106 protein-coding genes and 1 pseudogene (1 of these 107 cut by a window edge) are annotated in these 115,343 nt (G+C 61.6%); 74 read left to right on the top strand and 33 right to left on the bottom strand.

The window, feature by feature from the left end:
• From pdxT to LDN90_RS13875, 9 genes are all read left to right on the top strand, one after another.
• On the top strand, window positions 1-324 hold the final stretch of the coding sequence (gene pdxT, locus LDN90_RS13915; protein ID WP_216925537.1) for a pyridoxal 5'-phosphate synthase glutaminase subunit PdxT. It extends 378 nt beyond the left edge of the window; the window shows 324 of its 702 coding nt (coding positions 379-702); the start codon falls outside the window, past its left edge; its stop codon occupies window positions 322-324.
• 4 nt (window positions 325-328) lie between these two features.
• Window positions 329-1,084, top strand: coding sequence for a YebC/PmpR family DNA-binding transcriptional regulator (locus LDN90_RS13910; protein WP_216925538.1), 756 nt, complete (start codon window positions 329-331; stop codon window positions 1,082-1,084).
• 44 nt (window positions 1,085-1,128) lie between these two features.
• A complete protein-coding gene (gene ruvC, locus LDN90_RS13905; protein WP_216925539.1) occupies window positions 1,129-1,707 on the top strand; it encodes a crossover junction endodeoxyribonuclease RuvC in 579 nt (192 codons plus the stop codon).
• A gap of 79 nt (window positions 1,708-1,786) precedes the next feature.
• A complete protein-coding gene (ruvA, locus tag LDN90_RS13900) occupies window positions 1,787-2,431 on the top strand; it encodes a Holliday junction branch migration protein RuvA (RefSeq protein WP_223946211.1) in 645 nt (214 codons plus the stop codon).
• Window positions 2,424-3,500, top strand: coding sequence for a Holliday junction branch migration DNA helicase RuvB (gene ruvB / locus LDN90_RS13895; protein WP_223946210.1), 1,077 nt, complete (start codon window positions 2,424-2,426; stop codon window positions 3,498-3,500). Before ruvA ends, ruvB begins: the two co-directional genes overlap by 8 nt.
• Window positions 3,501-3,687: 187 nt before the next feature.
• A complete protein-coding gene (gene yajC / locus LDN90_RS13890; RefSeq protein ID WP_216925542.1) occupies window positions 3,688-4,068 on the top strand; it encodes a preprotein translocase subunit YajC in 381 nt (126 codons plus the stop codon).
• A 114-nt stretch (window positions 4,069-4,182) separates the two neighbouring features.
• Window positions 4,183-5,934 (top strand): protein translocase subunit SecD, encoded by a 1,752-nt coding sequence (gene secD / locus LDN90_RS13885; protein WP_223946209.1) that lies wholly within the window; start codon window positions 4,183-4,185, stop codon window positions 5,932-5,934.
• Window positions 5,934-6,923, top strand: a complete 990-nt coding sequence (secF, locus tag LDN90_RS13880; protein ID WP_223946207.1) for a protein translocase subunit SecF — start codon at window positions 5,934-5,936, stop codon at window positions 6,921-6,923. Before secD ends, secF begins: the two co-directional genes overlap by 1 nt.
• A gap of 163 nt (window positions 6,924-7,086) precedes the next feature.
• Window positions 7,087-9,480 (top strand): bifunctional (p)ppGpp synthetase/guanosine-3',5'-bis(diphosphate) 3'-pyrophosphohydrolase, encoded by a 2,394-nt coding sequence (locus LDN90_RS13875; RefSeq protein ID WP_216925652.1) that lies wholly within the window; start codon window positions 7,087-7,089, stop codon window positions 9,478-9,480.
• Here the strand turns inward: LDN90_RS13875 and LDN90_RS13870 are convergent.
• From LDN90_RS13870 to LDN90_RS13860, 3 genes are all read right to left on the bottom strand, one after another.
• The gene (locus tag LDN90_RS13870) at window positions 9,477-10,079 is read right to left on the bottom strand and encodes a hypothetical protein (protein ID WP_216925545.1); all 603 of its coding nucleotides are present in this window, start codon (window positions 10,077-10,079) and stop codon (window positions 9,477-9,479) included. The genes LDN90_RS13875 and LDN90_RS13870 overlap by 4 nt on opposite strands.
• Before the next feature lie 113 nt (window positions 10,080-10,192).
• The gene (locus LDN90_RS13865; RefSeq protein WP_223946206.1) at window positions 10,193-11,884 is read right to left on the bottom strand and encodes a DUF349 domain-containing protein; all 1,692 of its coding nucleotides are present in this window, start codon (window positions 11,882-11,884) and stop codon (window positions 10,193-10,195) included.
• A gap of 66 nt (window positions 11,885-11,950) precedes the next feature.
• Window positions 11,951-12,745, bottom strand: a complete 795-nt coding sequence (locus LDN90_RS13860; RefSeq protein ID WP_216925547.1) for a peptidylprolyl isomerase — start codon at window positions 12,743-12,745, stop codon at window positions 11,951-11,953.
• Window positions 12,746-12,952: 207 nt separating this feature from the next.
• On the opposite strand from LDN90_RS13860, the gene hisS reads away from it, so the two are divergent.
• The 3 genes from hisS to LDN90_RS13845 all read left to right on the top strand — a co-directional run bounded on the left by hisS (window position 12,953) and on the right by LDN90_RS13845 (window position 17,100).
• Complete coding sequence (hisS, locus tag LDN90_RS13855; RefSeq protein ID WP_223946205.1) at window positions 12,953-14,317, top strand: histidine--tRNA ligase; 1,365 nt, start codon at window positions 12,953-12,955, stop codon at window positions 14,315-14,317.
• A 96-nt stretch (window positions 14,318-14,413) separates the two neighbouring features.
• On the top strand, window positions 14,414-16,207 hold the full coding sequence (aspS, locus tag LDN90_RS13850; protein ID WP_223946204.1) for an aspartate--tRNA ligase: 1,794 nt from the start codon (window positions 14,414-14,416) through the stop codon (window positions 16,205-16,207).
• A gap of 89 nt (window positions 16,208-16,296) precedes the next feature.
• Complete coding sequence (locus tag LDN90_RS13845) at window positions 16,297-17,100, top strand: GNAT family N-acetyltransferase (RefSeq protein WP_223946203.1); 804 nt, start codon at window positions 16,297-16,299, stop codon at window positions 17,098-17,100.
• A gap of 41 nt (window positions 17,101-17,141) precedes the next feature.
• Here LDN90_RS13845 and LDN90_RS13840 read toward each other — a convergent pair whose 3' ends face one another.
• Window positions 17,142-17,819 carry an acVLRF1 family peptidyl-tRNA hydrolase gene (locus LDN90_RS13840; RefSeq protein WP_223946202.1) on the bottom strand — a complete coding sequence of 226 codons (678 nt, stop codon included), beginning with the start codon at window positions 17,817-17,819 and terminating at the stop codon, window positions 17,142-17,144.
• 41 nt (window positions 17,820-17,860) lie between these two features.
• Here LDN90_RS13840 and LDN90_RS13835 point away from each other — a divergent pair, with 41 nt between their 5' ends.
• The 14 genes from LDN90_RS13835 to nusB all read left to right on the top strand — a co-directional run bounded on the left by LDN90_RS13835 (window position 17,861) and on the right by nusB (window position 31,438).
• Complete coding sequence (locus LDN90_RS13835; protein ID WP_223946201.1) at window positions 17,861-19,357, top strand: replication-associated recombination protein A; 1,497 nt, start codon at window positions 17,861-17,863, stop codon at window positions 19,355-19,357.
• Between the two features lie 167 nt (window positions 19,358-19,524).
• Window positions 19,525-20,145: a 30S ribosomal protein S4 gene (gene rpsD, locus LDN90_RS13830; protein WP_216925553.1), complete on the top strand. Its 621-nt coding sequence runs from the start codon at window positions 19,525-19,527 to the stop codon at window positions 20,143-20,145.
• Window positions 20,146-20,301: 156 nt separating this feature from the next.
• Window positions 20,302-20,676, top strand: a complete 375-nt coding sequence (locus LDN90_RS13825; RefSeq protein WP_216925653.1) for a DUF948 domain-containing protein — start codon at window positions 20,302-20,304, stop codon at window positions 20,674-20,676.
• Window positions 20,677-20,697: 21 nt separating this feature from the next.
• Entirely contained in the window at window positions 20,698-20,940 is a 243-nt protein-coding gene (locus LDN90_RS13820) for a DUF6167 family protein (protein ID WP_223946200.1), read from the top strand.
• A 115-nt stretch (window positions 20,941-21,055) separates the two neighbouring features.
• A complete protein-coding gene (gene alaS, locus LDN90_RS13815; protein WP_223946199.1) occupies window positions 21,056-23,734 on the top strand; it encodes an alanine--tRNA ligase in 2,679 nt (892 codons plus the stop codon).
• A 2-nt stretch (window positions 23,735-23,736) separates the two neighbouring features.
• Window positions 23,737-24,327, top strand: coding sequence for a Holliday junction resolvase RuvX (gene ruvX, locus LDN90_RS13810; protein ID WP_223946198.1), 591 nt, complete (start codon window positions 23,737-23,739; stop codon window positions 24,325-24,327).
• Window positions 24,324-26,048, top strand: a complete 1,725-nt coding sequence (gene mltG, locus LDN90_RS13805) for an endolytic transglycosylase MltG (protein ID WP_223946196.1) — start codon at window positions 24,324-24,326, stop codon at window positions 26,046-26,048. The genes ruvX and mltG overlap by 4 nt, the downstream gene beginning before the upstream one ends.
• Window positions 26,045-26,899: a shikimate dehydrogenase gene (locus LDN90_RS13800; RefSeq protein ID WP_223946195.1), complete on the top strand. Its 855-nt coding sequence runs from the start codon at window positions 26,045-26,047 to the stop codon at window positions 26,897-26,899. Before mltG ends, LDN90_RS13800 begins: the two co-directional genes overlap by 4 nt.
• 26 nt (window positions 26,900-26,925) lie before the next feature.
• The gene (gene aroC / locus LDN90_RS13795; RefSeq protein ID WP_216925558.1) at window positions 26,926-28,125 is read left to right on the top strand and encodes a chorismate synthase; all 1,200 of its coding nucleotides are present in this window, start codon (window positions 26,926-26,928) and stop codon (window positions 28,123-28,125) included.
• 56 nt (window positions 28,126-28,181) lie between these two features.
• Window positions 28,182-28,691 (top strand): shikimate kinase, encoded by a 510-nt coding sequence (locus tag LDN90_RS13790; RefSeq protein WP_254186495.1) that lies wholly within the window; start codon window positions 28,182-28,184, stop codon window positions 28,689-28,691.
• A complete protein-coding gene (gene aroB, locus LDN90_RS13785) occupies window positions 28,688-29,779 on the top strand; it encodes a 3-dehydroquinate synthase (protein WP_223946194.1) in 1,092 nt (363 codons plus the stop codon). The genes LDN90_RS13790 and aroB overlap by 4 nt, the downstream gene beginning before the upstream one ends.
• The gene (locus LDN90_RS13780; protein WP_223946193.1) at window positions 29,776-30,297 is read left to right on the top strand and encodes a tetratricopeptide repeat protein; all 522 of its coding nucleotides are present in this window, start codon (window positions 29,776-29,778) and stop codon (window positions 30,295-30,297) included. The genes aroB and LDN90_RS13780 overlap by 4 nt, the downstream gene beginning before the upstream one ends.
• A gap of 167 nt (window positions 30,298-30,464) precedes the next feature.
• A complete protein-coding gene (gene efp / locus LDN90_RS13775) occupies window positions 30,465-31,028 on the top strand; it encodes an elongation factor P (RefSeq protein ID WP_011774957.1) in 564 nt (187 codons plus the stop codon).
• A complete protein-coding gene (gene nusB / locus LDN90_RS13770; RefSeq protein ID WP_216925562.1) occupies window positions 31,028-31,438 on the top strand; it encodes a transcription antitermination factor NusB in 411 nt (136 codons plus the stop codon). The genes efp and nusB overlap by 1 nt, the downstream gene beginning before the upstream one ends.
• Window positions 31,439-31,547: 109 nt before the next feature.
• Here nusB and LDN90_RS13765 read toward each other — a convergent pair whose 3' ends face one another.
• Window positions 31,548-32,801, bottom strand: coding sequence for a PrsW family intramembrane metalloprotease (locus LDN90_RS13765; RefSeq protein ID WP_223946192.1), 1,254 nt, complete (start codon window positions 32,799-32,801; stop codon window positions 31,548-31,550).
• Window positions 32,802-32,977: 176 nt separating this feature from the next.
• On the opposite strand from LDN90_RS13765, the gene pyrR reads away from it, so the two are divergent.
• The 13 genes from pyrR to LDN90_RS13700 all read left to right on the top strand — a co-directional run bounded on the left by pyrR (window position 32,978) and on the right by LDN90_RS13700 (window position 48,080).
• Window positions 32,978-33,562, top strand: coding sequence for a bifunctional pyr operon transcriptional regulator/uracil phosphoribosyltransferase PyrR (gene pyrR, locus LDN90_RS13760; protein WP_216925564.1), 585 nt, complete (start codon window positions 32,978-32,980; stop codon window positions 33,560-33,562).
• Complete coding sequence (locus LDN90_RS13755) at window positions 33,559-34,587, top strand: aspartate carbamoyltransferase catalytic subunit (protein ID WP_223946190.1); 1,029 nt, start codon at window positions 33,559-33,561, stop codon at window positions 34,585-34,587. The genes pyrR and LDN90_RS13755 overlap by 4 nt, the downstream gene beginning before the upstream one ends.
• Window positions 34,587-35,942, top strand: a complete 1,356-nt coding sequence (locus LDN90_RS13750) for a dihydroorotase (protein ID WP_216925566.1) — start codon at window positions 34,587-34,589, stop codon at window positions 35,940-35,942. The genes LDN90_RS13755 and LDN90_RS13750 overlap by 1 nt, the downstream gene beginning before the upstream one ends.
• Window positions 35,942-36,463 carry a hypothetical protein gene (locus LDN90_RS13745; RefSeq protein ID WP_216925567.1) on the top strand — a complete coding sequence of 174 codons (522 nt, stop codon included), beginning with the start codon at window positions 35,942-35,944 and terminating at the stop codon, window positions 36,461-36,463. Before LDN90_RS13750 ends, LDN90_RS13745 begins: the two co-directional genes overlap by 1 nt.
• Entirely contained in the window at window positions 36,444-37,694 is a 1,251-nt protein-coding gene (gene carA, locus LDN90_RS13740) for a glutamine-hydrolyzing carbamoyl-phosphate synthase small subunit (protein WP_223946189.1), read from the top strand. The genes LDN90_RS13745 and carA overlap by 20 nt, the downstream gene beginning before the upstream one ends.
• Window positions 37,694-41,002 carry a carbamoyl-phosphate synthase large subunit gene (gene carB / locus LDN90_RS13735; protein ID WP_223946188.1) on the top strand — a complete coding sequence of 1,103 codons (3,309 nt, stop codon included), beginning with the start codon at window positions 37,694-37,696 and terminating at the stop codon, window positions 41,000-41,002. The genes carA and carB overlap by 1 nt, the downstream gene beginning before the upstream one ends.
• Window positions 40,995-41,879 carry an orotidine-5'-phosphate decarboxylase gene (gene pyrF, locus LDN90_RS13730; protein ID WP_216925570.1) on the top strand — a complete coding sequence of 295 codons (885 nt, stop codon included), beginning with the start codon at window positions 40,995-40,997 and terminating at the stop codon, window positions 41,877-41,879. Before carB ends, pyrF begins: the two co-directional genes overlap by 8 nt.
• A 99-nt stretch (window positions 41,880-41,978) precedes the next feature.
• A complete protein-coding gene (mihF, locus tag LDN90_RS13725) occupies window positions 41,979-42,305 on the top strand; it encodes an integration host factor, actinobacterial type (protein ID WP_216925571.1) in 327 nt (108 codons plus the stop codon).
• 21 nt (window positions 42,306-42,326) lie between these two features.
• Window positions 42,327-42,899, top strand: a complete 573-nt coding sequence (gene gmk, locus LDN90_RS13720) for a guanylate kinase (RefSeq protein ID WP_223946185.1) — start codon at window positions 42,327-42,329, stop codon at window positions 42,897-42,899.
• Window positions 42,900-42,938: 39 nt separating this feature from the next.
• A complete protein-coding gene (gene rpoZ / locus LDN90_RS13715; RefSeq protein WP_017197559.1) occupies window positions 42,939-43,199 on the top strand; it encodes a DNA-directed RNA polymerase subunit omega in 261 nt (86 codons plus the stop codon).
• A 27-nt stretch (window positions 43,200-43,226) separates the two neighbouring features.
• Window positions 43,227-44,486 (top strand): bifunctional phosphopantothenoylcysteine decarboxylase/phosphopantothenate--cysteine ligase CoaBC, encoded by a 1,260-nt coding sequence (gene coaBC, locus LDN90_RS13710; protein WP_223946183.1) that lies wholly within the window; start codon window positions 43,227-43,229, stop codon window positions 44,484-44,486.
• Between the two features lie 88 nt (window positions 44,487-44,574).
• The gene (gene metK, locus LDN90_RS13705) at window positions 44,575-45,804 is read left to right on the top strand and encodes a methionine adenosyltransferase (RefSeq protein WP_223946182.1); all 1,230 of its coding nucleotides are present in this window, start codon (window positions 44,575-44,577) and stop codon (window positions 45,802-45,804) included.
• Between the two features lie 176 nt (window positions 45,805-45,980).
• Window positions 45,981-48,080, top strand: coding sequence for a primosomal protein N' (locus LDN90_RS13700; RefSeq protein ID WP_223946181.1), 2,100 nt, complete (start codon window positions 45,981-45,983; stop codon window positions 48,078-48,080).
• Between the two features lie 27 nt (window positions 48,081-48,107).
• Here LDN90_RS13700 and LDN90_RS13695 read toward each other — a convergent pair whose 3' ends face one another.
• Genes LDN90_RS13695 through LDN90_RS13680 form a run of 4 tightly spaced genes read right to left on the bottom strand, consistent with a single transcriptional unit; the run spans window position 48,108 to window position 52,014 of the window.
• Window positions 48,108-49,184, bottom strand: a complete 1,077-nt coding sequence (locus LDN90_RS13695; RefSeq protein ID WP_223946180.1) for a glycosyltransferase family 1 protein — start codon at window positions 49,182-49,184, stop codon at window positions 48,108-48,110.
• Entirely contained in the window at window positions 49,181-50,125 is a 945-nt protein-coding gene (locus tag LDN90_RS13690; RefSeq protein WP_223946178.1) for an alpha/beta hydrolase, read from the bottom strand. Before LDN90_RS13690 ends, LDN90_RS13695 begins: the two co-directional genes overlap by 4 nt.
• A gap of 10 nt (window positions 50,126-50,135) precedes the next feature.
• Window positions 50,136-51,017: an aldo/keto reductase gene (locus LDN90_RS13685; RefSeq protein WP_223946177.1), complete on the bottom strand. Its 882-nt coding sequence runs from the start codon at window positions 51,015-51,017 to the stop codon at window positions 50,136-50,138.
• Between the two features lie 34 nt (window positions 51,018-51,051).
• On the bottom strand, window positions 51,052-52,014 hold the full coding sequence (locus LDN90_RS13680; protein WP_223946176.1) for a sugar-binding domain-containing protein: 963 nt from the start codon (window positions 52,012-52,014) through the stop codon (window positions 51,052-51,054).
• Between the two features lie 121 nt (window positions 52,015-52,135).
• Here LDN90_RS13680 and LDN90_RS13675 point away from each other — a divergent pair, with 121 nt between their 5' ends.
• From LDN90_RS13675 to LDN90_RS13645, 7 genes are all read left to right on the top strand, one after another.
• Entirely contained in the window at window positions 52,136-53,920 is a 1,785-nt protein-coding gene (locus tag LDN90_RS13675) for a glycerol-3-phosphate dehydrogenase/oxidase (RefSeq protein WP_223946174.1), read from the top strand.
• A gap of 169 nt (window positions 53,921-54,089) precedes the next feature.
• Window positions 54,090-54,842, top strand: a complete 753-nt coding sequence (locus LDN90_RS13670; protein ID WP_216925581.1) for an MIP/aquaporin family protein — start codon at window positions 54,090-54,092, stop codon at window positions 54,840-54,842.
• Window positions 54,843-54,918: 76 nt separating this feature from the next.
• Entirely contained in the window at window positions 54,919-56,433 is a 1,515-nt protein-coding gene (gene glpK, locus LDN90_RS13665) for a glycerol kinase GlpK (RefSeq protein WP_223946173.1), read from the top strand.
• A 301-nt stretch (window positions 56,434-56,734) separates the two neighbouring features.
• Complete coding sequence (gene leuS / locus LDN90_RS13660) at window positions 56,735-59,263, top strand: leucine--tRNA ligase (RefSeq protein WP_223946172.1); 2,529 nt, start codon at window positions 56,735-56,737, stop codon at window positions 59,261-59,263.
• Between the two features lie 67 nt (window positions 59,264-59,330).
• Window positions 59,331-60,311, top strand: a complete 981-nt coding sequence (locus tag LDN90_RS13655; RefSeq protein WP_216925584.1) for a DegV family protein — start codon at window positions 59,331-59,333, stop codon at window positions 60,309-60,311.
• A gap of 62 nt (window positions 60,312-60,373) precedes the next feature.
• Window positions 60,374-61,237: a helix-hairpin-helix domain-containing protein gene (locus LDN90_RS13650; protein ID WP_223946169.1), complete on the top strand. Its 864-nt coding sequence runs from the start codon at window positions 60,374-60,376 to the stop codon at window positions 61,235-61,237.
• Window positions 61,230-62,819, top strand: coding sequence for a ComEC/Rec2 family competence protein (locus tag LDN90_RS13645; RefSeq protein ID WP_223946167.1), 1,590 nt, complete (start codon window positions 61,230-61,232; stop codon window positions 62,817-62,819). Before LDN90_RS13650 ends, LDN90_RS13645 begins: the two co-directional genes overlap by 8 nt.
• Before the next feature lie 45 nt (window positions 62,820-62,864).
• On the opposite strand, the gene LDN90_RS13640 is transcribed toward LDN90_RS13645, so the two are convergent.
• Complete coding sequence (locus LDN90_RS13640) at window positions 62,865-63,584, bottom strand: hypothetical protein (RefSeq protein WP_223946166.1); 720 nt, start codon at window positions 63,582-63,584, stop codon at window positions 62,865-62,867.
• Window positions 63,585-63,799: 215 nt separating this feature from the next.
• On the opposite strand from LDN90_RS13640, the gene holA reads away from it, so the two are divergent.
• Window positions 63,800-64,816 carry a DNA polymerase III subunit delta gene (gene holA / locus LDN90_RS13635; RefSeq protein ID WP_223946165.1) on the top strand — a complete coding sequence of 339 codons (1,017 nt, stop codon included), beginning with the start codon at window positions 63,800-63,802 and terminating at the stop codon, window positions 64,814-64,816.
• A 93-nt stretch (window positions 64,817-64,909) separates the two neighbouring features.
• On the opposite strand, the gene rpsT is transcribed toward holA, so the two are convergent.
• Complete coding sequence (gene rpsT, locus LDN90_RS13630) at window positions 64,910-65,170, bottom strand: 30S ribosomal protein S20 (protein WP_216925588.1); 261 nt, start codon at window positions 65,168-65,170, stop codon at window positions 64,910-64,912.
• 168 nt (window positions 65,171-65,338) lie between these two features.
• Window positions 65,339-65,884 (bottom strand): type II toxin-antitoxin system PemK/MazF family toxin, encoded by a 546-nt coding sequence (locus tag LDN90_RS13625; protein ID WP_223946163.1) that lies wholly within the window; start codon window positions 65,882-65,884, stop codon window positions 65,339-65,341.
• Between the two features lie 202 nt (window positions 65,885-66,086).
• Here LDN90_RS13625 and lepA point away from each other — a divergent pair, with 202 nt between their 5' ends.
• Together lepA and hemW are read left to right on the top strand one after the other, a co-directional pair.
• On the top strand, window positions 66,087-67,940 hold the full coding sequence (gene lepA / locus LDN90_RS13620) for a translation elongation factor 4 (protein ID WP_216925590.1): 1,854 nt from the start codon (window positions 66,087-66,089) through the stop codon (window positions 67,938-67,940).
• Window positions 67,941-69,170 carry a radical SAM family heme chaperone HemW gene (hemW, locus tag LDN90_RS13615; RefSeq protein ID WP_223946162.1) on the top strand — a complete coding sequence of 410 codons (1,230 nt, stop codon included), beginning with the start codon at window positions 67,941-67,943 and terminating at the stop codon, window positions 69,168-69,170. It begins immediately after the preceding gene.
• 30 nt (window positions 69,171-69,200) lie between these two features.
• Here the strand turns inward: hemW and LDN90_RS13610 are convergent, their stop codons facing one another.
• Together LDN90_RS13610 and LDN90_RS13605 are read right to left on the bottom strand one after the other, a co-directional pair.
• On the bottom strand, window positions 69,201-69,614 hold the full coding sequence (locus LDN90_RS13610; protein ID WP_159699313.1) for a DUF4870 domain-containing protein: 414 nt from the start codon (window positions 69,612-69,614) through the stop codon (window positions 69,201-69,203).
• Window positions 69,615-69,748: 134 nt separating this feature from the next.
• Entirely contained in the window at window positions 69,749-70,600 is an 852-nt protein-coding gene (locus LDN90_RS13605; RefSeq protein ID WP_223946161.1) for a DUF3097 domain-containing protein, read from the bottom strand.
• A 162-nt stretch (window positions 70,601-70,762) separates the two neighbouring features.
• Here LDN90_RS13605 and hrcA point away from each other — a divergent pair, with 162 nt between their 5' ends.
• The 3 genes from hrcA to LDN90_RS13590 are packed head-to-tail and all read left to right on the top strand — an operon-like array spanning window position 70,763 to window position 73,724.
• Entirely contained in the window at window positions 70,763-71,770 is a 1,008-nt protein-coding gene (gene hrcA / locus LDN90_RS13600; RefSeq protein WP_223946159.1) for a heat-inducible transcriptional repressor HrcA, read from the top strand.
• Between the two features lie 50 nt (window positions 71,771-71,820).
• Window positions 71,821-72,948, top strand: coding sequence for a molecular chaperone DnaJ (dnaJ, locus tag LDN90_RS13595; RefSeq protein WP_216925593.1), 1,128 nt, complete (start codon window positions 71,821-71,823; stop codon window positions 72,946-72,948).
• A gap of 2 nt (window positions 72,949-72,950) precedes the next feature.
• Window positions 72,951-73,724 carry a 16S rRNA (uracil(1498)-N(3))-methyltransferase gene (locus LDN90_RS13590; RefSeq protein ID WP_223946158.1) on the top strand — a complete coding sequence of 258 codons (774 nt, stop codon included), beginning with the start codon at window positions 72,951-72,953 and terminating at the stop codon, window positions 73,722-73,724.
• Window positions 73,725-73,768: 44 nt separating this feature from the next.
• Here the strand turns inward: LDN90_RS13590 and LDN90_RS13585 are convergent, their stop codons facing one another.
• Window positions 73,769-74,641: a GerMN domain-containing protein gene (locus tag LDN90_RS13585; protein WP_216925657.1), complete on the bottom strand. Its 873-nt coding sequence runs from the start codon at window positions 74,639-74,641 to the stop codon at window positions 73,769-73,771.
• Window positions 74,642-75,060: 419 nt separating this feature from the next.
• On the opposite strand from LDN90_RS13585, the gene LDN90_RS13580 reads away from it, so the two are divergent.
• The 5 genes from LDN90_RS13580 to LDN90_RS13560 all read left to right on the top strand — a co-directional run bounded on the left by LDN90_RS13580 (window position 75,061) and on the right by LDN90_RS13560 (window position 80,566).
• On the top strand, window positions 75,061-76,146 hold the full coding sequence (locus LDN90_RS13580) for a PhoH family protein (RefSeq protein WP_223946156.1): 1,086 nt from the start codon (window positions 75,061-75,063) through the stop codon (window positions 76,144-76,146).
• Window positions 76,143-76,616, top strand: a complete 474-nt coding sequence (ybeY, locus tag LDN90_RS13575) for an rRNA maturation RNase YbeY (RefSeq protein ID WP_216925596.1) — start codon at window positions 76,143-76,145, stop codon at window positions 76,614-76,616. The genes LDN90_RS13580 and ybeY overlap by 4 nt, the downstream gene beginning before the upstream one ends.
• The gene (locus LDN90_RS13570) at window positions 76,613-77,944 is read left to right on the top strand and encodes a hemolysin family protein (RefSeq protein WP_216925597.1); all 1,332 of its coding nucleotides are present in this window, start codon (window positions 76,613-76,615) and stop codon (window positions 77,942-77,944) included. The genes ybeY and LDN90_RS13570 overlap by 4 nt, the downstream gene beginning before the upstream one ends.
• Entirely contained in the window at window positions 77,928-78,890 is a 963-nt protein-coding gene (gene era / locus LDN90_RS13565; protein WP_216925598.1) for a GTPase Era, read from the top strand. The genes LDN90_RS13570 and era overlap by 17 nt, the downstream gene beginning before the upstream one ends.
• Before the next feature lie 104 nt (window positions 78,891-78,994).
• The gene (locus LDN90_RS13560) at window positions 78,995-80,566 is read left to right on the top strand and encodes an LCP family protein (protein ID WP_223946155.1); all 1,572 of its coding nucleotides are present in this window, start codon (window positions 78,995-78,997) and stop codon (window positions 80,564-80,566) included.
• A 142-nt stretch (window positions 80,567-80,708) separates the two neighbouring features.
• Here the strand turns inward: LDN90_RS13560 and LDN90_RS13555 are convergent, their stop codons facing one another.
• Window positions 80,709-82,661: a M13-type metalloendopeptidase gene (locus tag LDN90_RS13555; protein ID WP_223946154.1), complete on the bottom strand. Its 1,953-nt coding sequence runs from the start codon at window positions 82,659-82,661 to the stop codon at window positions 80,709-80,711.
• Window positions 82,662-82,912: 251 nt separating this feature from the next.
• On the opposite strand from LDN90_RS13555, the gene leuA reads away from it, so the two are divergent.
• The 3 genes from leuA (at window position 82,913) to LDN90_RS13540 (ending at window position 86,320) form a co-directional block, all read left to right on the top strand.
• Complete coding sequence (leuA, locus tag LDN90_RS13550) at window positions 82,913-84,652, top strand: 2-isopropylmalate synthase (protein ID WP_216925601.1); 1,740 nt, start codon at window positions 82,913-82,915, stop codon at window positions 84,650-84,652.
• An 85-nt stretch (window positions 84,653-84,737) separates the two neighbouring features.
• Window positions 84,738-85,493 carry a DNA repair protein RecO gene (gene recO, locus LDN90_RS13545; RefSeq protein WP_223946153.1) on the top strand — a complete coding sequence of 252 codons (756 nt, stop codon included), beginning with the start codon at window positions 84,738-84,740 and terminating at the stop codon, window positions 85,491-85,493.
• 2 nt (window positions 85,494-85,495) lie between these two features.
• The gene (locus tag LDN90_RS13540) at window positions 85,496-86,320 is read left to right on the top strand and encodes an isoprenyl transferase (RefSeq protein WP_223946152.1); all 825 of its coding nucleotides are present in this window, start codon (window positions 85,496-85,498) and stop codon (window positions 86,318-86,320) included.
• Window positions 86,321-86,335: 15 nt separating this feature from the next.
• On the opposite strand, the gene LDN90_RS13535 is transcribed toward LDN90_RS13540, so the two are convergent.
• From LDN90_RS13535 to LDN90_RS13525, 3 genes are read right to left on the bottom strand one after another with little or no spacing between them, the layout of a single operon-like run.
• Window positions 86,336-87,409, bottom strand: a complete 1,074-nt coding sequence (locus LDN90_RS13535) for an alpha/beta hydrolase (RefSeq protein WP_216925604.1) — start codon at window positions 87,407-87,409, stop codon at window positions 86,336-86,338.
• Complete coding sequence (locus LDN90_RS13530) at window positions 87,406-88,413, bottom strand: alpha/beta hydrolase (RefSeq protein WP_223946150.1); 1,008 nt, start codon at window positions 88,411-88,413, stop codon at window positions 87,406-87,408. The genes LDN90_RS13535 and LDN90_RS13530 overlap by 4 nt, the downstream gene beginning before the upstream one ends.
• A gap of 9 nt (window positions 88,414-88,422) precedes the next feature.
• Window positions 88,423-90,102, bottom strand: coding sequence for an FAD-binding dehydrogenase (locus LDN90_RS13525; RefSeq protein WP_223946149.1), 1,680 nt, complete (start codon window positions 90,100-90,102; stop codon window positions 88,423-88,425).
• Between the two features lie 68 nt (window positions 90,103-90,170).
• On the opposite strand from LDN90_RS13525, the gene LDN90_RS13520 reads away from it, so the two are divergent.
• A complete protein-coding gene (locus LDN90_RS13520; RefSeq protein ID WP_223946147.1) occupies window positions 90,171-91,253 on the top strand; it encodes a quinone-dependent dihydroorotate dehydrogenase in 1,083 nt (360 codons plus the stop codon).
• A gap of 106 nt (window positions 91,254-91,359) precedes the next feature.
• Here the strand turns inward: LDN90_RS13520 and LDN90_RS13515 are convergent, their stop codons facing one another.
• Window positions 91,360-91,953, bottom strand: a complete 594-nt coding sequence (locus LDN90_RS13515) for a DUF3043 domain-containing protein (RefSeq protein ID WP_223949295.1) — start codon at window positions 91,951-91,953, stop codon at window positions 91,360-91,362.
• Window positions 91,954-92,071: 118 nt separating this feature from the next.
• On the opposite strand from LDN90_RS13515, the gene LDN90_RS13510 reads away from it, so the two are divergent.
• The 5 genes from LDN90_RS13510 (at window position 92,072) to LDN90_RS13490 (ending at window position 97,318) form a co-directional block, all read left to right on the top strand.
• Window positions 92,072-93,544, top strand: coding sequence for a dipeptidase (locus tag LDN90_RS13510; protein WP_216925608.1), 1,473 nt, complete (start codon window positions 92,072-92,074; stop codon window positions 93,542-93,544).
• A 199-nt stretch (window positions 93,545-93,743) separates the two neighbouring features.
• A complete protein-coding gene (locus LDN90_RS13505) occupies window positions 93,744-94,133 on the top strand; it encodes an iron-sulfur cluster assembly accessory protein (RefSeq protein WP_223946146.1) in 390 nt (129 codons plus the stop codon).
• A 182-nt stretch (window positions 94,134-94,315) separates the two neighbouring features.
• Entirely contained in the window at window positions 94,316-95,188 is an 873-nt protein-coding gene (coxB, locus tag LDN90_RS13500; protein ID WP_216925610.1) for a cytochrome c oxidase subunit II, read from the top strand.
• Between the two features lie 10 nt (window positions 95,189-95,198).
• On the top strand, window positions 95,199-96,920 hold the full coding sequence (gene ctaD / locus LDN90_RS13495) for a cytochrome c oxidase subunit I (protein WP_216925611.1): 1,722 nt from the start codon (window positions 95,199-95,201) through the stop codon (window positions 96,918-96,920).
• A complete protein-coding gene (locus LDN90_RS13490) occupies window positions 96,917-97,318 on the top strand; it encodes a cytochrome c oxidase subunit 4 (RefSeq protein WP_216925612.1) in 402 nt (133 codons plus the stop codon). Before ctaD ends, LDN90_RS13490 begins: the two co-directional genes overlap by 4 nt.
• Before the next feature lie 120 nt (window positions 97,319-97,438).
• On the opposite strand, the gene LDN90_RS13485 is transcribed toward LDN90_RS13490, so the two are convergent.
• A complete protein-coding gene (locus LDN90_RS13485) occupies window positions 97,439-97,732 on the bottom strand; it encodes an HPr family phosphocarrier protein (RefSeq protein ID WP_216925613.1) in 294 nt (97 codons plus the stop codon).
• A gap of 164 nt (window positions 97,733-97,896) precedes the next feature.
• Here LDN90_RS13485 and LDN90_RS13480 point away from each other — a divergent pair, with 164 nt between their 5' ends.
• A complete protein-coding gene (locus LDN90_RS13480; protein WP_223946145.1) occupies window positions 97,897-98,685 on the top strand; it encodes a GntR family transcriptional regulator in 789 nt (262 codons plus the stop codon).
• Between the two features lie 99 nt (window positions 98,686-98,784).
• On the opposite strand, the gene LDN90_RS13475 is transcribed toward LDN90_RS13480, so the two are convergent.
• The 4 genes from LDN90_RS13475 to LDN90_RS13460 all read right to left on the bottom strand — a co-directional run bounded on the left by LDN90_RS13475 (window position 98,785) and on the right by LDN90_RS13460 (window position 103,156).
• The gene (locus LDN90_RS13475; RefSeq protein ID WP_223946144.1) at window positions 98,785-100,458 is read right to left on the bottom strand and encodes a cytochrome bc complex cytochrome b subunit; all 1,674 of its coding nucleotides are present in this window, start codon (window positions 100,456-100,458) and stop codon (window positions 98,785-98,787) included.
• Entirely contained in the window at window positions 100,436-101,506 is a 1,071-nt protein-coding gene (locus LDN90_RS13470; RefSeq protein ID WP_216925616.1) for a Rieske 2Fe-2S domain-containing protein, read from the bottom strand. Before LDN90_RS13470 ends, LDN90_RS13475 begins: the two co-directional genes overlap by 23 nt.
• A 99-nt stretch (window positions 101,507-101,605) precedes the next feature.
• Window positions 101,606-102,394 carry a c-type cytochrome gene (locus tag LDN90_RS13465; RefSeq protein WP_216925617.1) on the bottom strand — a complete coding sequence of 263 codons (789 nt, stop codon included), beginning with the start codon at window positions 102,392-102,394 and terminating at the stop codon, window positions 101,606-101,608.
• Between the two features lie 87 nt (window positions 102,395-102,481).
• The gene (locus LDN90_RS13460) at window positions 102,482-103,156 is read right to left on the bottom strand and encodes a heme-copper oxidase subunit III (protein WP_216925618.1); all 675 of its coding nucleotides are present in this window, start codon (window positions 103,154-103,156) and stop codon (window positions 102,482-102,484) included.
• Between the two features lie 112 nt (window positions 103,157-103,268).
• On the opposite strand from LDN90_RS13460, the gene trpD reads away from it, so the two are divergent.
• Complete coding sequence (gene trpD / locus LDN90_RS13455; protein WP_223946142.1) at window positions 103,269-104,336, top strand: anthranilate phosphoribosyltransferase; 1,068 nt, start codon at window positions 103,269-103,271, stop codon at window positions 104,334-104,336.
• 64 nt (window positions 104,337-104,400) lie between these two features.
• On the opposite strand, the gene LDN90_RS13450 is transcribed toward trpD, so the two are convergent.
• The gene (locus LDN90_RS13450) at window positions 104,401-104,679 is read right to left on the bottom strand and encodes an Lrp/AsnC ligand binding domain-containing protein (RefSeq protein WP_216925620.1); all 279 of its coding nucleotides are present in this window, start codon (window positions 104,677-104,679) and stop codon (window positions 104,401-104,403) included.
• Between the two features lie 63 nt (window positions 104,680-104,742).
• The gene (locus LDN90_RS13445) at window positions 104,743-105,132 is read right to left on the bottom strand and encodes a DUF3054 domain-containing protein (RefSeq protein WP_223946141.1); all 390 of its coding nucleotides are present in this window, start codon (window positions 105,130-105,132) and stop codon (window positions 104,743-104,745) included.
• 148 nt (window positions 105,133-105,280) lie between these two features.
• Between LDN90_RS13445 and LDN90_RS13440 the strand changes: the two genes are divergently transcribed.
• Entirely contained in the window at window positions 105,281-105,658 is a 378-nt protein-coding gene (locus LDN90_RS13440) for a VOC family protein (RefSeq protein ID WP_216925659.1), read from the top strand.
• A 50-nt stretch (window positions 105,659-105,708) separates the two neighbouring features.
• Here LDN90_RS13440 and ligD read toward each other — a convergent pair whose 3' ends face one another.
• The gene (gene ligD / locus LDN90_RS13435) at window positions 105,709-106,947 is read right to left on the bottom strand and encodes a non-homologous end-joining DNA ligase (protein WP_223946140.1); all 1,239 of its coding nucleotides are present in this window, start codon (window positions 106,945-106,947) and stop codon (window positions 105,709-105,711) included.
• 102 nt (window positions 106,948-107,049) lie between these two features.
• On the opposite strand from ligD, the gene LDN90_RS13430 reads away from it, so the two are divergent.
• From LDN90_RS13430 to LDN90_RS13415, 4 genes are all read left to right on the top strand, one after another.
• On the top strand, window positions 107,050-108,798 hold the full coding sequence (locus LDN90_RS13430; RefSeq protein WP_223946137.1) for a pyruvate dehydrogenase: 1,749 nt from the start codon (window positions 107,050-107,052) through the stop codon (window positions 108,796-108,798).
• A 171-nt stretch (window positions 108,799-108,969) separates the two neighbouring features.
• Window positions 108,970-109,821 (top strand): dihydrodipicolinate synthase family protein, encoded by an 852-nt coding sequence (locus LDN90_RS13425; RefSeq protein WP_254186502.1) that lies wholly within the window; start codon window positions 108,970-108,972, stop codon window positions 109,819-109,821.
• A gap of 39 nt (window positions 109,822-109,860) precedes the next feature.
• Complete coding sequence (locus LDN90_RS13420) at window positions 109,861-110,118, top strand: hypothetical protein (RefSeq protein ID WP_216925625.1); 258 nt, start codon at window positions 109,861-109,863, stop codon at window positions 110,116-110,118.
• A gap of 341 nt (window positions 110,119-110,459) precedes the next feature.
• Window positions 110,460-110,915, top strand: a complete 456-nt coding sequence (locus tag LDN90_RS13415) for an Lrp/AsnC family transcriptional regulator (protein WP_216925626.1) — start codon at window positions 110,460-110,462, stop codon at window positions 110,913-110,915.
• A 111-nt stretch (window positions 110,916-111,026) separates the two neighbouring features.
• Here the strand turns inward: LDN90_RS13415 and LDN90_RS13410 are convergent, their stop codons facing one another.
• From LDN90_RS13410 to LDN90_RS13400, 3 genes and pseudogenes are all read right to left on the bottom strand, one after another.
• Window positions 111,027-112,442 carry an aldehyde dehydrogenase family protein gene (locus LDN90_RS13410; protein ID WP_223946136.1) on the bottom strand — a complete coding sequence of 472 codons (1,416 nt, stop codon included), beginning with the start codon at window positions 112,440-112,442 and terminating at the stop codon, window positions 111,027-111,029.
• The gene (locus tag LDN90_RS13405) at window positions 112,435-113,481 is read right to left on the bottom strand and encodes a homoserine dehydrogenase (RefSeq protein WP_216925627.1); all 1,047 of its coding nucleotides are present in this window, start codon (window positions 113,479-113,481) and stop codon (window positions 112,435-112,437) included. The genes LDN90_RS13410 and LDN90_RS13405 overlap by 8 nt, the downstream gene beginning before the upstream one ends.
• Before the next feature lie 153 nt (window positions 113,482-113,634).
• Window positions 113,635-113,945, bottom strand: a pseudogene (locus LDN90_RS13400) (RidA family protein).
• Between LDN90_RS13400 and LDN90_RS13395 the strand changes: the two are divergent.
• Complete coding sequence (locus LDN90_RS13395) at window positions 113,874-114,032, top strand: hypothetical protein (protein ID WP_223949379.1); 159 nt, start codon at window positions 113,874-113,876, stop codon at window positions 114,030-114,032. The pseudogene LDN90_RS13400 and the gene LDN90_RS13395 overlap by 72 nt on opposite strands.
• A 134-nt stretch (window positions 114,033-114,166) precedes the next feature.
• On the opposite strand, the gene arfB is transcribed toward LDN90_RS13395, so the two are convergent.
• Together arfB and LDN90_RS13385 are read right to left on the bottom strand one after the other, a co-directional pair.
• On the bottom strand, window positions 114,167-114,586 hold the full coding sequence (arfB, locus tag LDN90_RS13390) for an alternative ribosome rescue aminoacyl-tRNA hydrolase ArfB (RefSeq protein ID WP_223946135.1): 420 nt from the start codon (window positions 114,584-114,586) through the stop codon (window positions 114,167-114,169).
• Between the two features lie 78 nt (window positions 114,587-114,664).
• Complete coding sequence (locus tag LDN90_RS13385; protein WP_223946134.1) at window positions 114,665-115,324, bottom strand: TetR/AcrR family transcriptional regulator; 660 nt, start codon at window positions 115,322-115,324, stop codon at window positions 114,665-114,667.
• Between the last annotated feature and the right edge of the window lie 19 nt (window positions 115,325-115,343).

Genomic DNA, 115,343 nt, shown 5'->3' with positions numbered 1-115,343 from the left:
CGCAATGCCTTCGGGCGGCAGCGCGAGTCCTTTGAAACCGACCTCGATTTCAAAGGACTCGAGTTCAGCGCAGGGGAGTCCGGCGTGGATCCGGTGCACGCGGTCTTCATCCGTGGACCTTGGGTGGAACGGGTTGGCCCGGGAGTCGAAGTCCTGGCACAGGTTGACCCGGAGCACGCCAGCCACACCGCCACTTTGCACGGATTGGCTAGAATTGTTGCAGTGCGCTCCGGCCAGCTGTTGGCCACCTCTTTCCACCCGGAAGTCACAGGTGAGAAGCGCGTGCATGAACTCTTTATTCGAATGATCAGAGGAGAAGCGTAAAAGCATGTCAGGCCACTCCAAATGGGCGACTACCAAGCACAAGAAAGCCATCATTGATAGCAGGCGTGCAAAGTCGTTCGCAAAGCTGATCAAGAACATCGAAGTTGCTGCGCGCATGGGCGGCCCGGACCTCGCCGGCAACCCGGGCCTGGAACTCGCGGTTACCAAGGCGAAGAAGACCTCGGTTCCCAACGACAACATTGACCGCGCCATCAAGCGCGGTGCCGGCCTCACGGGCGAAGTGGTCGATTACACGGAAATCATGTACGAAGCCCGTGGCCCCCAGGGCTCGGCGTTGTTGATCGAGTGTCTTACGGACAACAAGAACCGTGCGGCTTCCGAGGTTCGACTCGCGATTTCCCGCAACGGTGGCACCATTGCAGATCCCGGCTCGGTCAGCTACTTGTTCACCCGCAAGGGCGTCGTCGTGCTGCCAAAGAATGGGCTGAGCGAGGACGACATCCTGATGGCCGTCCTGGACGCCGGCGCAGAGGAAGTCAAGGACAGCGGCGAGAACTGGGAAGTGCATTCCGAGCCCTCTGACCTGCAGGCCATCCGTGACGCATTGAAGGATGCCGGCATCGAGTACGAATCCGATGAAGCTGAATTCGTGCCCTCCATGCAGGTGGACCTCGATATTGATGGCGCCCGGAAATTCATGAAACTCGTGGATGCCCTCGAAGACCTGGATGACGTCCAGAACGTCTACAGCAACGCAGACTTCAGCGAGGAAGTGCAGGCTGCCCTCGACGCCGACTAGGCGGGCAGCCCTTCTATTTTGACAACAAACAGGAAGGCCCGGACTTGACTCTTCGCGTATTGGGAGTCGATCCGGGCCTTACCCGTTGCGGCATCGGTGTAGTGGATATCGAGCGGAACCGCCGGGCCACCATGGTGGCTGTTGGTGTGGTCGGGACTTCGGCTGAGTTGACACTGGACAAGAGGCTTTTGGTCATCGCCACGGCCATCGACGAGTGGCTGGACCTGCACGAGCCGGACGTCGTCGCCGTCGAGCGCGTTTTTTCGCAGATGAACGTCAGCACGGTGATGGGCGTGGCCCAAGCCTCGGGCGTTGTCATCGCGGCTGCCGCGCGTCGCGGCATTCCCGTAGCTTTACACACGCCCTCCGAAGTCAAAGCGGCCGTGACCGGAAGTGGCACTGCGAACAAGGACGCGGTCACTAAATTGGTCACCAAAATCCTCCGGCTCGACGCCCCGCCCAAACCCGCCGACGCCGCGGACGCACTTGCCCTGGCGCTGACGCACGCTTGGCGGGCAGGCAGCGGCATGGGTGGAATCGGTGGGAACACCGGCACGGACTCCCTCACCCCGGCCCAGCGGGCCTGGGCGGAAGCGGAAGCGAAAGCGCGCCGCGCACGGTGATTCGGAGAACCCCTTGCTAGGGTATTCGTAGATATGTTCGGATAGTCTGCTTTGCAGGCCGTACCTCAGGAGCAGGGTCTTGATCAGTTTTCTCCGTGGAACAGTTGCCCACGTTGGCTTGTCGACCGCCGTGATCGACCTCAACGGCGCGGGAATGAGCGTTTTCGCTACGCCCCAGACCTTGAGCCACCTAAAAGTAGGCGCCGAAGCGAAGCTCTTCACCTCCATGATCGTCCGTGAGGATTCCCTCACGTTGTTCGGCTTCGCCGATGATGATGAACGCGAGGTTTTCGATGTCCTGCTGAGCGTGAGCGGCGTCGGGCCACGGCTGGCTCTGGCCGTACTTGCGGTGCACGAGCCCGAAGCGATCCGTGTAGCTGCGCACACCGGCGATGGCAAGGCGTTCACTAAAGTGCCAGGCATCGGACCGAAGGTCGCGGGCCGGATTGTCCTTGAACTGGCCGGAAAGCTGGTCCCGCACGGCACTGGCACAGGAACAGCAGCTCCAGTGATCACTACCGTGGAATGGAAGCCCCAGGTAGTGGCTGCCATGACCAGTCTGGGATGGTCTGAGAAGGACGCCGCGGGCAGCATCGACAAAGCAATGGCCGATTCCCCCGAGCTTGTTGATGACGGTAACGTGGCGCAAATCCTCCGTGCCACTTTGCGCTGGTTGGGGCAGGACGGCGCGCGCGCTGGAAACCGCGTAGGCACCCGTGGCTGAGCAATCGCTCGTTGCCGGGGGAGAGGAGCCGGAGGAGCGCGTTATCGAAGCCGCGCTCCGGCCCAAAAACCTGCATGATTTTGTTGGCCAGCACCGTGTTCGGAAGCAGCTTTCGCTGGTGCTTGAAGCTTCGCGTATGCGCGGCCGGAGCGCTGACCACGTACTGCTTTCCGGTCCCCCAGGCCTGGGCAAGACCACTCTGGCCATGATCATCGCCGCCGAGATGAACGCCCCACTGCGTATCAGCAGCGGACCAGCCATCCAGCATGCCGGAGATCTTGCAGCAATTCTTTCCTCGCTGTCCGAGGGGGAGGTGTTGTTCCTCGACGAGATCCACCGCATGTCCCGCCCGGCTGAAGAGATGCTCTACATGGCCATGGAAGACTTCCGTGTGGACATCGTGGTCGGCAAGGGCGCTGGCGCAACCGCCATTCCCCTTGAACTTCCACCCTTCACGCTCGTTGGTGCAACCACCCGCGCAGGGCTTCTGCCGGGCCCCTTGCGGGACCGCTTCGGATTTACGGGCCACCTCGAGTTCTACTCTGTAGCAGAACTCGAACTCGTACTGCGCCGCTCAGCCGGATTGCTTGACCTGAAGGTCAACTCCGCCGGATTCACAGAGATTGCCGGACGATCCCGCGGCACGCCACGAATTGCAAACCGCTTGCTTCGCCGTGTTCGCGACTGGGCACTTGTCCACGGAATCGAACAGATCGACGCGCGATCGGCGTCGGCGGCCCTGGACATGTACGAGGTAGATGAACGGGGATTGGACCGCCTTGACCGCGCCGTCCTTGAAGCGTTGATTACCAAATTCAACGGTGGACCGGTGGGTCTTTCAACGCTGGCGATCGCCGTTGGCGAGGAGCCGGAGACTGTCGAAACTGTTGCCGAGCCATACTTGGTGCGCGAAGGGCTGCTCGGGCGGACACCTCGTGGCCGCATCGCCATGGCATCAGCGTGGACACACCTCGGTTATGCCGTACCGGCGGGCGTATTCGGCCAGGAGACCCTTGCGTTGTTTGACGAGGATGAAAACCACGCCGAAAGCGTAGATACCATCGGTTAACACGCTGTATTCAGCTTTTCCCACTAGACTGGTATGACGCTCGGCACGTTCGAGTCCTTGATCCATGCGCCCGCTTCGCGGTGAAGCGCGTTGCTGTGCGGGATTTACTCCCGTGTCCGCAGGATCTGCCGGGGACGTTGCCGTGAACCAAAACGTAAGTAAAGAACGGAACTTCCCTGTGGATCCAATGACCATATTGCTGTTCGTCATGCTTGGACTCTTTGTCTTCATGATGTTCCGCCGCAACAAGAAGACCCAGCAGCAGCAGGCTGCGATGCAGTCCAAGTTCGCTCCGGGCGTCGATGTCATGACCAGCTTCGGTCTCTTCGGACGCATCGTGTCCATCGACGAAGCTGAGAACAAGGTTGTTATCGAGCTGTCTCCCGGAAACGAAGCTACGGTTCACCGCCAGGCCGTCACCAAGGTGATCGAAAAGGCTGAAGAGGAAGCCCCCGTTGTTCCGGACGACGCTTCGTCGCTCACCGTTGCCGATGAGACCCCGGCTGCGACTGAGACGCCGGACGAAACCATCGCGCGCCTCAACAAAGAGGACAAGAAGGACAACTAGCACCGTCAGTCGCGGCAACACCGCGCAAGGACACTTCTACGGCAGCGGAAAGCCGCCGGCAGACGCTTACCAGCGTCCGCCGGCGGCTGTCCGGCGATAAAAGGAAGATCGATAATGGCACGGACCGGCCCCAAAAACTCAGCCCGCAGGGTGCTGACTTGGCTTGGAGCAATATTCGTTGTACTCACCGCTGTCCTGGGTGGCGGAGTCATTTCCGGCCATGCAAGCTGGGCTCCCAAACTTGCCTTGGACCTTGAGGGCGGCACCCAGATGATCCTGGCACCGCGGGTAGAGGGTTCCAGCGACATCACTGAGGAACAACTTAATCAGGCAGTAGCGATCATCCGGCAGCGTGTGGACGGCTCCGGCGTTGCCGAAGCTGAGATCAGCACCCAGTCGGGGCGGAACGTGGTGGTAAGCCTCCCGGGAACTCCGTCCAAGGAAACCCGTGATCTTATCCAGGCGTCGGCGGACATGAACTTCCGCCCGGTGATCGCTGCGGCGGATCCTGCGGCCATCCCTGTCGAATCGCGTACGCCGGATGACAAGCTGCCCAAGCCCACCGCGGAGCCCACCAACGCGAGCGACACCAACTGGGTGACTCCCGAGATCTACAAGGAATTCGAGGCGCTTGACTGCGTCAACCCTTCCACCGAGAAGCGGGAACGTTCTGATCCGGCGAAGCCGCTTGTGACCTGTGAACCGGCAACGGACAAGACTCCCGCCATCAAGTACATCCTTGGTCCGGTCGAGGTCAAAGGCCAGGACATCAGCTCCTCCTCCTTCTCGCAGGTACAAGGCGCACAGGGATCGGTGACGAACTCCTGGGGTGTGAACATTACGTTCAACGCCGAGGCAACTGCCAAGTTCAAGGAAGTTACGGAGCGGCTGAACCAGTTCTACACCGCGTCCCTTGCCCAGGGCGGCAACGACCCCAAGGCACAATTCGCCATTGTCCTGGATGACAAGGTCATCTCAGCACCGAGGTCCCTTGCTGTCATTACTGACGGAAAACCGCAGATCACGGGTAACTTCACCCAGGCCTCTGCAAAGGCGCTATCCGACCAACTCCGCTACGGCGCTTTGCCGATCTCCTTCGAGATCCAGTCCCAGGAACAGATCTCTGCCACGCTCGGTGGCGATCAGCTCCGGCTCGGCCTGCTCGCTGGCCTCATCGGCCTGCTGCTGGTGGTTGTATACTCGCTGTTCCAGTACCGGGCCCTTGGCTTTGTCACCATTGCTTCCCTGGTTGTCGCCGGTGGCTTGACCTACCTCGCCATCGCCATTCTGGGCTGGACTGAAAACTACCGCCTCTCCCTCGCGGGTGTTGCTGGCCTGATCGTGGCCATCGGACAGACGGCCGACTCGTTCATTGTGTACTTCGAACGTATCCGCGATGAACTTCGTGAAGGCCGCGGGCTGGTGTCCGCCGTCGAGAATGGTTGGAAGCGCGCCAAGCGCACAGTGCTGGCTTCCAAGGCAGTGAACTTGCTGGCTGCGTTGGTCCTCTATTTCGTGGCCGTAGGCAATGTCCGTGGCTTCGCGTTCACCCTTGGCCTCACGGCTGTCGCCGACCTCATCGTGGTGTTTATGTTCACGCATCCGATGCTGCAGGTCCTTGCCCGCACAAAGTTCTTTGGCGAAGGCCACAGGTTCTCCGGCCTGTCACCTGACCGCCTGGGGGCTGTCCCGCTGTACCGGGGAGCCGGACGTCTCCGCACACCTGCTGAGAAACCTGCCGTTGTCCGTGCACGCAATACAGGTGCCGCGGCTGAAGCAGAACGCCGCATGACCATCGCCGAACGGCGCCTCGCCGAGAAGGGCCAATTGACCGGGCCTGCCAACGGCACCAAGGAGGAGAAGTAATGACCACAAGCTTCGCAACCTTCGGCAACGAGCTTTACACGGGCAAGCGCTCCTACAACTTTGTTGATTCCAAGAAAATCTGGTTCATCATTGCTGCGGTGGCTGTGGCCCTCTCCATCCTGATCCCGGTTTTGAAGGGCGGCTTCAACCTCGGCATCGAGTTCCGCGGCGGCTCGGAGTTCACGGTTTCCAACGTGAAGACCACCGATGCCGGCCTGGGCGAAAAGGCTGTCCATGACGTCGTATCCGGTGCCATTCCCCGTGTTGCGAATGTGGCAGGCAACACCATGCGGATTCAGACGGACCAGCTGACCGATGACGAGACCAACCGCATCAAAGAAGGCCTGACCACCGCTTACGGTGTGACGGACAACGAGGTGACATCAAACTTTGTTGGCCCCACGTGGGGCCAGGATGTCACCCGCCAGGCGCTCATTGGGCTGGTGGTGTTCGTCGGCCTCGCTGCCGTCCTCATGGCTCTGTATTTCCGGACCTGGAAGATGTCACTCTCCGCCTTGGTGGGCATGCTCGTCACCATGTTCACCACAGCGGGCGTCTACGCCCTGAGTGATTTCGAGGTGACGCCGTCGGCCATCATCGGATTCCTGACTGTCCTGAGCTATTCCCTGTATGACACCGTGGTGGTCTTCGACAAGATCCGCGAGAACACAGCGGGCATTTCCACCTCCACGCGCCGGACCTTCGGTGAAGAGGTCAACCTTGCGGTCAACCAAACCCTGGTCCGCTCCATCAACACCATGATGGTGGCCGTCCTTCCGGTTGCAGCGATCCTCTTCATCGGGGCAGGACTGTTGGGCGCAGGAACGCTGCGGGACCTTTCCCTGGCGCTTTTCGTCGGGATCCTCATCGGTACGGCAGCGACCATCTTCATTGCGGCACCGCTCTACGCCTGGCTGCGCCAGGGCGAACCGGACCTCGTGAAGCAGGCCGGGAAAGTGGCCCACCGCCGGGCCGAGGCCACTGTTTAGGTTATTTCCACTAGGCATTACGTCCTGGAGGAGGACCCCGCTTTTACAGCGGGGTCCTTTCTCTTTGACTTGCCGCGGCGTGCGTCATGTGCTGTCCGGTTGCGGAAGCATTCGCCTGCGGGAATAGACTGGAAGAATTAAATAGGTCGTGAGGGGTACTTCTGTGGAAGAACGTGCGACGTCGGCACCACCGACGGGCGGGGAGGACAGTCACCACGGTGTGACGGTTCCGGCAACAAGCGTGGCTGGACGGACTGCTGGTACGGTTCCAGTCGATACTCCCGGCGTGCGTCCAACCTTTCCGGGGCGGCGGGAGCGCACGCGTTCCAGGCTTGCGCGATTGACCGGTCGGGGGATGGCGCCGTACTCGCCGATTCTGGAACCGCTCCTGCGAACTGTGCGGGCCAACAACCCCAAAGAAGACTTCGACCTCATTCAGCGCGCATTCGCGGTAGCAGAGCGCAGCCACCAAGGGCAGAAGCGCAAGAGTGGTGATCCGTACATCACCCACCCGGTGGCGGTAGCCACCATCCTTGCTGAGCTTGGGATGACAGGAACCACCCTCGCCGCCGCCTTGCTCCACGACACTGTGGAGGACACCCCCTACACACTGAATGACCTCACCCGCGACTTCGGCCCGGAAGTTGCCATGCTTGTGGACGGGGTCACCAAGCTCGACAAGGTCAGCTTCGGTGAAGCAGCGCAGTCGGAGACGGTCCGCAAGATGGTCGTGGCTATGGCCAAGGACATCCGGGTCCTGATGATCAAACTTGCTGATCGGCTCCACAACGCCCGTACATGGCGGTTCGTTTCGGCGGAATCGTCGTCCCGTAAAGCCCGCGAAACGTTGGAGATCTTCGCTCCCCTTGCACACCGCCTGGGTATGAACACCATTAAGTGGGAGTTGGAGGATCTGTCCTTCGCAGCGCTCTACCCCAAGGTGTACGAGGAAATCGTCCGCATGGTGGGGGACCGTACCCCTGAACGCGAGAAGAGCCTCAGTGTCATCCGCAACCAGATTGCCGATGATCTCCGCACGGCCCGGATCAAGGCCACCATTACCGGCCGGCCCAAGCACTACTACTCGATCTACCAGAAGATGATCGTCCGCGATAAGGACTTTGACGACATCAACGACCTCATGGGCGTTCGCGTCCTGGTTGACTCGGTGCGGGATTGTTACGCAGCACTTGGTACCCTGCACTCGCGATGGAACCCTCTCCCAGGTCGGTTCAAGGACTACATCGCCATGCCGAAGTTCAACATGTACCAGTCCCTTCACACCACGGTAATCGGCCCGGGCGGAAAGCCCGTGGAAATCCAGATCCGCACGCATGAGATGCACCGCCGGGCTGAGTATGGCGTCGCAGCCCACTGGAAGTACAAGGACCAACCCAACCGTACTGCGGTGGGCCCTGGCAGCCCACGCGACGGCGATATGGGCTGGCTGCGGTCCTTGGTGGACTGGCAGCAGGAAACATCGGACCCGGGCGAATTTCTTGATTCGCTGAGGTACGAGATCAACGCACGGGAAGTCTTCGTCTTCACGCCCAAGGGCGAAGTCATGGCCTTGCCTGCTGGATCGACTCCGGTGGACTTCGCCTACGCGGTTCACACGGAAGTGGGGCACCGGACCATCGGAGCCCGCGTTAACGGCAAGCTTGTGCCGCTCAACAGCGAACTGAACCATGGCGACTGGGTGGAGATCTTCACCTCAAAGGCGGAGGGCGCGGGTCCAAGCCAGGACTGGCAGCACTTCGTCAAGTCGGCAAGGGCCCGGAACAAGATCCGCCAGTGGTTCACCAAGGAACGCCGTGAAGAAGCGATCGACCGCGGCAAGGACATGCTGACGCGGGCAATGCGAAAGCAGAACCTCCCACTGCAGCGACTCATGACGCATGATGCGCTGTCTGCCGTCGCCGAGGACTTCCACTACGTTGACATCTCTGGTCTGTACGCAGGAGTAGGTGACGGCCATACTTCTGCCCAGTCTGTGATGGAGAAGCTCGTAGAGCATCTGGGTGGACACGAGACCCCGGATGAGGACCTTGACGAGGTCAGCATCCCTACGCAGGTTGCCAAGTCCAAGTTTTCCGATTCCGGTGTCATCGTTCGTGGCGTGGGAGACGTGTGGGTCAAACTTGCCCGGTGCTGTACCCCTGTGCCCCCTGACCCCATCCTTGGATTTGTCACCCGCGGTTCTGGGGTGTCGGTCCATAGGACTGATTGCACCAACGTCTCCGGGTTGCGCGACCAGCCGGACAGGATCGTCGAGGTCGAGTGGGCACCAACGCAGTCCAGTGTCTTCCTGGTGGAGATTCAGGTGGAAGCCTTGGATAGGAAGTCACTCTTGTCCGATGTCACCCGTGTCCTGTCGGAAAACCACGTCAACATCCTGGCGGCTTCGGTGCACACCTCAAGCGACAGGGTGGCGATCTCTAAATTTGCCTTCGAAATGGGTGACCCAAAGTATTTGCACCATGTTCTCAGCGCGGTGCGGCGTATTGACGGAGTCTTCGACGTATACCGCACCACGGGTAATAGGCGCAGGAGCTAGCTCGGGGGCACGAGCCGTGCGAGCGTAGCGAGCGCACGCTTCTTGTGGGGAACCCGCGGCGCTGCCTCCACGGCAAGGGTGAGCAAACGGAGCCTGATGCCGAGCTCCGGGTGGTCCAGGAGCCGCCGCAACGCTGGCAGGGCTTGATCTGACTCAACGTGCAGCGCAATGTCCGCTGCTGTTCTCAAGGGACTGCTGACCAGCATGCCACCAAGGCTCAGAACGTCCAGTTGGCCAAGCCGGACCTCATGGAGGTTGCACCCCCGGGCACTGCGCACGCTGGAGATACGATGCTTGGCATCCACCAGGAGTGACAACCGCTCCGGAGGGCTCGCGCATCCGTAGATCCAGGCCGCGGTGAGCCTGCCCGCGACCACCTTGGTCCGCATCCGGTCCGGGACAGTCAGGGCAGCTGCACGGGCGCGGAGGCGGGGCGTGACTGCAATCCCGGGCGAGGCATAGCTCTTTCCGTACAAGGGAAGCAGGATGCCATCCAGGGCCATACCCTGCAATTCAGGCCACGTGAAGATCCGGCTGGGTGCGTAGAGTTCGGGAAGGACGGGTTCCTGCAGTTGCGGGGCTGTGACGGGTGGGACCATTCATTGATCATTCCGTGTCCTGGCCGCAACAGTACAGGCCCTGTACCGGGCATGTGGATAACCGGTACAGGGCCTGCAGACAATCATGGGCTCAACATGAACCCAGAGCTGGGTCAGGCGAGGTCGCTCGCTGACCGCTGGATCTGGTCCAGCCACGCCTGGCGTGCCTCAAGAGCTTCACGCGCGGCCTTAATGCGGCGCTGGTCTCCGGCTTTTTCAGCTTTCTCCAGATCCTCCTTGAGCCCGGCAATTGCTGACTCAAGCTGCGACAAAGCGCTGTTGGTGCGGGCCTTGGTCTCCGGATTGCTCCGGCGCCACTTCTCCTCCTCAGCCTCGCGGACTGCGTCCTCCACCTTGCGAAGACCGGCCTCGATCCGGCCCATGTCCGCCCTGGGGACCTTGCCTGCATCTTCCCAGCGGTCACGAATGGACTGAAGGGCCTTCTTCGCTGCGTTGAGATCGTTGATCGGCAGCAACGCCTGGGCCTCAGCTACCAGCTGCTCCTTCACTGCAAGGTTGGCCGTGTACTCCTGGTCGATCTGGTCGTTTGCAGCCTGCCGGTTGCTGAAGAACACATCCTGCGCGGCGCGGAAACGTCCCCAGAGTGCGTCGTCATCCTTGCGGCTGGCGCGTGGGGTGGCCTTCCACTGATCCATGAGCCTGCGGTACTCCCCGGCGGCGTAACCCCAGTCAGTGGAAGAGGAAAGCGCCTCAGCCTCTGCGATCAATGCTTCCTTGGCCACCTTGGCCGCGGAATTGTTGCTGTCCAGCTGCGAGAAGTAAGCACGGCGGTGGCGGTCGAACACTGTGCGTGCCGAACGGAAGCGCTTCCACAGTGCGTCCTCATTGCTCCTGCCAAGACGGACCCCGCTCTTCTGCGCGGCCTTCCACGTCTCAAAGAGTTCGTTCATTCGCGCGCTGGAAGTCTTCCATTGGATCTGGGCAGGATCCTGGCCCGCGATGGCCTCTGCCTCTGCCACAATGGCTTCACGCGCGGCAAGCTCGTTGGCGCGGACCGCCTCATGGGCTGCTTTCTCGGACTTTTCCAGCTCGGCGATCTGTTCGGACAGCGTGTCCAGGCGTGCTTCGGCCGAACGGATATCTCCCACCATGTTGCGCTCTGCGAGCTGCTCGCGAAGGTGGGTTACCGTTTTCTGCATGTCCGTTGCCGGAGCCTTGGATTCCACGCGGTGTTCCAGCAGGACTATCTGGGCAATGACGTCGTCGAACTTCCGGGCGAAGTAGCCCAGGGCTTCGTCAGGGCTAACACCCGGGTACTGCCCAACCGCAATCTCCTCGCCATCCAAAGTGAGGAATACGTGGCCGTCGCCTTCGGCGCGCCCCCACTTGGCTGCCTCTGCAAGCGAGGCCGCAGATACCGCCGGGGCAGCCGGAACGACGGCGGCAGGCGCCTTGGGGCGGGCCGCGAAGGCAGCAGGGGAAGGAGTAGGACGCGAATCGGCAGGCTTGGTTTCCTCTGCCGCGGGTGCCACCTCAGCTTCTGGTGCTTCCTCCTCTGCGGGTGCCACCTCAGCTTCTGGTGCTTCCTCCTCTGCGGGTGCCACCTCAGCCGCTTCTGCAGACGTTTCTTCTGTCGCAGGCGTTTCTACAGCGGCTGGGGCTTCTTCAGCGGCTGGTGCCTCTTCAGCAGCAGGGGCATTGGTTGCTGCCGGCGTTTCGTCGGCCGCAACTGCGGGAGTTTGTTCAGCCACGGCTTCTGCCTCAGTGCCGTTCGGGCTGGTTGCCTCGACTGCGTCTTGGTTGGCCACTACTGCTGTTTCGTCGGATTTCTGACTGTCTGTCACCGCTAAAAGTCTTTCGCTTGGAGGGACTGCTAAGGTACTGCACCCCGGACCGGGGCCAAAGGCTGGTTACTTCAGAGAAAACGAGTCTATCGTGACAGGTGCCACAGGGGCGCCGTCGGTCGCGTTTTCGCCCGGTTTCAGGCCGGCCGCAGCGATTTTCGTGACCACGTCCAAACCGCTGGTGACTTTGCCGACCACCGTGTAACCACCGGCCGTGTCCGCAGGAATTGTTGTGTCCTTATACACAATGAAGAACTGATGACCGTTGCCATAGGCGTTGTTTCCCGAGCGGGCAATGGCGATTGTTCCAGCCGGGTATGTGTTGTCCGTTGGTGTGTTCTCCAGGGGACCCCAACGGTAGTTGGGATCGTCCGCGCCGTCTTCGGACTTGGCACCGCATTGCAGAAGGCCGAACGTTTCGGAGGTTGTCAGGCGGTGGCACAGGGCTCCGTTGTAGTAGCCGGCATCGGTGAGGGACTTGATGACGGCCGCCGCCTGGGGCGCAGCCGTTCCGTTCAGTTCCACTCCCACAACGCCGCTGTTCAGGGCTAGCTCGCCGGTGAAGGTTTTACCGGCTGCGGTGTCCGGGCTGGGTATGTCTGCGCTGTTGGAGGCCGAAGGAGAGGCGGACGGGGAGCTCAGTCCGGCCTCTGCGGCGGCGAACTCTGCCTCTGTGGGGTTGGAACTGAAAACTGTCAGTTGCAGCACCACTGCGAGGATCACAGCGGCAGCGCCCGCGCCGATGGCAACAGTGTTGTCGCGTTTGCGCCGCTTGCCCTGTTCTTGCCGCAGGGCACGCTTGGCTTCCATCTGCCGGATGCGGCGTCTCGCTTCGCGGTCATCCCGCGACCTTGTTGCCAAGAGTCCTCCTGATTGTGTCCACGTTCGCTGGCCGCCTGCAGGGACCGGGCATGCTGCATTAGATGTGCACGCGCGGAAAGCATAAACTGGCTGCCGCACATAGTTTATGCATGACCGGCTTGACGCCCGCCCCATAATCGCCGAAAAGGCCTTTAAAGCTGCGGTGGTCATTCCTGAGTCAGCTTTCTTCGAGGAGATTTATCCACCATGGCACGTACCGCCTCCCTGTCCGGATTCCCCGAGTGGCTTCCCCAGGAGCGGTTGGTGGAGCTCCATGTGTTGGACACGCTCCGGAAGACGTTCGAACTGCACGGTTTCTCCTCGATTGAAACGCGTGCTGTTGAAACCGTCGGCCAGTTGCTGCGTAAGGGCGAGATCGACAAAGAGGTCTATGGCCTGAGCCGCCTGCAGGACGACGAAGGCGAAGCTTCCAGGTCAACCACCACGGACAAGGCAGACAAAGCTGATCCGAATGCGCTTGCCCTGCACTTCGACCTCACTGTTCCCTTCGCCCGTTACGTCGTGGAGAACGCGGGTTACCTCGCCTTTCCCTTCCGCCGCTACCAGATCCAGAAGGTCTGGCGTGGCGAACGTCCGCAGGAAGGCCGTGCGCGCGAGTTCACCCAGGCAGATATAGATGTAGTGGGCGATGGCGAGTTGCCGTTCCGCTACGACGTCGAAATCGCGCTGGTCATCGCCGAGGCACTGAGCGCCCTCCCGATTCCGGACTTCCGCCTCCGGATCAACAACCGCAAGCTGGCTGAGGGCTTCTACCGCGGTATTGGCCTGACTGATACCGCCGGAGTCCTGCGGAGCATCGACAAACTGGAAAAGATTGGCGAAGGCAAAGTGGCTGAGCTGCTCAAGAGCGAGCTTGGCGCCTCGGATGAGCAGGCGGCATTGGCGCTCAAGCTTGCCACCATCCGCACCGAGGACACCTCGTTCGTGGATCAGGTACGTGCCCTTGGGGTGACTCATGACCTTCTCGAGGAAGGATTGAGCGAGCTCCAGCAGGTCATTGAGGCGGCGGTCCAGCGCGCACCCGGCAAGGTGGTTGCCGACCTCAGCATCGCCCGGGGACTGGACTACTACACGGGGACCGTCGTCGAAACCGTCCTGGTAGGCCATGAACAACTGGGTTCGATTTGCTCGGGCGGCCGGTACGATGCCCTGGCCAGCAAAGGAAACCGGAAGTTTCCCGGCGTCGGCTTGTCCATCGGCGTCACCCGCTTGGTCTCACGCATCCTGAGCCAGGAGCTTGCCACTGCTACACGGGCAGTGCCGACCGCCGTCCTGGTCGCTTTGAACAACGACGACAGTTGGTCCGCGGCGCAGGACGTCGCGGCACAGCTTCGTGGCCGCGGTATTGCTACTGAAGTTGCTGCGAAGGCTGAAAAATTCGGCAAGCAGATCAAGTTCGCTGATCGTCGGGGAATTCCGTTTGTTTGGTTCACTGACGATGACGGCAAGCACCAGGTCAAGGACATCAGGTCCGGCGCGCAGGTGGATGCGGACCCGGCCAGTTGGTCGCCGTCGGAGGAAGATCTGCACGTCCGGGTCATCACTGCCTGATCCGGGCCAGGTGATTCAGCCGCGGCCGAGGCGGGTAAACTCGGACGGGATCGTCTTTGCAATGATCCCTTGAAAATTCATGCTGAAAGGAATGCTGTGCTGCGCACACATGACCTCGGATCACTTCGCTCCGAGCACATTGGACAAACCGTTACCCTGGCCGGCTGGGTGGGCCGCCGCCGTGATCACGGTGGCGTTGCATTCGTTGACCTTCGTGATGCTTCCGGTGTCGCCCAGGTAGTTGTCCGTGAAGAAGAGGTCTTCCACGGCCTGCGGAACGAATACGTCCTGCAGGTGACGGGTACCGTCAACAAGCGTCCTGAAGGCAATGAAAACCCTGCGCTTGCTACAGGCGAGATCGAGGTCATGGCGGACAAGGTCATCATCCTGAACACCTCGGACCCCCTGCCGTTCCAAATCGACGAGCACGTCGAAGTCGGCGAAGAAGCGCGCCTTAAGCACCGCTACCTTGACCTTCGCCGCCCTGGCCCGGCACGCAACCTCCGCCTCCGCTCAGAGGCAAACCGCATTGCCCGCGAGTTGCTGCACCAGCGCGGCTACGTCGAGATTGAGACGCCCACGTTGACGCGTTCGACGCCGGAAGGCGCCCGCGACTTCGTCGTCCCCGCCCGGCTTGCCCCCGGTTCCTGGTACGCGCTGCCGCAGTCGCCGCAGCTTTTCAAGCAGCTGCTCCAAGTTGGCGGTTTCGAAAAGTACTACCAGATTGCCCGCTGTTACCGTGACGAAGACTTCCGCGCGGACCGCCAGCCCGAATTCACCCAGTTGGACATCGAGGCCAGCTTCGTTGACCAGGACGATGTCATCGAGCTCGGTGAAGCAATTGTGAAGGCCCTGTGGCAACTGATCGACGTCGAGGTCCCCACCCCAATCCGACGCATGACGTACCTGGACGCCATGGCAAAGTACGGTTCCGACAAGCCGGACCTGCGCTTCGGCCTGGAGCTGACCGAGCTGACTGAGTTCTTCAAGGACACCAACTTCGGCGTCTTCAAGGCACCTTACGTTGGCGCCGTCGTCATGCCGGGGGGCGCCTCGCAGGCGCGCCGTGCCCTGGATGCCTGGCAGGAATGGGCCAAGCAGCGTGGCGCAAAGGGACTGGCCTACGTTCTTTACAAGGAAGACGGCGAACTCGCCGGCCCCGTAGCCAAGAACCTCACCGACGAAGAGCGGGCCGGCCTGGCCGACGCCGTTGGCGCCAAGCCGGGTGACTGCATTTTCTTCGCCGCCGGCGAGAAGTCCGCATCGCGGGCCCTCCTTGGGGCTGCACGTGTTGAAATTGGCCACCGGACTGGTCTGATCGATCCCAAAGACTGGGCCTTCGTATGGATCGTGGACGCACCGATGTTCGAGCCCGCTGCCGCAGCAGTTGCCTCCGGTGACGTTGCCGTGGGTGCCGGCCAGTGGACAGCCGTGCACCATGCCTTCACCTCTCCCAAGCCGGAGTTCCTTGACACCTTTGACAAGGATCCTGAGTCGGCCCTGTCCTACGCCTACGACATCGTGTGCAACGGCAACGAAATCGGTGGCGGCTCCATCCGTATCCATGAGCGCGAAGTTCAGGAACGCGTCTTCCAGCTCATGGGCCTGGATAAGGAGGACGCCGAGACCAAGTTCGGCTTCCTGTTGGAGGGCTTCAAGTATGGCGCGCCGCCGCACGGCGGCATCGCGCTTGGTTGGGACCGCGTCGTGGCTTTGCTCGCTGGTGTCGAGTCCATCCGCGACGTCATTGCCTTCCCGAAGACCGGCAACGGCTTCGACCCGCTGACCGCCGCTCCTGCTCCCATTACTGCACAGCAGCGAAAGGAAGCCGGCGTCGACTTCAAACCGGAAACCAAGCCTGCGGCCAAGCCGGAGACCAAGTCCGAATAAGACGGTAGCCAAGGGCTCCCCACTGATGTGGGGGGCCCTTGGTGTTCCTGCAGATGACCCTTGTGTTCCTCCAGAAGAAAGGTGCCGCGATGTTGGAACAAGCATTCCTGGAAACCCTCATGGACAAGGCGTGGCCGGCAGTGGAGTGCAAAGACACGGGGGAGTGGGTGCTCCGCGCGTCCGCTGGGGTCACGCAGAGGGCGAACTCCGTGTGGCCGAGGAACCTGCCCGGGATGCTGGCCGAGACGCCGGACAAGGCAAGCAGTCCGGACATTGAACGGTTAGTCAGTTCAGCGTCAGCCTGGTACAGGCAGCGGCGTCTCCCGCTCATCTTCCAGATATTCGATGACTCCCGTAGCGCAGGCCTTAACGCCGTCCTGGACGGGCAACGCTTCACCAGGCAGTCCGAGACCTTGATTATGGTCCGGGGAACGGACGCCTTGGAAACCTTGGGTGCCGGGCCGAAGAGCGTAGAACTCTCGGACGCGCCCACCGATGAATGGCTTCGCTTGTGGTGGTCCGTGGACGGGCGCGGTGGCGAGCCGGAATTGGAGGTTGCCCGCACCATTCTTACCGGATGCAAGTCTGTGTACGCGCTGGTGAGGGACGACGACGGCGTACCGGCCGCCGTCGGACGCCTCGCCCTGGTGGACGGCTGGGGAGGCCTCTACAGTATGGCGACCTCTGCCGGGCATCGCAGGCGCGGATACGGCACGATGGTGCTGGCAGCGCTACTGAATCAGGGAGCGGCCCGCAACCTCCAGGGTTTTTGGCTGTTGGTCACTGCATCCAACCACGGTGCCCAGGCGTTGTATTCGCGGGCCGGGTTCGTGGAACAAGGGAGTTATCTGTACCGGCAGGCTCCTTTGAGGCGGGCGCCTGGAGGTTGCTGAACGGCAGTTGCTGTGTCGACACAATGAGACTGGTGGATCACTTACGCTGGATCAGTCACCAGGATCCGGATGGAACAAGCGTCCGAAGCAGCTTTTGCAAGCACAGCAGTTTTGGGTTCCTGGACGTCCAGGAAGGGCAGTTGGCTTCGGCTGGCCACAGCACGCATGGAGGGTTGAGCCAGGACCAGGTCCACCAAGGCTCTATCCCCGCCGGGAACAATGTACTCAACCCGGTGGCTGGCAAAAATACGCGCGGCGTGTTCCGCTGCGGAGTCCACCAAGGCGTCGGCCTGGTTGGAGCGGCGCCGGGCATACCGTTGTTGGGATTGGCCACCTGCAGCCGTTCTGGACTGAACGTAGCGGTTGCCGCTTTTGGATTCCAGGACCTTGCTGCCGCTCGCCACAGCCACGGCGAAACCGCCGCGGCGCACCAGCAGGATACCGAGGCCACGTTCCTGGCCTGCAAGAGCGGCAAGCCGTTCGATGTCAGTGGCGCCCCGGCCTGGACGTCCATCGACCGGCCAGGGTGCCTTGAGGAGGGCAGAAGCCCCGTCAGCGGCACGGAGGAGGATTCCGCCGCCGTCAGGCTCTTCCGTGAGTGGGCCATGGCTCTTGGCAAAGCGACCCACCCAACCGGACAGCCGTGATGCGGGGACAAGGGCCGTGCGGCTGGAGGCCCTTGACTGCCGTTGTTGCGGGGCGGATGCGCGGCGGTCCACGTCGATGTCTCCTTTGTTGGAACTATGAGTAGCCTATCCATGTGGAAGATCTCTTTGGTGCCGGTGCAAACAACGACGACGAGTCGGAGGATCTGCCTGCCGCAGGGGGAACCTCCGACGCCGGGTGGATGGCGTCCCAACGGAGCCCGCTCGCAGTTCGGATGCGCCCCCGGACCTTGGATGACGTGGTGGGTCAACAGCATTTGTTGGGACACGGCTCCCCGCTTCGCCAGCTCGCCGCGGGCGCAGAAGCTGCGGGCCCGGCAGGCCCCAGTTCGGTCATACTCTGGGGGCCTCCGGGAACCGGGAAAACCACGTTGGCACATGTCATCGCCCGCGGGCCGGGGCGGAAGTTCGTGGAATTGTCTGCCATTACTGCTGGTGTGAAGGACGTTCGCCGGGTGATGGATGAGGCGTTGACCGCCCGGGACCTGTACAAGAAGACCACCGTCCTGTTCCTCGATGAAATCCACCGTTTCAACAAGGCCCAGCAGGACGCACTGTTGCCTGGCGTTGAAAACCGCTGGGTGGTCCTGGTGGCGGCCACCACCGAGAACCCGTCGTTCTCCGTGGTGTCACCGCTGCTGTCCCGCTCGCTTCTTTTGACGCTGAAGCCACTGACGGATGACGACATTGCAGGGCTGTTACAGCGGGCCGTTGCCGACGCCCGTGGCCTTGCCGGGCGCGTGGAACTCAGTCCTGAAGCTTTGGATCATTTGGTGCGGCTCTCCGGCGGTGACGCCAGAAGGGCACTGACAGCCTTGGAAGCTGCGGCCGGCGTCGCGTTCGGAGACAGCAATGCTGTCTCAGCCGTCGTCGAAGGGGAAGGCGAAACCGACGATACCAACGTCACGGACGACGGCGAACCGGGGCTTGCCGGCGACGGCGCCCCCGACGCTCCTGTGCTGGTGGAACTCAGGCACACCGAGCGTGCCCTGGACGCCGCTGCTGTTCGTTATGACCGGGCCGGCGACCAGCACTACGACGTCGCCAGTGCGTTCATCAAGTCCATCAGGGGCTCGGACGTTGATGCCTCCCTTCACTATCTGGCGCGGATGCTGGAAGCGGGGGAGGACCCGAGGTTCGTGGCACGGCGCATCGTCATCTCCGCCGCGGAAGACATCGGCATGGCCGATCCCACTGCTTTGCAGACGGCCGTAGCTGCGGCGCAGGCCGTTCAGTTGATCGGTATGCCGGAAGGCCGGATCGTCCTGGCCGAAGCTGTTGTCCACCTTGCCACCGCCCCCAAGTCGAATGCGGCGTACATGGGCCTGAACAAGGCGGTTGCCGACGTCCGTGCCGGTTTCGGCGGCGGCATCCCCATGCATCTGCGCGACGCGCACTATCCGGGCGCCAAACAATTGGGACATGGCAAGAGCTACAAGTACGCCCATGATGAACCGCATGGGGTGGCAACCCAGCAGTACCCGCCGGATGACCTCGTGGGAAAGGACTACTACGAGCCAACCAACAACGGCGCCGAACGCGATATAGCCGCCAGGCTGGAACGGCTCCGCAAGATCATCCGGGGACAGTAGCGTGGTAGGATAGTTCCTTGTCTGGCATGACCCGACGCACAATCCCTTTGAAGATTCCTTCAATGGAGCTGTGCCGCGGGCCAGTAGCAAAAGGCAGCGGTTGGCCGATGCTCTCCCTGATGGAGGCCAGTAACACTGACACACCGCAGTAATTTGGAAGGACACAAGTGGCTAACAACACTCGTGCTCGCCGTACCGCACGCCTTTCGCGTGCACTCGGCATTGCTCTGACCCCCAAGGCCGCCAAGTACATGGAGCGCCGCCCGTACGGCCCCGGTGAGCACGGCCGTGCCCGCAAGAAGCAGGACTCCGACTACGCCGTACGTCTGCGCGAAAAGCAGCGTCTCCGCGCCCAGTACGGCATCCGCGAAGCCCAGATGACCCGCGCCTTCGAAGAAGCCCGCCGCACCAAGGGCCTCACCGGTGAAAACCTGGTTGAGCTGCTCGAAATGCGTTTGGACGCCCTGGTACTGCGTGCAGGCTTCGCCCGCACCATCGCACAGGCCCGCCAGCTCGTTGTGCACCGTCACATCATGGTTGACGGCATCCGCGTGGACCGCCCGTCCTTCCGCGTTGGCGAAGGCCAGCTCATCCACGTTCACAGCCGCTCCGAGGTCATGGCTCCGTTCCAGGTCGCAGCTGCTGGTGCCCACGCACTGAACAACGTGCCGGCATACCTGGACGTCAAGCTCGACGCCCTGCAGGCCCGCTTGGTTCGCCGCCCGAAGCGCTCTGAGGTCCCCGTGATCTGCGAAGAGCAGCTCGTCGTCGAATTCTACGCTCGCTAAATTCAAGCAGCGCTTACAAGGAAGCCCGTGGCACACGCCACGGGCTTTCTTTGTAGGTAGGGTACTGACGTTTTTTCGATAGGGTACTGGGGAGGCCTTGGCCGAAGCCGGATACCGGCAGTGCCGGGCAGCGCAACAATCTAGGAGATGAATTCTATGTCTGGTGGCGACATCGCCGGCCTGATCGCAGCAGGAGTGTTCGCACTGCTGGTCCTGCTGTTGGCCGTGCCTATCTTGAAGCTCGGTGGCGTCTTTGACGAAGTGCGCACCACCATCCGATCCATCAGCGACGGGGCGACGCCCCTCATGGACGAAGTAACCGCAACGGTTTCCACTACCAACCAGCAACTGAAGAAAGTCGACGGCATCGCCTCGAACGTGTCCGACGCATCGGCGAACATTTCCGCCCTGTCCTCCCTGGTGGCTGCGACGGTTGGTTCGCCGCTGATCAAGGTTGCAGCCTTTAGCTATGGTGTTCGTTCGGCCTTCGCGGGCCGTCGCGCTCCTTCCTCCGGCCGTCGCAGCCGCTGACCAATTGGAGACCGGGAACACATGAAAAGAATTGTTTGGATGGGCATTGGCGTCGCCATTGGCATTATCGCCTTCCGCAAAGTCACCGAGGCCCAGGCCAGCATCGGCCCCGACGGACTTAACCGTGCGGTTGGCCGCCTGGCGGATGGCATGTTCGATTTCGCGGACGCCGTGCGTTCCGGCATGCATGAACGCGAAGAGGACTTGAGGGCCGCGTTGGGCATTACCAGTACGGATTACAACCCCAACGCCGGCCGGCGCTAGCGAACACGGTTCGCTCCCGCGCCCGCAACAGGGCAGAATGGAAAGCTGCGGAACGGCAACAGCCGGTTCCGCGCACAACGTGTGCAGTGAATTGAGAAGGGTAAGTAATCAGCTAATGAAGTCGCAGGAGATCACCAAGCGCTGGGTGGACTTTTTTGTCAGCAAGGGTCACACCGCCGTTCCCTCCGCGTCGCTCGTTTCAAGCGACCCGTCACTTCTCTTCACTGTGGCCGGCATGGTCCCATTCATTCCTTATCTGACCGCGCGCGAAGAGCCTCCCTACACGCGTGCCACGAGTGTTCAGAAGTGCATTCGTACTGGCGACATCGAGGAGGTGGGCAAGACGGCCCGGCATGGCACGTTCTTCCAGATGTGCGGCAACTTCTCCTTTGGCGACTACTTCAAGGAAGACGCCATCAAGTTCGCTTTCGAGCTGCTCACCAAGAGCGTTGACGACGGCGGCTATGGGCTTCCGGCGGAACGCCTCTGGGTGACCGTGTACGAAGAAGACGACGAAGCCAAGGAACTGTGGCTCAAGAACACAGGAATTCCTGCCGAGCGGATCCAGCGCATGGGCAAGGCTGACAACTACTGGTCCACTGGCCAGCCGGGCCCCGCCGGCCCCTGCTCGGAGATCTACTACGACCGCGGCCCTGCTTACGGCATTGAAGGCGGACCCCTCGCCGACGAGACCCGTTACATCGAAATCTGGAACCTCGTGTTCATGCAGTACCAGATCGAGAATGTCCACTCCAAGGTGGACTTCGACATCGTTGGCGAACTGCCGCAGAAGAACATTGACACCGGCTTGGGCATGGAACGTCTGGCGATGATTCTCCAGGGTGTCGAAAACATGTATGAGACCGATCAGGTCCGTCCTGTCATTGACAAAGCTGCCGAGCTGTCCGGCCGTGAGTACACCTCTGCGGAGTCAGCTGATGATCCGCACCACACTGACGACGTCCGCATGCGCGTTGTCGCCGACCACATCCGCTCGGCCCTGATGCTGATTGCCGACGGCGTGGCACCGTCCAACGAAGGCCGCGGCTACGTCCTGCGCCGGCTGATCCGCAGGGCCGTCCGTGCCATGCGCCTGCTCGGTGTGGAGAAGGCTTGCCTGCCGGACCTCCTTCCCGCTTCCCGCGACGCCATGAAGGGTGTCTACCCAGTGGTGGAGACGGACTTCGCCCGCATCAGCCGTATCGCTTATGCCGAAGAAAAAGCGTTCCTGCGCACCATCGCTTCGGGTACGGCACGCCTGGAGGATGCAGTGGCCGAATCGAAGGCTGCAGGCGTTCCCTTGTCCGGCGCCGACGCTTTTGCGCTGCATGACACCTATGGATTCCCCATTGACCTCACTTTGGAAATGGCTGAAGAAGCCGGCCTTAACGTTGACGAAGCCGGCTTCCGCTCGCTCATGCTCGAACAGCGTCAGCGCGCGCAGGCAGATGCCAAAGGCAAGAAGGGCGGCCACGCCGACCTCAGCGCCTACCAGGAAATGCTGGGCCAGGGCGAGACCACCTTTACCGGCTACGACGAGCTTGAAGGTGAGTCCAAGGTCCGCGGCATCGTAAGCGGCGGTCAGCGCGTGGCCCACGCCTCCACGGGCGACGAAATCGAATTGGTGCTCAATGAGACGCCGTTCTATGCCGAAGCCGGTGGACAGTCGGCCGATACCGGCCTGATCACCGGCGACGGGTTCGTCGTCGAAGTCCTGGACGTCCAGCGCCCGGTTAAGGGCCTCAGCGTCCATAAGGCAATCGTCCGGGAAGGTGAGATCGCCACCGACGCCCTGGTGCGCGCCGCCGTCGACCGTGAACGGCGCCACGCAGCCGAACAGGCGCACACGGGTACGCACATTGTGCATGCCGCGCTGCACCAGATCCTGGGCCCGGAAGCTACCCAGCGGGGTTCCTATAACAAGGCTGGCTACCTCCGCTTCGACTTCGCCTGGGGGGAGGGCCTGAGCCCCGCCACCCGGTCCGAAATAGAAGAGGTTTCCAACATCGCCATCCGGAACAACTACCGGGTGGACACCAAGGTCATGGGATTGGCCGAGGCCAAGGCCCTGGGCGCCATGGCCCTGTTCGGCGAGAACTACGGCAGTGAAGTACGTGTCGTGGAGATCGACGGCGCGTGGTCTCGCGAGCTTTGTGGTGGAACCCACGTGTCCAATACCTCCCTTATTGGCAGCCTTTCCCTGTTGGGTGAGCAGTCCGTCGGTTCCGGAAACCGCCGCGTGGAGGCCTTCGTGGGCTTGGATGCTTTCCGCCACCTGGCCGCCGAGCGTGCACTGGTTACGGAACTCACTGAACTGCTGAAGGTTCCCTCCGGCCAGCTCGCGGACCGCATCTCCAGCACGTTGAACAAGTTGAAGGCAACAGAGAAGGAACTCGACCGCCTTCGCAAGGAGCAGTTGGCTGCAGCGGCCGCCAACCTGGTGGGCACCGCCAAGGACGCAGCAGGTGTGCGCGTTGTAGCCCACGATGCCGGCCAGGTAGGTGGAGCAGACGATCTCCGGAACCTTGCCCTCGACCTCCGCAACCGTCTGGGCTCCGAAGCCGCCACTGTGGCCGTTGCCGGTGTCAGCAATGACAGGCCCGTCATTTTGATTGCCACAAATGAGGCTGCCCGTGAAGCCGGTGTGAAGGCCGGAGCATTGGTGCGCCTTGCCGCCGGCATCCTCGGTGGTGGCGGAGGTGGCAAGGACGACGTCGCCCAAGGTGGCGGCACCGACGCTGGGAAGGTCTCTGAGGCCCTCACAGCGGTGGTGGATGCGATAGCCAAGCGCTAACGGTGAATTCCAGTACGAACAGCGGCGTCTACCCCCAAGGCATCAAGCTGGGGGTAGACGTCGGCACCGTCAGGGTTGGGCTGGCCATTTGCGACCCCGACGAAATCCTGGCCACGCCTTTTAAGACAGTGGGCCGCGACGCCAAGAAGAACTCCGATGTTCGCGTGGTCGTCAAACAGGCTACGGAAATGCGGGCCGTGCAGATTTTCGTGGGCCTGCCAAAGACGATGAAGGGTGAGGAACGAAGCTCCGCGCAGATGGCAACTGAGTACGCCGAACTGCTGGCGGGCGAGCTTGCCCGCGCCGGTTTGGACGTTCCGGTGAACCTCGTAGACGAGCGTCTTTCCACTGTTACGGCGCACCGCAACCTGCACGAAGCTGGCATGAGCAGCAAGAACCACCGTAAAGTGGTTGATCAGGTTGCCGCTGCTGGAATACTTCAGCACGCGATCGACATGCAAAAAGCCAGAGGAACGGACGTTGGCCGCCGAGTAAATGCACCGGCGCAGTCTGATACATCCCGCAGTGCCCCAATGCTGCAGGCTTCCTCCGGCCCTGAACCAGATTCTTCTACGAGGGGACTGCAACTGTGAGCCCGGTCAACAACGACCCCTCCAGCGGAACCGCTGGCGGCGGCATGCCGCTGACCCGCAAGGAACTGCGGGCGCGGGAACGATTCCTCGCCACCCAGAACCAGAACGTCGTACCCGTTCCCGAAGCGACGCCGGGGGAAGCAGCGCCTTCGACCGACGTTGAGCCTGAACTGCCCCGTCCGATTCCCGCCGTTCCCCGGCCGACTACTGTGCCTGAACCGGTGGAGGCGGATGTTCCTGCTCCGGCTGTTCCACCGGTTCCGGAGGCTTCACCAACTGTTGCGACGCCGGTAGTCACCGAAACGCCTGCACATACTGAAACGCCCGTACACACCGAGACGCCTGAACATACTGAAACGCCGGCGGATCCGTTGCTTTCGGACGAAGAGCAGCATGAAGACGCCCACACGGTCCCCGCCGTTGTACCCGTCTTCGCCGGTCATGTGAATGAAACCCACCACTACGGTGTCCATGACGGCCCGGTCCACGTTGACGATCATCCGTTCACAGAGCATGACCCGCACTACGCGTACGAAGGCCATGAAGGCCACCTGGATCACGAAGAACTTCACGACGAGCTTCATCACGACGAGCTGCATCACGACCACCATCATGATTTGATAGCTCCCGTCGAAACTCCGGCGGTATCCAAGGCCGCGGCAAAGAAGGCGCGCCGCCGTCGTCGCATCCTGGCCTTGCTGATCACGCTGGGAGTCTTCGTTGCCGCCATCGCGATCGGCGCGCAATTCCTCAAGCCACTCCTGGGTATGGACAAAGTCACGGACTATCCGGGCCCGGGCACAGGATCCGTCAGCATCACGGTGCCGGAAGGCGCAGGTCCCAAGGCAGTGGCAACCGCCCTCGTCGAAAACCACGTGGTGGCTGACGCCGATACCTTCGTCAAGGCATTCGTGGCGGACGGCGGCGAACTCTCGCCGGGCGAATTCACGTTCCGCACGGAGATGAAAAACTCCGACGCCGTGGCGGTCCTTGCCAATAAGGACGCCTCCAAGGTGATCTACTTTGCCCTGAGTGCCGGGCTCCGGATCAACGAGTCGCTCGAGGCAATCTCCAAGGGCTCCGGTATTCCCATGGCCCAACTCAATGGCTTCAACCAGGCGCCCGGACAGTTCGGGGTGCCTGCGAAGGCCAAGAACCTGGAGGGCTTCCTCGCTCCCGGAGAGTACCGGTTCCCGCTGGGAACATCGGGTAAGGACATTATCCAGAAGCTGGTCTCCGGCACCCTTGATGAGCTCAAGGCCCAAGGAATTACGGATCCGGCCAAGCAGTACGACACCGTAACCATCGCCAGCATCGTCCAGGCGGAGGGTGGCCAGGCCGACTACGGAAACGTCGCCGGCGCCATTTATAACCGGCTCAAGCCCAACAACACCGAGACCAACGGCCTCATCCAGTCGGATGCCACAGTCACCTATGGCCTGGGTAAGAAGTCCTTCCACCTCACCGATGAAGAGAAGGCTGACAAGTCCAACACCTACAACACCTATGCGAACCCTGGGCTGCCTGCTGGTCCGATTGGTTCCCCGGGTAAGACGGCGATCGATGCGGCGGCCAAACCGACCCAAAATGATTACCTGTACTGGGTGACCATCAACCTGGACACCAAGGAGACCAAGTTCTCCAAGACGCTGGCCGAACACAGCACTTACGTTGAGCAGTACAACGCGTGGTGCCAGGCCCACGCCGGACGGTGCGTGTGAGTCGTCGCGCCGCGGTCCTCGGGCACCCGATCTCGCATTCGAAGTCCCCGGCGATGCACACTGCTGCCTACGCCAAGCTCGGCGTGGACATCGAGTACTCGGCAATCGACTTGACGGTCGATAGGTTGCCGGCGTTCATGGACTCCCTTCGCGGGGATGGGTCGTGGTGCGGGCTTTCGGTAACCATGCCCCTGAAATCGGCCATGGTCAGGGAAGTCGATGAGGTTCGTGGCGCGGGCGCCCATTTGGGCGTTATCAACACGGTCGTCTTCGAGAACGACGGCGGATCGGTCCGCCGAGTCGGCTACAACACCGACGTCAAGGGCATCGTAGAGGCAGTACGTTACGCCGGAATCGCTTCGGCAGGGCATGCCGCTGTTCTTGGCGGTGGAGGTACCTCAGCGGCTGCGGTCGCTGCCGTCCGCGAGCTCGGAGCTGAACACGTCGACGTTTTCGTTCGGGACACAACCCGTGCCGTCGACGCCCAAGCCGCTGCGGCCGCCGTCGGAATTTCCCTGCGGGTCCGGCCCCTCAGTGAGGCGGCCACAGCTGTGGCTGGGTCCGGGCTGGTCATCTCCACTTTTCCACCGCGCGCGGCCGACGCGCTTGCGGAGGAACTCGCTGCCCTGCCAGGAACCGGGGCGGGGGTTTTGCTGGACGTCGCTTATGACCCTTGGCCGAGCCGCCTCGCCGAGGTTTGGCACGGCCATGGGGGAGCGGTGGTTCCAGGGCTTGAAATGCTGATGTACCAAGCTGCGGAGCAGATCCGGCAGTTCAGTGGCTGTGACGTTGACGCCTCCGTCATAGATGTGATGTGCGACTCAGTTGGGCTTCCCCGGCGAGTGTTCTAGAGGCCTTACATGGCAGGATTGGTTATATGTTGCGTTGGTTGACTGCCGGTGAATCCCATGGTCCGGCTCTGATCGGAATTGTTGAAGGCGTGCCCGCCGGTGTTGAACTCACCAGTGGGCAAATCCGTGATGCCTTGGCGCGTCGTCGCCTGGGCTATGGGCGTGGTGCCCGCATGAAGTTTGAACAGGACGAAGTCACGATCCTCGGTGGCGTACGCCACGGCATCACCCAGGGTGGTCCGGTCGCTATTCAGGTGGGCAACACCGAATGGCCAAAGTGGGAGCAGATTATGTCTGCTGATCCTGTGGACCCTGAAGTCCTTGCCGACCAAGCCCGCAACGCGCCCCTGACGCGCCCGCGTCCTGGGCATGCCGATTTCACCGGGATGCAGAAGTACGGCTTTGACGAAGCCCGTCCGGTCCTTGAGCGCGCAAGTGCGCGTGAAACCGCCACCCGTGTTGCTCTCGGTACCGTTGCCGCCCAGTTCCTTAAGCAGCTGGGCGTGGAATTGGTAAGCCATACCGTTTCCATTGCCAGCGTCACCGTACCCGAGGGCAAGGCGTTGCCTCTGCCCAAGGACGTCATCGCCCTTGACGCAGATCCCTTGCGCTGCTTCGACCGCGAGACTTCGGATGCAATGGTCGCCGAGGTGGATGCCGCCCACAAGGAAGGCGAGACCCTTGGAGGCGTGGTTGAGGTCCTTGCCTACGGACTTCCGCCTGGATTGGGCAGTTACGTCCACTGGGACCGCCGCCTCGATTCCCGACTGGCCGCTGCGCTGATGGGCATCCAGGCCATTAAGGGCGTTGAGGTCGGTGACGGGTTCCTCACCGCTGCCCGCCGCGGTTCTGCAGCGCACGACGAAATCCTCAAGGATGAGAACGGCAAAATTATTCGTCAGACCAACCGTGCCGGCGGCATTGAGGGTGGCATGAGCATCGGAGAAGTTCTGCGCGTCCGTGCAGCCATGAAGCCCATTGCCACTGTTCCCCGCGCGCTGCGCACCATTGATGTCAGCACCGGGGAACCAGCCAAGGCCCACCACCAGCGTTCGGACGTTTGTGCAGTTCCAGCAGCGGGCGTTGTGGCCGAGGCCATGGTGGCCCTTGTCCTCGCAGAAGCCATTGCCGAGAAGTTCGGTGGCGACTCCGTGGCCGAGACCACGCGTAACCTGCAGAGCTACCTCGAGAACATCCCGGCAACCCTGGACTCGGTCGGACGGTAGTGGGCCGCCCAATTCAGGACGGCTGTTCTGGCCGTCCCGTTGTCCTCGTCGGCCCCATGGCGGTTGGCAAGTCTGCGATCGGCCAGCAGCTTGCCCAGCAGCTCGGCGTTCCATTCGTGGACACCGACGCCGTGGTGGTCGCAGCGCACGGCAGCATCGCGGACATTTTTGCCGGCCGGGGTGAACACGCCTTCCGGGAAATTGAAGCCCGGGCGGTGGCGAAAGCCATCGAGGCCGCCAAGGAGCAGCCCAGTGTGATCTCGCTTGGTGGCGGAGCCGTCCTGGACTCGGGAACCCAGCAATTACTGGGGGAGTGCACCGTGGTTTACCTGGAATGTGACGCCTCGACTGTCGCGGACCGGATTGCGCGAAACACCGGCAGGCCTTTGCTGCAGGGCGACGCAATGTCACGTTGGGAGGCCCTGTTTGCCACCAGGCGTCCTGTGTATGAGCGTCTTGCAGACATCGTCCTGGACGTCCGTTCGGGATCCGTGGCTGAAATCGGCCTCCAACTGGAGGAGCGGCTGCGCCAGCATGCAGCCTTGAAAGAGGAAGTTGAAAAGTGAGCAACGAAGCAACCGTCATCAAGGTGACCGGCCAATCCAGCGCGGAGAACTACGACGTCGTAGTGGGCCGTGGCCTGCTCGAATCGCTTCCTGCCAAACTTGGCGAACGGGTTCGACGCGTGCTTGTCATTCACCCGCGCGCTCTTCGACTGACCGGCGACACCGTCCGCGATGAACTCGAAGCTGCGGGCTTCACTGCCCTGACAGCAGAAATCCCGGACGCCGAAGAGGGCAAGCACATTCAGGTTGCCGCCTTCTGCTGGCAAGTTCTGGGACAGAACGATTTCACTCGCTCGGATGCGATCGTGGCCGTGGGTGGTGGCGCCGTGACCGACCTCGCCGGATTCGTGGCGGCTACGTGGCTGCGCGGCGTCAAAGTCATCCACATGCCAACCAGCCTGCTGGGTATGGTGGACGCCTCTGTTGGCGGCAAGACAGGTATAAACACGGCCGAAGGCAAGAACCTGGTGGGGTCATTCCATCCGCCGGCGGCTGTACTCGCCGATTTGGACACGCTCAAGACCTTGCCGCGGAACGAACTGATCTCCGGGATGGCAGAGGTCATCAAGTGCGGCTTTATCGCCGATCCCGCGATCCTTGACCTCGTTGAAAAGAACACGGACGCTGTGATGGATCCGGAATCTGGCGTTGTCCGTGAACTCATCGAGCGTGCCATTGCGGTCAAAGCCAACGTAGTCTCCCAGGACCTCAAGGAATCCGGACTGCGCGAAATCCTGAACTACGGACACACCTTGGGCCATGCCATTGAACTCGTGGAACGGTACTCCTGGCGCCATGGTGCGGCCGTTTCGGTGGGCATGATGTTCGCTGCTGAACTGGCGCGAAGCGTTGGAAGGCTCTCCGACGCCGACGCCGACCGGCACCGTACCATCCTCGAGAGCCTTGGATTGCCCATCACCTACCGCAAGGACCGCTGGCAAGGCCTGCTGGATGGCATGCGCCGGGATAAGAAGTCCCGTGGCGACCTCCTGCGCTTTGTTGTCCTGGATGGCGTAGCCAAGCCTGGCATTCTGGACGTCCCCGATACGTCCCTGTTGTTTGCCGCCTACCAGGAGATTGCGTCGTGATGACCGCCCTCAGGGAAGGCGTCAGCGATTGGCCAACCGCAGGGTTCCCGGGCGTCCGCATGAATCCCGACACTCTGCTGCCCGTCGTCGTCAATGAAGACGCACTGGAATCAGCGTTGGCTGCTTCGGAAGATCCGGCGGACCGCATTATGGCGCTGCTGCTGGAGAACCAGCCCAAGGAAGCAGCGGAATTGCTCGCCGAAGCCCGCTACAAAGACCCGGAATCCTTCCGGTTGCGGATTTTTGAAGCTGAAGTCCACCGGGCCACCAACCGCCTGGACCGTGCCATCCAGCTGTTCCGCCAGCTGCTGCAGGAAGTCAACGGCACCTCCAAGGAAGCGATCGTTCACCAGTATTTGGGCAGGGCCTACTTCGTGAGCGGAAATGCGCTGGCAGCGTCCGAAGAGTTCGCCAGGGCCCTGGACCTGAGGGTTGCCAACGCCGCCGATGCCGCGCTGATTTACTCCTCCGCGGTTGCCCTCCAACGGGCCAGGGACGTGCTGGAACTCGCATCCTGATCCAGGCTGGAACCACCCGAAACCAAGCCACTTCCCATTTGCCGGTAGAATGGTTCTTGGATTTTTGATAAATACGCGCTGGCACGCCTGTTGGCATGCTGGCTGGCATACCCGGCTGGAAGCTAGAAACCGTAGCTAGAACCAGTGAGAGAAACCAGAGGATACGAGTGGCAACCACAAACGACATCAAGAACGGAACCGTACTGAAGCTCGAGGGCCAGCTCTGGAACATCATTGAGTTCCAGCACGTCAAGCCGGGCAAGGGTGGCGCTTTCGTTCGCACCAAGATGCGCAATGTCATGTCCGGCAAGGTGGTTGACAAGACCTTCAACGCCGGCCTGAAGATCGAGACCGCTACGGTTGACCGCCGTGACTACCAGTACCTGTACCAGGATGGCGAAGACTTCGTCTTCATGGACACCCAGGACTACGACCAAATCACCGTTTCCGGTGCTACGGTGGGCGACGCCACAAACTTCATGCTTGAGAACCAGATGGTGAACATCGCCATCCACGAAGGCACTCCGCTGTACATCGAGCTGCCGCCGAGCGTCGTTCTCGAAATCACCTACACCGAGCCCGGCCTGCAGGGCGACCGCTCCTCGGCAGGCACCAAGCCGGCAACCGTGGAAACCGGCTACGAAATCCAGGTTCCGCTGTTCGTGGAGCAGGGCACCAAAGTCAAGGTTGATACCCGCGATGGCAGCTACCTGGGCCGGGTCAACGACTAGTGAGCGCACGCGGTAAAGCCCGTAGCAGGGCACTTGAAGTACTTTTCGAGGCGGAGCAGCGTTCCGTTTCGGCTTTCGACGCGCTCAAGGCGCGTCGGGAGAAGACGGATCTCGTCATTAACCCTTACACGATGGAAATCGTTGAGGGCGTCGTCTCCATGCAGCCAACCATCGATGAGTTCCTGCAGACCTATGCCCAAGGCTGGACGCTGGAGCGGATGCCTTCGGTAGACCGCATCATCCTCCGCATTGGTGCCTGGGAGCTCCTCTACAACGACGAAGTCCCGGACGGAGTGGCAGTCAGCGAAGCTGTGGCCCTCGCCAAGACGATGTCCACGGACGAATCACCGGCCTTCATCAACGGCTTGCTCGGCCGGCTCCAGAAGCTCAAGCCGTCACTGCTCGCGTAGGAGCACTGCCGGACTGCTTCAGGCCCGAAAGGGCCGAGTCGAATGGCTAAGTCTCAATCAGGCTTGAAAGGACCCGCATCCACGCAGGATGCGGGTCCTTCTCTTTCTGCTAGTGCAGCACTGCCGCCCGGAGCTCTGGAATCGCGCGAAGATGGTCAAGTTCGTCCTGCTGATGAACCGGCACATCGCGGCCGCTGAGGATGCGTTGGCGGGTGAACGCCAAGGCCGTGGCACCCTTGATGAATGCCCGCATCTGCGCCGCACGTCCACGCGAGGCTGCCCAGCGAACCGCCTGTCGCCTTCCTTGGGATGTTGCGAGCATTTCAACTTCGGCTGGCGTGAACCATCCGGCCCTGGCATATTCGAGCAGCCGCTGGCGCGTGAGTTTGCCTTCGGCAAGGCGCAGGAAAATGATGCCGAGGGCCGCGATCAGGAAGATCGGCACCTGCACCACGAAGTAGTCCAGCAGGAAGTCCTGGCCCATGCTGTTCCACCGGTTGTGCAGGAACATGGCCGGCAGGAGACCGATGGCGAAGGCCACCACTGCATAACCGGAATGCCATCTCCGGGCGGCGAATCCCATAATCAGGCCGGTTGTCCCCGTGAAAATGGCGTGGGCGAAGGGTGACATGACACCGCGAAGGATAAAGATGCGGACAAGGTCCGTGCCGGGCTCCGATGAGGAGGCGATCTCACGGCCGAAGTAGAGGATGTTCTCGGTGAAGGCGAAGCCGGCGGCAATGGTAAAGGCAAAGACCACACCATCCACGGGACCATCGAAATATTTCCGGGCGCCAAGGATGAGAAGCAACAGGCCAAGCGATTTGGTGAATTCCTCCACGATGGGAGCCTGGACCGTAGCCATGAAATAGGTGAATGCTTCTTCGCTGGTGGTAGGAGCTGCCAAGGCGAAGAGGGGCTGGATCAACAATGTTCCGGCGATCGAGACTGCAGCTCCCCACGTGAAAGCGAACCACAGCAGCCTGTTCGGTTCGGGCTCCCAACGGTCAATGAGCCGTACGGTCAGCAGCACCACCGACAACGGGATCAGGGAGGCGATGAACCCGATCACGAAGCCTGTGATTCCTGTATTGCCCAGAAGGAAGGGAACCACCAGAAGAAGACTGCCGAAGACCAATATGGCGCCTGCCAAGAGCAATGGGAGAGTTCCCGGCGACCGGCGTCCCCGGGATACCGGTGGTGCCGCCCAGGTCTGCTGGGGAAGGCCCCCGGGGTTCCCCGGCGCTGGTTGGTAGTTTCCGGGCTGTACGCGTCCGATCCACGTGGGATTGGCTGCCGGTTCCAGGTACGGCCGCGGGTAGGGTTGGTGTCCGCCTGGGGGCCCAGGATGGTCGCTGCTCATGGCTTAGAGCCTATTGCACGGGCCGAATGTGAGCTTTGCACAGGCCGAATGTGAGCTTTAACTCACGCCTCGTCTGTGGCCCGGTGAGGCTGGCAGTTTCCGCTGTGGTAGTTTTGGAAGGCAAATATTCCTTTTTTAATTCCGTCCCGTGAGGCGGGGAAAGGGGAGACGAGCGAATGACTGAAGTCACTTCAGCGCAGGTTCCGTCGCGGGTTGTTCTCAACCAAGCGGACATCGATCGCGCGCTGACTCGTATCGCCCATGAGATCCTCGAAGCCAACAAAGGTTCGCAGGATCTGGTTCTTCTGGGCATTCCCAGCCGCGGTTATCCCTTGGCCGTGCGGCTCGCCAACAAGATCGCTGCGGCTGACCCCAGCGTCAACGCGGAAACGATCGTCGGGCAACTCGACGTCACCATGTTCCGTGACGACCTTTCGCACCAGCCCACCAGGCCGCCCCACCACACACGCCTGCCACTGTCCGGTATCGACAACAAGGTTGTTGTCCTCATTGATGACGTCCTGTATTCGGGCCGCACCATCAGGGCAGCGCTTGATGCCTTGGTGGACCTTGGCCGTCCCAGGATTGTCCGCCTCGCCGTCCTGGTGGACAGGGGCCACCGCGAGCTTCCCATCCGGGCGGACCACGTAGGCAAGAACCTGCCCACTTCCTCCGCGGAAAAGGTCCGCGTCCACCTTGAGGAAATCGACGCCGTGGACGGCGTCCCGGTCAACGAAGTAGTAATCGAGGCCGGAAAGTGAAGCACCTCCTCTCCACTGAGAACCTCAGCGCCTTCGACGCCATCCGCGTACTGGACACCGCCGAAGAAATGTCGGCGGTGGGCGACCGCGAGGTCAAGAAGCTCCCTGCCCTCCGCGGCCGCACAGTAGTGAACCTCTTCTTTGAGGACTCCACCCGTACCCGGATCTCCTTCGAAGCTGCAGCAAAGCGGCTTTCAGCCGATGTCATCAACTTCGCCGCCAAAGGCTCCTCGGTTTCCAAGGGCGAGTCCCTCAAAGACACAGCGCAGACGCTGGCCGCCATGGGCGCGGATGCGGTGGTCATCCGTCATTGGGCTTCCGGTGCTCCGCACCGGCTTGCCGCCACGGACTGGATCGACGCCGCAGTGATCAACGCAGGCGATGGTACCCACGAACACCCCACGCAGGCGCTGTTGGATGCGTTCACTATGCGTCGCCACTGGTCCCAGCTGAACGGGACGAAATCCAGCGGAGCGGACCTTCGAGGCATGCGTGTGGCGATCGTCGGAGATGTCCTGCATTCCCGCGTGGCCCGGTCCAACGTTTGGTTGTTGCGCACGCTGGGTGCCGAGGTCACGTTGGTGGCGCCACCCACACTGCTGCCGATCGGCGTCGAGCACTGGCCCTGCAAGGTCAGCTACAACCTGGACGAAACGCTGGAAGCGGGCGTCGACGCCATGATGATGCTGCGCGTCCAGGGTGAGCGCATGCATGCCTCGTTCTTCCCGTCTACCCGAGAGTACTCACGGCGATGGGGCTTCGACGACGCCCGGCTTCGGGCGCTGGATGACCTTGGCATGAAAGACACCATCATCATGCACCCCGGCCCCATGAACCGTGGCCTGGAAATTTCCTCAGCCGCCGCCGATTCGCCCCGCTCAACAGTGCTTGCACAGGTACGGAACGGTGTTTCAGTGCGCATGGCGGCCCTTTACCTGCTGCTCTCCGGGGATTCCCGCGAAGCAACTGCCGCAACGGCAGCGACCACCCACGCTGTAAGCCAGCCCACCAAGGAGAGCAACTGATGGCCGAGAACACGTACCTAATCCGCGGGGCCGCCATTCTCGGCGGCGAAGCCGAAGACCTGCTGATCCGCGACGGCATCATCGCCGCACGGGGCAAGGACCTCCACGACGACGACGCCACGGTGATCGACGGCACGGGCCTGGTTGCCCTCCCCGGCATGGTTGACGTGCACACGCACTTGCGCGAGCCCGGCCGCGAAGATGCTGAAACGGTCGAAACCGGCACTCGTGCCGCGGCCCTTGGTGGCTTCACGGCCGTCCACGCCATGGCCAACAGCAACCCCGTTGCAGACACGGCAGGCGTCGTCGAACAGGTCCACAGCCTCGGCCGCGCATCGGGCTGGGTGGACGTGCGCCCCGTTGGCGCCGTCACGGTGGGCCTGGCCGGTGAACAACTTGCCGAACTGGGTGCGATGGCGGATTCCCGCGCCCAGGTGCGGATGTTCTCCGACGACGGCATCTGCGTGCACGACCCCGTGCTGATGCGCCGCGCGCTGGAGTACGTCAAAGCGTTCGACGGCGTGGTTGCCCAGCACGCGCAGGAACCCCGCCTTACCGCCGGGGCACAGATGAACGAAGGCACCGTCTCGGCGGTGCTGGGACTTGCTGGTTGGCCAGCCGTGGCAGAGGAAAGCATCATCGCCCGCGACGTCCTGCTCACGCAGCATGTGGGTTCCCGCCTCCACGTTTGCCACGTCTCCACCGCTGGATCGGTTGAAATCGTCCGCTGGGCCAAAGCCCGGGGGATCAACGTCACGGCCGAGGTCACGCCCCACCACCTGCTCCTCACTGACGAACTGGTCCGCAGCTACGATCCCGTGTACAAGGTCAACCCGCCGCTGCGTACGGATGCCGACGTCCAAGCGCTCCGCGAAGGCCTCGCCGACGGCACGATCGATGTTGTCGGCACGGACCACGCCCCGCACCCCAGCGAGCACAAGGAATGCGAGTGGGCGCAGGCGGCCATGGGCATGACCGGCCTGGAAACGGCACTGTCCGTGGTTCAGGAGACCATGATCGAAACCGGACTCATGACGTGGGCAGACTTCGCCCGGGTCACCTCCTTCACCCCGGCAGTTATCGGCCGCGTAGCGGACCAGGGCCGGCCGTTGGAGGAAGGCGAGCCCGCCAACGTCATCCTGGTTGACCCGGCTGCCCGCTGGACAGTTGACCCCCATAAGATGGCCACCATGGGCCGCAATTCACCGTTCAAGGGCAAAGAGCTGCCCGGATCCGTGGTCGCAACCTTCTTCAAGGGCCACCCCACCGTTCTCAACGGCAAGCTCAACACTCCGTACAGGTACGCCGGAAACTACCCAACCCCGGATGCCGCCGGGGCAGTCAGCGGTAGCTGATGAACAACCAGACACTCACCGTGCTCATCACGGTGCCGTTGATCATCGTCGTCCTGATGATGATCTGGCTCGGGTGGCGGAACCGGCTCAGGCGACAAGCCGACGTCGAACGCCTCCCGGAGGTGCCACAGCGGCTGACACCGGCCACGGTCGTAGCGGAGGGCCAGTACGTTGCCACTACCACGGCAGGGGACTGGCTGGACCGCATCGCAGTGCAGGGCCTTGGAATCCGCACCAACGCGGAACTGAGCGTCCACGCTGAAGGCATCTTGTTCGACCGCTCAGGCGCCGCCCCGGTATTCATTCCGCGCTCCGCGGTGGCTGACAGCCGCCAAGCAGCCGGCATGGCCGGGAAGTTCGTGGAAAAAGACGGACTCCTGGTCATCAGTTGGAAGCTGGGCGGCAAGGAACTGGATACCGGGTTCCGGACCAGGCATGCAGCCGACAAAGAGCTCCTCCTCGAAGCCATCCAAGAATTGATCTCCGCAGCCCCTCAGGCAGATGCCGATAGTGGAAAGTAATAAAGTGACGGACAGTAAAGCAGCCACCACACCCACCCCCTCAGCAGCAGTACTGGTGCTTGAAGACGGCCGCATGTTCCGCGGCCGTAGCTACGGCGCCCAGGGAACGGCCCTCGGTGAGGCCGTCTTCGCCACCGGAATGACCGGCTACCAGGAGACCATCACCGATCCTTCCTACGCCCGCCAGCTCGTGGTGCAGACCGCACCCCACATCGGCAACACGGGCGTCAACAGCGAGGACGCTGAGTCCCGCCGCATCTGGGTGGCCGGCTACATTGTGCGCGATGCCGCCCGCCGCCCCTCCAACTGGCGCTCGGAACGCAGCCTCGATGACGAACTCGTCGATCAAGGCATCGTGGGCATCCAGGGCGTCGATACCCGTGCCATCACCCGCCACCTCCGCGAGCACAAGACCATGCGCGCAGGCATCTTCTCGGGTGAGGCCGCACAGGCATCGGACAAGGAGCTCCTGGACGCAGTGCTGGCAAGCGCTCCCATGGAAGGCGCAGCGCTGGCTGAAGAGGTTTCCATCGACGAGGCTTACGTCGTGGAACCCAAGGACCACGGCTGGGAAGGCGAGCCCAGGTTCTCCATTGCCGCCGTCGACCTCGGCATCAAGGCCATGACCCCGGTCCGCTTCGCCGAACGCGGCGTGCGGGTGCATGTCCTTCCGGCGACGTCCACCCTGGAGGAGGTCAACGCGGTCAACCCGGACGGCTTCTTCATGTCCAACGGTCCGGGTGACCCCGCTACCGCAGACCACCAGGTTTCACTCCTGCGTTCGGTGCTGGACGAGAAACTGCCGTACTTCGGCATTTGCTTCGGAAACCAGATCCTGGGCCGCGCCCTCGGCTTCGGCACCTACAAGCTGCGGTACGGCCACCGCGGCATCAACCAGCCGGTGATGGACCGCCGCACGGGCAAGGTCGAAATTACCTCGCAGAACCACGGCTTCGCCGTCGACGCCCCGCTGAACGGTGCCACTATCGCCCCCGAGGAGCGTTATGGCCGCGTCGAAGTCAGCCATGTCTCCTTGAATGACGACGTCGTTGAAGGCCTTGCGTGCCTGGACATCCCGGCGTTCTCGGTCCAGTACCACCCCGAGGCCGCGGCTGGCCCGCACGATGCTGCATACCTCTTCGACCGCTTTATCGACCTCATGGCCGAAACCAAATCGGCCACCTCCGGCGCCGCCAACTCCACCGACTCCAAGACTGAGGACAAGAAGTAATGCCCAAGCGTACAGATCTCAAGAGCGTCCTTGTCATCGGTTCCGGCCCCATCGTTATCGGCCAGGCAGCCGAGTTCGACTACTCCGGCACCCAGGCTCTCCGCGTCCTCAAGGAGGAAGGCCTCCGGGTCATCCTCGTGAACTCCAACCCCGCCACGATCATGACGGACCCCGAGTTCGCCGATGCAACCTACGTTGAGCCCATCACGCCCGAGGTCGTTGAGAAGATCATCGCCAAGGAGCGTCCGGACGCCATCCTGCCCACCCTGGGTGGCCAGACGGCCCTGAACACTGCCATCGCATTGGACAAGAACGGTGTGCTGGAGAAGTACAACGTGGAACTCATTGGCGCGAACATTGCTGCCATTGAGCTTGGGGAAGACCGCGAGAAGTTCAAGGGCGTCGTTGAGCGCTGTGGCGCCGAGTCGGCCCGCAGCCACATCATCCACACCATGGAAGAGGCCTTCGCTGCTGCTGAGGACCTCGGCTACCCCATGGTGGTCCGGCCGTCCTTCACCATGGGTGGCTTGGGCTCGGGCTTGGCTTACAACGAGGATGACCTCCGCCGCATCGTCGGCCAGGGCCTCCAGTACAGCCCCACCTCCGAGGTCCTGCTCGAAGAGAGCATTCTCGGCTGGAAGGAATACGAGCTTGAGATGATGCGCGACAAGAACGACAACGTCGTTGTTGTTTGCTCCATCGAGAACTTCGATCCCGTAGGCGTCCACACCGGTGACTCCATCACGGTTGCTCCGGCGCTGACCCTCACGGACCGCGAGTACCAAAAGCTTCGGGACGTCTCCATCGCCGTTATCCGTGAAGTCGGCGTGGACACCGGTGGCTGCAACATCCAGTTCGCCATTGACCCCGCCACGGGCCGCGTAGTGGTAATCGAGATGAACCCGCGCGTATCGCGTTCCTCCGCGCTGGCTTCCAAGGCAACCGGCTTCGCCATCGCCAAGATCGCCACCAAGCTCTCCCTTGGTTACACCCTGGACGAGATCCCGAACGACATCACCCAGAAGACGCCCGCGTCGTTCGAGCCCACGTTGGACTACGTAGTGGTCAAGGTTCCACGTTTCGCCTTCGAGAAGTTCCCGGCGGCCGACAACACGCTGACCACCACCATGAAGTCTGTTGGCGAAGCCATGGCCATGGGACGCAACTTCACCGAGGCCCTGCAGAAGGCTCTTCGCTCGTTGGAGCAGAAGGGCTCGCAGCTGGACTTCAGCTCCGTGCCGGAGTACGAGGTTGCCGAGCTCATCGAGAAGGCCAAGCGTCCTACGACGGACCGCCTGCACCAGGTGCAGCGCGCGCTCCTGGGTGGCGCCACGGTGGAAGACCTCTTCGAAGCCACCAAGATTGATCCTTGGTTCCTGGACCAGCTGCAGCTCCTTAACGAGACCGCGCAGGAGATCCGCAAGGCCGGCGTCCTCACCGAGGAAATGCTGCGCAACGCCAAGCGCCACGGCTTCTCCGACGAACAGATCGGTGCCCTGACGCACAACAATGAGGCAGTGGTCCGCGGGGTCCGTCAGGCCTTGGGAATCCGTCCGGTCTACAAGACTGTGGATACCTGTGCTGCAGAGTTCGCTGCCTACACGCCGTACCACTACTCGGCGTATGACGAGGAAGATGAGGTAGGCCTGCACGCCAAGCCCTCTGTCATCATTCTCGGTTCCGGCCCCAACCGCATTGGCCAGGGCATCGAGTTCGACTACTCGTGCGTCCACGCCTCCATGGCGCTGCGCAAGGCCGGCTACGAGACCGTCATGGTCAACTGCAACCCCGAGACAGTCTCCACCGACTACGACGTCTCAACGCGCCTCTACTTCGAGCCCTTGACCCTCGAGGACGTCCTCGAGGTCATCGCGGCTGAAGAGCGCACGGGTGGCGTCATGGGCGTCTTCGTCCAGCTCGGCGGCCAGACGCCCCTGAAGCTCGCACAGCAGCTTGCCGACGCCGGCGTGCCGATCCTGGGCACGTCGCCTGAGGCCATTGATCTCGCAGAGCACCGTGGCGCCTTCGCCCGGGTCCTGGACGAGGCCGGCCTGACCTCCCCGAAGAACGGCACCGCAGTTTCCTTCGAGGATGCCAAGAAGATCGCTGACGAGATCGGTTATCCCGTGCTTGTCCGTCCGTCCTATGTCCTGGGCGGCCGCGGCATGGAAATCGTCTACGACGAAGCCAACCTTTCCCGCTACATCGCCAACGCCACGGAAATCACGCCGGATCACCCCGTGCTGATCGACCGCTTCCTCGAAGACGCGGTCGAAATCGATGTCGACGCCCTGTTCGACGGCACCGACATGTACCTCGGCGGCATCATGGAGCACATCGAAGAGGCGGGTATCCACTCCGGAGACTCCGCCTGTGTCCTTCCTCCGATCACACTCGGCAGCAACGTGATCGAGCGCGTTCGGACGGCTACGCGGGCCATCGCCGAGGGCGTGGGCGTCCGTGGCCTCATCAACATCCAGTTCGCGCTGGCCTCGGACGTCCTCTACGTCCTTGAAGCCAACCCGCGCGCTTCGCGGACAGTGCCCTTCGTTTCCAAGGCAACCGGGGTGCAGATGGCCAAGGCTGCCGCTCTCATTGGTACCGGCGTCACCATCAACCAACTGCGCAGTGCCTACAAGATGCTGCCGGAAACCGGTGACGGTTCCACGTTGCCCCTGGACGCGCCGGTCGCCGTCAAGGAAGCCGTCCTGCCGTTCAGCCGCTTCCGTACGCCGGAGGGCAAGGTTGTCGACTCCCTGCTCGGCCCGGAAATGCGGTCCACAGGCGAAGTGATGGGCATCGACAAGCACTTCGATACCGCATTCGCCAAGAGCCAGGCCGCCGCAAACAACGCGCTGCCCACCGAAGGCAAGATCTTCGTTTCCGTGGCCAACCGCGACAAGCGCTCGGTGATCATGGGCGTCAAGCGCCTCTCGGACCTCGGCTTCGAGATCGTCTCCACGGGTGGCACGGCTGACGTCCTGCGCCGTAACGGCATCCAGGCGACTCCGGTCCGTAAGGTGGCCGAGGGCAGCAGCGCTGAAGGCGAAGGCACCATTGCCGACCTCGTCATTGCCGGCGAGATCGACATGGTCTTCAACACCCCGTCCGGCGGGGAAGCCCGCAGTGACGGCTACGAGCTCCGGGCAGCGGCCACATCAATCGGCATTCCCTGCATCACCACCGTGGCTGAATTCAACGCAGCCGTGCAGGCAATTGAGGCACTGCGCACCTACGAATGGTCAGTCACCAGCCTTCAGGAGCACGCAGCCAACCTCAGCGAATCCCAGGCCGCCGTCAATGCCTGACATCGTTGGTGCGCACGAGGCCCAGGATGGACAGCAGCCGGTCCGGGAGTCATTTGGCTCCCGGCTGGCTAGCGCAATGGCCACCCGTGGTCCGCTGTGTGTTGGAATCGATCCCCATCCCCAGCTGCTGGCTGACTGGGGACTGAACGACGACGTCGCCGGGCTGGAGCGCTTTTCGCTCAGCGTTGTGGAAGCCGTGGCTTCCCTCGCTGCCGCAGTGAAGCCGCAGGTGGCGCTTTATGAGCGTCACGGCTCTGCGGGCATGGCTGTCCTGGAGCGGACGTTGGCCGCAGCCGCTGATGCGGATGTGCTGAGCATCGCCGATGCCAAGCGCGGTGATATCGGTTCCACCATGGCTGCCTATGCAGATGCGTGGCTGCGTGACGGTTCGGCCTTGGCCGCGGACTCGGTGACCTTGAGTCCCTACCTCGGCTTCGAGTCCTTGCGTCCGGCGTTGGACCTTGCTGCGCAAAATGGCAGGGGAGTCTTTGTGCTCGCATTGACATCCAATCCGGAGGGAAAGTCTGTCCAGCACGTTGGCGGAAGCAATTCCGTCGCTCGGGGGATCGTTAATGCGGCCGCATCCGAGAACCAGCGGTACTCGGGTGTCCTGGGTTCAGTGGGACTTGTTGTGGGCGCCACCATAGGTTCTGCACTCAAGGATCTGGACATCGACCTCGGCCCGGTCCGCGGAGCTATCCTGGCGCCCGGCTTGGGGGCGCAGGGTGCTACGCCGGCGGATCTCCGCTCGACCTTCGGCGCAGCCTATCCAACAGTGCTGGCTACGTCGAGCCGGGGCATCCTTGCCGCCGGTCCAACGAGTGCTGCGTTGCGGGCGGCTACCCAGGAAACGCTGGACAGCCTGCGGGCGGAATGATTCGCTGGCGCCTCATTGCGCAACCCGCCGCCTGCCGGTAGGTTCAGGATCAGTTTCGCGTGACGTGAATCACAAATCCGATCTGACAGGGGTTTGGCCGTGGGTCTGAAAGAGCTGACACCGCAGGAGCGTTCCGATGCTTTGGATAAGGCTGCAAAGGCGCGCGCTGTGCGGGCCGCAGCCAAAGAACGGCTCAAACGCGGTGAAGTGAGCATTGCTGAGCTGATCTCTTCAGGCACTACGGATGAAGCCATTGCGCGGATGCGGGTAGTGGAGCTCCTGGAGGCACTCCCGGGCATAGGACCTGTACGTGCGGCCGGGATCATGGCGGAGATAGGTATCGCCGGATCCCGGCGCATCAGGGGCTTGGGCATTCACCAGGCCCGGGCGCTGGTAGATTTTATGGATACCCAGCAAAGCGTTTGACGCATCTCCCCGAAGGAATCCGTGAGCAAGAAACCTGGACTGACTGTCCTCGCAGGCCCAACTGCTGTTGGCAAGGGAACCGTATCCACCTACATCAGGGACAACTATCCAGAAGTTTGGCTTTCCGTCTCCGCCACCACCCGTGCGGCGCGTCCAGGGGAGAAGGACGGGGTTCACTACTTCTTCAAGTCCGCCGACGAGTTTGACTCGCTGGTAGCCGATGGCGAACTCCTGGAGTGGGCCGTGGTCCACGGCCACAACCGCTACGGCACGCTCCGGAGCACCGTGAATGCTGCGATTGCGGAGGGGAAATCGGTACTGCTCGAGATTGACCTCCAAGGTGCACGGCAGGTAAAGGCTGCTGTGCCGGATGCCAAGTTCGTCTTCCTGGCACCGCCCAGTTGGGAAGAAATGGTGCGGCGGCTTGTTGGTCGCGGCACTGAATCTGCCGAGGAACAGCAGCGCAGGCTGGAAACCGCTAAACTGGAACTTGCTGCTGAACCGGAGTTTGACCACACCGTCATTAATGACGACGTTCGCCGGGCAGCGGACGAGCTTGTTTCACTCATGGGGCTAACCCCGCACGAGCGCTAAGCGCTTGCACTTGTCGGCCCGCTAGAATTTGGAGAATTCGTGTCCACGAACCTTGAAGGCATCATCAACCCGCCGATCGATTCGCTGCTTGAGGCTGCCGATTCCAAGTACGGCCTGGTGATCTTCGGCGCCAAGCGTGCCCGCCAGATCAACGCCTACTACGCCCAGCTGCACGAGGGCCTCTTCGAGTACGTCGGTCCCTTGGTAGACACCAAGCTGAACGAGAAGTCATTGTCGATCGCCCTCCGCGAGATCAACGAAGGCCTCCTGGTTTCCACGCCGATCGAGCCCGCAGAATAAAACAGACTGCCTGTTGACGGAGGTCACGTGCGCATAGTCCTCGGAGTCGGGGGAGGGATCGCAGCCTACAAGGTTGCATCGCTCCTCCGGCTTTTTACTGAAGCCGGACACCAGGTGACGGTGATCCCAACCGAAGCAGCCACCCGTTTCGTCGGTGTTGCCACGTGGGAGGCGCTCTCCGGGAATCCGGTCAGCAACAGCGTCTTTGACGACGTTGAGAAGGTCAACCATGTGCGTCTGGGCCACGAGGCTGACTTGATCGTCGTAGCGCCGGCTACGGCAGATCTCCTCGCAAAGGCGGCAACCGGCCAGGCCGGCGACCTCCTCACGAATACGCTCCTTATGGCGCACGGGCCGGTGCTGTTCGCTCCGGCGATGCACACTGAAATGTGGCAGCATGCAGCAACCCAGGCCAACGTGGAAACCTTGCGGAGCCGAGGCGTCACAGTCCTTGAGCCAGCCAGCGGCCGCCTGACCGGTGCCGATTCCGGTCCGGGCCGCTTGCCCGAACCGGAGGCAATTTTTACGGCAGCCATGGCATTGGCCGAGGCCGCTACCGAGGCGGATTCGCCCCAGGCTGTGCCGGCAACACATGCTTCCCTCGCTGGCCGAACGGTGACGATTTCGGCTGGTGGGACCAGGGAAGCGTTGGACCCGGTGCGTTTCCTGGGTAACCGCTCGTCAGGCAAACAGGGTGCGGCCCTGGCAGCGGCTGCGTTGGCTGCCGGTGCAACCGTTCGTTTCCTTGCCGCGCATATGGACGTCGAGCCGCCCGCCGGCGTCGAGCTTGTCCGCGTTGAGTCCGCCCTGGAACTGCGTGAGGCAGCGCTGAAAGCTGCGGTGGATTCCGACGTCGTCATCATGGCTGCCGCTGTGGCGGATTTCCGTCCCGCGGAGGTTTCGGATACCAAGATCAAGAAGGTCGACGGCGAGGACGCACCCTTGGTACGCCTGGTTCGGAACCCGGACATCCTGCATGAGCTCGTCGAACGGCGCAACGCCGAGGGTGGCCAGCAGCTGATCGTGGGCTTTGCCGCCGAGACCGGCGATGCCCAAGGTGACGTTCTGGAACACGCCACGGCGAAGCTCAAACGCAAGGGCTGTGACCTCCTGGTGGTTAACCACGTCGGGGTTGGGCGCGTCTTCGGCCAGGATGACAACTCCGTAGTGATCCTTTCCGGCCATGGCGCCGACCCCGAGTCCGCTTCCGGATCCAAGGCTGACGTCGCCGCGGCAGTCGTGGATCGGGTGGGCTCCGAATTGGCCAGGGTTTTTCCGGGCCGGTAACATCCCCCGGCGGTAGCCTCCGCCCGAAATTCTTAGCATAGGGACACACGGCAGATGCCGCCGCCCCGCAACACAGTAAGGTGGTCGAGTGACTTTACCGCTGCACCATGAACATCATGGCACCCCGTCCAAGCTCCGGCTCTTTACGTCCGAGTCGGTCACTGAAGGGCATCCAGACAAGATCTGCGACCAAATCAGTGACGCCATCTTGGATGGGCTGCTGGCTGCTGACCCTGAATCCCGGGTAGCTGTCGAGACCATGGCCACCACCGGCCTGGTCCACGTGGCCGGTGAAGTAACCACTGACGCTTACGTCGAGATACCGCAGATTGTCCGCGAAACCATTCTCGGCATCGGCTACGACTCCTCTGCCAATGGTTTCGATGGTGCCCGCTGCGGCGTCTCAGTGTCGATCGGGCAGCAGTCCAATGACATCGCCGGTGGGGTCTTCAACTCGCTTGAGGCGCGTGAAGGCCGTCAGGAGGACGACTACGACCTCCAGGGCGCGGGCGATCAGGGCATTATGTTCGGTTATGCCAGCGACGAAACTGCGTCCTACATGCCGACGCCCATCTGGCTTGCCCACCGTTTGTCCGAGCGCCTTACCGAGGTCCGCAAGAGCGGCGAACTTGCGTACCTCCGTCCGGATGGCAAGACGCAGGTCACCGTTGGGTATGACGGCGATCGCCCGGTTTCGGTTGAAACGGTGGTGATTTCCAGCCAACACGCCGAAGACGCGAGCCTGGAGCAACTGCGCGCCGACCTCGCGAGCCACGTCATCGATCCCGTTCTGGCGGCGTCCAACCTTGACATCTCCCATGTAGCCAACATCCTGAACCCTGCGGGTGCCTTCGTGATCGGTGGCCCGGTTGGCGATGCAGGCCTGACAGGTCGGAAGATCATTGTTGATACCTATGGCGGGTTCTCCCGGCACGGTGGAGGCGCGTTCTCCGGCAAGGACCCGTCCAAAGTGGATCGTTCAGCTGCTTACGCCATGCGCTGGGTTGCCAAGAACGTGGTAGCTGCAGGTCTGGCCAAACGTGCGGAGATCCAGATTGCCTACGCGATTGGCCAAGCCCGTCCGGTCGGAACGTACGTAGAGACCTTCGGCACGGAAACTGTTGACCCTGCCCGTATCAGTGAGGCGATCAACGAGCTCTTCGATCTCCGCCCCCGGGCCATCATCGACGCCTTGGACCTCAAGCGTCCCATTTACACCAAGACGGCGGCTCACGGCCATTTTGGCCGCGACGAGCCCGACTTCACGTGGGAGCGCCTGGACCGTGCGGCGGACCTGAAGGAATTCTTCAACGCCTGATCTCCAGCTCATCTGCTTGTGCCAGCCGGTGTTTGCAACTTTGTCGGTGGCCCATGATTGGCTGGAGCCAGAGAGATGCCCGCAGTGGGTCGATCCCGCTGCGGGCATCCTTCGTTCCTGCGCGGGAAGTCGTTCCTGCGTGGAAAGTCCGCACAATTGAGTTGGAGGTGACGAGCATGGCCGGACACGAAGCCCAGCCGTCGCTGCTTCAACCCTCTTTGCTTCAAGGTTTCCCTGACAAGCCTCCCGTCAGTGGACCCCCGTTGGCTTCGGTGAATCCCGTTGCCCGTGTGGTGCTGGAATCCTCCCTGCCACACCTGGACCGGCCCTTCGATTACAGCGTGCCCGCTGAACTCGGTAATTCCGCCGTTCCCGGAGTCCGCGTGAAAGTGAAGTTCAACGGCCAGGAGCTTAATGGCTTCGTGCTGGAACGCGTCGATACTTCGGATGCCGGCCATCCGCTGACCCCACTTCACAAAGTAATCTCCACGCTTCCGGTCCTGACGCCCCAAATCGCTGAGCTGGCTGGAACGGTAGCTGCGCGCTACGCCGGAACCTTGAGCGATGTCCTACGTACTGCTGTTCCCCCTCGCGTTGCCAAAGTGGAGAAGGAGCTACTCTCCGGGGGCGCAGCACCAGAATCGGAGCTTCCGTCAACTGTGCCGGACGCCCATGCCTGGGGTTCCTACTCCAACGGAGCCTCGTACCTCCATCACCTCACCGGTGGCGGATCGCCCAAGGCTGTCCTCACGGCGCTGCAGGGATTCGGCCCTGGGGGTTGGCCTTCGTTGGTTGCCGCGGCTGTTGGGGCAGTCCGGGCATCCGGCCGCGGTGCAGTGGTGGTCGTTCCGGATTACAGGGATCTTGAACAGCTGGAGGTGGCCCTCGCCAAGGTCCTGCCGGCGGGTGACGTCGCGCGGCTCACGGCTGACGATGGTCAAACTCCGCGCTACCGAAGCTTCCTGCGAATCCTCAGTGGCGAAGCGCGTGTAGCCATCGGCACGAGGTCTGCTGCCTATGCGCCGGTGCGGGAGCTGGGACTCGTGGTTTGTTGGGACGACGGCGATGACCTCCACATCGACCAACGGGCTCCCTACGCGCACACGCGGGAAGTACTGCTCCTACGGGCCGAGCAGGAGAATGCAGCCTGCCTGATGGCATCGCACAGCCGCAGCACTGAACTCCAGCGCCTGGTTGAAATGCAATGGGCTGTGCCGATCGAGGCGCCCCGAACGGTCATTCGCTCCACTGTTCCGCGGGTCCTGAACACAGCTGACAGCTTTGAACAGGAACGGGATCCCCTGGCCCGGATTGCACGTTTGCCGGGAGCGGCATGGCGTGCTGCCAAGGAAGGCTTGGAACATGGCCCTGTGCTGGTGCAGGTTGCACGTGCCGGCTACGCGCCCTCTCTGGCTTGCGAGACGTGCCGGGAGCTGGCCCGCTGCAACAACTGCCAAGGACCGCTTGCAATCTCCAGCAGTTCCGCCCTGCCGCTTTGCCGTTGGTGTTCCACGCCGGCACCGCAGTGGCGCTGCAACCATTGCAACGGCACACGCCTGCGCCGGGTTGCGGCAGGAGCCGTGCGAACAGCGGAGGAACTCGGGCGGGCTTTTCCTGGACAAACGGTTATCACATCGTCGGGGGAGAACATCAAGGCAACGGTGCCTGACGCTCCGGCATTGGTCATTGCCACAGTTGGCGCCGAACCCGTGGCTCCCCAGGGGTACGCGGCAGCGCTGCTTCTGGATGGCAATTCCTTGCTCCGCCGGGAAAACCTGCGCGCCGGCGAGGACACCGTTCGGCGGTGGTTCAACGCGGCGTCGCTGGTGAAACCCTCCAAACAGGGTGGGCTGGTAGTCATCACCGCAGACGACACAAGCGCCACCGGAGCCCTGCTGCGCTGGGATGCACCGGGCTACGCGTCGCGTGAACTGGCACTTCGGAAGGAACTCCAGCTTCCGCCGGCAGTGCGGGTAGCTTCAGTGACCGGGCCAAGGGCCGACGTCGGGCGTTTTTCCGATACCTTCGAGGCAAGCGTCAAGCTGAAGTCCGCTACGAAGCTGCGCAGCGCCGGTCCGGCGCCACTTCAGCTGTTCTCCAGTGGTGCCCAGGGCGCTGGAAGTGAGGCCGAAGCAGACGTCCGCACTCTGTACTTCATTCCCTACGCAGACGCCGCAGACGCTACCCGCGCCATGCGTGCTGTCAAGGCAGCGAACGCAGCGAAACGGACAGCCGGCCCGGTGCAACTGCGGCTCGACGGCGTGGACGTCTTGTAGCCATCAACTACCGGTTGGGCGGGCACGCTAGCGCTTACGAAGTGCCACGACCTCTTCTGCCGCAGCCAGCAACTGCCGGGCGGATTCATCCCAGTTGAAGTCTCCGGCACGTTCCACGGACCTGCGGGAACGTTTTTGCCACAAGCTGTCATCGCCCAGCGCCGTGACGGCCGCAGCAAACTCCGAGGGCGACTCGGGGTCAACATAGCTGACCGCATCGGCGCCCACTTCCCGGAAAATCGGAATGTCGCTGGCGATAACAGGAGTTCCCAGTGACATCGCCTCCACCAGGGGCAAGCCATATCCCTCGGCCCGCGACAAGCTGACGAGTGCAGTCGCCCTGATCAAAAGTTCTTCATACTCGGCGTCTGTTACACCGTTGTGGAACTGGACCTTGGCCCCGTGGGGGACCATGGCCTCGAGTTCCGCCCGACGCTGGGGCGTAATCCGGCTGAGCAAGTGCAGGGTGTAATCCGGCAGGCCAGCCATTCCCCGAATCATGGTTTCCACGTTCTTGTAGGGCATGAACGAACCCATGTACAGCAGGGTCTTATCCGCCCCGGCCGAAGGGTCACGGGGAGTCTGGCCGGGCTGCGGCGCATTGCCAACGATCCGCACGGGGCGGCGGGTCAAGGTGTACTTGGCCATCAAAGCCTCTGTGGTCCTGCTGATGGTAGCCACCACGTCAGCCCGGTTCAGCAGCACGCGCTGCGGCCAGAACGCCTTGTGGTACAGCCTCCAGAGCAGCCGTACAGGAGCCGGAAGGAACCCCGGGGGAGCGGGGTGTTCGTAATAGATGAGGTCGTGCAGCGTAAGGATCAGGCCATACTTCCGCCCCAGGGTTCCCATGGTCTGCATGGGGCATACCACGACGTCCGCACCCAAGGAGTTGACCTTGCGGGCAACGAACAGCTCGCGTGGGGACAGCGGGCTGTTGACCATCACGTAGGGCACGTCGGGAAGCAACGCGAGTTGGCGTTTGTCATGGATGAGCATGGTGACATCTGCAATTTTGGATGTTGCTGCAATGAGGCTTGAACCGTACCGGCTGATGCCATCGTGGTGGTCCGTCCTGGTGAAGCGGGCGTCGATGACAATTTTCACGCGGGGTGTTCCTCCAGGAAGGTGCGGATAGCTGCGGCCGCCGGGGCCGGCGTCTCGTAATGGATCAAATGCCCGACGTCGGGAATCACTTCCAGGGTGGCCTCGGGAAGGCGCTCCATCAGTTTGTACTGGTTGGGCAGGGTGGCGATCTCGTCTTTTTCGCCGGCTATTAGCAGTACGGGGAGGCGTAACTCCCCGGCGACGTCTGCCACGGTACCGGACACGGATGCCTTGAAGGATTCGAGCAGGCTCCTTCGGTCCGCGAACGCGCTGAAGTAGGCATCATGCTGGCCATGGATGAAGCGGCGCAGGTCTTTGTCTTTGGTCTTGGCCATGGTGATGCTCATGACCCGGACAATGGCCCGGTTGCGCAGGAGGGCAAGTCCAAGGCGCCTTGGAAGCTTGGCGGACACCTGGTAGTAAAACACCGCGAGCTTGGTCATGATCCCCTTGGGGCCCTCCAAAGCAGGTGCAGCGATGGGGTTGACCAGGATCAATGGATAAATGGCGCCGGGATTTCGGGCCGCAAAATGGCTCGCGACGATGGAACCAAAGGAGTGGCCCAGCAGCACGGTCTTGGGGCCCAGGCCCAGGGCGGCCATGAAGCCGGAGATGAAACGGCCGTAACGCTCAACCGTGTGTTCGTCGTTACGGAAAGGATCTGAACTGCCAAACGCCGGGAGGTCCGGCATGATGATCCGCATGTCCGGAAGCAGGTCCGCTACACGGAGTAATCCATGGTGGTCACCCCGAAAACCGTGAATGACCAAAATCGTGCGGGCATCCTGTGTGGGTTTGATGGGTTCGTACGTCCAATACGCTACGTTGCTGCCATCGACGTCCACATCAGAGGCGATAGTGCGGCCCTGTAGGGACTTGCTGATGAATTCAATCGGGGCATCTGCGTCTTCCGGGGTATGCGCGGTGTCCACTTTTTCCATTCGGCCGTTCCTAATTCACGTTGTCCGGGTGCGAGCCCGTGCGGTGGTGGCGTTCAAGCGCCGCCATGCCGTCCATGTCTGCTGCCTCAAGTTCGAAGTCGAAAACGGCAAAGTTCTCCTTGATCCGCCCCGCGGAACTGGCTTTCGGAATGACGAGGTTCCCAAGCTGGAGATGCCACCGGAGGATTATTTGGGCCGGTGCCCTGCCGTACTTGTGAGCCAAATCCGCGATCGCGGGGTCGGCAAGGACCTGCCCACGGCCAAGGGGGCTCCAAGCTTCGGTTCGGATCCCGAGTTGTTCATGCAGTGTCCGCAGCCTGGCCTGCTGAAGCCAGGGATGCAGCTCTATCTGGTTAACAGCCGGGACCACTTCGGCTTTCTGCATGAGTTCTTCCAAGTGCCCGGGCTGGAAATTCGAAACTCCGATGGCCCGGACTTTGCCTTCCCTGTACAGGGTTTCCATGGCCTTATAGGTCTCCACGAAGAGGCCTCGTCCGGCACACGGCCAGTGGATGAGGTAAAGGTCCACGTAGTCCAGTCCGAGGTTGGCCATGGATGAATCGAAAGCGCGGAGCGTGGAGTCGTAACCGTGGTCGTCATTCCAAACCTTGGTGGTGACAAAGACGTCTTCCCGGGTCAGGGCATGCACGGATTCTCCGGAACCACCCGTGCCGAGGTTTGCCTCGTTGGCATCGCCGATTGCACCACCGATCGCGCGGCCTACGCCTACCTCGTTGCGATACATGGCGGCGGTATCGAACCGCCGATAGCCTTCGCCGAGGGCAGTGCTCACCAAAGCCTCAGCTTCTTTTGGCGGCACCTTATAGAGTCCGAATCCCAAGCGGTCCATCATCACGCCGTTGTTCAAGGTCAGCCGGGCCGGGAATCTCATATGAACGACTCTACCCATTCCCCGGCGGAAAGCCTCAGGACTGGTCACTGAAACTCACCAAGCGGCGCGCCGAGGCTTCATCGAGGATGAGGTCAGTGGCAAGTCCGGCTGCCAGGGCGCCCTGCAGGCCGTTGATTTTGGAGGCGCCGGACACGACGCAAATCCGGCGACGAACCTGCCGCAGCTGTTCATGGCTTGGACCGGTTGACCGTTCGTTCAGAGTAATGCCGTCAGATGATCCATCACTACGGAAGAACACAGTGGCTACGTCGCCCACCACGTCGTCGGCAGCCAACATGCTGAGGTCTTGTTCGTCGAGGTAACCGCCCGCATACACATGGCTTGGATAGTCCGAATCAACGGATCCAACACCGAAAATGGCGATGCTCATGCGCGCCTGCAGATCCAGGATGCGTTGAACGCTGCGCTCATTCCACATGGCCGTCTTGGTGGCCGCGTGATCGAAAAAGGCAGGCACGGGAAACTGTTCCACCCGCGCTCCGTAGGCGCTGCCAAAGCGCCGCATGATGTCGCTCGCGTAGGTGATGCCGGTTGTTTGCATGTTTCCCGCGCCGTTGAGTTGGACAACGATGGTGTCGTGCGTGACTTTCCGGGTCAGGTGCCGGCTGACAGCGCTGAGCGTGGCACCCCAGGCGATGCCGATGATGGCATTGGAATCCACCAGAGGTCCTATGGTCCGCGCTGCCTGCATGGCCACGCGGTCCAGCGTCTCGGCCTCGTTCAAGGTTTCAAGCACAGGCACTACGTGGACGTCCACCTTGAATTTGTCGCGAATCTGGCTCTCGAGTTCGGGGGCGGTATCAAACGGGCTGCGGATCTGGACCTGGACCAAACCTGTTTCCCGGGCGGATGACAAAAGCCTTGAAACGGTGGAGCGTGAGGTTCTCAGTTCGCGCGCAATCGCGTCCATGGTCAGGTCCTGCAAGTAGTACATCTGTGCGGCGCGGAGGGCATCCGAGTGACGTGAGCGTCCCATCTCATTTCCTTACTGCACGTTTGTGCAAATAGCTTGACTCCATTTTCCACCTTCGCCAGATTAGTGGTGAAAGGTGCAGCGAACGTAACGCCGCGCACAAACCAAGCCCAAGGGAGCAGTTTTGGGACACAACAGGATTTCCGGTACTTCCTCTGATGCGCATCGGCGTGAGTCTGTAACCGCCTTGCAGGAGCGGCCATCGGCGAAGGCGCTGATCATCGGCGGGGGTATCAACGGCGTAGGAACCTTCCGCGACCTGGCCTTGCAGGGCATCGATGTTGCGCTTGTGGAGCGTGGTGACTACTGCCAAGGCGCAAGCGGTGCGTCCTCGCACATGATCCATGGCGGCATCCGTTACCTGGAGAACGGAGAGTTCCGCCTCGTCCAGGAATCAGTGGTAGAACGCAACCGCCTCCTGCGGATCGCCCCGCACTACGTCAAGCCGCTGCAGACCACCATTCCCATCTTCAGCACCTTCTCTGGCATCCTTTCCGCGCCCATTCGCTTCCTCACGCACAAGCAGGGCAAACCGAACGAGCGCGGCGCCTTCCTCATCAAGCTCGGCTTGAGCATGTACGACTTCTTCTCCCGTGACGGCGGCAACGTCCCCCGGCACCAGTTCCTCGGCAAGGACAAGGCTTTGGCGGAACTACCCAAGCTGCACCCGGGAATCAAGTACGCGGCAACTTACTTTGACGCGTCCGTCCACAACCCTGAGCGGCTCACCCTGGACGTGCTTCAGGATGGCGAGAAGGCCGGGCGCGGCGGTGGCCTGCCTGGCGGGACGGCCCGCGCCAGCAACTACGTCTCATTGGTTTCCATGGGTACTGACGGAGTCCGCCTGCGCGACGAATTGAGCGGCAAGGAGTTCGATTTCCAGGCGGACGTCATCATCAACACCACCGGCGCGTGGGTGGACCTGACCAACCAGGCCATGGGAGCCGCCAGCCAGTTCATGGGCGGCACCAAGGGCTCGCACATTGTGCTGGACCACCCGGAATTGCTGGCCGCCTGCAATGGCCGGGAGATCTTCTTTGAACACACAGACGGCCGCATCGTCCTTATTTACCCCATGGGGGACCGGGTGTTGGTCGGCACCACGGACGTCGACGCCGACATGACAGAAAACGCTGTCTGCACCGAATCCGAAATCGACTACTTCTTCGACCTGATTGGCCATGTCTTCCCCACCATCAAGGTGAACCGTGGCCAGATCGTGTACAGCTTCGCCGGAGTCCGTCCCCTGCCGCGCCACGATGCAACCCAACCGGGATTTGTCTCTAGGGACTACAGGATCGAGCGCAGCGTCCGCACCGGCGAGGGTGCCATGGTTACGCCAGGCGGCAAGGCCGCCGTCGTACTCAGTTTGGTAGGTGGCAAATGGACCACCTTCCGGGCGCTTGCCGAACACATGACCAACGACGTCCTTCGCGAATTGGGTCTGGAACGGAAAGTTTCGACGGCGAAACTCGCCATAGGTGGCGGCGCTGGCTTCCCTGCCACGGAGCAAGGTGAGCAGGAGTGGATCAAGAAGCACATGGGGCCTGGACTGGACGCGGACCGCGTGGCCGGCCTCCTGACGCGGTATGGAACACGGGCAGAGGCCGTCATCGATTACCTGAACGCCGGGCACGACGCGCCGCTTCGTTCCACCCGGGAACTCAGTGTTCGCGAATTGGCCTTCATGGCCGAGCACGAGCAGATCGGGCATCTGGTGGATGTCCTCATCCGACGGACGTCCCTCGCGTTCCGCGGGCTGGTAACTGGCGAGTTGTTGAACGAAATCGCCGCGGCCCTGGCTGAACCACTGGGTTGGGATGCCGTCGCCTGTGAGGCAGAAGTTCGCCACGCCCAGGAAGTGCTGCGGCGGTTCCACAAGGTAGACGTGCACAGTCTCGTAGCCTGAGGCCCACAGCACACAATGTTTGACCGTCCCACTGTGCGACTGGGACGGGAAACGGCGTAGGTGGGCCCCTTGGGGCTCACCACGCCGGGGCGGTTGCGGAAAACGGAACCGTCCCAACGGCCTCTTCAACCCGCGACGAGGCTGTCAACAGAAAAATGAGGAGTCAAAGATGTCTCTTGGAATAGTTTTCCTTTCCGAAGTATTCGGAACCATGATGCTGACCCTGCTGGGTTGTGGCGTCGTGGCCAACGTTGCGCTCAAAGGCACCAAGGGCAACAACGGTGGATTCTTGATGGTGACCTGGGGCTGGGGCATTGCGGTCTTCGCGGGCGTTTTTGTGGCCGCCAAGTCCGGTGCCCACCTGAACCCGGCTGTCACCACTGGCCTGCTGGTCAAGGGGAGTGCAGAATATGCGCCCGGCGTGCCAGTGGATGTCGCGTCCACCCTGACGTACTACGGCGGCGAATTGCTCGGCGCCTTCCTCGGCGCCGTCGTCTGCTGGCTCGCTTACAAGCAGCACTTCGACGAAGAGCCGCTCGCAGCCAACAAACTGGGAACGTTCTCCACCGGCCCGGCCATCCGTTCAACGCCGTGGAACCTCATCACCGAAATCATTGGCACGTTCGTCCTGGTCTTCGTCATCCTGACCTTCGGCGGTACTCCCTCAGGTCTCGGACCGCTGGCGGTAGCGCTGCTGGTTGTCGGTATCGGCGTCTCCATCGGTGGCCCCACGGGTTACGCCATCAACCCGGCACGTGACCTTGGCCCGCGCATCGCCCACGCCATCCTCCCCATCAAGGGGAAGGGTTCCAGCGACTGGGCCTACTCCTGGATCCCTGTCGTCGGCCCCCTTGTTGGCGGTACTCTTGCTGGCCTCGTGGCCATCTGGGTGCCTGCCATCATGCCGGCAGCCGCTGGCTGATCCTGCACCCGCAGTCCTGAATCCACTACATACTCATCCACGCAACATACAAAACCACTGAGACAAGGACGTCACCATGAACCAATACGTCATCGCCATCGACCAGGGCACCACCAGCTCCCGCGCCATCGTCTTTGACCACTCGGGCAACATTGTGTCAACGGGACAGATGGAACACGAGCAGATTTTCCCCCAGGCAGGATGGGTTGAGCACAACCCCGCGGAGATCTGGAACAACACCCGCGAGGTCATTGGCTCGGCCCTGTCCAAGGCGAACCTGACACGGCACGACATCGCCGCCGTCGGCATTACCAACCAGCGCGAAACCGCGGTGGTCTGGGACAAGAACACCGGTGAGGCTGTTTACAACGCCATCGTCTGGCAGGACACCCGCACGCAGTCGATTGTGGACGAGCTTGCCAAGGATGGTGGACCTGAACGCTTCAAGCAGAAGGTTGGCCTGCCACTGGCTACCTACTTCTCCGGCACCAAGATCAAATGGATCCTGGACAACGTCGACGGCGCCCGCGAACGCGCTGAAGCCGGCGACCTGCTGTTCGGCAACACCGACGCGTGGGTTCTCTGGAACTTGACCGGGGGAGTCGACGGCGGCGTGCACGTCACTGACGTGACCAATGCTTCCCGCACCATGTTCATGGATCTTGAGACCCTGCAATGGGACCAGGAAATTCTTGATGTCTTCGGCGTCCCGGCCTCCATGATGCCCGCCATCAAGTCTTCCTCCGAAGTTTACGGACACGTCCACACGTCCCAACTGCTGCGGGAAGTTCCCGTGGCCGGCATCCTGGGCGACCAGCAAGCCGCCACATTCGGCCAGGCTGCGTTCCAGCCCGGCGAAGCCAAGAACACCTACGGCACGGGATGCTTCCTGATCTTCAATACCGGTGAAGAGATTGTCCACTCCAAGAACGGGCTGCTCACGACGCTCGGATACAAGCTTGGCGACGACAAGCCGCACTACGCGCTGGAAGGCTCCATCGCCGTCACTGGCTCGCTGATCCAATGGCTCCGTGACAACCTCGGCATGATCAGCTCCGCGCCCCAGGTGGAAGAACTCGCCGCCGCAGTGCAGGACAACGGCGGCGTCTACATCGTCCCCGCGTTCTCCGGCCTGTTCGCTCCGTACTGGCGGGCCGACGCCCGTGGCGCCATTGTGGGCCTCACCCGCTTCGCCAACAAGGGCCACATTGCCCGCGCTGCCCTCGAGGCAACTGCGTTCCAGACCCGCGAGGTACTCGACGCCGTCAACGCCGACTCGGGCGTTCCCCTCACCGAACTGAAGGTCGACGGCGGCATGGTGGCCAACGAGGCACTCATGCAGTTCCAGGCCGACATCCTCGGCGTACCCGTAGTACGCCCGAAGGTGGTTGAAACCACGGCCCTGGGCGCTGCATACGCCGCTGGCCTGGCCGTTGGATTCTGGAAGGACCTGGGCGAGCTCAGTGCCAACTGGGGCGAGGACAAGCGCTGGGAGCCGCAGCTGCCTGTCGAAGAGCAGGAGCGCCAGTTGCGGCTCTGGAAGAAGGCCGTGACAAAGTCTATGGATTGGGTCGACGAGGACGTTAAGTAGTCTGACCTGACGTTGATGGCAGCCGCGCCTGCCCCGCCCGCTTCGCGGTGCCCACCACACCCGGGCGAGGCGCGCCTGCCATCAACTCAACCATCAGCTCTGTAAGCCGCTCATTGCGACTGGAGAGTTTGATCGTGCGCTATTGTAGATCTATGCGTGCGATCCTTCTGCTTAGCTAGCCGCCCGGCAATCAACAGCCGAGCGGCCGCCCCTCCATTGTCGAGGGGCTTTTGTGTGTCCGGGGCTTACCTGGAGCGCAGCAGGAGGCAAAACCGCCATCGAAGAACAGAAGAGGGCAGCAGTGAGCGTTCAGCCGGAGACAGAGACCGGAGCAGCACAGACAGCCGCAGCTGGAGCGCCTGAAGAAGGCATCTACAGCTTCGCCGCGATGGAAGCCAAGTGGCCGCAGGTGTGGGAAGACCTCAAGGTGTTCACCCCGCTTGACGACGGCTCGCGGGAGCGTCGATACGTGCTGGACATGTTTCCCTACCCCTCCGGTGACCTTCACATGGGCCATGCCGAGGCCTTTGCCATGGGCGATGTCGTCGCGCGCTACCTGCGCCAGAAGGGCTTCGATGTCCTGCATCCCATCGGCTGGGACTCTTTTGGCCTTCCTGCCGAAAACGCGGCCATCAAGCGCAATGCCCACCCCAGCGAGTGGACCTACGCCAACATCGACACCCAGGCGGCTTCATTCAAGCGCTACGCCATTTCGGCTGACTGGTCCCGGCGTCTGCATACATCCGACCCCGAGTACTACCGTTGGACCCAGTGGCTGTTCAAGCGCTTCTACGAGCGTGGCTTGGCGTACCGCAAGGACTCGCCCGTCAACTGGTGCCCCAAGGACCTCACCGTCCTCGCAAACGAGCAAGTCGTCAACGGTGCCTGCGAACGCTGTGGCACCCCTGTCACCAAGAAGTCCCTGAACCAGTGGTACTTCAAGATCACCGACTACGCCGACCGCCTGCTCGAGGACATGGACCAGTTGCAGGGCCACTGGCCCGAGCGCGTGCTGGCCATGCAGCGGAACTGGATTGGCCGCTCCGAGGGCGCCCATGTCCGCTTTGTCATCGAGGCTACCCAGGATCGGGCCGAGCGCGAAGTCACCGTCTTCACCACCCGACCGGACACCCTGTATGGTGCCACCTTCTTCGTTGTTGCGGCCGACGCACATCTGGCCCTTGACCTGGTCACTTCCGAGCATCATGACGAACTCATGGCATACCGGGAGAAGGTCAAGGCCCTCTCCGAGATCGAGCGCCAGTCCACCGAGCGCGAGAAGACGGGTGTGTTTACCGGACGCTACGCAATCAATCCGCTCAACGGTGAGAAGCTCCCTGTGTGGGCAGCCGACTACGTTCTGGCCGACTACGGCACCGGAGCCATCATGGCCGTTCCCGCGCACGACCAGCGCGACCTCGATTTCGCCAAGGCCTTCGGCCTGCCGGTTCGCGCCGTTCTGGATACCGGCGATGAAGACCCCGCCGAGACCGGTGTGGCCACTGCGGGCGAAGGAACGCTGAAGAACTCCGGCGACTTGGACGGACTGTCCAAGTCCGAAGGCATCCCGGCTGCAATCGAAATCCTGGAGAAGCTGGGAACCGGCGAAAAGTTCGTGAACTTCCGCCTGCGCGACTGGCTGTTGAGCCGCCAGCGTTTCTGGGGTACGCCCATTCCGATCATCCACTGTGCCGAATGTGGTGAAGTGCCCGTCCCGGACGACCAGCTTCCCGTGAAGCTGCCCGAGAACCTCCGGGGTGAGGCGCTGGCGCCGAAGGGAACCTCCCCGCTGGCTGCCGCCGTCGAATGGGTCAACGTCGAGTGCCCCAACTGTGGCCGTGCAGCCCAGCGCGATACCGACACCATGGACACATTCGTGGATTCGTCGTGGTACTTCCTGCGCTTTGTTTCGCCGGACTACACCGAAGGTCCGTTTGATCCCGAAAAGATCAACAACTGGATGCCCGTTGGCCAATACGTGGGCGGCGTCGAGCATGCGATCCTGCACCTGCTCTACGCCCGTTTCTTTACCAAGGTGATCAAGGACATCGGCCTGATTGAGGCAAGCGAGCCGTTCAGCGCGCTACTCAACCAGGGCCAGGTCCTCAACGGTGGCAAGGCCATGAGCAAGTCCCTCGGCAACGGAGTGGACCTTGGCGAGCAGCTGGACAAGTTCGGTGTGGACGCCGTACGCCTGACCATGGTCTTCGCCTCCCCGCCAGAGGACGACGTCGACTGGGCAGACGTTTCGCCGTCGGGTTCGGCCAAGTTCCTTGCCCGTGCGTGGCGCCTGGGCCAGGACGTCAGCAGCGAGCCCGGCGTTGATCCGGCTACCGGCGACCGCGCCCTGCGCACCGTGACGCACAAGACCATTGCCGATGCTGCGGACCTGTTGGACAACAACAAGTTCAATGTCGTCGTGGCACGCCTCATGGAGCTGGTCAACGCAACGCGTAAGACCATCGATTCTGGAGCGGGCCCTGCCGATCCCGCCGTGCGTGAGGCTGTTGAAGCCGTCGCTGTGATCCTGAGTCTTTTCGCCCCGTATACGGCAGAGGACCTCTGGAACACCCTGGGACACCCTGCCTCCGTGGCCAACGCCGGCTGGCCGACGCACGACGACGCCCTGCTGGTGCAGGACACCGTCACGGCCGTGGTCCAGGTCCAGGGCAAAGTCCGCGATCGGCTGGAAGTATCGCCGGAGATCAGCGAGGACGAACTCCGCGAACTCGCACTCGCGTCCGAAAATGTTCAGCGCGCCATGGATGGCCGTGGCATCCGCACCGTGATCGTGCGGGCGCCTAAGCTGGTGAACATCGTCCCCGCCTAACGAGGCGTAAGGGATTTCACGGCCGCCGGCACTGTGCCGGCGGCCTGTCACCTGCGTTGGAGGTTGCGTGCCCGAGCGAGAACCACCTGCCTGGATATGGCTCAAGGAACGGCTGTCCCGCCTCCGGCAGCCTGCGCTACCGGTTCCGGTAGCCGACGAGGCGCGTACCGCCGTCGTAAAGACTGCTGTAGTGACAGATTCGGCAGCCGCCTTGCCGGCTGACTGGGTTGCGGCCTTTGCCGCGGATGGTCGCCTCGCCGTCGTTCCCATGCCAGTCATGGTGGGGAGTGAGATCTATGGTGAGGGCGAAGACGACATCACCGAGACGTTGGCCGTCGCCTTGGCATCGGGTGCATCCGTGAAGACGTCCCGCCCCTCGCCCGGCCAATTTGAACAGGCATATCGCGCCGCTCAAAGCCGCGGCTTCGAAGCCGTGGTGTCGATCCATATTTCCTCGGAATTATCGGGAACCGCCGATGCTGCGCGCTTGGCTGCCGCTCGGGTTGATATCCCGGTGGAGGTACTCGACTCCCGCACCGTCGGCATGGCTCAGGGCATGGGTGTCCAGAGTGCAGTAGTGGCAGCGGCTGCTGGCCAGTCGGCAGCCGAAGTTCGTGCTTTTGCGGAGAAGCGCATGGAGCGAACCAAGGTTTATTTCTACGTCCCAAGCCTTGAGCAGCTGAGGCGCGGTGGACGCATAGGAGCCGCAGCGTCGCTGCTGGGGACAGTACTGGCGATCAAGCCGATACTCGCGGTCGACGGCGGTAGGATCGTTCCGCTGGAAAAGGTCCGTTCCGCTGTCCGGGCCGTAGCCCGGCTCGAGGAGATTGTGGCCGCTGATGTTGCTTCAAGACCTGCTGGTCAGCAACGGTTGGCAGTTCACCATTTCGGTAACCAGTCAGAGGCCGAAGCGTTGGCCGAACGGCTGCGGGACAAATGCCCGGATTGTCCACCCGCTCAGATCAGTGCCTTGCCGGCAGTCCTCGCGGCGCACGCGGGGTTGGGCGTTCTAGCGGTGATCGTGGGGGAGAGCAGCACGCCCACGTGAGCTTATCCACATAGCCTAAGAGGCCCACTCCGCTCCCATCAGGTCCGTCATAGGCTCGAACCATGCCACGCTGGAATCGGGATGCGTCCCCAGACGCCGCAGCGCTGGCAGCCAGGCGACGCTTTGCGTCGGGACTGAACCCCCCGGAGGATCCGGCACCCTTGCTTTCCATGCCGCTGTTGGACCACGTTGGTCCGGACGACGCGGCTACCGACCCCCTCCATGCTCAAGAGACGATGGCGGCGCGGACTCGGTGGCGAACGTCGTGGAGGGTAGCAGTTGCCGTTTTCGTCATTGGTGCCGCCTGCGCCGTATGGTTCCTTATTCAAGCGGCCACTGGTCAGCCCACCATGGAACCCCTCAGTCAATCGGTATCGGCCGAGGGAAGCGTGCCGGAAGGTGACGGGCCTAATTCCACTGGACCCACGACGCCATCACAAAACACGAAGATGCTGTTGGTCCACGTTGCCGGCGCAGTACAGAAACCCGGGGTCGTTTCGCTTCCCGAAGGAAGCCGGATCTTTCAGGCGATCGATGCTGCAGACGGGGCAACTGCCAGCGCTGACCTAAATGGCCTTAACCTCGCAGAAGTAGTCACAGATGGGGCAAAGATCCATGTTCCGGCTGTAGGGGAGGCACCCATGGGCGGGACGTCTCAGGGAACGGGGACCGGGATCGGCACCGGTGGGCCGGCTGGGACCTCCGCCACCCCGGGATCCGGAGGAGCAAAAGTTAACATCAACACTGCCACAGTGGAGGAGCTTGGGACACTGCCCAGGGTGGGTCCGGTGATGGCCCAGCGCATCGTAGATTGGCGCAAGGAGCACGGTGCGTTTGCCTCAGTGGACGAGTTGGATGCCATTGATGGCATCGGGCCCAAGCTTATGGAGTCGCTCCAGGACTTGGTGACCGTGCAGGGTGGCTGAGGATTCAGACGACGATCGGTTGCTGAGGCGTCTGGATCTCCGGTTGGTCCCCGCCGTGTTTCTCACATGGGCCACGGCACTTGCTGGCAGTGTTTTCGCCGCTGCGTGGTCGGCGGCTATGGGTGCGGCCCTTGCCGCTGCCGCCATCGCTTTGCTGCTGTATTCGCGCCTGCGGGCAACGGGGGCCTCACGTGCCAGGACAGTTCCGGCCACTCTCGCCTTGGCCTGTGTGCTTGGTGCCGTGGCTGCCGGGCATTGTGCCGTGGCTGCGGGCAAGCGGGACCAAGGACCCCTCGCTGCGGCCGTCGACGCTCACGCCGGTGTGGTCATCCAGATCCGGGTCACGGGCAGCCCTTCTGCTGTACCCCAGCCCGCGCATTCCAGCGACACCCGGTGGTCGGTTCCCGCGAGTCTGGACAGCCTCACCACCGAAGGGAACGTGATTCGGGGTTTTGCCGCCCTTGTCGTCATCGGTGACGACGCGTGGCAGGACATAAGCCCCGGACAGCGTGTGAGAACAACTGGCACGCTCAAGGAAATCCGGCCCGGACAATCAGAAGCGGCGATACTGACAGCCTCCAGCGGACCGGTTGTGATGGACTCTGCCTTCGATCTGCAAGACCCGGCCGCCAAGCTGCGCGAGCAGTTACGGGATGCCGCAGGTTGGTTGCCTCCCGACGCCGCCGGGCTGCTGCCAGGCATGGTGACCGGTGATACCAGCTCGCTTCCGGAGAGCCTGGAAGCGGACATGAAATCGACCGGAATGGTCCATTTAACGGCGGTCAGCGGCGCGAATTGCAGTCTCATTTTGGGCGGCTTCATCCTGGTTGCGAGGTGCCTCAGACTGACACGTCCTCTGGCCGCTGCGTTCGCCGGCTGTGGGCTTGCCGCCTTCGTAGTGTTGGTGGGACCGGAGCCCAGTGTCTTGCGGGCAGCCGTGATGGGATTTGTCGGGATGGTTGCATTGACGGGCGGGTTACGGGGGAGGCCGCTAACTTTCCTCTGCTTGGCAACGGTTGTTCTTCTGTTGCTGGATCCCACTCTTGCCAGCAACTTTGGATTTCTCCTCTCAGTTCTGGCCACGCTTGGCATCGTGCTGCTTGCCAGCCGTATTGCGTCGTGGTTTCCTGACGTGATTCCCAAATGGTTGGCTGTGGGGGTCTCCGTGCCGCTGTCCGCGCAAGTGCTGTGTGGGCCGATCATCGTGGCACTCCAACCGCAGTTCTCACCGTATGCGCTTCTTGCAAACGTGATCGCTGGTCCGCTCGTGGCTCCCATAACCATTCTGGGGACCTTGGCCGTGCCACTCTCCGCGATTCATCCCTGGGCCGCGGCGATTCCGATCGGGTTGGCCGGTGCCAGCGCGAGTGGCGTGGCGGGTATCGCGCGGTTCTTTGCCGGATTACCGGGCGCGGCACTTCCATGGGCCGAAGGTCCGGCGGGCATCATTGCCATGTCCGTCGCTTCAGTGGTCACCATACTCATTGTCTGGACAGTCCTGCATCCAAGCGGCATGCTTCTGCGGATTAAGGTCCTTCACCATCGGGTGATGCTTGTTTTGGAAAGACTGCAAAGGAAGTAGCGCTTATTACGCACGTCCTGATACAAGTGTCTCGGGTTGAGGTGGTTATTTGATAAGCGCCGCTGCTTGATCCATGAGCGCACCTACTGCGGCGGCACCGGTTGCGTCAGCGTTTTGCCCGGACGCTGTGGCAGTGATCAACACTCCGTCCTTGACGGCGTAGGCGATGAACGTGGACTGCGCCCTGCCATCGGGCAGGCTGATAGCCGTCTTGTAGGCCATGGTGTCAGGTACAGAGCCGACGCCATCGACTGGTTTTGTCGTCATTTCCATTGACTGCCCCGCCATGGAGAGTGTGATATTTTCGCACGCCGCAGCTTGGGACTTGTTGTTCTTGATCGCGTTGTGGAGTGCGTCGGCGTCCACACCGGAGACAAAAGTAATGCCGCTCATCAATCCTCCCGCTGTGTCAACTGATGCCCCTCCAGCCGTCGTGGATCCGGCAATGGTCTGTGATGAGCCCAGGGCGCCTAGTGCCTTGCAATCTGCAGGTTCGATGGTCATCAAGGCAAGTAGTTCCTTCATCGGGTTCTCCTGGCTGGAAAGTTCTTCGCCGGAGACCGCGGTCAGGCTGGTGCCAGCGGCGGTCTTGATCTGCTTGACCAAGTCCAGTAATTCCCCGTTGCTGTACCGCTTCGCCTCCGCTGCCTTCTCACTGGGCGGAGCCGAAGTTGTGTCCGGCGATGTTCCAGGTCCTGAGCATGCACCCAGCGCCATCCCAACTATTGCTACGACCCCGAGGCCCAGCAGTGATTTCTTGTACATTGGTATCCCCTTACAGGTGCCTGTAGCAGCTTGCCCGCTGCGCCCTAACACACACCTAGTAGGGAGATTCTCCGAAACGTGCCGCAGGACGGGGGAAGATCCAACCCATGGACACCCCTCAAGGTGGAAAAGTCTGACCGCAACTGCAGGGCGTCCCCGTCGCCAAGGCATGGCAGACTTGAAGTCTGCAAAAAATCCTCCGGAAGGAAGCATCTGTGGCTGCTGCCCAAAATACGCGGGCCAAGAGCGTCGCTGCGAACAACATCAGCTGGCGGGACGCGACCCCGGCCGCTGTGGTGCTCATCACCGGACCGGAGGAATACCTCGGTATCCGGGCCATGGACCGCATCAGGTCCCAAGTGCGCACCGCGACTCCGGATGTTGAACTGAGCAGGCTGAACGCGGGCTCCTATGAGGCCGGGTCATTGGCCATGACTGTAACCCCGTCTCTGTTCGGCGAGGGAAAGCTCATTGAAGTTGAAGGCCTGGAAGCCATGAATGATGCGTTCCTGGCCGACTGCTTGTCCTACTTGGCCCATCCCGAACAGGATGTGGTTTTGGTGCTTCGCCATGCCGGTGGCGTTCGCGGGAAGAAGCTGCTTGACGCAGTGAAATCTGCTGGATGGCCTGTGATCGATTGCCAGCCGCTTAAGAAGGACGCGGACAAAACGGCGTTTGTTGTCTCGGAGTTCAAGGCCGGTGGTCGCCGGATTGAGGGCGAGGCTGTCCAGGCCTTGGTCAATGCAGTGGGCGCCAATCTGTCCGAGCTTGCCGCCGCTTGCAACCAGCTGATTGCCGACGCCACCACAGCTGTCACGGCCGAAACCGTGGAGCGCTACTACGGTGGCCGGGTGGAAGCTACGGCCTTCAAGGTGGCCGATGCTGCGATGGCGGGCAACGGACCAGTGGCTTTGTCCACCTTGCGGCATGCCCTCTCCACCGGGGTTGATCCTGTCCCCTTGGTGGCTGCGCTTGCGGCAAAGCTCCGCACGTTGGCCAAGGTTGCCGGAGCCCAAGGATCGTCGGCCACCATCGCCAGGAACTTGGGAATGCAGCCCTGGCTTGTGGAGCAGGCCCAGCGCGATGTCCGCCGTTGGACCCCGGAAGGCCTGATCCGCTCCATCCAGGTCATCGCTGAGGCCGATGCCCAGGTGAAGGGTGAGTCGCGTGACCCGGTTTACGCCGTGGAGCACGCGGTCACGGTTATTGCCACGTCGGCCAGCCGCCGCTGAAGCTGGCGCGTTCACGGCGGCTGTCGGTTAACCCAAAAGGCCGGCACCCATGGGTGCCGGCCTTTTGATCAGCTCAGTCGAACTGGAAAAACCTTAGAGTGCGTTGACCTTCTTGGAGATCGCCGACTTGCGGTTTGCAGCGTTGTTCTTGTGAATAACGCCCTTGCTGACAGCCTTGTCCAGCTTCCGGCTGGCAGCAACAAGTGCAGTTGCAGCAGCATCCTTGTCAGCAGACTCAACGGCGTTGGCAACGGCGCGGATGGCCGTCTTCAGCTCGGACTTGACGGCGTTGTTACGCAGGCGAGCCTTCTCGTTGGTGAGGATGCGCTTCTTCTGGGACTTGATATTAGCCACGTATGAACTCTCTTTTTAATGCGGAAATGGTCTAGAGGGTTTTCAGGTTGGCCATCGACTGAGCGGCGTGGGGATGCCTATGGCAGCCAACCATGAGTGGCCGTCGACCTGCACGGACACACAGCTATAAAGGATAGCAGAAAGCGCGGCCCAGTGTGGACGCGCTGGTCAGCTCCAGCCGTGTCGGTCCCTCAGGGCGCGGGACACCTCCAGAAATGCTGGCTTGCTGAGGACTGCACCTTCGCGCCGGATCGCATGAGGGCTCACCCGGATCACGCGGTCCAGTTTGACTTCACTCGGCCGCCCTTGACGGTCCCATTGTCCCACCCCAACATCAACGTAATCCCCTGCCCGCCTGCCGTTGTCGTGGTCCTTGGATGTCAGCATGAGGCCCAGGAGCCATTCGCCATCCCTGCCAACCAACAGCACCGGGCGGTCCTTGCCCTGTGAGAAGTCCTCTTCATACGGAACCCAGGTCCACACAATTTCACCGGGATCGGGCCGACCATCAGGCTTGGGGGAGTAGTGCAGTTTCGCGACGCCATTGAAGTCGCCTGGGTAGGCGGCGGCTTGATTTCCGACGGCGGGTTGCCGGATTTGCTTCCGACGGGAACCAGTTGGAGCGTTCTTCCTACTAGTAGTCGTACTGCTGCCGCCGAGCGCCCTGAGGGATCGAAGGATGAGTTTGCCCCATGGGCGCAAGTCCAATGCCATGCCGACAACGCTACCGCGATGGTTTGCCAAGCCAAGGTCCACAGCGTTTCATCTAGTCCGCCTGGAATGTACTGCTCCGGCAGGAATGTACGGTGAACGGCCGGTTCGTGGGAGACTAGAGGATCAGATGCGCGGCGTGTCCCGGCTGGCCTTTGCCTGGCCGGTGGATTTGCCGTGCGAGTGTCGACAGTAAGGATCCTGCGTGTCTCCCATGGCCCGCACCGCACCGGTGCCCGCCGCAACAGATCCGGCCATCATCCGGAACTTCTGCATCATCGCCCACATCGACCACGGTAAGTCCACCCTGGCCGACCGCATGCTGCAGTACACCGGCGTCGTTCAACAGCGCGACATGAAGGCCCAGTATCTGGACCGTATGGATATCGAACGTGAGCGCGGCATCACTATCAAGTCCCAGGCAGTGCGTATGCCGTGGGAACTCGATGGCACCAGCTACGCCCTCAACATGATCGATACTCCTGGCCACGTCGACTTCACCTACGAGGTTTCACGTTCCCTGGCAGCCTGTGAAGGCGCCGTGCTGCTGGTTGACGCAGCGCAGGGCATCGAAGCCCAGACGCTTGCCAACCTCTACCTGGCGATGGAGAACAACCTCACTATCATCCCGGTGCTGAACAAGATCGACCTCCCGGCAGCCCAGCCTGAGAAGTACGCGGCGGAACTGGCCAACCTTATTGGCGGAGACCCGGAAGATGTCCTCAAGGTTTCAGGCAAGACCGGAGTAGGCGTGGAAGCGTTGCTGGACAAAATCGTCCGTGACCTGCCGGCCCCCGTTGGCAATCCCGATGCTCCGGCACGTGCCATGATCTTCGACTCCGTCTATGACACTTACCGCGGCGTGGTCACCTACGTCCGCGTGGTGGATGGCATGCTGCATCCCCGGGAACGCATCCAGATGATGTCTACCCGTGCCACGCACGAGCTCCTGGAGATCGGTGTCAGTTCCCCCGAGCCCACACCGTCCAAGGGCCTTGGCGTAGGTGAAGTGGGATACCTCATCACCGGCGTGAAGGATGTTCGCCAGTCCAAGGTTGGCGATACCGTAACCAACCTCGCCAAGCCGGCATCGGAGTCGCTCAGCGGCTACGCCGACGCGAAGCCCATGGTTTTCTCGGGTCTGTACCCGCTTGATGGAACTGACTATCCGGTGCTCCGCGACGCCCTCGAGAAGCTGATGCTCAACGACGCCGCCCTGGTCTATGAGCCCGAGACGTCCGCCGCGTTGGGCTTCGGCTTCCGTGTTGGCTTCCTGGGTCTGCTCCACCTCGAAATCACCCGTGAGCGCCTTGAGCGCGAGTACAACCTCGATCTCATCTCTACGGCTCCCAACGTGGAGTACGAGGTAACGCTGGAGGACAAGAAGGTTGTCCATGTGACCAATCCCAGCGAATATCCCACAGGCAAGATCGCCGAAGTCCGCGAACCCATGGTGTCCGCTACGATCCTGGCGCCCAACGAGTTCGTGGGATCCATCATGGAGCTCTGCCAGAGCCGTCGTGGCCAGATGCGTGGCATGGACTACTTGTCCGAAGACCGCGTAGAGCTGCGCTACTGGATCCCGCTTGCCGAAATCGTCTTCGACTTCTTCGACCTCCTGAAGTCCAAGACACGCGGTTACGCATCCCTGGACTGGAAAGCCGACGGCGAACAGGTCGCTGACCTCGTGAAGGTGGACATCCTTCTCCAGGGCGAACAAGTGGATGCTTTCAGCGCCATCACCCACCGTGACAAGGCCTACGCCTACGGTGTAATGATGACCGGCAAGCTCCGTGAACTCATCCCGCGCCAGCAGTTCGAGGTGCCCATCCAGGCTGCCATTGGATCGCGCATTATTGCCCGCGAGAGCATTCGGGCCATCCGCAAGGACGTTCTTGCCAAGTGCTACGGCGGTGACATCACCCGTAAGCGCAAGCTGCTTGAGAAGCAGAAGGAAGGCAAGAAGCGCATGAAGATGGTGGGCCGGGTTGAAGTTCCCCAGGAAGCTTTCATTGCCGCGCTGACCACCGACGAGTCCAAGGACAAGGCCAAGAAGTAGATGCCCAGCGTCCTTCCTTTGGGCGACCCGGCACCTGCGGATGGCTTGCTGCCCCCGCAGGCGCTGGCCGGCGTCGAGCACCGCAAGTTCGGACTGTACGTGCACATCCCGTTCTGCGCGGTGCGGTGCGGTTATTGCGACTTCAACACCTACACGGCCACGGAGCTGGGTGGTGGGGCGTCGCAGGATGCTTATGCCGGCACGGCTGTCACTGAATTGGACTTTGCCGCCACAGCCATGGATGCCTCCGGCCTGCCAAGGCGCCCACTGAGCACTGTGTTTTTCGGCGGGGGGACACCCACGTTGCTCCCGGCCGAGGACTTGGCGCGTATCCTTCGCGCCGCCGTCGCGCACTGGGGACTCGAACCGGGCGCAGAGGTGACCACCGAAGCCAACCCCGACTCCGTGACGCCGGAATCGCTGAAGGTGCTGGCTGATGCCGGCTTTACGCGCGTCTCTTTCGGCATGCAGTCCGCGGTGCCGCACGTCCTCAAAGTGCTGGACCGCACGCATACCCCGAGCCGTGTTCCGCTGGTGGTCCAGTGGGCGCGCGAGGCGGGCCTGGCCGTTAGCCTTGACCTTATCTACGGCACGCCGGGAGAGTCGATGGCAGATTGGCAACTGTCCCTTGAGACTGCCCTGTCCTACGAACCAGATCACATCAGCGCCTATGCCTTGATCGTGGAGGACGGCACAAAGCTGGCTGCCCAAATCCGTCGGGGCGAAGTTCCCGGAATCGACGACGACGACCACGCCGCCAAATATGAGCTCGCCGACCAACTAATCTCGGAGGCTGGGCTGACCTGGTACGAGGTCAGCAATTGGTCGAAAACGCCTGAACAGGCTTGCCGCCACAACCTTGCCTATTGGCGGGGAGACGATTGGTGGGGGATCGGTCCGGGCGCCCACTCGCACGTGGGCGGGGTCCGCTGGTGGAACGTAAAGCACCCCACCGCTTATGCCAACAGGCTGGCTGCCGGAGACTCGCCTGCGGCTGGCAGGGAAACGCTTGACGCCGAAACCCGCGAAGTCGAGCGCATCATGCTTGAGGCTCGGCTAGGTGCCGGTTTGTCCGTTGACGCGTTGGATAAAGTTGGCCGCCATGCGATGGCAGGACTGATCGCTGAAGAGCTTGTGGATCCGGGTGCGGCCTTCAAGGGTCGCCTGGTTCTTACGCTCAAAGGCCGACTCCTGGCCGACGCCGTTGTGCGCAGGATCCTGCCGGACTAATCGCCGGCAGAATCCCATGGAAGCCTGGAACTACTTAATCCAGCGCAGGTTGAGCTTGTAGCGGTGGGGTTGTCCGTGATTGACACGAATACCCGCTGAGACTGAGAAGCACGTGAGTGCTACCCAGATGCCCGTGGCGATGACTGCAAAGATATTGCCCACCACGGGAAGCAGAACCAGGATGTTTGCCAGGACTGCCGCGATGGTCGGAGGAAGCGTGAAGTTCAGGGCTTCCTTGGATTCCTGTGCCGTAAACGGTCCGCGGTCACGGAAGATCAGATAGATCAACAGGGACGGCAGGCATCCCAGAATTCCCCCGAAGTGCGCCAACGTGGCCCACTGCCGGTCTTCGCTTGCCGTCAGTGGGAGTGCGTTCGCGGGCGCGCCATGGTACTGGGGCTGGCCAGCGGCGCTGCCCGGTTCTTCAGGAGCGTTCTCTGCCACGGTGTCTTCCCTTTGCTGTAAAGATGCTGCGGTGTTGCTGTCCCAGAATACTGGGTCCCGGGTCCTCCCGGGACCAACGCCCCGTTACATCTCCGGGAAAAGCCACTCAAGGAACGTAAATCAGGACAGGGCTGTCAGGGAGTGGTGAGGAAATCGATGACTTCCTCCACCCGTCCCAGGAGTGAGGCCTCCAAGTCCGCGTAGCTGCGTACCGCACCAAGCAGGCGCTGCCAGCCGAGTCCAATGTCTTCGGCGGTTGAGTGGGGCCAACCGAAAGCGGTCAGAATCCCGGTCTTCCAGTCAGTGCCCCGCGCAACTTCCGGCCACCGCTCAATACCCAGCACTTTTGGCCGGATGGCTTGCCAGACGTCAACATACGGATGCCCCACGATTAGGACGTTTCCGGCGGCTCCGGGCACTGTCATGGCTTCTGCGGCGATGCGTGATTCCTTTGACCCCGCCACGAGGTGGTCTACCAGGATCCCGAGCCTGCGCCCTGGCCCGGGGGAGAATGCGGCAATAGCTGATTTGAGATCGTCCACGCCGTGCAGCGGCTCGACGACGATGCCCTCAACGCGGAGATCGTCACCCCAGACTTTCTCCACCAGTTCTGCGTCGTGCTTGCCTTCCACCCAAATACGGCTCGCCTTGGCCACTTGGGCACGCTGGCCAAGGACCCTTACTGACCCCGATGCCGTTCGACCCGCCTGCACAGGGGAACCAGGAGCCTTTGCGGCCGGAGGCATGAGACGGATGGCCTGCCCTTCAAGCAGGAAACCAAACCCTAGTTGGAAGGACTTGGTTTTACCACGCCGGTCCTCAAGGGAGACGATGTGCATTCCCCCGGATTTCTCCACCCGGGTGACTTCGCCCACCCAGCCGGACTGGACGTCTTCAAGGACCATCCCGCGCTGGACGGCTACCTCAGGGAGTTGGCGTTTGGCAGGAGCGGATAGATCCTGCGGGCCCCACGTATCGAAAGCCAAGGACTTCGTACCCCTTTGTGCTGGTTGTGCTGGGAATAACTCCCGCGAGCGGTTTCAATGCTAGCAACGTGCTGGCTCATACTAGACTTGTTAGCACTTAGGCATGTTGAGTGCTAACAATTGGTCCGATACAGGCACGGACAGTCGTCAGGAGGTGTTGCAATGAGTGAGCCACGCAAGCTGGAAGTGTTGCGCGCAATCGTTGAGGATTACGTGCATTCCCGTGAGCCTGTTGGATCCAAGGCGCTTGTGGAGCGGCACCATCTCGGCGTTTCCAGCGCCACCATCCGGAATGATATGGCGGTACTGGAAGAAGAAGGCCTCATCGCAGCGCCCCACACCAGCGCAGGCCGCATCCCCACGGACAAGGGCTACCGGCTGTTCGTGGACCGCATCTCGCAGGTCAAGCCGTTGTCCGCCGCGGAGCGTCGAGCCATCCACTCGCTGCTTGAGGGGCCCGACGACCTCGATGACATCCTTGAGCGCACCGTCAGGCTACTGTCGCAACTGACCAACCAGGTCGCCGTCGTTCAGTACCCGCACTCCAACCGGGCCCTGGTCCGTCACGTCGAATTTGTTCTCCTGGCGCCAAAGCAGGTACTCGTGGTGCTCATCGCAGATACCGGAAGCGTTGGCCAGAAAGTCATCGAGGCCGGCTCCGATGTAAGCAACGAGGCCTTGATGGCCCTGCGTACCCGGTTCCTTGGCAGCATCGCGGGGACTCAACTGGCACTGCTGCCGCAGGTACTGCCATCCGTGGTTGCGCTGTGTCCGCCGGACCTTCGTGGGCTCGCGCAGCATCTTGCACATGGTCTCCAGGCCCTGAGTGACACCAGCCGTGAAGAACGTATCGTCATGGCCGGAACAGCCAACCTTGCGCGCTCGAATGTGGACTTCCCGTTGAGCATCGGACCAGTGCTGGAAGCTCTTGAGGAACAAGTTGTCATGCTCCGGTTGTTGTCTGACATGGGAGATGATCCCCGCGGCGTGACAGTGAGCATCGGGCGCGAGAATCCATATGACGGCCTGGCAGAAGCATCGGTCGTGGCAACGGGATATGGCTCCGGTGCCAAGGTGGGCATCCTCGGACCAACCCGGATGGACTATCCCACCACCATGGCTGCGGTGCGCGCCGTGGCCCGCTACCTTTCCCGCATTCTCGGCGGCTGACGCCGGCCCGAGGTAAGAATCTGCAGTACAACAAGGAAGAGATACCGACTTTGAGCAGCCACTATGACGTTTTGGGAGTCTCGCCGGAAGCCACCGGGGAAGAGATCAAAAAGGCGTACCGCAAGTTGGCGCGCAAGCTTCACCCGGACGTGAACCCGGGGGAGGATGTCGCGGAGCAGTTCAAGGCCGTGACGCATGCTTACGAAGTGCTGTCCGACCCCCAAAAGCGTCGCGTCTACGATGCCACCGGTAACGAGAACGGCACTGACAACGGCTTCGGTGGCGGCTACTCCGGCCAGGGCTTCGCGTTCCAGGACATCTTCGATACCTTCTTTGGCGGTGGCGGCGGGCATGCTGGTCCGGCCTCCCGCGTGCGCCGGGGCCAGGACGCACTGATCAGTGTCCGCATCGACCTCAAGGACGCCGTGTTTGGTGTCAACAAGAAGCTCGAAGTTGACACGGCAGTGGTCTGCCCCACGTGTGATGGCAGCTGCTGCCGGCCGGGTACGCACCCGGAGCGTTGCGACATTTGCGGCGGCAGTGGCCAAGTCCAGCGGGCCGTTCGATCCATCCTGGGCCAGGTCATGACCACGGCACCATGTGGTTCCTGCGAGGGCTTCGGAACAGTCATCAAGGACCCCTGTAATGAGTGCAACGGGCAGGGCCGCATCCGGAGCCGCCGGTCGCTCACCATCAAGGTACCTGCCGGCGTTGCCACGGGTACGCGGATCCAGCTCTCCGGACAGGGCGAAGCGGGACCGGCAGGCGGACCTGCCGGTGACCTCTATGTGGAAATCCGCGTCAACAGTGACTCCACCTATATCCGCGAAGGCGACGACCTTCACGCTACGCTGAGCGTTCCCATGACGGCAGCAGCTTTGGGTACGGAACTGAGCCTGGAAACCTTCGACGGGCCCCAGGAGATCGACGTCAAGGCTGGCACCCAGTCCGGCGAGGTCATCACGCTTCGCGGTTTGGGCGTCACCCACCTCAGGGGCTACGGCCGCGGCGATCTCAAGGTACACCTGCACGTTGAGACACCGGTCAAGCTGGATCCGGCACAGGAAGAGCTCCTGCAGCAGCTTGCCAAGTTGCGCGGTGAGCAGTTCAGCGAAGGCAAACTCGTGGCCAGCGGCGGCATGTTCGCCAAGCTGCGGGACAAGCTCGGTAACCTGTAGCGGTGAGCAACCCCGTTTTCTTCACGCCCGCCGGGAGCCTGCATGGTGTTGAGCCGGGCGCGTTGTTCGTCATCGACGGTCCAGAAGCCCGGCATGCCGTCACGGTGAAGAGACTCACTGTCGGTGAGGCTGTGGACATTGCCGACGGCGCAGGAGCCCGCCTGACAGGCACGGTGGCAGAGGTCGGCCCTGGAAGTTTGTCCGTCATGGCGTCCGGTGTGATTTTCGAAGACCAGCCGGACGTGCGTTTGGTGCTTGTCCAAGCTTTAGCCAAGGGTGACCGCGACGAGTTGGCCATTGAGACGGCCACCGAACTGGGCATAGACGCAGTGATCCCATGGCAGGCTGAGCGATCCATCGTCCGCTGGAAGGGGGATCGCGCTGCGAAGGCCCACGCGAAGTGGCAGTCTGTGGTCACTGCCGCGGCGAAACAGGCCCGCCGGGCGTGGATACCGGAGGTGCGTCCTATCCTGGATTCCGCGGCGTTGGCAAAGGCTGTTGCTGCCGCGGATCTGGCTGTGATCCTTCACGAGGACGCCAAGAACCCTTTGCGCACCGTCCTTGAAGCGCCGATCGTGGCTGAGGGCGGCGGGCTGGACTCGCCGCGTGAAGTCCTCTTGATCGTGGGGCCGGAAGGCGGCATCTCGCCGCGCGAGGTAACCCGCCTCAACGACGCCGGGGCGGTTACGGCTCTCTTGGGCCACCATGTCCTGAGGTCCTCGACGGCGGGACCCGCCGCCGTCGTACTCGCCTCCGACGTCCTGGGTCGCTGGTAGGCCGTGCGGCCTGGCAGCTGAAGCTACCTTAGCGGGCGCTGGGTCTAGCCGACGCTGAAAAGGCGCGTATCCATGGTGGATGTGTCTGCTTGCCCGGAGTCCTGGACCTGGGATACGCGCAATTCGTATTTCCCTGGTTTCAGGGTCGCGCTGAACGAGAAGACGCCGAATTGCCCCGGCTCTCCTGTGGCTTTTGTCTGGCCGGTCAGGAGGCTTGCCTTTTCGCCATTGCCGTTGTCCCGGAGGATCTGCCAGCTGACGGGCTTGGAGCTGTCAGTGCTGCGGCCATTGAACTTAACTGCCCCCGCAGGGAGCGAAGTGTCCTCCTGCGGATCGATGATCCATAGTGGCGCCACCAAGGAAGCGTCCCTGGCCATCGGTTGACCGAGCCGCACCTGGCCGAACGCCATGAAATCCGTGTGACCGTCCACCAGGATGACCACTTGGATCTGCTGCCCTGAGTTGATCAGGCCCGATGACGATGCCGCTGCGGTGGCCGTGTAGACCAGCTGCTGCACAGCGCGCTGCGCCATACCTGCATCAAGGTTGGAATTGAAGGCATCCCGCGAAATATCAACTGTGATCACGTTCTTGCCCGAAATGGATGTTGCCAGGCTGCCTGGGTCCTGCCAAGGAGTGAAGAAGTCGTGGTCCAACGGCTTATCAGCCATCATGATCCGCAGCGCTGTGGTGACGGGGTTTCCGTCGCCGGAGATGTCCCTGAATTCGCGGTACAGGTAGACATCTTCTTTGCTGCGGCCAATCCAGTAGACCGGGATCTTGGTGGACGCCTGGGTGGTCTCCAAGGGAGCATTGCTGGCCGGAGCTTCCTGGACGCTGACTGGTGGCGCACTGGAGGTAGCTTGGGTGGGTCCACCGTTGGCGATACAGCCGGTGAGCAAAAGGACAGCAAGCATCGCAGGCGCTGCGACGGCGGACTTTTTCCGCTTTCGCCCGCCGGGCTGATGGCTTACTGACTGCGCGATGGGGGTTTCCTTGCCTTTGCGGCCGGCGGTTGTCGCCGGCCCGTCCAACGGGCGTAGTCTCACTACCCGCTCCAGCCAGCTTGGCATATCGTCGACGGCGGCTTGCCGGGTTTGTGGGTACTGGCGGCAACTGAAACAGGATTGATACCCGCTTGATGCCGAGTTGAGACAATGTCGCAGCCGACGGAGCCCTCAGGGGAGGATGGGCGGGCAAACGCCCGCGGTCTGCCGGGCTGGCGTAGGATTGAAGGCATTCCGGCATATGGCCTGGCGGTTGAGCCAGTCCCATTGTCGAAACGATGGACCAACTGTTATCCGACCAGAGGAGAAGAGGCCGTACGGCCACCACTATGAGTGAATCCCTGAATGGGCGGCTGCGGACCGGAAACGGGAACCCAGCCACCACCGAGTTCCCGCACACCTTACCGGGCACGCGCACGGAAATCGTCACGTTCGACAACTCCGATCAGATGGTTCACTCATTGGGCAGCCATGACGAAGCCTTGCGCTACATCGAGGAGCAGTTCCCGGACGTCAACTTCCACGTTCGCGGCAATGAATTGTCCATGTCCGGTCCGTCCACGGTCATACCGCGCATCATGCGCCTCCTTGAGGAGGTCCGCGGACTGGTGGCGAGGGGGACCGTCGTTACCCCTGATGTCCTCCAGCAGCTCGTTTCCCTCCTGAGGACACAGTCAGTCCAGAATCCCGTGGATGTCCTTACCCACAACATTCTCTCGAGTCGTGGCAAAACCATCCGGCCCAAAACCTTGAACCAGAAGAACTATGTGGATGCCATCGATGCGAACACAGTGATCTTCGGTATTGGCCCGGCAGGTACTGGCAAGACCTACCTCGCCATGGCCAAGGCCGTGCAGGCCCTTCAGCTCAAGGAAGTAAGCCGGATCATCCTGACCCGGCCCGCTGTTGAGGCGGGGGAGCGGCTGGGCTTCCTGCCGGGAACGCTGAGCGACAAGATCGATCCCTACCTGCGTCCGCTTTACGACGCCTTGCACGACATGATGGATCCCGAGTCCATTCCCCGGCTCATGGCTGCCGGCACCATTGAAGTCGCACCGTTGGCCTACATGCGTGGCCGGACGCTCAACGACGCCTTCATCATCCTGGACGAGGCCCAGAACACCACCCCTGAACAAATGAAGATGTTCCTGACCCGTCTCGGATTCGGTTCCAAGATGGTTGTTACAGGAGACGTAACGCAGATCGACCTGCCTTTTGGCTCCACCTCCGGACTCCGGATCGTACGGGAAATCCTCAGTGGGATCGATGACGTCAATTTCTCCATCCTGGAGGCTGCGGACGTCGTCCGGCACCGTTTGGTTGCAGACATCGTCTCCGCCTACAGCAGGTGGGATGACGCGCACCGTACGGATGGGGCTGCCGGCACACATCACAAACGTGGAGAACGAAAATGAGCATTGAAATCAACAACGAATCCGGCGTGGACGTGGACGAAGCCCAACTGGTGACATTGTCGCGGTTCATCTTCGAGCGCCTCTACATCCATCCGCAGGCTGAGCTATCCATCCTCCTGGTGGATGAACCCGCCATGGAGAAGCTGCATATCGAACTTATGGACGAACCAGGGGCCACGGATGTGCTCTCGGTGCCCATGGACGAGTTGACGCCGGGCACGCCCGATAAACCCACGCCGCAGGGAATGCTCGGAGACATCGCCATTTGCCCCCAGGTGGCCGAAGTGCAGGCTCGGAACGCCGGACACACCACCCAAGACGAAATGCTGTTGCTCGCCACGCACGGCATCCTCCACCTGCTTGGTTTCGACCATGCCGAACCGGAGGAAAAGGAAGAAATGTTCGGTTTGCAGCGTGAGTTGCTGTCTGAGTTCCTGGGCAAGGATGCCCCCATGGAGACCATGCAGTGACCTCGCTCATCCTGGTCGGCATGGCACTGGTTTTCCTCAGTTTCGTGGCCTTGCTGACCGCAGCTGAGGCTGCGTTCAATTTCCTGCCCCGGCACGAAGCTGAACAATCGGTAGTCCGCAGCAAGGGCAAGGCCTTGGCGAGCATCCTCAAGAACCCCGTCGCACACATGCGTGCCCTGCGGTTCTGGCGGGTGTGGTTCGAGATGGCGGCAGCGGTCGCCGTCGCTGTCGTCATGCACAGTTTGCTGGACAACGTGTGGCTTGCCGGCCTGGCGGCGACTGGCATCATGGCCGTCATCGGATTCGTGTTGGTTGGCGTCTCGCCCCGGCAGTTGGGACGCGCCCATTCCGGTCCCATTGTCCGCTTTACCGCGCCGCTGATCAGGTTCCTTTGCTGGATCCTCGGACCGATTCCCGGCTGGCTGGTCGCGTTGGGGAGCGCAGTCGCGCCCGGGGCCCCCGGCGGTGATGACGCGTTTGTCAGCGAGGAAGAATTCCGCGAGTTCGTGGACCGGGCGGCAGAATCGGACATGATCGAAGACAACGAAGCAGAGCTTATCCACTCAGTCTTTGACTTCGGCGATACCTTGGTTCGCTCGGTCATGGTTCCGCGCACGGACATCGTCAGCATTGGGACGGGCTCGGACCTTGAAGCGGCCATGGCCCTTTTCCTTCGCTCCGGCTACTCCCGGATACCGGTCATTGGCGAGAACACGGACCAGATCCGCGGCATTCTGTATCTCAAGGACGTTGCTGCGGCGATGCATCGAGGCGAACCCGGACTGCAACCGCACGACGTCGATTCTCTCGCCCGGGATGTTCGGTACGTTCCGGAATCCAAGCCCGTGAGCGACCTCTTGAAAGAACTGCAGAAGGAATCAACCCACGTGGCCATCGTTATCGATGAGTACGGCGGCACAGCGGGCCTGGTGACTTTGGAGGATCTCATTGAGGAAATCGTAGGAGAGATCGTTGACGAGTACGATGCCGCGGCGGAAGAAGCGGTGGACCTCGGAGACGGAACCTACCGGGTGAGTGCCCGCATGAGCATTGATGACCTCGGGGAGCTGTTCGATATCGACCTCGACGACGACGAAGTGGACACCGTTGGAGGCCTCCTTGCCAAGGCCCTCGGCCAGGTTCCGATCGTTGGGAGCTCGGTTGAAGTGAACGGTGTGTCCCTAAAGGCAGATAGGCTTGAGGGTCGCCGAAACCGGGTCAGCCACATCATTGCGGCAGCCATGCCAAAGGAAGACACTGACTTTGAAGACCTTCTCGATGAGGCAGACACAACGCAACAGGGAGTTCCACGTGAGCAAGCAAAATAAGAAATTCGACGCCGATGACGATTTCGGTGGCTTCCACGCCGGATTCTCGGTCCTTGTTGGCCGCCCCAACGCGGGTAAGTCCACTCTGACAAATGCGTTGGTGGGGCAGAAGGTGGCCATTACCTCGGCCAAACCGCAGACCACGCGCCACACGATTCGTGGCATCGTCCACCGCGAAGATGCACAACTGATCCTGGTTGATACGCCTGGCCTCCACCGGCCCCGCACGCTACTGGGAAAGCGGCTCAACGACCTCGTGGCTGACACGTTGTCCGAGGTGGACGCTATCGGCTTCTGCTTGCCCGCCAACGAGAAAATTGGTCCCGGGGATAAGTACATCGCCGCTCAGTTGGCTGCCGTGGGCCGCAAGCCCATCGTTGCCATTGTGACAAAGACTGACCTGGTGGACCGGCAGGCACTGACGGAACAGTTGCTCGCAGTTGCTGCCTTGGGTCGCGAAGTCCTAGGAGAACAAGGCTGGGCGGATATCGTACCCGTTTCTGCCGCCGATGGTTTCCAGGTATCCACTGTTGCCGACGTACTGATCGGGCACATGCCTCCGTCGCCCCCTCTTTACCCGGATGGCGAACTGACCGACGAGCCCGAGGCCGTCATGATTGCCGAACTCATCCGCGAAGCCGCACTCGAAGGTGTCCGGGATGAACTTCCCCACTCGCTTGCCGTGGTCGTTGAGGAAATCGTGCCCCGTGAAGGACGTACGGAGGACAATCCCTTGTTGGACGTCCGCGTCAATCTTTACGTGGAGCGGCCTTCCCAAAAAGCCATCATCATCGGTAAGGGTGGCAGCAGGCTGCGGGAAGTCGGCACCAACGCGCGTAAGGGAATCGAGACGCTCCTGGGAACCAGGATCTACCTGGATTTGCATGTCAAGGTTGCCAAAGACTGGCAGCGGGATCCCAAGCAATTGGTAAAACTCGGCTTCTGACCCGGCGTCACGGCAACGGCGTGGCCTGGGCCCGATAAGGAACTTCCCAGAATCGGCCACTATGATTGCGGGGATCCACGTGTTTGAGGAAAGGTAACCGAATAGTGCGACGTCGTGACGCCCGCCCGCTGGGCCCCGGCACCGCTGCTCCCGATGCGGCGCGCCATGGGGAGGACCCCGAGGGAACCCCGCGCCACATGAACGCGCCCAAGGGGCTCCCGTTGTGGCTAAAGATCGTTACCGGCCTCGTATCGGTGGCTCTCGTTGCCGGCGTTGCTTTTGCAGCCTTCTGGTTTATCCGGCTACAGACCAACATCACCAAGGCCCCGCTTTCCGCTGCCGAATCACGCGATAGCAGTGATGCCGTGGTCAATGACAAATCGGACCGCCTGCAGATTCTCATCCTCGGGTCAGATACCCGTGATGGGAAAAACTCCCAGTACGGCAACGCGGACGATTCCACGGGCTACGGCCACTCGGATGTCATGATGCTGCTGGACATTTCTGCGGACAATAAACGGGTCAGCGTCATGAGTTTCCCGCGTGACCTCCTGGTCGATGTACCCCAGTGCACGGACCATACCAACAACCAGACGTTCCCCGCGCGGAGCGGCGTGATGATCAACGAAGCCATGGCAGAAGCCGGAATAGGCTGCGCTGTGGACACCATCAACAAGCTCACCGGCCTGGAAATAGATCACTTCATGATGGCCGACTTCAACGCGGTCAAGGAACTCTCCAAGGCTGTCGGAGGCGTGGATGTGTGCGTCAGTGATCCCGTCTTTGATCCCGACTCCGGTCTTCGTTTGGCGAAGGGCAATTCCCAGGTCGAAGGCGAGCAGGCACTGGCGTTCCTGCGTACCCGGCATGCCTTCGGCGACGGTGGCGATCTGGGCAGGATCAAGGGCCAGCAGGCATTTCTGTCATCACTGACGCGGAAGCTGAAGGCCGACGGCACGCTCGGCAACCCGCAAAGGCTGCTGCAGATCGCTGATGTCGTCACGCAAAACCTGACCGTCGATGAGGGCTTGGCGTCGGTGCCATCGCTGTTGACGATTGGTGGAAGGCTGAAGGACATCGATGTGTCCAAGGTCGCGTTCGTCGCTGTCCCCACCCAGCCCGCTGCAGTGGACCCCAACCGGTTGGAGCTCGTTGAGCCCCAGGCATCACAGCTCTTCGCAGCCCTCCGCGCCGATCTGGACCTGACAAATCCCGGAGCAACCTCAAGCCCGGCTCCAACAGCGCCCGGGGACGGAACACCTTCGGCGGCGCCTACCACCGCTGCCCCTCCAGTCCCGGCTTATAACAAAGCCATCCAGCCAGTGGCGGTCGCCAACGGCAGCGGAGTTGGGACCAGGGCACAGGAAATCCTGGCGACCTTGACCGGCAATGGATTTACACAGTCAGTGTCATATTTGGCAAACCCAGTGGAGAAAACCGTGGTCTACTACGGTCCGGACTTTGCTGATGTTGCTACGGACGTCGCCACGCTGTTCGGCATCCCGGCGGCACAGGTTCAGCAAGTCCGGGGAGTTTCGGGCGTGCAGCTCTACGTGGGTACGGACTTCGCAACGGGGACAGCCTATGGGGCGGCCTCGGTTCCGCCCGATGTGGTCAACCAGACGGCCAAAGAAGCAGTCTGCCAACAGGTGAACCCGCTCTACATCACGCAGTAGCAGTCGGCGCGGCATAACGCAGTAGCAGTCAGCTTGGCATCACGCAGTGGCAGTTGGCACGGCGCAATGGCGCCAAGGCGGGACCAAAGACGAATGGCCGGACCCCGGGTTATCCAGGGGCCGGCCATTCGTTGTAGTACCTCTACCAGATGCTGACTCGGTCCTCAGGTGCCATCCACATCCGGTCTTGATCCTTGACCTGGAATGTTTCGTGGAAGGCGTCGAGATTCCGGGCAATGGCATTGGTGCGGAACTCGTTGGGGGAGTGTGGATCGGTAGCAAGCCTGCGGATCGCTTCTTCGGTGCGGATCACCTGGCGCCAGCCGGCAGCCCAGGACATGAAGAACCGCTGCTGGCCTGTGAAACCATCCAGGACCTCAGGCTCGGCACCATCGAGGCTGAGCAAGTAGGCCTTATACGCAATGGTGAGGCCGCCCAGGTCGCCGATGTTCTCACCCAGGGTCAGTTTGCCGTTGACCTTGTGGTCAGGTGCCGCGTAGGGGGATAGGGCGTCGAACTGGGCAACCAACTTTGCCGTGCGGGCTTCGAAGGCCGTCCTGTCCTCTTCTGTCCACCAATTGCGGAGGGCTCCGCTTCCGTCGAATTGGGATCCCTGGTCATCGAATCCATGCCCGATCTCATGTCCGATCACAGCACCAATGCCGCCGTAGTTCACGGCGTCGTCTGCTTCTGCCGTGAAGAACGGCGGCTGGAGGATAGCGGCCGGAAACACGATTTCGTTCAGCATCGGGTGATAGTAGGCGTTCACGGTCTGTGGCGTCATGAGCCACTTGTCCAAGTCCACCGGCTTGCCGATTTCATCCAGGTGGCGATCGACGTCGGCGTCATGCGCCCGCTCAACGTTACCCAGGAGGTCATTGGGGTCGATCTCAACGGCGGAGTAGTCGATCCATTTCTCAGGGAAACCAATCTTGGGGCGGAACGCGTCCAGCTTCTTTAGGGCTTCGGCCTTGGTGTCCTCACCCATCCACTCAAGGGAAGAAATGCTTTCGCGGTAGGCCGCGATCAGGTTGCCCACGAGGGTCTGCATTCTGGCCTTGTGTCCCTCAGGGAAATGGCGCTCCACGTAGATTTGGCCCACTGCCTCGCCAAGTGCTGCTTCGACGACGGCCACACCGCGCTTCCAACGCTCCTTGTTCTGTGGCGTGCCACTGAGGGTAGTCCCGTAGAAGTCGAAGTTCGTGTCCACAAACTCCGAGGACAGGTAAGGGGCAGCAGAGCTGAGCACCCTCAGGGTCAGCCATTCCTTCCAGACGGCAAGGGGTTCCGATTCCAGAAGCGCCGCCGCGCCGTCAAAGAAGTCCGGCGTGCTGACCACGATCTCGCCGCGTTTGCCGGCATCGACGCGGCCGGCGTCAAACCAGGTATCCAAGAGGGGGAACAGCTTCGCTGCTTCTTCCGCAGTTTTCAAGTTGTACGTCTTTTGGGGATCCCGAAGGGTGACGTTGTCCCAGTGGTGGGATGCGAGGGCCTTTTCCAAAGCAACGATGCGGCCAGCAGCGGCTTCTGCGTCTGCAACCCCGGCGAGGCCGAACAACTTGGCGATGTATTCACCGTAGGCAGCCACAATCGGCGCAAACTTTTCATCGCGATAGTAGGACTCGTCCGGGAGGCCGAGGCCGCCTTGGCCTATGTACAGAAGAATCCGCTCCGGGTTTCCGGCGTCGGGTGCCGGGTAGATGGAGAACAAACCGGACACGTCGCACCGGAAGAGCCGGCCCAGCAACGCCGCAAATTCCTCTGCAGAACCCACGGACTGGACTTCCTTGAGTCGGTCCTGCAAGGGTTCGAGTCCTTTGGCCTCGGCCGCGGCCTCATCCATGAAGCTCGCGTAAAGTCCGCCGACCTTCTGTTCGATGCCGGAGGCTGATGATCCCTTGTTCGCGGCTTCCTCGATGATCGCCTTGACAGCCAGTTCTGCCTCGTCCCGCAGAGCGGTGAAGGTGCCTTCCAGCGGGCGGTCGTCAGGGATCGTCGTGCTGTTCAGCCATGCACCGTTGACGTGCTGGTAGAGATCGTCCTGCGGCCGGACGCTGTGATCGATGTTGGAAAGAGTGATCCCCGACTGTGGCACTGTGGCTCCTTGAATGGACGCTGCAGCCGGCGTTGCCACCGTCGCTGCGTCTGCATAGTGGACGTTGCATGAGGTGTTGCAATGTCATCATACGCACCGTGTTACTGTGAACCTGTGCGTGCGGGAATGCTTCTTCTTAGCTGCCGCGGCGAGGCCTGAAAGCTATCTGAAAGCTGGGCCACCCTCGCCGCGGAGTTTAGTTGTGCCCGGCTAAGCTTTCATTTAGATCTTAGAGAAAAGGCCAACACGACATGCGTAATGCACAAAAGCCCTCCGGTATGCCGATTCACCGCTACCTGCCCTTCCAGGACCAGATCACTGTCGAAGTTCCGGATCGCACTTGGCCGGACAAAGTCATCACCAAGGCTCCACGCTGGTGTGCAGTGGACCTGCGCGATGGCAACCAGGCGCTGATCGATCCCATGAGCCCGGCGCGCAAGCTGAAGATGTTCCAGCTGCTGGTCAACATGGGATTCAAGGAGATCGAGGTTGGGTTCCCCTCCGCATCCCAGACCGACTTTGATTTCGTTCGGCAGCTGATCGAAGGCGGCCATATTCCGGACGACGTCACTATTCAGGTCCTCACCCAGGCGCGTGAACACCTGATCGAACGGACCTATGAGTCCTTGGTGGGTGCCAAGCAGGCGATCGTGCACCTGTACAACTCCACTTCTGTGCTGCAGCGCCGGGTCGTCTTCAACCAGGACGAGGATGGCATCCTTGATATCGCCCTGCAGGGTGCCCGCCTGTGCAAGAAGTATGAAGAGACGCTGACCGATACCCACATCACCTACGAGTACTCTCCGGAGTCGTTCACTGGAACCGAGCTGGAGTATGCAGCCCGGGTTTGCAACGCGATTGCAGATGTTTTTGAAGCATCAGCGGACAAGCAGGTCATTATCAACCTGCCTGCCACGGTGGAGATGGCTACTCCGAACGTTTACGCCGACTCCATTGAGTGGATGCACCGCAATCTGCATCCCCGCGACGGCATCATCATTTCGCTGCACCCGCACAACGATCGCGGTACCGGCGTTGCTGCCGCGGAGCTCGGCTATCTGGCCGGAGCAGACCGCATTGAGGGCTGCCTGTTCGGCAATGGGGAGCGCACAGGAAACGTTGACCTCGTCACCCTGGGCCTGAACATGTTTGTCCAGGGCGTAGACCCCATGATCGACTTCTCCGACATCGACGAGATCCGCCGCACGGTTGAGTACTGCAACCAGTTGCCGGTTCCCGAACGTTCGCCCTATGGTGGCGATCTCGTCTTCACTGCCTTTTCCGGCTCGCACCAGGACGCCATCAAGAAGGGCTTCGAAGCACTGGAGAAGGATGCTGCAGCGGCGGGCGTGCCCGTGGACGACTTCACCTGGCAGGTTCCGTACCTGCCTATTGATCCCAAGGACCTGGGCCGAAGTTATGAAGCTGTCATCCGGGTCAACTCGCAGTCCGGCAAGGGCGGCGTCGCATACCTGCTGAAGAACGAGCACAACCTCGATCTCCCGCGGCGCGCCCAGATTGAATTCTCCGGCGTCATCCAGCGCCGGACAGACGCTGTTGGTGGCGAGGTCAGCGGGGCGCAGCTCTGGCAGATCTTCCAGGACGAATACCTGCCCTCCGATGAGGAACAAGCCCAGTGGGGCCGGTACTCCTTGGGCAGCGTAAGCACCGAAACGGACGAGTCCGGCGCCATGACCATGAACGCGAACCTGCGGATTGATGGCGTGGAGGTGCGCAGGACCGGTCACGGTAATGGTCCAATCGCCGCGCTCCTGGACATCCTGCACCACGACGGCGTTGATGTCCGGGTGCTCGACTACAGCGAACACGCATTGTCAGAGGGCGGCAGCGCAAGTGCGGCTGCTTATGTTGAGTGCGCGGTGGGCGAACGTGTCCTCTGGGGTGTGGGAATCGATCCCAGCACCACTACTTCCTCACTCAAGGCACTCATCTCTGCCGTAAACCGGGCAGTTCGGGACGCCCGGGCCTAACGCCTGGACCGTGTGGTGACGGGAAATACCGTCACCACACGGTCTTGTGTCCTTCTTGGCCACCGGCTTAGTGCGAAGATTAGTTGTGGCCAATCCCTCCTCATTTGCAGCACGGTCCTACCGGGACGATGCCGTTGTGCTCCGCACCCATAAGTTGGGCGAGGCAGATCGGATTATTACCCTGTTGACCAAGCATCATGGGCAAGTCCGTGCGGTCGCAAAAGGTGTGCGGAGGACCACCAGCCGTTTCGGCGCCCGGCTGGAACCGTTCATGGTGGCCGACTTGCAGCTTATCTCTGGCCGAACTCTGGATATCGTCACCCAGGCTGTTGCCAAAGGCGCCTATGGGAGCAGCATTGCAGCGGACTATGGCCGCTTCACTGTAGCTGCTGCCATGACGGAGACGGCCGAGAAGCTTACGGACGCGGACGCCGAATCCGGCACTGCCCAGTACAACCTCCTGGTGGGTGCCTTGGCGGCGCTCAGCCGCTCGGACCATGCTCCAGAACTTATCCTGGACTCCTATCTCCTGCGCGCGTTGGCCACTGGTGGATGGGCGCCGAGCTTTACTGATTGCGCGCGGTGCGGCAAGCCCGGGCTGCACACGGCCTTTGCCGCACCACTGGGTGGAATGGTGTGTGGCGATTGCCGCCCTCCTGGCTCACCGGCCCCGGCGCCGGAAACCGTGGTTTTGCTCGGAGCCCTCCTCACCGGGGATTGGAGGGTCGCTGACGCCTCGGATTCGCGGCATCGACGCGAAGCAGCCGGACTGGTGGCCAGTTACCTGCAATGGCATTTGGAACGCGCCTTGAAATCACTCAAACATGTGGAGCGAAGCTGACTGTGGCACTTGGAAAGAAAAGCAAGACAACCCGGACACGGACTTCGCCCGTAGTGGCCCCTTATGGACATCGTTCAGGTGCCGTTCCGCCCAATATTCCAAGTGAACTTATTCCGCAGCATGTAGCGATTGTCATGGATGGCAATGGGCGTTGGGCCAACCAGCGGGGATTGCCACGAATTGAGGGGCACAAGGCCGGCGAGCCGGCACTGCTGGATGTTATGGCCGGAGCCATTGAACTAGGCATCAAGTACGTTAGCGTGTATGCGTTTTCCACCGAGAATTGGCGACGATCCCCGGAGGAAGTCCGCTTCCTGATGGGATTTAACAAGGACGTGCTACGTCGCCAACGGAACCAGCTCGATGAATGGGGGGTCCGGATCCGCTGGGCCGGTCGCCGACCCAGGCTTTGGGGCTCGGTGATCCGTGAGCTTGAAGAGGCCGAGGAATTCACCAAGGCCAATGACACCTGCACGTTGACCATGTGTGTTAACTATGGTGGCCGGGCGGAAATCGCCGACGCCGTCTCGGCCATAGCCGAGGATGTTGCCGCCGGGCGACTCAAGCCGGGATCGGTGACGGAAAAGACCATCCAGAAGTACCTGGACGAGCCCGACCTCCCCGATGTAGACCTCTTCCTGCGCAGTTCCGGGGAGCAGAGGTTGTCAAACTTCCTGCTGTGGCAGTCCGCATATGCCGAATTCGTCTTCATGGACACGTTGTGGCCGGACGTAGACAGGCGCACCCTTTGGGACGCCGTCGAGATTTACGCCAAGCGGGATCGCCGCTACGGCGGGGCAGTCGACGCAGCCCCGGCCGCAAATTAGCATGGGCCTGCTACTTCAATACGGGTAGGACGAAAGCCAGACCGACACGTCATGGTACGCCTGTTGACGGATGGTCCTCCGCGACAAGAAGATGTCGTGCAGCGCCCCTGGGTAGCGGAACACAGCCGTTCGCCTGCCCAGGCCCAGCGCGCGCCGGGACGTCTCCTCGACGTCGATCACGGCATCGGCCCTCATGAGGTCTGACGTCCATTCCGCCTGGATCCGGGTCCGGCCCGATAAAAGGACCAGTACCGGAGCATCGATGTTGAGTTTTCGCTCTACCGTTTTATGGCCGGCAAGCACTGCCTTTGTCCAACCGGCGCGGATGGGGAATGAGGCGCGCGGACGCCAGATGGGATCCAGCGGCCACTCGCCATGGGCCTGGTTGCTGACGCTCTCCCAGTACGCAGGCATCTCAGGGAACCTGAACGGACGCTTGGGGTCCGTTCGCGCGAAGGGCTCCACCAGGTGCATGGCGATGCTGCGAACCAGGCTGCTGCCCTGGAGCTCCAGCCAGGGCGAGTTCAGGACAAGTGTCCCGATCCTGCCTGGATGGCGGTCCGCCCACAAAGAAGCAATCAGACCTCCCAAGGAGTGCGCGAGCATATGAATGGTTGGCGACGCTGGACTGTTGGTCCGGGCCACAACGTCTCGTTCGATCTCCAGTAAGGCTGCTTCGATGTCTTCGTCGTAAACAGCCAGATCGGTTGTGTATCCGGGCGTCTGGCCAGGTAACAGGCTCCGCCCAAATTTCCGTAGGTCCAGCGCATAGAAATGAAAGCCGGACGCCGTCAGGTACTCGGCCAGTTCGGTCTGGAGGAAGTAGTCAGCCCAGCCGTGCAGGTAGAGAACCACTCGTGGCGCCCCCGTGGGATCCACTGACGCCGCACGTCGCCTGCGTTGCGTGAAGGTGGAGAAGAAATCAAGGATGCCGTGAGGAGTTGAAGCTGTGACGGGCGGGGCATGCCTGATGAGTGTTGCCTTGACAGGGCCCTCCTCGTCAGGAGAAAGGGGGAGTTCCAGACGCTCGTATCCGGCGCCCAGGATGTCAGGTTGCCACAGGGATACCGATTCTTCAGTGGTGGTCATGTGTCCCCTTCCTGCCGTGCCTGCGGCAAGTCACTTTCCATGTATCCGCGAATCCATCGTGAAAGCCTCGCGTAGGCATCGGCCCGGACGTTGGGTGCGGACAGGAAGACATCATGCAGCCCGCCATCCACTCTTTCCAGAGTCACGCTGCGCCCCAAGGCCATGGCACGCAATGCGATGATCCCGACGTCCAGTACAGCATCCGAACGCCGCATGGACTCCTGCCACACCATTCCGTTGGCGCTGGCTGCCGATGTCAGAACCAGGACCGGGATGTCCAGGTCCAGGCCGCGTGCAACCTGTGAGTGGCCGGCCAGGACGGCGCTAAGCCAACCGGCCCTGACGGGAAAGGCCAAGGGTGGCCGGTACTTTTCATCCAGCGGCCATTCGCCTTCGGCGGTATTGCTGATGCTACGGAAGTAGAATCCACGCTCCGGCAGCCTTAAGACCATCTCGGGCCGGACTCTGGCAATGGGTCCCACCATGGCTTGTGCGGCACGCCGTACGATCGAGTTGCCGTGCATCTCAAGCCAGGGGCTGTTCAGGATCAGGTATTGAACTTGGCCTTGGTGTTTGCTCGTCCACAGCGCCGCGATGAGGCCGCCGGTGGAATGGCCCATCAGTGCAACGCCGTTGAGGCGGGATCCCGGGCTGTCGCTGCGGATGACCTCGATGGCGCGGCTTATTTCGGCGTCGTAGTCGCCAAGGTTGGCCACGTAACCGCCTGGCGAACCTGAAGTCAGGCTCCGTCCATGGTTATGCATGTCCAATGCATAGAATTCGTAACCGTGCCCTGCCCAAAACCTGGCAAGTTCCACGTTGAAGAAGTAGTCGCTCCAGCCGTGCAGGAATAGCAACGCACCTTGCGGGGCTTGGCCGTCGTGAGTGGCCGACTCAGGCCGGTGGCGGACAAGGGTCGCACGGCGCACCACACCGTCAGGTCCTTCCACGTCCAAGGCGCATGACTGGAAGTCCATTCCCAGTATGTCGGTCGACCAATCCATGCCTTCAGCTTAGACACTCGCCGCTGCATGGCGTCCCGCGGCCCTGCCCGTGAAAAGACATCCACCCAGGAAGGTGCCTTCCAGTGCCCTGTACCCGTGGATACCGCCTCCGCCGAAGCCCGCCGCTTCACCGGCTGCGTAAAGGCCCGGGATCGCCCGGTCTTCCTGGTCCAGGACCCGGGATCGGAGGTCAGTCTGCAGCCCTCCCAGACTCTTCCTTGTGAGGACGGACAGCCTGATGGCAATGAGTGGTCCGTGGGCAGGATCCGCCAGGCGGTGTGGGGGAGCCACGCGCATCAGTTTGTCAGTGGCAAAACGGCGGGCCGCGCGGATAGCAGCCAATTGGGGGTCCTTGCCCAGCCCGCTGGCCACTTGAAGGTCGCGGGCGCGCACCAGCGCGTCCAAGTGGTCAGCGCTGACCAGTTGATTTCCAGCGAGTGCGTTCATTTTTCCGGCAAGGTCATGAGGCGAGGATCCCTGAATGAAATCGATGCCTTTGTCCAGGAAGCGTTGTATGGGAGTATCGCTGCCTGGTTTCAGTCGCGAAACGAGCAGTGACACGTCCCTCCCGGTCAGGTCCGGGTTCTGCTCGGATCCGGACAGCGCTAGTTCCTTGAGGGCAATGGTGCGATTCAGGACGAACCACGAATAGCTGTGACCGGTGGCGACGATGTGCCGAAGCGCGCCAAGGGAATCGAAACCCGGAAATAGAGGCGCCGGCAACTGTTGCCCATCCGCATCCAACCACAGGGATGACGGACCGGGAAGGATGCGGATGCCGTGCTTGGGCCACACCGGATCGTAGTTGTGGATTCCTTCGGGGTAGTGCCACATGCGGTCTCCGTTCACCAACGATGCACCGAGGGATTCCGCTACAGGAAGGAAATCACCATCCACTGAAGCGGGAACACCGCTGAGCATGTCCAACGGTGCAGCGTTGCCCGGCCATTGCCGACGCACGGTCTCGTGATTGCCGCCGATGCCGCCGGTGGTCACTACGACAGCGCCGGCCCTGGCCTCGAAATCCCCGACGGCGGATCGCGAGGACGCTTGCCCGCGCACCGCCGTCGAGGGTTCCAGTATCTGGCCCGTGACGCCCGCCACCCGGCCGGCCGTCGTCGCCAATGAAGTAGCCCTATGCCGGAAGTGCAGCGATACCCTTCCGGCCTGGACGCCTTCCTGTACCTTTGCTAAGAACGGCTCCAGGAGGGCGGGGCCAGTTCCCCACGTAACGTGGAATCGCGGAACTGTGTTTCCATGTCCCTGGGGACCATAACCCCCGCGTTCTGCCCATTGCACCAGAGGGAAGATGCCGACATCGAGGCTCTTCAACCAGGCGCGCTTCTCACCGGCCGCAAACTGGACATACGCTTCGGCCCACTGCCGCGCCATCGCATCGTGTTGCCGGTCAAAGCCTGCGGAGGCCGTCCAGTCCGAGAGCGCCAATTCAGCGCTATCCCTGACACCCAGCCGGCGCTGCTCCGGGGTGTCAACCATGAACAAGCCCCCGAAGGACCAATGCGCCTGTCCACCCAGCGATGCCGCTGGTTCCTGGTCCAGGATCGCCACGCGCTTGCCTGCCGCGTAGGCGGTTGCCGCCGCTACCAGTCCGGACAGCCCTGCACCTACAACGACGACGTCGGCGAGGATTCGATTCCCATGATTTGCATCACGATCTTGTAGCGGCATGCGTACATGCTAGCCGCAGGCAAGGTCACGGGTTTGGTGTGTTGTCGGTAAACCGGAAAACTAGGACCATGCGTGTTTACCCCACCTTCTTCAAGCTCGCCTTCTCCTGGATGGATGCCGAGAAAGCCCACAAGATCGGCTTTCAAGCGATCCGCGCGGCACACCGCACCGGTGCAGGCCGGGTCCTAGCCAGGATCACAGCTCCGGATGCGTCCCTTCGAACGGAGGCTTTTGGGTTGACGTTCCCCTCTCCCTTCGGCCTCGCGGCCGGCTTTGACAAGGAAGGCCACGGAATCGAAGCACTGGCCGATCTGGGGTTTGGCCATGTGGAGGTCGGAACCATCACCGGGCAGGCGCAGCCGGGCAACGAAAAGCCGCGTCTGTTTCGATTGATTGAGGACCGCGCCGTTATCAACCGGATGGGCTTCAACAACGACGGTGCAGCAGCAGTGGCTCCGCGGCTCAAGTCGGCGAAAGCTGCACTTCAGCGCCTGCATGCCGATGTGCGGCCCGTTATTGGTGTCAACATCGGCAAGACGAAAGTTGTTGAGTTGGATGAGGCCACAGAAGACTACCTCGTCAGCGCCCGGAGCCTCGCTCCCGCCGCGGACTACCTGGTGGTCAACGTCAGTTCGCCCAACACGCCGGGGCTTCGGCTGCTCCAGAACGTGGAAACTCTCCGGCCGCTGCTCCGGGCCGTGGGGGATGCCGCAGATGAAGCTGCTGGTCGCCACGTTCCCCTCCTCGTCAAGATTGCGCCTGACCTGAGCAATGAGGACATCGACGACGTCGCACGGCTTGCGCTTGACCTCAAGCTGGACGGCATCATCGCAACAAACACCACCATTGCCCGGGACGGCCTCGTCACTGATGCTGCGAAGGTTGGATCACTGGGGGCCGGTGGGCTTTCAGGTGCCCCGTTGAAGCAGCGATCACTGGAGGTGCTGGGACGACTCAAGGACGCCGTGGGGGATCAGCTCGTACTCATTGCCGTGGGCGGCGTGGAGTCAGCCCAGGATGTCCAGGACCGTTTGAATGCAGGGGCAACCTTGGTGCAGGGCTACACTGCGTTCCTTTATGAGGGCCCGTTCTGGGCGTCACGCATCAACAAGGGCCTCGTCAAGATCCGTAAGCGCGGCGCGCTGGTCTAAGGCTTCCAAGCAGGACCCAATACGAAGACCCCGTAACACGAAGACCCCGGACCAATGGTCCGGGGTCTTCGTGTAAGTAGTGGGTTGGGGCCTCTTTGGCGTGGCGCTAGGAGGGGTATTGGCCGCGCTTGACCTGTGGCTTGGGGAGGCGAAGCTTTCGGAACTGCAGCGCGCGCATGCATCCGTACCAGACTGCGCCTCGCTCGACGTCGCCGAACTTTTCGCCCAAGCGCTTGCGCAGCTTGCGCGAGAGGATGAAGGCATCCACAAAGACAGCCAGGAACATGATCCAGAATCCAACCAGGACATAGGTGATCTGTGAACTGGTGGCCGGGACAATCAACGAGATCACCACGAAGAGCAAGGCGCCAAACATCAGGTATTCACCCAGGCTGAATCGGGCGTCGACATAATCCCGAACGAAGCGTTTCTGGGGGCCCTTGTCCCTCAGCGGGAGGTACTTTTCGTCGCCCGTGTCCAACGCCTGCCGCATCTTCTGCCGCTGGTCCTGAACCGCGACGCGTTCGGCCTCCTTCGAAGCTTTGCGGTCAGTGGGCACCAAGGGGCGCTTGCGGGCAGCCTCCTGGTCCTTCCGCTTCGGCGTAGGGGCGCCCTTTCCGGCACCCGGCTCCTGGGCGGCGGCATGGGCCTGGTCTACTACTGCTTGAGCGCTGGGCTCTTCCTTTTTGCGTCCGAACACCCATACAGAATACCCCGCAGGAAGGTGGCGAAGATTACGGACGTCGGTGGTCTCCTTCCCGCGTGGGAGCCCATCGCGCCTTCCTTCGCGTTCCCGTGGTCGGCTGTAAAGTTTGGGCATGACATCAGAACATGCGGAGATCCCGCAGAATCAGCGACGGAACTCCGGCCACAGCACTGAGCGCCCGTCGTCGAACGAGGCCATCCACTCCGAAGTTGTGGACGCTTTGGCTAAAGCAGTAGATGAATCATTTAGCGCGACTCTTGGCTCCTTGAAGGACCTCGTCAGTATCCCGGGAATTGCGTGGCCAAGCTTCGACCCCGCCGAACTGGATCGCAGCGCCGAAGCTGTCGCGTCCTTGGTAAGGGCCGCGGGAATGGACGATGTCCGAATTCTGCGCTGTGACAAATCGGATGGGACGCCCGGCGGCCCCGCCGTCGTCGCGCGCCGTCCGGCCCGCGACGGTAAGCCCACGATTCTCTTGTACGCGCACCACGACGTCCAGCCTCCAGGTGACCGGACACTATGGGCCTCCGAGCCTTTCATCGCGGAGGAGCGGGAAGGCCGGCTCTATGGTCGCGGCGCGGCTGACGATAAAGCCGGCATCATGGCCCACATGGCGGCTTACGCTGCTGCGACGAAGGTCCTGGGTGACGAGTTTGGCCTCGGCGTGACTTTCTTCTTTGAAGGCGAGGAAGAAGCGGGCTCGCCCACCTTCAGGACATTCCTTGAGGAACATCGCGAGCTTCTCCGCTCCGATGTCATCGTGGTGGCGGACTCCAGCAACTGGAAGGTCGGCATTCCGGCCTTGACCACCAGCCTGCGCGGGCTCGTGGATGGCACCTTCGAAGTCCGCGTGCTGGAGCACGCGGTGCATTCGGGAATGTACGGTGGGCCGGTGCTGGACGCCCCGACCCTGCTGTCCCGCCTCATCGCGACCCTCCACGACCACGAAGGAAATGTGGCTGTGGCCGGCCTCGTTGGAAATGACGACGTTGCGGTTGACCTGACGGAGGCCGAATACCGCGCCGACGCGTCAGTGCTCGACGGCGTCAAACTCGCCGGAAGCGGAACAATCGGTTCACGTTTGTGGACCAAGCCGGCATTGTCCATCATCGGCATGGATGTTCCCGCCGTTGCCGTTGCCTCAAATACGCTCATTCCCGCAGCCCGGGCCAAATTCAGCATGCGCCTGGCCCCTGGGCAGGATCCCGACGCCGCCATGGAGGCTTTGCGAAACCACGTTGAGTCCCACGCACCATTCGGCGCCGAAGTAACATTCACGCCGGGGGAGCGGGGCAATGCCTTTGCGACCGATACCTCATCAGCAGCTGCCAGGGTTGCGCTCTGGGCCTTGGGGGAGGCCTGGGGAGTCCAGCCGGTGGAAATGGGAATCGGCGGCTCCATCCCGTTCATTGCCGACCTGACTGAGGTGTATCCCGATGTCCAGATCCTGGTCACCGGCGTCGAAGATCCTGATTCCCGGGCCCACAGTGCCAATGAATCATTGCACATCGGCGATTTCCGTCATGCAGTGCTGGCGGAGTCGCTGATGCTGGCGCGGCTTAACGCCGAAGGCTTGGACCGCTAAGCAGCATGCTGTTGGATTTCCGGCTGTCTTCCTGCAACGCCAGGCACGCCGGGAACAAGTAATTGCAGTCTGTGGTTACGTCAGGAGTTATAGCTCAGCGTCTGCGCGACGTAGCATGGAGCTATAACCCGTACGTAATTGGGTAAGGGCAGGCTGCGTTCCGGCGCCGCCGCCAGGAGCGTCATAAGAAGGTAGGCCAATGAGCACTGCAACCAACGAAAACAGCACCGGAGCACAGCTCGTCCCCGACGAGGAGCTTCCCACGCACGAGGTCAATCTGACCGATATTGCAGCAGGCAAGGTCCGCAGCCTCCTCGAACAGGAAGGGCGCACCGATCTGCGTCTGCGTGTTGCAGTCCAGCCGGGCGGCTGCTCCGGCTTGATCTACCAGCTCTACTTCGACGAGCGCCTTCTCGACGGCGACGCCGTCCGCGACTACGACGGCGTTGAAGTGGTAGTAGACAAGATGAGCGTCCCATACCTGAGTGGGGCCAGTATCGACTTTGAGGACACCATCTCGAAGCAGGGCTTCACCATTGATAACCCGAACGCCGGCGGGTCTTGCGCTTGCGGCGACTCGTTCCACTGACGTGAGCTATCGCCGCATGTCGGCGCCCCTCTGCATGCGTTCCAATGCATTCGGAGCCACGGCGCCGACATGTGCGCGAAAACCGCTTCATAGCGGTAAGCTCTACATCGGGTAGTAAAACTTTTAGTGTGCCCGGTGGCCTTTGGCCTGCCGGGAGACAGCAACAAGAGGAAGGGCCGTCTGTGAGTTCGCAGAACCGAACCGGCAGCCGACGCATAAAGATCACCTCGATCACTGGCTTGGCACTAGCCAGCGCGTTGGTTTTGACCGGATGTTCACCAGAGGTAGAGAAGGGTTGGCTGCCAACTGAGCGCGGCACGACCAACCACACTGACCGGATCATGGACCTCTGGGTCAACTCATGGATCGCCGCCTTGGCAGTCGGTATCATCACGTGGGGCCTTCTGGTCTGGTGCATCATCGCTTACCGCCGCCGTAAGGGCACCACGGGTTTCCCGAAGCAGCTCAGCTACAACCTGCCGCTTGAGGTCTTCTATCTGACCATTCCGCTGTTCATGGTGCTGGTGTTTTTCTACTTCACCGACCAGGACCAGCGCGCGATCGATGACCGCTCGCAGCCGGCAGACGTCGTCGTTGACGTCCGCGGCAAGCAGTGGGCTTGGGACTTCAACTACAAAAAGGGCGAGGTCATTAACGAAGACCTCCACGAGGCCGGCGTTCAGGCCCACCTGACCGGCAACGAGGTCAATAAGGACCTGCTCCCAACGCTGTACTTGCCCGTTGGCAAGTCCGTTGACCTGGAGCTTAACTCCCGCGATGTCATCCACTCTTTCTGGGTTCCGGCCTTCCTGCAGAAGCGGGACATGATCCCCGGCAAGACCAACTACATCAGGTTCACTCCTACCAAGGAGGGCACTTTCGATGGCAAGTGCGCCGAACTCTGCGGTGAATACCACTCCGAAATGCTGTTCCGCGTCAAGGTTGTCTCCGAGTCTGAATTCCAGGACCACATGGACAAGCTTCGCCAGGACGGCAACACGGGCCTGCTCGGTGCGGAATACGACCGCAACCCGGACCTGATCGAAACCAAGTAAGGGGAGCGACGTGGCTACTTACACTCAATCCGCCGGGACCCTAGAGGCTCCCGTAGTTCCTAAATCCAAGGGACGCATAGTCGTCAACTGGATCACCTCCACGGACCACAAGACCATCGGGTACATGTACCTCATCGCGTCTTTTGTGTTCTTCTGCCTCGGTGGCGTCATGGCGCTGTTGATCCGTGCTGAGCTGTTCGAACCCGGTATGCAGATCCTGCAGACCAAGGAACAGTACAACCAGATGTTCACGATGCACGGCACCGTGATGCTGCTGATGTTCGCGACACCGCTCTTCGCAGGCTTCACGAATGTCATCATGCCGCTGCAGATTGGCGCCCCCGACGTCGCCTTCCCGCGATTGAACGCGCTTGCCTTCTGGTTCTTCCTCTTCGGCTCCACCATTGCTGTGTCCGGCTTCATCACGCCGCAGGGTGCTGCATCGTTCGGCTGGTTCGCGTATGCGCCACTGTCGAACACCACCTTTACGCCCGGCGTCGGTGGTGACCTGTGGGTATTCGGCCTCGCACTGTCGGGCTTCGGCACCATCCTTGGTGCCGTCAACTTCATCACCACGATCATCTGCATGCGAGCCCCGGGCATGACCATGTGGCGTATGCCGATCTTCACCTGGAATGCCCTGGTGACGTCCATCCTCGTCCTGATGGCCTTCCCGCCGCTGGCCGCAGCCCTGTTCGCCCTCGGCGCGGACCGTAAATTCGGTGCCCACATCTTCGACCCCGAAAACGGCGGCGCCGTTCTCTGGCAGCACCTCTTCTGGTTCTTCGGCCACCCGGAGGTATACATCATCGCCCTGCCGTTCTTCGGCATCGTGTCCGAGATCTTCCCGGTGTTCAGCCGCAAGCCGATCTTTGGTTACAAGGGCCTTGTCTACGCAACCATCGCAATTGCCGCGCTGTCCGTCACCGTGTGGGCACACCACATGTACGTGACCGGGTCTGTGTTGCTTCCGTTCTTCGCTTTCATGACCATGCTGATCGCGGTGCCCACCGGCGTGAAGTTCTTCAACTGGATCGGTACTCTCTGGCAGGGCTCCATTACCTTTGAGACTCCGATGCTCTGGAGCATTGGCTTCCTGGTGACCTTCCTCTTCGGTGGCCTCACCGGTATTATCCTGGCGTCGCCGCCGCTGGATTTCCATGTCTCGGACTCGTACTTCGTCGTTGCCCACTTCCACTACGTCGTCTTCGGCACGGTTGTGTTCGCCATGTTCGCGGGCTTCTACTTCTGGTGGCCGAAGTGGACCGGCAAGATGCTGAACGAGCGCCTGGGCAAGATTCACTTCTGGCTTCTCTTCCTTGGCTTCCACGGCACCTTCCTTATCCAGCACTGGTTGGGTGTTGAGGGCATGCCCCGCCGTTACGCCGACTACATGCCGCAGGACAACTTCACCTGGATGAACCAGTTCTCCACGATCTCGTCCTTCGTCCTGGGTGCCTCGCTGCTGCCGTTCTTCTGGAACGTCTACATCACCTGGCGCAGCAACAAGAAGGTCGAAGTTGATGACCCTTGGGGCTTCGGAGCGTCGCTGGAATGGGCAACTTCCTGCCCGCCGCCGCGCCACAACTTCACCTCCCTGCCCCGTATCCGTTCTGAGCGCCCGGCACTGGACCTGCACCACCCGGAGTTGGCCCAGGTTCACACCGCCCAGTCCCCGGACCCGGCAGCAGTGCTGCTCGGTAACGCTGACCAGAAGGACGTTCGCAAGTGAAAATCGAATCGTGGCTCTTTGGAGCAGGAGCATTCTTCTTCGTCCCCGTCGCCATCGCCTACGGCCTCCTGACGGAATGGCATGAGTGGGTCGGCGTTCTAGGCATTCTCCTCGTTGGCGGTCTCGTAGGCATGATCGGTGCTTACCTGGGCTTCACTGGCAAGCGGATCGGCATGCGTCCAGAAGACCGTCCCGATGCTGAAATTCACGAGGGCGCGGGCGAACAGGGGCACTTCAGCCCTTGGAGCTGGTGGCCGCTGGTTCTTGGCATTGCATGTGCAAGCGGCTTCCTGGGCCTCGCGGTGGGTTTCTGGATCACGTTCATCGCGGGTGGCATTGCAGTTGTGGCACTGGTCGGCTGGGTCTTCGAATACAGCCGCGGCGACCACGCCCACTAACTAACAGCAGAACAGCATAAGACGACGGGCCCCACCAAAAGGTGGGGCCCGTCGTCGTTATGTTGCCTCTTCACATGGTTAGCTGGGCGTTAGGTAGTCTCCAGCGCCGTCACTAGCCTCTCACCGGCTCTCAGTGCCCTCCAGGACGGCAGATAGGCCCAGAAGGGCGCTATTAGCGGCGGAGACACTTTGATTGCCCTGCAGGGCGTCCACGGCTACCTCAAGAAGTACCTCGCAGCCATGGCCAAAGTCTTCTGTCATTACTTCCAAGAGGGAGCGTGCGTCCACCGGCGGCCCGTCAGGCTTCCGGATGGTAACTGGCAACCCAGTGTCAGTTACGGCACGGACAAACACAGCTGCCGCTCGCGCATGCAACCCTATTTCTGCTGCGACGAAGGATTTCTGCTCCGGCAAGCCAGCTCCTTTGCTAAGACGGAATCTCCGTTCGTGAAATTCGATCCATACAAGCGTAGCCGCCGCTTGGCCTGCACTCCATATCCCACTGTGCGGCTGGTCTAGACCTGTGCCCTGGCTGATCTACCCTTAAGGCATGACTCATTTGATGTTGGGCGTTCGTCATGCCTGAAGCCGCGAGTATCGCCGGTGAAATTGACCGGACCAGCAGCACTCCCATTTACATCCAGCTCCGGGAGATATTGAGGAGTTTCATAACCCAGTCATGTCCGCCTGGTTCGTCGCTGCCGTCTGAGCGGGACCTCTCGCTACGGTTCGGCCTAGCTCGGATGACCGTACGGCAAGCCATTGATGCCTTGGTGGGCGAGGAAGTCATTGAACGGGTGGTGGGACTCGGTACGTTCGTCAAGAAGCCCAAGCTGGATCTCCAGGTGAAGTTGACCTCGTACAGCGAGGAGATGCAACGACGCGGGATGGTACCGGCTGCCAAGGTGTTGAGCTTTGAACAGATTGCTGCCAGTGCTTTTCTGGCCCGGGAGCTTCAGCTTGAAGAGGGCACGCCGCTGGTCCGATTCCGGCGGTTGCTGTTGGCCGACAACGAACCCATGAGCGTTGACGAGAACTTCATTCCGGCACACCGCGTCCCGGGGCTATTGGATGAGGCGCCGCCCACATCGCTCTACAACGTCCTCAGCGAACGCTTCGGGCTGATCATGGAATGGGGAGAGGACATGATCGAGGCAACGGCAGCATCCCCTTCCACGGCGAGGCTGTTGAACGTGGACGTGGGCTCGCCGCTGCTAAAGATCCAGCGTCATGCCTTCGTGGCACGGTCAATGGTGGACTACTCCGTCTCGTACTACCGGGCAGACCGCTACAAGCTCTGGATTCCGCTGCAGCGACCAGGGGTCCGTCCCACACGCAACTATTCCTCCGGTTACCGAACTCAATAGTGTCGGCAGCGGTCCGCAACGCCTCAACAGTGATGGCAAATGCAACAGGGAAGGGCACGATCCGTATGGATCGTGCCCTTCCCTGGTTTCAAGCTGTAACTAGTGGCTGAGGCTCTTCTGGTCCGCGCCAGCCTCGATGGCCTCGTGGTGGCCATGCGCGTGGGCTGCTTCGAGTTCCGCAGGAGTTGCCGGAGCAACACGGTCTTCGAAGAACCACTTGGAGAGCGCTGCACGTCGCTTTTCCTTGCGGGTTACGACACCGTGCTCGTTCGGCGTCGCCGGCAACGGAACCGGAGATTCGAATCCAACGAGCTTGTAGCGCTTGTACTCGTCCAAGGGAGCATGTACTTCGATGAACTCACCGTGGGGGAGCCGTACGATGCGGCCGGTCTCACGCCCGTGGAGGGCGATTTCGCGGTCCTTACGCTGCAGTGCCAGCGCGATTCGCTTGGTCACGATGAAAGCGAGGATCGGGCCGATGAAGAACAGCGTGCGCAACCAGTAGGTGACATCGTTCAGGGATACGTGGAAGTGCGTTGCGATGAGGTCCGAGCCTGCCGCTGCCCACATGACGCAGTACCAAGTGAAGCCTGCAACACCGATCGCGGTACGGGTGGGTGCGTTACGGGGACGGTCAAGGACGTGGTGTTCACGGTTGTCCTTGGTTACCCAGCGTTCGATCCACGGGTACATGAACAGCACGGTGAAGATGATGCCCGCGGGCACGAGTGCCGGCAGCAGCACGTTCAGCGTCAGCGTGTGGCCGAAGATGATGTACTCAAAGTGGAAGTTGTTGATGACGCCAGGCATGAGGCGAAGTGCACCGTCAACAAATCCGATGTACCAGTCAGGCTGGGTGCCGGCGGAAACCGGGGAGGGGTCGTAGGGACCGTAGTTCCAAATCGGGTTGATCGTAAAGGCAGCTGCCATAAGGGCCAGGACACCGAAGACGATGAAGAAGAACCCGCCGGCCTTGGCAGCGTAAACCGGACCAAGGGGGTAACCGACGACGTTGCCATCGTTGCGGCCTGGGCCGGGGTACTGCGTGTGCTTGTGCACGACAACCATGAACAGGTGAATCACGATCATGAGCAGGATCAGGGCCGGTACCAGAAGGATATGAAGCACATAGAGACGACCGATGATCGCTGTGCCCGGGAATTCTCCGCCGAAGAGGAAGAACGAGATGTAGGTACCAATGACCGGAATGGACTTGATAACGCCATCGATGATGCGCAGACCGTTTCCGGAAAGGAGGTCATCGGGGAGGGAGTAGCCGGTGAAGCCAGCAGCCATGGCCAGAATCAGGAGGACGCCGCCCACTACCCAGTTCATTTCACGCGGCTTGCGGAACGCGCCAGTGAAGAAGACGCGCAGCATGTGGACACCCAGGGAGGCAACGAACAGCAGAGCCGCCCAGTGGTGCACCTGGCGCATGAAGAGGCCACCGCGCACATCGAAGGAGATGTTCAGGGATGAGTTGTAGGCCACGGACATTTCGACGTTGTACAACGGTGTGTAGGAACCCTGGTAGTGGGTTTCAGCCATCGAGGGGTCGAAGAAGAAAGTCAGGAATGTACCCGACATCAGGAGGATGACGAAGGAGTACAGCGCCACCTCACCGAACATGAACGACCAGTGGTCGGGGAAGACCTTGCGGCCGAACTCGCGCAGGATGCCGGAGCCACCTACACGCTCGTCCACGAAATCAGTGAAACGGCCAACTTTGGTCTTCGCTACGAAGGGGGCTTCAGCTGTTGATGAGGCGCTCATGCTCGTCACGCTCCCAGTAACTCGGTCCTACAGGTTCTTTGAAGTCGCTGGTAGCGACGAGGTAGCCTTCTGCGTCAACTGCGATGGGCAGCTGGGGGAGCGGACGGCTGGCCGGTCCGAAGATGACCTTGCATTCCTGCGTGAGGTCGAACGTGGACTGGTGGCACGGGCATAGCAGGTGGTGTGTCTGCTGCTCGTAAAGAGCAACCGGGCAACCAACATGGGTGCAGATCTTGGAGTAAGCAACAATGCCGTTGTAGCTCCAGTTCTCGCGGCCCTCGGAGGGGTTCAACGAGTTCGGATCCAGGCGCATCAGCAGAACGACGGCCTTGGCTTTTGCGTTCAGCTTGCCCTCGTGAAGTTCGTTGAGGCCCTCGGGAATGACGTGGAAGGCCGAACCGATGGTGACATCCGAAGCCTTGATGGGAGTGCCATCGGGGTCGCGGGTCAGTCGCTTGAGCTTGCCGCCCTCAGGAGCCCACATGGTGTGTGCAAGCTTGTCGTCAGGACGCGGTCCCAGGTCGCCAAAAATAGCGAGAGCAGGGAGCGGAGCAAGGGCAACGGCACCAAGAAGGGTGTTGCGGATCAGCGGGCGACGCTTAATGCCGGTTTCCTCGACGATGTCGTCGACGATGCGCACGGCAGCCTGGCGATCTTCCTCATGACGGATAGCGTGGCGCTCTTCCGACACTTCGTGATCGGGCATCAGGGCCTTGGCCCAGTGCACGATGCCGGTGCCGATGCCAAGCATTGCGAACGCCGTACCCAGGCCCAGGAGCAGGTTCTGTGTACGGATGTTTGCAATCGTCGAATCGTCGCCCAAATCGATGGCGAAGTACGCCACCAGGAAGATCAGCGTGCCGATGACAGAGGTGCCAAACAAAATGGCTACCTGACGCTCGGCTCGCTTTGCGGCTACCGGGTCCGTGTCAGCCAGGCGCAAACGATGCGGAGGAAGCCCAGGATCCTGGAACTTCTCCACTTCATTCTGACCAGCCGTAGCTACGGTGCCCGAGTGGTTCGGACTGCCGTCACTATGGTTGCCCATAATTCGCCTCATCCTTCTCTCGTTGTCTCGGCTTGAGCCGAGTTAATTTTCAGTTCGAAACTGCTGAGCATGCAGCAGAAGTTTGTTGTCTCGTCCGGACTACGACGTGCGTGACGTCAGCCAGATAGTGAAGGCGATGATGACGCCCAAGCCGGCAATCCAGACGAAGAGACCTTCAGACACCGGACCAAGCGAGCCGAGATCGGCACCGCCCGGTGAGCCGTTGGCTTCGATGGTCTTGAGGAAGGTGATGATGTCGCGCTTACCTTCGGGTGAGACGTTGGAATCGTTGAACACAGGCATGTTCTGCGGGCCCGTGGCCATGGCTTCGTAGATGTGCTTGCCTGTGACGTCTGCCAGTGCGGGAGCGAACTTGCCGCGGGTCAGGGCGCCGCCGGCTGCGGCAGCGTTGTGGCACATGGCGCAGTTGACGCGGAAGAGCTCGCCACCTTTGGCTGCATCTCCCTTTTCGTCAAGGAGGTGTTCTTCCGGAATCGCAGGGCCCGCACCGAGCGATGCAACGTAAGCGGCCAGCTGGCTGGTCTGCTCCTCGTTGAACTGGACGGGCTTCTTCTGCGCCTGGGGGCCATTCATCTGCATGGGCATACGGCCGGTGCCAACCTGGAAATCAACCGCTGCGGCGCCCACGCCGACCAGCGAGGGGCCGTCCTTGGTTCCGCTTGCACCCATGCCGTGGCAGGTGGCGCAGTTGGCAGCAAACAATTTGCCGCCTTGCTCTACGTCACTTGCGCTGTAGCTGGTGGTGTCGGCCTTGGCCTGGTTGACAGATGTGGCAACGGCGTACAGCCCACCAGTGAGGAGGAGGCCCATCAGCAGCAGCGCAATGGCTGCCAGTGGGTGACGTCGCTTCTGCGAGAGTGCCTTCACGTGGTGGTTCCTTTATTCGATCCTGCGTCGGCTCCGCGAGCCGCTTCTTGAAATTCTGCCTCTTGTAGAAAAAGAGTCAAAGCCGGGCTACTTCAGGACGTAGATGACCAGGAAGAGGCCAATCCAGACGACGTCGACGAAGTGCCAGTAGTACGAGGTGACGATTGCGGATGTCGCTTCAAAGTGCCCAAACTTCTTGGCTGCAAACGCACGGCCAATGATGAACAGGAACGCGATCAAACCGCCGATGACGTGAAGGCCATGGAAGCCGGTAGTCATGTAGAAGGCGGAACCGTAGGCATTGGACGACAGGGAAACGTGCTCCGAGACGAGCATGGCGTATTCCGTGGTCTGTCCGGCCACGAAGAACGCACCCATGATGAAGGTGAGAACGAACCATTCGCTCATGCCCCAGCGGGTGAACTGCAGGGGTCCGCCGGTGCGGCGCGGTTCAAGGCGCTCAGCGGCGAAAACGCCCATCTGGCAAGTGAAGGAACTGGCCACAAGGACGATGGTGTTGACGAGCGCAAACGGGAAGTTGAGCTTCGTCGTCTCCTCGGCCCACATCAATCCTGATGTAGAGCGCAGAGTGAAGTACATGGCAAAGAGACCGGCGAAGAACATCAACTCACTGGACAGCCAAACAACGGTTCCAACAGAAACCAGATTGGGGCGGTTCAGCGTCGGGTGCGCCGGGGTACTGGGGGCATGGGTCGCAGATGTCACAAGGACATTATGTCTGTAAAAGTCCAGAGTTCCCAATGCAAACCACCGAATCGGGAGACTTTTTCTACAAAGACGCGAAATCGCGCGGAAAAGTTCCCGGTCGGGTTCACATTGGTCATCGGTGCAGCCCGGTCGATAGCATCAAGGGGTGACTTCTCCGGCATCGGCACCTGCAGCCAGCAATAACTGGCCAGGGCTCATCTCAGCACTGATCAACGGCGACGACCTTGCAGTGGGCAATACAGAGTGGGCCATGAACACGATCATGGCTGGCGAAGCGACTCCAGCGCAGATTGCGGGTTTCCTGGTTGCCCTGCGTGCCAAGGGCGAAACGGTGGAAGAGCTGACCGGCCTTGTGGAGGCCATGCTCCAGAATGCCAACCCCATAGAGATCTCCGGTGAAAAGCTGGACATCGTGGGGACCGGCGGGGACAGGCTGAACACCGTCAACATCTCCACTATGGCAGCTCTTGTTGCGGCCGGTGCGGGCGCGAAAGTCGTCAAGCACGGAAACCGTGCGGCATCGTCTACGTCCGGTTCAGCTGATGTGTTGGAAGCCCTGGGCGTCCGCCTGGACCTTTCGATCGACCAGGTTGCCCGGAATGCGGAGGAAGCGGGAATCACCTTCTGCTTTGCGCAGGTTTTCCATCCCTCGTTCCGTCATACTGCAGTACCCCGGCGGGAGTTGGCGGTGCCTACGGCCTTTAATTTTCTCGGCCCCATGACGAATCCCGCTCATGTTCAGGCTTCGGCAGTTGGCGTCGCCAACGCCCGGATGGCTCCTCTGGTTGCGGGCGTCCTTGCCCGTCGCGGAAGTCGCGGCCTCGTGTTCCGCGGTGACGATGGGCTGGACGAATTGACGCCCACAGGGCCGTCGACTGTCTGGGAGATAAGGAACGGAACTGTCACTGAACAGGTGTTCTCACCCGCTGAGCTCGGTATCGCACCGTCCACTGTTGCGGATCTGCGGGGTGGGGACGCCGCCGCAAATGCAGTGGTTGTCCGTGAGGTGCTTGATGGCAAGACAGGTCCGGTGCGTGATGCTGTCCTCTTGAATGCTGCCGCTGGCTTGGTGTCCGTTGATCTGAACGCCGAGGGTAGCCTTTTGGAGCGGATGCGCGCTGCCTTCGCACTGGCAGCGGAGTCCGTGGATTCAGGTAAGGCCGCCGGTGTCCTGACCAAGTGGATCGCCCTTAGCCAGGGTTCCAAAGGCTAGCCCAAGCGTCAGTCACAGCTACTGTGTTGCCGCTTCGAATTGTGATCTTCGGGGTGCCTGAGCCCTATTCGAATCCCAAAGCAAAGGCGGCGTCGAGATCGTGCTGCGAGTAGGCACGGAACGCTATGTGCGTAGTGGTGTGGATCACTGAATCGACCTTCGACAGGCGATCAGCGATGACGTCCGCGAGATCTTCATGCTTTGACACTCTGGCTACAGCGATCAGGTCCCATTCTCCAGTGACGGAATAGACTTCACTGATGCCCTGGATGGCCGAAATCTGCTCAGCGGTTTCCGGAATGCGCGAAGCATCGGTCTTGATCAGGACGAAAGCGGTGATCACGTGGGGCCCTTCCGGAAAAGCTTCATTGCGGACGCACTTCAGCCTAGTACATGAGAGACCCTTTCAGACCTTGGACTGGCGCTTTCGTGACGTGCGCAGAATTAGCGCGAGAATGACGCGGAAGCCGAGCAGGAAAACACCCAGGCTGATAAGCGCCACGATGACAAAGGGCAACACTACCGTCTGTCCAGTCACCGCCCGGAGCAGCATGCCGATCACTACGGCACCGATCCAGACGCTAATGCCCGAATGCCAGACGGCATAGGGCGCACGCCAAACCCTCGCGGCCAGCCAGGCAACGCAGGCACCGGCGAGGAAGGGCCAGGCGGTAACAAAGGCCCCTGTGATGATGTCTCCCCGGGCATGGGCGTCACGGCCGATCGCAGCGAAGAAGAGAATCAACACGAGGTCGGCGGCGGCAGCAGGAATCCAGGATCTAAGCGATGACGGCATGTTCTGACAGTATCCGGGCGGAAGTGCTGGCGCGAAGTTGACGAACCGCAAGTTCTCTCTCTTGCACTTGGTTTCTGCTGCGGCCACGATGACTGGCAGTAACACACGATGAGTGTCAAAGGACGCACCCCAATTACTGGAGGAAATCATGCGATTCGTTCAAGTAGCCCAGCATGCCGAAGACCTGAAGCGGGCGGCGGCCTTCTACGCTGCACTCCTGGGCACCGAGCCGAAGGCCTTGTACGACCCTCCCGGTCTCCTTTTCTTTGACGTGGGTGGCGTGCGGCTTCTGCTTGAGAAAGGAGCACCGTCCTCTCTGCTGTATTTCGAGGTCGGAGACCTGCACGGCACAGTGGCGGCATTGAAGAGTAAAGGTGTCAAGATCATTTCCGAACCACACATAATCTTCACCCATGAGGATGACCTCCTCGGGCCGGCAAATTCAGAAGAATGGATGGCCTTCATTGAGGACAGCGAGGCCAATACCGTAGGTCTGGTCAGCCGGATAAGGACGGCAGGCGACTGATTCTTGCTTATTCAGCAGTCCCATCGGGCTGGTGCGTACAGTGCATCCGGTTACGAACGGCCGGGCCATTCCTTGCCGGCCCAGGGGTCGTAGTCGGCGATGAGTCCCTCCTGAGCCGGGCGCTTTGCTTCGGGGATGTGCTGCAGGTTCACCCGGACCCTGTACCAGAGCGAACTCGATCCGCGCATCCCATCGACGAGCACATCCGCTGGGTGCAGGTCCGGAAGAAGGTCCGCATGCCGGGCTTTCCATTCATCGAGGGCGGCCAGCGCTTCGGGCTTGGTCTTCGTGCGGGCCACCTCAATGAGTGGCATCGTTGAGACCCGGCGACCTGATCCGTCGCCGGCCCGGGGTGCCTTCTCGGCGGGACCAAGTTCCTTGGCCAAGTCCAACAAGGCTTCAAGGGACCCCACGGCGTCATCGATTCCAGCGTGGGGATCGCCCAGCTGCGCGAAGCGTTCGGGCACCGAGCGGACAGTGAATTGTTCGGGCCTCGTGGAAGTGACCTCGGCCCATGTCAGGGGAGTAGAAACCCGAGCATCGGGCCGGGGCCGTACAGAGTAAGCCGAGGCAACAGTCCGGTCCTTCGCATTCTGGTTGAAGTCAACGAAGACGCTCTCGCCGCGTTCCTCCTTCCACCACCGCGCGGTGGCGAGCCCGGGTGCGCGGTTCTCGACCTCCCGGGCCAGGGTTTCCGCAGCGAGCCGTAGCTCGCCGTAAGACCGCTCCGGGGCGATTCGCACCAATATGTGGAGTCCCCGGGACCCGCTCGTCTTGGGCCACCCCACCAGCCCGACGTCGTCAAGCACTTCGCGCGCCACGTAGGCGACGTCTACGATTTGCGACCAATCAACCCCTGGCATGGGATCGAGGTCGATCCGGAGTTCGTCGGGATGATCGAGGTCCTCGGCACGTACGGGGTGGGGGTTGAGGTCCAGGCAGCCGAGATTCACCACCCAGGCCAAACCGGCAGCGTCCCGGATGACGGTTTCTTCTGCCGACGTCCCCGATGAGTAGTGCAGCGTTGCAGTATCAATGAACTCCGGATGGTTTTCGGGAACACGTTTCTGAAAGAACGGCTCAGCGTCGATGCCCTTGGGAAAGCGCTTGAGTACCATGGGGCGGCCGCCTGCGCCCCGCAGCGCACCCTCGGCAACTGAAAGGTAGTAGCGGACCAAATCCAGCTTTGTTAGCCCGGGTTCGGGGAAAACCACCTTGTCCGGATTCGAGACGCGAACTTCGGCGTCGCCTATGTCCAGAATCTCTGCCGGAGTCTTCGACGGGTTCATGCCGCCACGCTAGCAACGATCGACGGTCCCAGCCAGACCAAGGGCAAGCCGACTATATTGACCATGTCAGTCCACCACCACAATCGCGGGAGCCTGCACACTATGGCCAAGGAACTTGCTACCCAGCTCATCGAACAACTCCAAGCTGCCGGTGTGCAGCGTATTTATGGAATCGTCGGTGACAGCCTCAATCCAATAGTGGATGCGGTGCGCCAAACGGGAGGGTCGGCCAAAGGCGGTATCGATTGGATCCATGTCCGCCACGAGGAAGCGGCCGCCTTTGCTGCGGCCGCCGAGGCGCAATTGACTGGCAAGCTTGCTGTCTGTGCCGGCTCCTGTGGACCCGGCAACCTCCATCTGATCAATGGACTCTACGACGCCAACCGTACTGGGGCGCCCGTACTTGCCATCGCTTCCCATATCCCCAGTAAGCAGATCGGCAGCGGATTCTTTCAGGAAACCCATCCTGACCGGATCTTCACTGAATGCTCGGTGTATTCGGAACTCATCAGCACAGCCGAGCAGGCTCCCCGTGTGATGCATAGCGCTATCCAGAACGCTGTAGCCCTTGGGGGAGTCGCCGTCGTGACCCTTCCCGGCGATATCGCCGGCCTTGAGGCCACCGCGCCGACGCCGTTACCCGCTACGTTTCGGCCTGCACGCCTGATCCCGGATCAGTCGAGCGTCCAGGAACTGGCTGACGCCATCAACGACGCCGGAAAGGTCGCCATCTTCGCGGGTGCGGGCGTCCAGGGGGCCCACGACGAACTCATTGCCTTGGCGGAACTGGTCAACGCCCCGATTGGCCACTCACTGCGAGGCAAGGACTTCGTCCAGTACGATAATCCGTTCGACATCGGAATGACTGGCCTCCTGGGCTATGGTGCGGCAGCGGAAGGCATCGAGGACGCCGATCTGCTGATCCTTCTTGGTACCGATTTTCCCTACGACCAGTTCCTGCCGGACACCCGTACGGCACAGGTTGACCGGGCCGCCCAGCGGTTGGGGAGGAGGACCGACGTCGACATTGCGGTTCATGGTGATGTGCTTCCTACACTGGCCTCCCTTCTGCCCTTGGTCACTCCAAAGAAGAACCGCCGCTTCCTGGACCAAATGCTGAAGAAACACGACCGCCTGATGAACAAGGCCGTGGGCGCTTACACGCGGAAGGTCGAAAAGAAGCAGCCCATTCATCCTGAGTATGCTGCTTCCCTGCTGGACCAAGTAGCCGCGGATGACGCCATCTTCACCGCGGACACCGGAATGTGCAACGTCTGGACGGCCCGCTATATCAACCCGCTGGGCACGCGCCGGCTGATCGGTTCCTTCCTTCACGGGTCAATGGCCAACGCCCTTCCGCACGCCATCGGTGCACAGGTGGCCTATCCGGGGCGCCAGGTGGTTTCTGTCTCGGGTGACGGGGGCTTGTCCATGCTGCTTGGCGAGCTCATTACTGTGGCCGCACATCAACTGCCGGTCAACGTAGTGGTTTTCAACAACTCAACACTGGGCATGGTGAAGCTCGAAATGTTGGTGGACGGGCTGCCCGATTTCGGCGTCGACGTTCCTGACGCAAACTATGCCGCCGTCGCGAAGGCCTTGGGCTTCCACGCTGTCCGGGTGACAGATCCGGCGAACATCGAGGAAGCGTATCGGGAGGCGTTTGCCCACCCGGGTCCTTCGCTGGTGGAGTTCATCACTGATCCGAATGCGCTCTCCATCCCGCCGAAGATTTCCGGGCAACAAGTCCTTGGTTTCGCGACGGCCATGTCCAAAGTGGTCTTGAACCGCGGTGCCGGTGAAGCTGTGAGCATGGCCCGGAGCAACCTGCGCAATATTCCCCGGCGCTGAGAGGAGTCTTCGCTGCTCTCCGCCTTCACTTTGTTGGCGCGCTTTTGGAAGTCCGGCCGGATAGCCACTTTGGTCCCACCAGCATCGCTGCGGCCGTGTTCGCACCGACCACAGCCGTAAGAAAGAAGGACCGTAGTGTTCAACGGCCTCAGCGCATTCCCCCTGACACCTATGCGAGGTGAAACTGTCGATCTGGACGCGGTTGCCCGGCTGGTGGCCCGCGCTGCCCAGTCCGGCGCGGATTCGCTCGGTGTTCTTGGCTCGACGGGAAACTACGCTTATCTCTCCCGTGAAGAACGACGCCTGGTCCTTGAAGCGTCCGTGGAAGCTGCCGGTGGTGTGCCGGTTCTGGCCGGTGTTGGGGCAGTGCGTACCCGCGACGTCATCAGGCTTGCCGGCGATGCCCATGCCGCTGGCGCCTCGGCATTGCTTTTGGCCCCGGTGTCCTATCAGCGCCTGACGGAAGCGGAGGTTTTCGGGCTGTTTGAGGACGTTGCGTCGGAGTCAGATCTCCCGGTGGTCGTGTATGACAACCCTGCCACCACGGGCTTCACCTTCACAGACGAGTTGCATGCCAGGATTGCACGTATCCCGGGAATCGCGTCCATCAAGATTCCGCCGCCGGCTGCCACTGACATTGGCACCAGGCTCGGCAAGCTCCGGGAAGCTTTGCCCGAGCGAACATTTGTGGGTATCAGCGGAGATTGGATTGCCGCCGAAGCACTGCTTGCTGGTTGCGACCTCTGGTACTCGGTGATCGGCGGGATCCTTCCCCGTCAGGCCCGGGAAATCGTTGATCACGTTTTGGCTGGTCGGCCCGATGAAGCGATGGCAGCTTCCGCCGCACTGGAACCAGTCTGGTCCCTGTTCCGAACCTATGGGAGCCTTCGGGTCACCGTTGCACTGGCTGAAGACCTGGGGCTCATTCCGTCCTCAGCCTTGCCCTTGCCGCTGCGTGGCTTGGATCCCGAAGGACGCAGCAGAGTCACCGAGGCCATCCGCCAGTGTGGATTGGAGTCCTAGGTGGTGTGGCGGCCTGGCCACCTGGATGGGAACAACGCCATGTCCCCCTCCCGAGGACCTAGCCGGGCCAGCACCAGCTGGGGCGCGAGTCAGGTCTTCGTGTGGATCGGAGCTTTGAAGATCACTGCAGGGTCTGCAGGCGCAGCGTTGGCAGGGGCCATGGTTGTACCAATGACACACCTGCCCTTGCATTTGGCGTCCGCCCTTATTGCAGTGACCGTGGGCGCTTCCCTGTTCGACCGCCGTCGTGAACGGTCCCAAACCACGGGATCCGTCTGGAGCAGGGCCAGGCATTAAGGCTTCCGGTTGGTCGGTGCCCGGGTGTGCCGGCGGCAAGGAGATCCTTGGGTGCTCACAGGTGCGGGGACATCAAGAAGCAACATTCCAATGGGATATGTTTGTACCGGCCAACTTGCTGGACAGATAGCCGCAGCGGCATTCCTGCCTCGAAGGACGTTGTCCTGTGGCCACTTCCGGGCCTGCAGTCAGTTCGGCAGGTGGACAGGCTGATCCATCCGGAACGGGGCGATCGGTTCGCAACGGGGCGACCACCGGTCCTCGCCGTCCTCGTGCCGTCGTCGTTGATGTAGTGCTCGAGATCGCCCAACACATGCTCACACCCTCAGACAGGAGCGTCCGTGCCGAAGAGTCCACGTGATGACATAGATGCGCAGATTCTGGCCGAACTGCGGCGCAATGCCCGTATCAGCCTTGCCCAGTTGGGCGAGAAAGTGCTGCTCTCCCGCAACGCGGTGCGGCAACGGATTGAGCGGCTTGAGCGGGACGGGTATATCCACGGCTACACCATCAAGGAATCAGCCGGAGAAGGCTCGCCCACGGTCAATGCCGTGCTCCTGATCCAACGACATGACAGGATGCGGGGCGGGGACGTGATTGCCGGACTAAAGGCAATTCCTGAAATCGCCACTTGTGATGTTGTCAGCGGCGAACTGGATATCGTGGTCAGGGTTGAGGCCCCCGACGCTGCACGAATCCAAGAGATCTGGAGGCAGGTCTCAGAGTTTCCGGGCGTCCGTGACATCACCACTGCCTTGTCCCTCTCCACGGTCATCGACAGGCAGGCGCCTCGCTAAGGCAGCGTGAACCATGCTGGGCTTAAATGGTTCCGGCGCTGCGGAACCGAAGTGGTTACGCAACGCCGGATCGGCACAGTCTGGTCTATTGACTACAACGCCCGCCGAACATCATGAAGTGATCGCTATGACCTTGGGCTGCGTCATTTCCTCGTAGGCGAAGCGGACGCCTTCCCGGCCCATGCTCCCGTATTTCGAGCCGCCAAAAGGCATCGCATCGAGGCGGTAGTCCGAAGAATCGTTGATCATCACCCCACCCGCGTCGATTGCCCTGGCGGTGGCCAGTGCACGGGTCAAGTCCTTGGTGAATACCCCGGCCTGCAGTGCGTATTCGCTGTCGTTGGCCAGTGCGATGGCTTCCTCGGCAGAGTCGAACGGTTCCACCAGGACCACGGGTGCGAACAGTTCTTCGCTCCAAGCCTCGCAACTACGCGGGACTCCGGTAAGGACAGCAGGTGTCAGGAGCGCACCGTCCAAGGTGCCACCAGTGAGCAGCCGTGCGCCGGCTGACACTGCTTCGTCGATCTTGCGCTTGGCTTCTGCGGCAGACGCGGCGCTGATCATGGGTCCGACGTCGGTCTGCTCGCTGCGGGGATCGCCTGTGGTTAGCGCGGCCGTTTGGGCGACAAAGGCGTGAAGGAAGGTCTCGAAGACTGACCGCTGGACGAGGATCCGCTGGGCGCCGATGCAGTTCTGTCCAGCAGCCCAGAAGGAACCGGAAACACTGGCCTCGACGGCGGCAGGAATGTCCGCGTCGTCAAACACGATCACGGGCGCGTTGCCGCCAAGTTCCATCGACAGGCGCTTTATGCCGGCGTTGGCGGCGATGGCCCGGCCCGTGGAAAAGCCGCCCGTGAAGGAGACCATGCGAATCAGTTTGGACGAGATGATGGTTTGCGCGATGGTGCGATCGCCCAGGACAACAGTCACGAACTCCGCCGGCAGGCCCGCCTCGCGCAGCAGGTCCACGAGAAGCATGGCCGTCAAGGGTGTCAGCTGGGACGGCTTGAGGATGACGGTGTTTCCTCCGGCAATCGCCGGCCCGAGCTTGTGCGCCACCAGGTTCAGGGCGTCGTTGTAAGGGGTGATGGCAGCGATAAGCCCCAACGGCTCACGGGTGAACCATCCCTGACGGTTTTCGGAGCCAGAAAAGGAGTCGAAGGGAACAACTTCCCCAACGTTTCGGCGGGTTTCCGCTGCCGAGAGCCTAAGCGTATTCACTGCACGGGAGACCTCTTTAAGCGCCTGCGTGATGGTCTTCCCGGCCTCCGACACGATGAGGCCAGCCACTTTCTGCGCACGTTGCTGGAGCAGGTCTGCAGCGGTATCCAGAATCCGCCCACGTTCATGGCGGGGCATGGCGGCCGCTGCCGGAGCGGCGGCCGCGGCGCGGATGATCTCCACGCGTACGTCTGCCTCGGTGCACTGGGGAAGGGTCGCCAGGACGGAACCGTCAAACTTGTCGTACACCGCCACGTCAGTGACGGCGGCTGCCGGTGTGGTGTCGGCGATGGCTGACTCAGGCACGGACCGCTCCTTTGGCGAATTCGTTGACGGCGATGATGTCCGAGATGAGGGCGTAGGCAGTTTCCACGCGGCCGGCCCCAGGGCCCGATACTGTGACGGCGCCCAGCAAATCCGTGCTGAATGAGACGGCATTGGTGGCGCCGGAAATACCGGCCAGCGGGTGTTCACCCGGAAGGGCGATGGGTTGGACGGTAGCTACGATGCGGCCATCATCTACCCGGCGGGCTTCGCCAATCAGCTTCCAGCGGTAGCCGCTTGCCAAGGCCTGTGCCACGTCGTCGCTCTTGATGTCCTGAATACCGGTGGTTTCCACGTCATTGGGGTGGATGTTGGCACCAAGCAGCTCGTTGGCCAGGATGGCGACCTTCAACCGGACGTCCGAGCCGCCGATGTCTGCAGTGGGGTCCGCTTCGGCGTACCCGCGATCCTGGGCTTCGGCGATGGCTTCATCCAGGCCCAGCCCGGCCTCCATCCGGCCCAGGACGTAATTGCTGGTTCCGTTCAGGATGCCTTGAACTGAGTTCAATTCCAGGCCGCCCAGCATTTTGTGTGCGAGTCGAATAACGGGCGTGCCACTCATGACTGAACCTTCGTACTCGAAACGGACACCATTGTTTGCTGCAAGCCGGCCCAGTTCCCGGCCATGCAAGGCCACAGGGCCCTTGTTGGTGGTCACCACGTGCTTGCCGGATTCGATGGCCCATTTGACGTGCGAAACTGCCGGTTCGCCGTCGATTGGACTGGTGAAGGTAGCCTCGACGACGATGTCGGCCGGACTGTTTTTGATGACGTCTTCGTTGCGGGGATCCGGACTCCCACCTGGCAGTCCCTCGAACGAGGACCCGCGCGGCATCGCAAGCACTGCGGCCAGATCGATGCCGTCTCCTTGGACGAGTGACCCGAAGGCAAGATCGGTGATGGCCACGACGCGAAGCTCGAATCCGAGCGAGGCAAATCGCTGGGGTTCGTCACGGATGAGTTCGGCCAAAGCGCGGTTGACGCCTCCGAAACCGATGAGGGCCAAATTGTAGGTAGTCACGTGATCTCCTTGGTAGGGCGGTGGTGCTGTCCCTTAAGCCTCGGTTCCAGGAGTGTCAGTTCCCTAGATGCGAATCGCCCGCCAAGGATGACGGAATGCCCAAAAAAGCTGCCAACCACGCGAAAACGTCCGCAGTGCGGCAAAGGAATGCATTTACCGCTCGACGGCGGCTACCGCACTGATCTCCACCAGCGCCCCGGGAACGCCCAAACGGGAGACAAACGCTGCTGTCACGAGGGGCGGCTCGTCGGCGGCGAGCTCGGATGCAATGGCACCATACCCTGCGGCGAGATCGGCACCGTCCACGAAGAGAACCGTCCACTGCACAACGTCGCGAAGGGTTGCCCAGCGGAGGCCAATGCGGTCTTCGCGTTGGTCAGGGCGCGTGCAGCTTGCACTCCAACATCGCCCTCGCCAACGAGCGAACCGTCGCTGTCGACCGAGTTCTGGCCGCCGACGTAGATGGTGGTGGCGTTTGGAGGGACGATGGCTACGTGGCTGAATGCCGGACTGGAGACGAGCCCTTCGGGCCGGATGCGCTGGATGGATGACATGACTGTATGCTGCCATCCCCAGCCAATTGCCAAAAGGGGGCGCTCCCACTGTCCCGGTTGGCCTGGCTGGGTCACGCGGGCGTTCGTCATTCAGGCGCTGATCACTTAGACGCCCGTCACTCAGACGCTCGTCACTCAGGCGAGGGCCGCCGTCGTTGCTGTTTGGTTGCCGCCCTCTGTACTTTTGCTGCGCGATGCCGCTGGGCGGAGCCGCGTGCGGGTTTCGTTGGCCTGCGCACGGTCCTTGGGGCAAGGCCTGCCACCACAATGTCAGTGAGCTTTGCCAGGGCAGTCTCGCGATTACGCCACTGCGAGCGCTGCTCAGAGGCTGTAACGGTGATGACTCCGTGGACGAGTCGCTTGTCCAGTCGACGCAGCAAGATCTCCCGTTGGCTTTCTGTTAACGCCTCCGACGTGGCTACGTTCCAGGAAAGCTCCGCCCTGCTGTCGGTCGTGTTGACGTGTTGACCGCCCGGTCCTGATGAACGCGAGAACCGCCAGCCGAGTTCCGAGGCCGGAATCGTGAGGGAGAGCGAGATTTCCAGGTCCATTGAACAAGGGTTGCACGTCAGGCGCGGGTCCTCCCAGCCGAGCGGTACTTCGACATGACACGTCAGACTAGTTGCAGGTCAGAGGAGGTTTGCGGCGAGAGTCGAGGCGATGAACCGGCCGTACTGCTCTGCGCTCCACCCTCGTTTCAGCACCAGGCTCTCGAACAGTTCGGGGGTGGTGCAGGCGAACATGATGTCGGCGGCCTCTTCCGGGGACATGCCGGGACGGAGCAGGCCGCGGCCAATCAGTTGACGTGCGTTGTGCAGCATCCGGCGATGGCGGGCGTCGTCGACATCTTTCATGAGGCTGGCCATGTCAGCATCTCCTGTCGCGGCGGCGTCGCGGATGAGCAGGCTGATCGGCGCAGCAAGGGGGCTGACTTCTTCAGTGAACCGGCCGAACTGCTCCATCAGTTCCCGCGGGTCATCTGCCCTTACTTGTGCGAGGTCTGAGCGCTGTTCGGCGGGCAAGCCGCCAGTGCCAAGGAGGCTCTGCGCGTGGAGTGCCCGGACGAGGCCGGCTTTGCCGCCAAAGTTCTTGTAGATGGACTCCACCGATACTGCGGACGCAGCGGCAATTTCGGTGATGGTGGTTGCTCCGAATCCCTGCTGCAGAAATAGTTCCCGTGCGCACGCGAGGATGGTGCGCCGGGATGCCTCGGCTGCTTGGCGGCGACGGCTCGCATCGTAGGTGCGTTGGCTCCCGGATGTTCCGGGACTCTTGATTCCGGTTGCCATGGCTTCTAGACTCCAATCA

It is taken from the genome of Arthrobacter sp. NtRootA1 (assembly GCF_019976975.1).
In the GTDB taxonomy this organism is placed as follows: domain Bacteria; phylum Actinomycetota; class Actinomycetes; order Actinomycetales; family Micrococcaceae; genus Arthrobacter; species Arthrobacter aromaticivorans.
The sequence above is the reverse complement of the archived record's forward strand: the minus strand, read 5'-3'. Positions and strand labels throughout refer to the sequence as shown.

Bases quoted from the DNA above. Each gene is read 5' to 3' on its own strand.
- LDN90_RS13910 (WP_216925538.1), top strand. From the start codon at position 329: ATGTCAGGCCACTCCAAATGGGCGACTACCAAGCACAAGAAAGCCATC.
- yajC (WP_216925542.1), top strand. From the start codon at position 3,688: ATGACCATATTGCTGTTCGTCATGCTTGGACTCTTTGTCTTCATGATG.
- secD (WP_223946209.1), top strand. From the start codon at position 4,183: ATGGCACGGACCGGCCCCAAAAACTCAGCCCGCAGGGTGCTGACTTGG.
- secF (WP_223946207.1), top strand. From the start codon at position 5,934: ATGACCACAAGCTTCGCAACCTTCGGCAACGAGCTTTACACGGGCAAG.
- LDN90_RS13870 (WP_216925545.1), bottom strand. From the start codon at position 10,079: ATGGTCCCACCCGTCACAGCCCCGCAACTGCAGGAACCCGTCCTTCCC.
- hisS (WP_223946205.1), top strand. From the start codon at position 12,953: ATGGCACGTACCGCCTCCCTGTCCGGATTCCCCGAGTGGCTTCCCCAG.
- LDN90_RS13845 (WP_223946203.1), top strand. From the start codon at position 16,297: ATGTTGGAACAAGCATTCCTGGAAACCCTCATGGACAAGGCGTGGCCG.
- LDN90_RS13825 (WP_216925653.1), top strand. From the start codon at position 20,302: ATGTCTGGTGGCGACATCGCCGGCCTGATCGCAGCAGGAGTGTTCGCA.
- LDN90_RS13820 (WP_223946200.1), top strand. From the start codon at position 20,698: ATGAAAAGAATTGTTTGGATGGGCATTGGCGTCGCCATTGGCATTATC.
- alaS (WP_223946199.1), top strand. From the start codon at position 21,056: ATGAAGTCGCAGGAGATCACCAAGCGCTGGGTGGACTTTTTTGTCAGC.
- aroC (WP_216925558.1), top strand. From the start codon at position 26,926: ATGTTGCGTTGGTTGACTGCCGGTGAATCCCATGGTCCGGCTCTGATC.
- LDN90_RS13790 (WP_254186495.1), top strand. From the start codon at position 28,182: ATGGCGGTTGGCAAGTCTGCGATCGGCCAGCAGCTTGCCCAGCAGCTC.
- LDN90_RS13765 (WP_223946192.1), bottom strand. From the start codon at position 32,801: ATGAGCAGCGACCATCCTGGGCCCCCAGGCGGACACCAACCCTACCCG.
- pyrR (WP_216925564.1), top strand. From the start codon at position 32,978: ATGACTGAAGTCACTTCAGCGCAGGTTCCGTCGCGGGTTGTTCTCAAC.
- LDN90_RS13750 (WP_216925566.1), top strand. From the start codon at position 34,587: ATGGCCGAGAACACGTACCTAATCCGCGGGGCCGCCATTCTCGGCGGC.
- LDN90_RS13745 (WP_216925567.1), top strand. From the start codon at position 35,942: ATGAACAACCAGACACTCACCGTGCTCATCACGGTGCCGTTGATCATC.
- carA (WP_223946189.1), top strand. From the start codon at position 36,444: ATGCCGATAGTGGAAAGTAATAAAGTGACGGACAGTAAAGCAGCCACC.
- carB (WP_223946188.1), top strand. From the start codon at position 37,694: ATGCCCAAGCGTACAGATCTCAAGAGCGTCCTTGTCATCGGTTCCGGC.
- pyrF (WP_216925570.1), top strand. From the start codon at position 40,995: ATGCCTGACATCGTTGGTGCGCACGAGGCCCAGGATGGACAGCAGCCG.
- LDN90_RS13700 (WP_223946181.1), top strand. From the start codon at position 45,981: ATGGCCGGACACGAAGCCCAGCCGTCGCTGCTTCAACCCTCTTTGCTT.
- LDN90_RS13690 (WP_223946178.1), bottom strand. From the start codon at position 50,125: ATGGAAAAAGTGGACACCGCGCATACCCCGGAAGACGCAGATGCCCCG.
- LDN90_RS13685 (WP_223946177.1), bottom strand. From the start codon at position 51,017: ATGAGATTCCCGGCCCGGCTGACCTTGAACAACGGCGTGATGATGGAC.
- LDN90_RS13680 (WP_223946176.1), bottom strand. From the start codon at position 52,014: ATGGGACGCTCACGTCACTCGGATGCCCTCCGCGCCGCACAGATGTAC.
- LDN90_RS13670 (WP_216925581.1), top strand. From the start codon at position 54,090: ATGTCTCTTGGAATAGTTTTCCTTTCCGAAGTATTCGGAACCATGATG.
- glpK (WP_223946173.1), top strand. From the start codon at position 54,919: ATGAACCAATACGTCATCGCCATCGACCAGGGCACCACCAGCTCCCGC.
- LDN90_RS13650 (WP_223946169.1), top strand. From the start codon at position 60,374: ATGCCACGCTGGAATCGGGATGCGTCCCCAGACGCCGCAGCGCTGGCA.
- LDN90_RS13640 (WP_223946166.1), bottom strand. From the start codon at position 63,584: ATGTACAAGAAATCACTGCTGGGCCTCGGGGTCGTAGCAATAGTTGGG.
- LDN90_RS13625 (WP_223946163.1), bottom strand. From the start codon at position 65,884: ATGGCATTGGACTTGCGCCCATGGGGCAAACTCATCCTTCGATCCCTC.
- hemW (WP_223946162.1), top strand. From the start codon at position 67,941: ATGCCCAGCGTCCTTCCTTTGGGCGACCCGGCACCTGCGGATGGCTTG.
- hrcA (WP_223946159.1), top strand. From the start codon at position 70,763: ATGAGTGAGCCACGCAAGCTGGAAGTGTTGCGCGCAATCGTTGAGGAT.
- LDN90_RS13585 (WP_216925657.1), bottom strand. From the start codon at position 74,641: ATGCTTGCTGTCCTTTTGCTCACCGGCTGTATCGCCAACGGTGGACCC.
- LDN90_RS13580 (WP_223946156.1), top strand. From the start codon at position 75,061: ATGAGTGAATCCCTGAATGGGCGGCTGCGGACCGGAAACGGGAACCCA.
- ybeY (WP_216925596.1), top strand. From the start codon at position 76,143: ATGAGCATTGAAATCAACAACGAATCCGGCGTGGACGTGGACGAAGCC.
- leuA (WP_216925601.1), top strand. From the start codon at position 82,913: ATGCGTAATGCACAAAAGCCCTCCGGTATGCCGATTCACCGCTACCTG.
- LDN90_RS13535 (WP_216925604.1), bottom strand. From the start codon at position 87,409: ATGACCACCACTGAAGAATCGGTATCCCTGTGGCAACCTGACATCCTG.
- LDN90_RS13530 (WP_223946150.1), bottom strand. From the start codon at position 88,413: ATGGATTGGTCGACCGACATACTGGGAATGGACTTCCAGTCATGCGCC.
- LDN90_RS13525 (WP_223946149.1), bottom strand. From the start codon at position 90,102: ATGCCGCTACAAGATCGTGATGCAAATCATGGGAATCGAATCCTCGCC.
- LDN90_RS13520 (WP_223946147.1), top strand. From the start codon at position 90,171: ATGCGTGTTTACCCCACCTTCTTCAAGCTCGCCTTCTCCTGGATGGAT.
- LDN90_RS13510 (WP_216925608.1), top strand. From the start codon at position 92,072: ATGACATCAGAACATGCGGAGATCCCGCAGAATCAGCGACGGAACTCC.
- LDN90_RS13505 (WP_223946146.1), top strand. From the start codon at position 93,744: ATGAGCACTGCAACCAACGAAAACAGCACCGGAGCACAGCTCGTCCCC.
- LDN90_RS13480 (WP_223946145.1), top strand. From the start codon at position 97,897: ATGCCTGAAGCCGCGAGTATCGCCGGTGAAATTGACCGGACCAGCAGC.
- LDN90_RS13475 (WP_223946144.1), bottom strand. From the start codon at position 100,458: ATGAGCGCCTCATCAACAGCTGAAGCCCCCTTCGTAGCGAAGACCAAA.
- LDN90_RS13470 (WP_216925616.1), bottom strand. From the start codon at position 101,506: ATGGGCAACCATAGTGACGGCAGTCCGAACCACTCGGGCACCGTAGCT.
- LDN90_RS13445 (WP_223946141.1), bottom strand. From the start codon at position 105,132: ATGCCGTCATCGCTTAGATCCTGGATTCCTGCTGCCGCCGCCGACCTC.
- LDN90_RS13440 (WP_216925659.1), top strand. From the start codon at position 105,281: ATGCGATTCGTTCAAGTAGCCCAGCATGCCGAAGACCTGAAGCGGGCG.
- ligD (WP_223946140.1), bottom strand. From the start codon at position 106,947: ATGAACCCGTCGAAGACTCCGGCAGAGATTCTGGACATAGGCGACGCC.
- LDN90_RS13430 (WP_223946137.1), top strand. From the start codon at position 107,050: ATGGCCAAGGAACTTGCTACCCAGCTCATCGAACAACTCCAAGCTGCC.
- LDN90_RS13425 (WP_254186502.1), top strand. From the start codon at position 108,970: ATGCGAGGTGAAACTGTCGATCTGGACGCGGTTGCCCGGCTGGTGGCC.
- LDN90_RS13420 (WP_216925625.1), top strand. From the start codon at position 109,861: ATGTCCCCCTCCCGAGGACCTAGCCGGGCCAGCACCAGCTGGGGCGCG.
- arfB (WP_223946135.1), bottom strand. From the start codon at position 114,586: ATGGACCTGGAAATCTCGCTCTCCCTCACGATTCCGGCCTCGGAACTC.
- LDN90_RS13385 (WP_223946134.1), bottom strand. From the start codon at position 115,324: ATGGCAACCGGAATCAAGAGTCCCGGAACATCCGGGAGCCAACGCACC.